This window comes from Comamonas sp. (assembly GCF_009360615.1).
Classification (GTDB): Bacteria; Pseudomonadota; Gammaproteobacteria; order Burkholderiales; family Burkholderiaceae_C; genus Comamonas.
The window spans coordinates 1-93,779 of the sequence record NZ_SPEY01000004.1; the positions used below are offsets into that span (position 1 = coordinate 1).

General features: G+C 64.9%; 79 protein-coding genes, 1 pseudogene and 1 riboswitch. Of the genes and pseudogenes, 39 read left to right on the forward strand and 41 right to left on the reverse strand.

What is annotated here, in order from left to right; translation table 11 throughout:
* From E2583_RS00585 to E2583_RS00595, 3 genes and pseudogenes are all read right to left on the reverse strand, one after another.
* A pseudogene (locus E2583_RS00585) lies at positions 1-115 on the reverse strand (electron transfer flavoprotein subunit beta/FixA family protein); the annotation flags it as partial.
* A gap of 368 nt (positions 116-483) precedes the next feature.
* Positions 484-1,260 carry an enoyl-CoA hydratase gene (locus E2583_RS00590; protein ID WP_291592188.1) on the reverse strand — a complete coding sequence of 259 codons (777 nt, stop codon included), beginning with the start codon at positions 1,258-1,260 and terminating at the stop codon, positions 484-486.
* 21 nt (positions 1,261-1,281) lie between these two features.
* Positions 1,282-2,241, reverse strand: coding sequence for a histone deacetylase family protein (locus E2583_RS00595; RefSeq protein ID WP_291592190.1), 960 nt, complete (start codon positions 2,239-2,241; stop codon positions 1,282-1,284).
* 36 nt (positions 2,242-2,277) lie between these two features.
* On the opposite strand from E2583_RS00595, the gene E2583_RS00600 reads away from it, so the two are divergent.
* The 4 genes from E2583_RS00600 (at position 2,278) to mltB (ending at position 7,632) form a co-directional block, all read left to right on the forward strand.
* Entirely contained in the window at positions 2,278-3,201 is a 924-nt protein-coding gene (locus E2583_RS00600) for an AAA family ATPase (protein WP_291592192.1), read from the forward strand.
* Between the two features lie 31 nt (positions 3,202-3,232).
* Positions 3,233-4,294, forward strand: a complete 1,062-nt coding sequence (locus E2583_RS00605) for a DUF58 domain-containing protein (RefSeq protein WP_291592194.1) — start codon at positions 3,233-3,235, stop codon at positions 4,292-4,294.
* Between the two features lie 82 nt (positions 4,295-4,376).
* Complete coding sequence (locus tag E2583_RS00610) at positions 4,377-6,488, forward strand: DUF3488 and transglutaminase-like domain-containing protein (RefSeq protein ID WP_291592196.1); 2,112 nt, start codon at positions 4,377-4,379, stop codon at positions 6,486-6,488.
* 4 nt (positions 6,489-6,492) lie between these two features.
* A complete protein-coding gene (gene mltB / locus E2583_RS00615) occupies positions 6,493-7,632 on the forward strand; it encodes a lytic murein transglycosylase B (RefSeq protein ID WP_291592198.1) in 1,140 nt (379 codons plus the stop codon).
* 440 nt (positions 7,633-8,072) lie between these two features.
* Here mltB and E2583_RS00620 read toward each other — a convergent pair whose 3' ends face one another.
* On the reverse strand, positions 8,073-9,365 hold the full coding sequence (locus E2583_RS00620; protein ID WP_291592199.1) for a branched-chain amino acid ABC transporter substrate-binding protein: 1,293 nt from the start codon (positions 9,363-9,365) through the stop codon (positions 8,073-8,075).
* 91 nt (positions 9,366-9,456) lie between these two features.
* On the opposite strand from E2583_RS00620, the gene E2583_RS00625 reads away from it, so the two are divergent.
* Positions 9,457-9,840 carry an Hsp20/alpha crystallin family protein gene (locus E2583_RS00625; protein ID WP_291592201.1) on the forward strand — a complete coding sequence of 128 codons (384 nt, stop codon included), beginning with the start codon at positions 9,457-9,459 and terminating at the stop codon, positions 9,838-9,840.
* A gap of 274 nt (positions 9,841-10,114) precedes the next feature.
* Positions 10,115-10,717 (forward strand): NAD(P)H:quinone oxidoreductase, encoded by a 603-nt coding sequence (gene wrbA / locus E2583_RS00630; RefSeq protein WP_291592202.1) that lies wholly within the window; start codon positions 10,115-10,117, stop codon positions 10,715-10,717.
* Between the two features lie 55 nt (positions 10,718-10,772).
* Here the strand turns inward: wrbA and tsaD are convergent, their stop codons facing one another.
* The 7 genes from tsaD to E2583_RS00665 all read right to left on the reverse strand — a co-directional run bounded on the left by tsaD (position 10,773) and on the right by E2583_RS00665 (position 17,330).
* The gene (tsaD, locus tag E2583_RS00635; protein WP_291592204.1) at positions 10,773-11,813 is read right to left on the reverse strand and encodes a tRNA (adenosine(37)-N6)-threonylcarbamoyltransferase complex transferase subunit TsaD; all 1,041 of its coding nucleotides are present in this window, start codon (positions 11,811-11,813) and stop codon (positions 10,773-10,775) included.
* Between the two features lie 86 nt (positions 11,814-11,899).
* The gene (locus E2583_RS00640) at positions 11,900-12,355 is read right to left on the reverse strand and encodes a CBS domain-containing protein (RefSeq protein WP_291592206.1); all 456 of its coding nucleotides are present in this window, start codon (positions 12,353-12,355) and stop codon (positions 11,900-11,902) included.
* A 153-nt stretch (positions 12,356-12,508) separates the two neighbouring features.
* A complete protein-coding gene (locus tag E2583_RS00645; protein WP_291592208.1) occupies positions 12,509-13,201 on the reverse strand; it encodes a DUF937 domain-containing protein in 693 nt (230 codons plus the stop codon).
* A gap of 162 nt (positions 13,202-13,363) precedes the next feature.
* Entirely contained in the window at positions 13,364-14,410 is a 1,047-nt protein-coding gene (locus E2583_RS00650) for a porin (RefSeq protein WP_291592210.1), read from the reverse strand.
* Between the two features lie 135 nt (positions 14,411-14,545).
* A complete protein-coding gene (locus E2583_RS00655; protein WP_291592322.1) occupies positions 14,546-15,514 on the reverse strand; it encodes a tripartite tricarboxylate transporter substrate binding protein in 969 nt (322 codons plus the stop codon).
* A gap of 50 nt (positions 15,515-15,564) precedes the next feature.
* Positions 15,565-16,284: a hypothetical protein gene (locus tag E2583_RS00660; protein WP_291592212.1), complete on the reverse strand. Its 720-nt coding sequence runs from the start codon at positions 16,282-16,284 to the stop codon at positions 15,565-15,567.
* On the reverse strand, positions 16,281-17,330 hold the full coding sequence (locus E2583_RS00665) for an alcohol dehydrogenase catalytic domain-containing protein (protein WP_291592214.1): 1,050 nt from the start codon (positions 17,328-17,330) through the stop codon (positions 16,281-16,283). The genes E2583_RS00660 and E2583_RS00665 overlap by 4 nt, the downstream gene beginning before the upstream one ends.
* A 130-nt stretch (positions 17,331-17,460) precedes the next feature.
* On the opposite strand from E2583_RS00665, the gene E2583_RS00670 reads away from it, so the two are divergent.
* From E2583_RS00670 to cobA, 3 genes are read left to right on the forward strand one after another with little or no spacing between them, the layout of a single operon-like run.
* The gene (locus E2583_RS00670; protein WP_291592215.1) at positions 17,461-18,408 is read left to right on the forward strand and encodes a LysR substrate-binding domain-containing protein; all 948 of its coding nucleotides are present in this window, start codon (positions 17,461-17,463) and stop codon (positions 18,406-18,408) included.
* A 58-nt stretch (positions 18,409-18,466) separates the two neighbouring features.
* Positions 18,467-19,471 (forward strand): DNA-binding protein YbiB, encoded by a 1,005-nt coding sequence (gene ybiB, locus E2583_RS00675; protein WP_291592216.1) that lies wholly within the window; start codon positions 18,467-18,469, stop codon positions 19,469-19,471.
* An 11-nt stretch (positions 19,472-19,482) separates the two neighbouring features.
* The gene (gene cobA, locus E2583_RS00680) at positions 19,483-20,283 is read left to right on the forward strand and encodes a uroporphyrinogen-III C-methyltransferase (protein ID WP_291592218.1); all 801 of its coding nucleotides are present in this window, start codon (positions 19,483-19,485) and stop codon (positions 20,281-20,283) included.
* 100 nt (positions 20,284-20,383) lie between these two features.
* On the opposite strand, the gene E2583_RS00685 is transcribed toward cobA, so the two are convergent.
* Entirely contained in the window at positions 20,384-20,863 is a 480-nt protein-coding gene (locus E2583_RS00685; RefSeq protein WP_291592220.1) for an acyl-CoA thioesterase, read from the reverse strand.
* Between the two features lie 193 nt (positions 20,864-21,056).
* On the opposite strand from E2583_RS00685, the gene E2583_RS00690 reads away from it, so the two are divergent.
* Positions 21,057-22,325, forward strand: a complete 1,269-nt coding sequence (locus tag E2583_RS00690; RefSeq protein ID WP_291592222.1) for an NAD(P)/FAD-dependent oxidoreductase — start codon at positions 21,057-21,059, stop codon at positions 22,323-22,325.
* Positions 22,326-22,411: 86 nt separating this feature from the next.
* On the opposite strand, the gene E2583_RS00695 is transcribed toward E2583_RS00690, so the two are convergent.
* A complete protein-coding gene (locus E2583_RS00695) occupies positions 22,412-23,461 on the reverse strand; it encodes a BMP family protein (RefSeq protein ID WP_291592224.1) in 1,050 nt (349 codons plus the stop codon).
* Positions 23,462-23,959: 498 nt separating this feature from the next.
* Here E2583_RS00695 and rpsU point away from each other — a divergent pair, with 498 nt between their 5' ends.
* On the forward strand, positions 23,960-24,172 hold the full coding sequence (gene rpsU / locus E2583_RS00700) for a 30S ribosomal protein S21 (protein WP_003052999.1): 213 nt from the start codon (positions 23,960-23,962) through the stop codon (positions 24,170-24,172).
* Positions 24,173-24,354: 182 nt separating this feature from the next.
* A complete protein-coding gene (locus E2583_RS00705; RefSeq protein WP_291592226.1) occupies positions 24,355-24,801 on the forward strand; it encodes a GatB/YqeY domain-containing protein in 447 nt (148 codons plus the stop codon).
* Positions 24,802-24,907: 106 nt separating this feature from the next.
* On the opposite strand, the gene E2583_RS00710 is transcribed toward E2583_RS00705, so the two are convergent.
* Complete coding sequence (locus E2583_RS00710; RefSeq protein WP_291592229.1) at positions 24,908-25,843, reverse strand: LysR substrate-binding domain-containing protein; 936 nt, start codon at positions 25,841-25,843, stop codon at positions 24,908-24,910.
* A 128-nt stretch (positions 25,844-25,971) separates the two neighbouring features.
* Here E2583_RS00710 and E2583_RS00715 point away from each other — a divergent pair, with 128 nt between their 5' ends.
* Positions 25,972-27,060 (forward strand): tartrate dehydrogenase, encoded by a 1,089-nt coding sequence (locus E2583_RS00715; RefSeq protein ID WP_291592231.1) that lies wholly within the window; start codon positions 25,972-25,974, stop codon positions 27,058-27,060.
* 117 nt (positions 27,061-27,177) lie between these two features.
* Here E2583_RS00715 and E2583_RS00720 read toward each other — a convergent pair whose 3' ends face one another.
* Both E2583_RS00720 and E2583_RS00725 read right to left on the reverse strand, forming a co-directional pair.
* Positions 27,178-27,639, reverse strand: coding sequence for a DUF1801 domain-containing protein (locus tag E2583_RS00720; protein WP_291592233.1), 462 nt, complete (start codon positions 27,637-27,639; stop codon positions 27,178-27,180).
* A gap of 90 nt (positions 27,640-27,729) precedes the next feature.
* The gene (locus E2583_RS00725; protein ID WP_291592235.1) at positions 27,730-28,665 is read right to left on the reverse strand and encodes a LysR substrate-binding domain-containing protein; all 936 of its coding nucleotides are present in this window, start codon (positions 28,663-28,665) and stop codon (positions 27,730-27,732) included.
* Between the two features lie 111 nt (positions 28,666-28,776).
* Between E2583_RS00725 and E2583_RS00730 the strand changes: the two genes are divergently transcribed.
* From E2583_RS00730 to hpaI, 7 genes are all read left to right on the forward strand, one after another.
* Positions 28,777-29,760 (forward strand): tripartite tricarboxylate transporter substrate binding protein, encoded by a 984-nt coding sequence (locus E2583_RS00730; RefSeq protein ID WP_291592236.1) that lies wholly within the window; start codon positions 28,777-28,779, stop codon positions 29,758-29,760.
* A 47-nt stretch (positions 29,761-29,807) separates the two neighbouring features.
* A complete protein-coding gene (locus tag E2583_RS00735) occupies positions 29,808-31,337 on the forward strand; it encodes a UxaA family hydrolase (RefSeq protein WP_291592238.1) in 1,530 nt (509 codons plus the stop codon).
* 71 nt (positions 31,338-31,408) lie between these two features.
* Complete coding sequence (locus E2583_RS00740; RefSeq protein WP_291592324.1) at positions 31,409-32,881, forward strand: NAD-dependent succinate-semialdehyde dehydrogenase; 1,473 nt, start codon at positions 31,409-31,411, stop codon at positions 32,879-32,881.
* 42 nt (positions 32,882-32,923) lie between these two features.
* A complete protein-coding gene (locus E2583_RS00745) occupies positions 32,924-33,916 on the forward strand; it encodes a tripartite tricarboxylate transporter substrate binding protein (protein WP_291592239.1) in 993 nt (330 codons plus the stop codon).
* Positions 33,917-34,105: 189 nt separating this feature from the next.
* Positions 34,106-35,260, forward strand: coding sequence for an exo-alpha-sialidase (locus tag E2583_RS00750; RefSeq protein ID WP_291592325.1), 1,155 nt, complete (start codon positions 34,106-34,108; stop codon positions 35,258-35,260).
* The gene (locus E2583_RS00755; protein ID WP_291592240.1) at positions 35,257-36,219 is read left to right on the forward strand and encodes an NAD(P)-dependent oxidoreductase; all 963 of its coding nucleotides are present in this window, start codon (positions 35,257-35,259) and stop codon (positions 36,217-36,219) included. Before E2583_RS00750 ends, E2583_RS00755 begins: the two co-directional genes overlap by 4 nt.
* Positions 36,220-36,281: 62 nt before the next feature.
* Complete coding sequence (hpaI, locus tag E2583_RS00760; protein WP_291592243.1) at positions 36,282-37,085, forward strand: 4-hydroxy-2-oxoheptanedioate aldolase; 804 nt, start codon at positions 36,282-36,284, stop codon at positions 37,083-37,085.
* 180 nt (positions 37,086-37,265) lie between these two features.
* On the opposite strand, the gene E2583_RS00765 is transcribed toward hpaI, so the two are convergent.
* The 3 genes from E2583_RS00765 to E2583_RS00775 form a co-directional block, all read right to left on the reverse strand.
* Positions 37,266-39,872 (reverse strand): GGDEF and EAL domain-containing protein, encoded by a 2,607-nt coding sequence (locus tag E2583_RS00765; protein ID WP_291592244.1) that lies wholly within the window; start codon positions 39,870-39,872, stop codon positions 37,266-37,268.
* 204 nt (positions 39,873-40,076) lie between these two features.
* Entirely contained in the window at positions 40,077-41,033 is a 957-nt protein-coding gene (locus E2583_RS00770) for an EamA family transporter (protein WP_291592245.1), read from the reverse strand.
* Between the two features lie 126 nt (positions 41,034-41,159).
* Complete coding sequence (locus E2583_RS00775; protein WP_291592247.1) at positions 41,160-41,714, reverse strand: hypothetical protein; 555 nt, start codon at positions 41,712-41,714, stop codon at positions 41,160-41,162.
* A gap of 94 nt (positions 41,715-41,808) precedes the next feature.
* Here E2583_RS00775 and E2583_RS00780 point away from each other — a divergent pair, with 94 nt between their 5' ends.
* Positions 41,809-42,162: a hypothetical protein gene (locus E2583_RS00780; protein WP_003069365.1), complete on the forward strand. Its 354-nt coding sequence runs from the start codon at positions 41,809-41,811 to the stop codon at positions 42,160-42,162.
* A gap of 58 nt (positions 42,163-42,220) precedes the next feature.
* Here E2583_RS00780 and pmbA read toward each other — a convergent pair whose 3' ends face one another.
* The gene (pmbA, locus tag E2583_RS00785) at positions 42,221-43,642 is read right to left on the reverse strand and encodes a metalloprotease PmbA (protein WP_291592252.1); all 1,422 of its coding nucleotides are present in this window, start codon (positions 43,640-43,642) and stop codon (positions 42,221-42,223) included.
* 65 nt (positions 43,643-43,707) lie between these two features.
* Between pmbA and yjgA the strand changes: the two genes are divergently transcribed.
* The 4 genes from yjgA to E2583_RS00805 all read left to right on the forward strand — a co-directional run bounded on the left by yjgA (position 43,708) and on the right by E2583_RS00805 (position 49,966).
* A complete protein-coding gene (yjgA, locus tag E2583_RS00790; protein WP_291592254.1) occupies positions 43,708-44,391 on the forward strand; it encodes a ribosome biogenesis factor YjgA in 684 nt (227 codons plus the stop codon).
* Entirely contained in the window at positions 44,384-44,995 is a 612-nt protein-coding gene (gene mog, locus E2583_RS00795) for a molybdopterin adenylyltransferase (RefSeq protein WP_291592256.1), read from the forward strand. The genes yjgA and mog overlap by 8 nt, the downstream gene beginning before the upstream one ends.
* Positions 44,996-45,357: 362 nt before the next feature.
* Positions 45,358-46,566: an ABC transporter substrate-binding protein gene (locus tag E2583_RS00800; protein WP_291592258.1), complete on the forward strand. Its 1,209-nt coding sequence runs from the start codon at positions 45,358-45,360 to the stop codon at positions 46,564-46,566.
* A 550-nt stretch (positions 46,567-47,116) separates the two neighbouring features.
* Positions 47,117-49,966 (forward strand): ImpA family metalloprotease, encoded by a 2,850-nt coding sequence (locus E2583_RS00805; RefSeq protein WP_291592260.1) that lies wholly within the window; start codon positions 47,117-47,119, stop codon positions 49,964-49,966.
* 122 nt (positions 49,967-50,088) lie between these two features.
* Here the strand turns inward: E2583_RS00805 and thiC are convergent, their stop codons facing one another.
* Positions 50,089-52,032: a phosphomethylpyrimidine synthase ThiC gene (gene thiC, locus E2583_RS00810; protein ID WP_291592262.1), complete on the reverse strand. Its 1,944-nt coding sequence runs from the start codon at positions 52,030-52,032 to the stop codon at positions 50,089-50,091.
* Positions 52,033-52,287: 255 nt separating this feature from the next.
* Positions 52,288-52,405: riboswitch (TPP riboswitch) on the reverse strand.
* 69 nt (positions 52,406-52,474) lie between these two features.
* Positions 52,475-53,146 carry a nitroreductase gene (locus tag E2583_RS00815; RefSeq protein WP_291592264.1) on the reverse strand — a complete coding sequence of 224 codons (672 nt, stop codon included), beginning with the start codon at positions 53,144-53,146 and terminating at the stop codon, positions 52,475-52,477.
* A gap of 231 nt (positions 53,147-53,377) precedes the next feature.
* Here E2583_RS00815 and E2583_RS00820 point away from each other — a divergent pair, with 231 nt between their 5' ends.
* On the forward strand, positions 53,378-54,550 hold the full coding sequence (locus tag E2583_RS00820) for an ABC transporter substrate-binding protein (RefSeq protein ID WP_291592326.1): 1,173 nt from the start codon (positions 53,378-53,380) through the stop codon (positions 54,548-54,550).
* Positions 54,551-54,681: 131 nt separating this feature from the next.
* Here E2583_RS00820 and E2583_RS00825 read toward each other — a convergent pair whose 3' ends face one another.
* From E2583_RS00825 to E2583_RS00835, 3 genes are all read right to left on the reverse strand, one after another.
* Entirely contained in the window at positions 54,682-55,344 is a 663-nt protein-coding gene (locus tag E2583_RS00825) for a nitroreductase (RefSeq protein WP_291592265.1), read from the reverse strand.
* Between the two features lie 165 nt (positions 55,345-55,509).
* The gene (gene cysE / locus E2583_RS00830; RefSeq protein WP_291592267.1) at positions 55,510-56,346 is read right to left on the reverse strand and encodes a serine O-acetyltransferase; all 837 of its coding nucleotides are present in this window, start codon (positions 56,344-56,346) and stop codon (positions 55,510-55,512) included.
* A gap of 37 nt (positions 56,347-56,383) precedes the next feature.
* Positions 56,384-57,184, reverse strand: coding sequence for an RNA methyltransferase (locus E2583_RS00835; RefSeq protein ID WP_291592268.1), 801 nt, complete (start codon positions 57,182-57,184; stop codon positions 56,384-56,386).
* Between the two features lie 256 nt (positions 57,185-57,440).
* Between E2583_RS00835 and E2583_RS00840 the strand changes: the two genes are divergently transcribed.
* The 3 genes from E2583_RS00840 to mutS all read left to right on the forward strand — a co-directional run bounded on the left by E2583_RS00840 (position 57,441) and on the right by mutS (position 62,387).
* Complete coding sequence (locus E2583_RS00840; RefSeq protein ID WP_291592269.1) at positions 57,441-58,361, forward strand: inositol monophosphatase family protein; 921 nt, start codon at positions 57,441-57,443, stop codon at positions 58,359-58,361.
* 195 nt (positions 58,362-58,556) lie between these two features.
* Positions 58,557-59,630 carry a sterol desaturase family protein gene (locus E2583_RS00845; RefSeq protein WP_291592271.1) on the forward strand — a complete coding sequence of 358 codons (1,074 nt, stop codon included), beginning with the start codon at positions 58,557-58,559 and terminating at the stop codon, positions 59,628-59,630.
* Between the two features lie 165 nt (positions 59,631-59,795).
* Positions 59,796-62,387 (forward strand): DNA mismatch repair protein MutS, encoded by a 2,592-nt coding sequence (mutS, locus tag E2583_RS00850; RefSeq protein ID WP_291592327.1) that lies wholly within the window; start codon positions 59,796-59,798, stop codon positions 62,385-62,387.
* Between the two features lie 62 nt (positions 62,388-62,449).
* On the opposite strand, the gene E2583_RS00855 is transcribed toward mutS, so the two are convergent.
* The gene (locus E2583_RS00855) at positions 62,450-64,375 is read right to left on the reverse strand and encodes a methyl-accepting chemotaxis protein (protein ID WP_291592273.1); all 1,926 of its coding nucleotides are present in this window, start codon (positions 64,373-64,375) and stop codon (positions 62,450-62,452) included.
* A 273-nt stretch (positions 64,376-64,648) separates the two neighbouring features.
* Here E2583_RS00855 and E2583_RS00860 point away from each other — a divergent pair, with 273 nt between their 5' ends.
* Together E2583_RS00860 and E2583_RS00865 are read left to right on the forward strand one after the other, a co-directional pair.
* Positions 64,649-65,632 (forward strand): proteasome-type protease, encoded by a 984-nt coding sequence (locus E2583_RS00860; RefSeq protein ID WP_291592275.1) that lies wholly within the window; start codon positions 64,649-64,651, stop codon positions 65,630-65,632.
* 60 nt (positions 65,633-65,692) lie between these two features.
* On the forward strand, positions 65,693-66,568 hold the full coding sequence (locus E2583_RS00865) for an alpha/beta hydrolase (protein WP_291592276.1): 876 nt from the start codon (positions 65,693-65,695) through the stop codon (positions 66,566-66,568).
* Between the two features lie 136 nt (positions 66,569-66,704).
* Here E2583_RS00865 and E2583_RS00870 read toward each other — a convergent pair whose 3' ends face one another.
* Positions 66,705-67,529 carry an undecaprenyl-diphosphate phosphatase gene (locus E2583_RS00870; protein ID WP_043374335.1) on the reverse strand — a complete coding sequence of 275 codons (825 nt, stop codon included), beginning with the start codon at positions 67,527-67,529 and terminating at the stop codon, positions 66,705-66,707.
* Between the two features lie 213 nt (positions 67,530-67,742).
* On the opposite strand from E2583_RS00870, the gene E2583_RS00875 reads away from it, so the two are divergent.
* Positions 67,743-68,021, forward strand: coding sequence for a PsiF family protein (locus E2583_RS00875; RefSeq protein WP_043374337.1), 279 nt, complete (start codon positions 67,743-67,745; stop codon positions 68,019-68,021).
* A 72-nt stretch (positions 68,022-68,093) separates the two neighbouring features.
* Here the strand turns inward: E2583_RS00875 and E2583_RS00880 are convergent, their stop codons facing one another.
* The gene (locus tag E2583_RS00880; RefSeq protein WP_291592281.1) at positions 68,094-69,353 is read right to left on the reverse strand and encodes a PepSY domain-containing protein; all 1,260 of its coding nucleotides are present in this window, start codon (positions 69,351-69,353) and stop codon (positions 68,094-68,096) included.
* Positions 69,353-71,542 (reverse strand): TonB-dependent receptor, encoded by a 2,190-nt coding sequence (locus E2583_RS00885; RefSeq protein ID WP_291592283.1) that lies wholly within the window; start codon positions 71,540-71,542, stop codon positions 69,353-69,355. The genes E2583_RS00880 and E2583_RS00885 overlap by 1 nt, the downstream gene beginning before the upstream one ends.
* Positions 71,543-71,824: 282 nt before the next feature.
* On the opposite strand from E2583_RS00885, the gene E2583_RS00890 reads away from it, so the two are divergent.
* The 4 genes from E2583_RS00890 to E2583_RS00905 are packed head-to-tail and all read left to right on the forward strand — an operon-like array spanning position 71,825 to position 74,472.
* Positions 71,825-72,229, forward strand: coding sequence for a DUF2306 domain-containing protein (locus E2583_RS00890; RefSeq protein WP_291592285.1), 405 nt, complete (start codon positions 71,825-71,827; stop codon positions 72,227-72,229).
* A gap of 36 nt (positions 72,230-72,265) precedes the next feature.
* Entirely contained in the window at positions 72,266-72,550 is a 285-nt protein-coding gene (locus tag E2583_RS00895; RefSeq protein WP_291592287.1) for a 2TM domain-containing protein, read from the forward strand.
* A gap of 24 nt (positions 72,551-72,574) precedes the next feature.
* On the forward strand, positions 72,575-73,660 hold the full coding sequence (locus E2583_RS00900; RefSeq protein WP_291592290.1) for a sensor histidine kinase: 1,086 nt from the start codon (positions 72,575-72,577) through the stop codon (positions 73,658-73,660).
* A complete protein-coding gene (locus E2583_RS00905; protein ID WP_291592291.1) occupies positions 73,657-74,472 on the forward strand; it encodes a LytTR family DNA-binding domain-containing protein in 816 nt (271 codons plus the stop codon). Before E2583_RS00900 ends, E2583_RS00905 begins: the two co-directional genes overlap by 4 nt.
* Here E2583_RS00905 and E2583_RS00910 read toward each other — a convergent pair.
* Positions 74,459-75,130, reverse strand: a complete 672-nt coding sequence (locus E2583_RS00910) for an ATP-binding cassette domain-containing protein (protein ID WP_291592293.1) — start codon at positions 75,128-75,130, stop codon at positions 74,459-74,461. The genes E2583_RS00905 and E2583_RS00910 overlap by 14 nt on opposite strands.
* Before the next feature lie 117 nt (positions 75,131-75,247).
* Here E2583_RS00910 and E2583_RS00915 point away from each other — a divergent pair, with 117 nt between their 5' ends.
* A complete protein-coding gene (locus tag E2583_RS00915; protein WP_043376706.1) occupies positions 75,248-75,613 on the forward strand; it encodes a hypothetical protein in 366 nt (121 codons plus the stop codon).
* Positions 75,614-75,705: 92 nt separating this feature from the next.
* A complete protein-coding gene (locus E2583_RS00920; protein ID WP_291592298.1) occupies positions 75,706-76,245 on the forward strand; it encodes an SRPBCC domain-containing protein in 540 nt (179 codons plus the stop codon).
* Here E2583_RS00920 and E2583_RS00925 read toward each other — a convergent pair.
* The 5 genes from E2583_RS00925 to E2583_RS00945 all read right to left on the reverse strand — a co-directional run bounded on the left by E2583_RS00925 (position 76,242) and on the right by E2583_RS00945 (position 86,366).
* Positions 76,242-76,565: a hypothetical protein gene (locus tag E2583_RS00925; RefSeq protein ID WP_291592300.1), complete on the reverse strand. Its 324-nt coding sequence runs from the start codon at positions 76,563-76,565 to the stop codon at positions 76,242-76,244. The genes E2583_RS00920 and E2583_RS00925 overlap by 4 nt on opposite strands.
* A 63-nt stretch (positions 76,566-76,628) precedes the next feature.
* Positions 76,629-78,206, reverse strand: a complete 1,578-nt coding sequence (locus E2583_RS00930; protein ID WP_291592302.1) for an efflux transporter outer membrane subunit — start codon at positions 78,204-78,206, stop codon at positions 76,629-76,631.
* 1 nt (position 78,207) lies between these two features.
* Entirely contained in the window at positions 78,208-81,381 is a 3,174-nt protein-coding gene (locus E2583_RS00935; RefSeq protein ID WP_291592303.1) for an efflux RND transporter permease subunit, read from the reverse strand.
* Entirely contained in the window at positions 81,378-84,578 is a 3,201-nt protein-coding gene (locus E2583_RS00940; protein WP_291592305.1) for an MdtB/MuxB family multidrug efflux RND transporter permease subunit, read from the reverse strand. Before E2583_RS00940 ends, E2583_RS00935 begins: the two co-directional genes overlap by 4 nt.
* Positions 84,579-84,602: 24 nt before the next feature.
* Positions 84,603-86,366, reverse strand: a complete 1,764-nt coding sequence (locus E2583_RS00945) for an efflux RND transporter periplasmic adaptor subunit (protein WP_291592307.1) — start codon at positions 86,364-86,366, stop codon at positions 84,603-84,605.
* 267 nt (positions 86,367-86,633) lie between these two features.
* On the opposite strand from E2583_RS00945, the gene E2583_RS00950 reads away from it, so the two are divergent.
* Positions 86,634-87,017 carry a nuclear transport factor 2 family protein gene (locus tag E2583_RS00950; protein WP_291592309.1) on the forward strand — a complete coding sequence of 128 codons (384 nt, stop codon included), beginning with the start codon at positions 86,634-86,636 and terminating at the stop codon, positions 87,015-87,017.
* Between the two features lie 63 nt (positions 87,018-87,080).
* On the opposite strand, the gene E2583_RS00955 is transcribed toward E2583_RS00950, so the two are convergent.
* The 6 genes from E2583_RS00955 to E2583_RS00980 all read right to left on the reverse strand — a co-directional run.
* Positions 87,081-87,728 (reverse strand): CoxG family protein, encoded by a 648-nt coding sequence (locus tag E2583_RS00955; protein WP_291592311.1) that lies wholly within the window; start codon positions 87,726-87,728, stop codon positions 87,081-87,083.
* Between the two features lie 13 nt (positions 87,729-87,741).
* Complete coding sequence (locus tag E2583_RS00960) at positions 87,742-88,983, reverse strand: VWA domain-containing protein (protein ID WP_291592313.1); 1,242 nt, start codon at positions 88,981-88,983, stop codon at positions 87,742-87,744.
* Positions 88,970-89,890 (reverse strand): MoxR family ATPase, encoded by a 921-nt coding sequence (locus E2583_RS00965; RefSeq protein WP_291592315.1) that lies wholly within the window; start codon positions 89,888-89,890, stop codon positions 88,970-88,972. Before E2583_RS00965 ends, E2583_RS00960 begins: the two co-directional genes overlap by 14 nt.
* 220 nt (positions 89,891-90,110) lie before the next feature.
* On the reverse strand, positions 90,111-90,896 hold the full coding sequence (locus tag E2583_RS00970) for a xanthine dehydrogenase family protein subunit M (protein WP_291592316.1): 786 nt from the start codon (positions 90,894-90,896) through the stop codon (positions 90,111-90,113).
* Between the two features lie 34 nt (positions 90,897-90,930).
* Positions 90,931-93,318, reverse strand: coding sequence for a xanthine dehydrogenase family protein molybdopterin-binding subunit (locus E2583_RS00975; RefSeq protein ID WP_291592318.1), 2,388 nt, complete (start codon positions 93,316-93,318; stop codon positions 90,931-90,933).
* Between the two features lie 33 nt (positions 93,319-93,351).
* On the reverse strand, positions 93,352-93,779 hold a 428-nt coding region (locus tag E2583_RS00980), incomplete at its 5' end, for a (2Fe-2S)-binding protein (protein WP_291592320.1).

The following is a 93,779-nucleotide window of genomic DNA, read 5'->3' on the forward strand; positions in this document are numbered from 1 at the left end:
CAAAGGGGTTCATGCTCATCTTGACGTTGGCGATGTCCACACCCGTGCCGTCCGACTTCACGCGGACCTTGACGTTGTAGTCCACGACACGCTTGACAGGGACCAATACCTTCATTGCTGCGGCTCCTTAATGATTACTGCATTGACGTTTACGTAAACTGGATTCATTTTATGCGGCACCGCAACACTCTCTGCACAATTTTCCAGACAATCTGCCGGAGAACCCTGCAGCAGCCTTCACAAGCGGACAGGCACAAAACGAACGACCGTTCTATTTTATGCACAAGACATGCGAAGTGATGGATGTCGGAAGAGCCCGATCAGGGTAAAACCTAGGAATTGAGCCCTTGAGCGCCATGCCTGCATTCAGACAGGTCTCACGGTAGCACCGCCTGAAAGCCGCCTCGTCGTTCAAATGGACGGGCCTGAGGCGCAAGACCCGCACAGCCCCCTTGCGCGCAGTTCAGCCAGCCACGGGAGGGGTCAGGACCAGCCCGGCTTGCGCTTCTGAGCAAAAGCCTGGGCACCTTCCTGGGCATCGGCATCCAGCATGTTGATGGCCATGGTCTGACCGGCCAGCTCATAGGCCGACTCCAGCCCCATCTCCCGCTGGCGATAGACCAGCTCCTTGCCCATCCTGATGGCCATGCGAGGCTTGCTCACGATGGCCGCCACCAGCTCCTCCACGGCGGCATCGAGCCGTTCGGGCTCGGCCACACGGTTGAGCAGACCGTAGTGCAGTGCCGTCTCGGCGTCGATGATCTCTCCCGTCAGCAGCATCTGCATCGACTGTTTGAGGGGCATGTTGCGCACCAGGGGCACACTGGGCGTGGCGCAAAACAAGCCGTACTGGATACCGCTGGTGGCGAAGCGAGCCTCGCTGCTGGCCACGGCCAGGTCGCATTGCGCCACCAGCTGACAACCGGCAGCCGTCGCGATCCCCTGGACTCGTGCGATGACGGGCACCGGCAGCTTCTGGATGGACAGCATCATGCGGCTGCACTGGGCAAACAGCTGCCGGTAGTAGTCCAGCTCCGTGTGCGTGGCCATATCCTTGAGGTTGTGTCCTGCGCAAAAAGCCCGCCCTTCGGCGGCCAGCACCACCACACGCGCCTGCTCGTCCCTGCCCACGGCGTCCAGCGCCGACTGCAGGGCCGCGAGCATCTCGCTGCTCAAGGCGTTGAAGCGCTGCGCGTCGCAAAGCGTGATGCGCGCCACTCCGCGCGCGTCCTGACTCAGCTGCACCAAGGAATCGCTCATCGCTGTCTCCCTGCTTTCGGACTAGATATCGGCCAATACGCGCACATGCGCCTCCACGCTGCGTGCCAGCGGGTCCATCACATAACCGCCCTCAAGGCAGGAAACAATGCGCCCCTTGGAAAAACGCCGCGCGATATCCTTGATGCGCGCCGTGATCCAGGCAAAGTCGTTTTCCGTCATGCCGAGCTGACCCATATCATCTTCGCGATGCGCATCGAAACCGGCGCTGATGAAGATCATCTCGGGCTTGAAGGCTTCGAGGCGCGGAATCCACATCATCTCGATGATCTCGCGAATGTCCATGCCCTTGGTGTACGCGGCCACCGGCACGTTCAGCATGTTCGGGGCGGGGTCCTTGTCGCCGCTGAACGGATAGAACGGGTGCTGGAAGATGCCGCACATCAACACGCGGGGGTCCCCGGCCAGGATGTCTTCCGTGCCATTGCCATGATGCACATCGAAGTCGATCACGGCCACGCGCTTGAGATGGTGACGCTCCAGCGCATATTTGACGCCCACTGCCACGTTGTTGAAAAAGCAAAAGCCCATGGCCTGGTTGCGCGTGGCATGGTGTCCGGGCGGGCGCACGCTGCAAAAGGCGTTTTCCAGCTCGCCGGCCAGCACGGCATCGGTCGCCGCAAGCGTGGCCCCGGCAGCTCGCAGGGCAGCCTTGAAAGTGTGGCGGTTGATGGAAGTATCGGTGTCGAGCTGCCTGTACTCCGGGCCGCCGGCGGCCAGCTCCTGCTCCAGTCTGTCTGTCAGACCCTGCAGGGCGGCAATCTGCATGGGATCATGCGCCAGCTCAATCTCGGCCAACGAGGCCAGCGGCACATCGCAGCGCTCCAGCGCATCGCCCACGCCGCTGACCAGCAGTCGGTCTTCTATCGCGTCCAGCCGCGCCGGGCATTCAGGGTGACCCGGCCCCATCTCGTGCAACCAGCAATCCCGGTGGGTGAAATAACCTGTCTTGCCCACAGTCATGTCTCCGCTATCGCTTATTTAGGATATGTTCCTGCCATGCATGCACAGAACACAATTATTAATGCGCTTTTGAGTCAGCTTAACACGGTGATGGAGGGCAAGCCGGCTCAGGTCAGAGACGGTGTCGCCTGTCTGCTGGCAGGCGGTCACCTGCTGATCGAAGACGTTCCGGGTGTCGGCAAGACCACCCTGGCCCATGCGCTGGCGCGCAGTTTCGGCCTCCAGTTCTCGCGTGTGCAGTTCACGGCCGACCTCATGCCCAGCGACCTCACGGGCGTCTCCATCTACGACCGCGGACAGGAAGCATTTGTGTTCCATCCCGGGCCGGTATTCGCCCAGGTGTTGCTGGCCGATGAAATCAACCGGGCCAGCCCCAAGACCCAGAGTGCGTTGCTGGAAGCCATGGAGGAGCGCCAGGTCACGACCGAGGGCAAGACCCACAGCCTGCCCGCCCCGTTCTTTGTGATTGCCACCCAGAACCCGCTGGAGCAGCTGGGCACTTTTGCGCTGCCCGAAAGCCAGCTGGACCGATTCCTCATGCGCATCAGCCTCGGCTATCCTTCGCGCGATGCCGAGCGCAAGCTGCTCTCGGGCAATGGCCGCCGCGCCGCCGCCGATGCACTGCTGCCCGTCATCTCGCAGCAGGAATTGCAGCAGTTGCAGGCCGCAGCACTGGCCGTACATGCCAGCGACGCCCTGCTCAACTATGTACAGGATCTGATTGCCGCCACACGCAACGGCCAGTGGTTTGCCCAGGGCCTGTCGCCACGCGCAGGCATCGCGCTGCTGCGTGCGGCCAAGACCATCGCGCTGATGGAGGGCCGCGACTACGTGGCACCCGACGATGTACAGGCCATACTTCCCCAGGTGATTGCCCACCGCCTGGTTCCCGTCGGCCATGCCGGCCGTGGGGCCGTGGAGCAGGTGCGCGCGATGATGCAAGCCGTTGCGCTGTCTTGATGCCGATGGACTTCTCCATGAATTTCCCAGCATGAAGCACCCTGCATCAGAGGGCGAACGGCCAAAGGCATCCAATCTCTTCCAGAGGATCTCTCCCCGCACCAGGGTGCGGGACTGGATGTTTGCACGCCTGCCGCGCAGCGACCAGCTCACGCTGACCCAGGGCAATGTCTACATCCTGCCCTCACGCGCCGGCTGGGCCTTGCTGGCCACGCTGATCGTGCTCTTGATCGCAGCCATCAACTACCAGCTCAACCTGGGCTATCTGCTCACGTTTCTGCTGGCGGGCAGCGCGGCTTCCAGCATGGTCGTGGGCCATGGCAATCTGCGCGGCCTGCAACTGGCCCTCAGCGGCGCGGGTGCCCATGGCAACGCACCGGGCGGCTGCTTTGCCCATGCGCCCTGCCCCCTGCAGATCAGCCTGCACAATGCCCGACGTTCGCGCCGCTGGGGCGTAGGGCTCGCCATGCACCAGCGTCGGCAAAATAGCGATCACTCCGATGCCTGGACCTGGGTAGACATACCCGCGCAGGGCAGCACGACCGTTCAGCTGAGCTTCATGCCCCAGCGCCGCGGCCGTCAGGAGCTGCCCGCCGTCTCCATACTCACGCGCTACCCGCTGGGTGCGTTCCGCGTCTGGGCTCTGTGGCGGCCCCAAGCCCTGGTCTGGGTCTACCCCGCCCCTGAAACCCATCCCCCGCCGCTGCCAGCCGCCAGCCCGGAAGCCGGCGACCGCAGCAGTGCCCAGGTGCGCAGCGGTGACGAGTTCGACGGCGTGCGCGGCTATCGGAATGGCGACCCTCTCAAGCTGGTGGTGTGGAAGAAAGCGGCAAAGTCCTTTGCAGCCGGCGGCCACCAGATGGTCAGCCGCGACCGGCCGATGGCCCACCATCACCGGCTCTGGCTCGATGTACGCCATACCGGTCTGGCCGACCACGAGGCGCGGCTGTCACGCCTTGCCGCCTGGGTGCTGATGGCTCAGCAGCAGGGCCGCACCTGGGGACTGCGGCTGCCCGGCGGTCAGGAGATCGCACCATCCAGCGGTGCACAGCACACCACGCGCTGCCTCGAGGCATTGGCTGCCTGCCCATGAAAAAACACAGCCCCTCCTCACTCCGCAGGCAGTGGTTGCCCCGCGTGTGCAACATCGTTGTTCATCCCGGGGAAGCACGACAATGAAGAGCACCGCCCCACCCGCCCGGCATGCACACGGCAGTTGGCGACAGCGCCTAACGGCCCTGCCGCGCGATGCGCGCGACACGCTGTTTGTGCTCGCCGTCATTGCCTGGATCATGCTTCCGCAAGTCCAGCACACGGCCTGGTGGACCTGCACCTTTGCTGCAGCCCTGCTGCTCTGGCGCGCGCGTCTGGCATTGTCGGGGGCCCCACTGCCCGGCCGCTGGGTGCTGGCAGGCGCACTGACGATTGCGATCGCCGCCACCTGGGCCACGCACAAGACCCTTGTGGGCCGTGATGCCGGCGTGACCCTGATCGTCATGCTGCTGGCGCTCAAGACGCTGGAGCTGCGCGCCCGGCGAGATGCCATGGTGGTGTTCTTTCTGGGCTTCTTCGTGTTGCTCAGCAATTTTTTCTATTCCCAGTCCCTGCCCATCGCCGTGGCCATGGTACTGGGACTGATGGGCCTGCTCACGGCACTGGTCAACGCCCATATGACGGCGGGCAAACCGCCATTGATGCAGGCGCTGCGCACCGCGAGCCGGCTTGCACTCTGGGGTGCCCCCATGATGGTGGTGCTGTTTCTGTTCTTTCCGCGCATGGCACCGATATGGGGCGTACCGTCCGAGGACTTGGCCAGCCGCTCGGGCCTGTCCGAAAACATGCGTGTGGGCGAGGTCGCTGCTTTGGCACTGGACGCCAGCGTCGCACTGCGTATCCGCTTCGACACCCCGGGGGGGCAGGAGCCACCCGCCAATACCCTCTATTTTCGCGGCCCGGTTCTGAGCCTGTTCGATGGCCGCAACTGGCAAGCCGATCCTGTGTCCGACGCCATGACCATGCCTCAGCTGCGCGTGAGCGGCGAACCCATCCGCTATCAGATGCTGATCGAGCCCAGCAAGCGCCGCTGGCTGACGCTGCTGGACGCCGTCAAGACCGAGCCTCAGATTCCGCCTGGTGCCTCGGTGGGCCGGCTGCGCATGAGCTCCAGCCTCCAGTGGCAAAGCTGGCGCCCCATCACCGATGTGCTGCGTGTCGATGCCCAAAGCCACCTCGACTTCAGCCATGGACCACTGCAACTCACGCCCGAGCTCAGACGCTATCTGCAACTGCCGCCTGGCAGCAACCCGCGCACCCAGGCCCTGGGCGAGCAGCTGCGGGCTGAGCTGCGCGCCCAGCGGGGCGCCGATGCGGATACGGACAGGCTGATCGCCGCCGCCCTGCAGCACCTGAAAACCGGTGGCTACACCTACACACTGGAGCCCGGCGTGGTGGACAGTGTCCACACGGCCGACGACTTCTGGTTTGACAGCCGGCAAGGCTTCTGCGAGCACATCGCCTCGGCCTTTGCCGTGCTCATGCGCGGCATGGGAGTGCCCGCGCGCATCGTGACTGGCTACCAGGGCGGCGACCGCAACAGCGTGGACAATTACTGGACCGTGCGCAACAGCGATGCCCACGCCTGGACCGAGGTCTGGATCGCCGGCCAGGGTTGGGTCCGTGTGGACCCCACAGGCGCCGTTGCTCCCAGCCGGGTCGGCCAGTTCCAGCGCCTGAGCGCCCCCCCCGGTGCATTTGCCAGCGCCGTTGGCAACTTCGTCGATACCGGCACGCTGGAAAAGCTGCGTGCCGCCTGGGAAGCTGTCAACAACCGCTGGAACCAATGGGTGATCAACTACACGCAAAGCCGCCAGCTCAATCTGCTGCAGAGTCTGGGCTTCGAATCGCCGGACTGGACGGATCTGCTGCGCCTGCTGGCGGTCAGCCTGAGCGCCCTGGCGCTGCTGTGGCTGGTCTGGACCCGCGCCACACGACCGCATCGCGATGGCTGGAGCCAGCTCATGCACGATGCAAAGCTGCGGCTGCAGCGTGCCGGCATGGCAAGCGGCGCCAGCGACTCGGCGCGCAGCCTTTCGCACCGGGTCCAGGAGCGCTGGACCAAGGAATCAGCGTTCGCGCCCCTGGCTGCGGCCTTATCCGACTGGCTGCTGGACATGGAAAGGCTACGCTATGCGCCATCGCAGGGCAACGAAGCCTCCGAACTCAAGACCTTGCGCCAGCGCTGGCAGTCACTGCGCAGGCAGCGTTGGCCCCATACCCTCAACGAATAAAAACATGAGCACCAAATTCAATAGCAAAAAACGCTTCAAGGCTGACACACTGGGCGCTCTGGTCCTTTGCCTGCTGACCGCGGGCGCCGTCGCCGCACCGGCCCACAAAGCCGTGCGCAAGGCGGCCCCCGTCGCCGCCACGGCTGCAGCCGCTACAGCCCTGGCCTATGCCGGTCGGGGCGACGCCATGCAACTGGCCGACGAGATCGCCGCCCGGCGCGATCTGCCCGCCGACTGGGTGCGTGCGCAGCTGAGCGAAGCGCGCAACCTGCCCGTGGTCACCCGGCTGATGACACCGGCGGGCAAGACCTTTGTGAAGAACTGGACGGTGTACCGCAGCCGCTTCATCGACCCTGTGCGCATCCGCGCCGGCGTGCAGTTCTGGCAGGCCAACGGCCAGGCGCTCGCGCGTGCCGAACAGCAGTTCGGCGTGCCCGCAGAGATCATCGTCGGCATCATCGGCGTGGAAACCATCTACGGCCGCAACATGGGCAACTTTCGCGTGATGGATGCCCTGGCAACGCTGGCCCTGGATTTTCCGCCAGCCCATCCCCGGGCACAGGCCCGCACCGACTACTTCCGTGGCGAACTCGAGCAGGTGCTGGTCACGGCCCGACGCACGGGCAGCGACCCGTTTGCGCTGCGCGGCAGCTATGCGGGTGCCATGGGTCTGGGCCAGTTCATGCCCACCAGCTGGGACAGGTACGCGGTCGACTTTGACGGCGACGGTCGCATCGACCTGTTCAACAGCGCCGCCGATGCGATCGGCTCGGTGGCCAACTACTTCGTCGGCCACGGCTGGAAGCCCGGACTGCCCACGGCTTTCACCGTGGACATGCGCGCCCAGGACGAGAATCTCGCCACCCTGCTCGCACCCGATATCAACCCCACATTCACGGCCGCGCAGATGGCCGAACGCGGAGTCCGAGTACTGGGCGCCGAGAACTACGAGCGCCCGCTGGCCCTGATAGAGCTCAAGAACGGCAGTTCCGGCCCCACGGAGTACATCGCGGGCACCGAGAACTTCTACGCCATCACGCGCTACAACTGGTCGGCGTTCTATGCGCTATCGGTGATCGAGCTGGGACGCGAGGTGCATGAAGCCTATCTGGCCAGCCAGATGGCCTCCGCCAGCAAGAACTAGGTCTCGTGCGACGTGGCCCTGCCACTCGCCTTGCAGTCATCGCCGACCGTGACACTGATGGGGCGAGGCACCCGCGGCAATCAGTGTCATGGCGGCTGTTGGGAGACGGCGCAGCTGGCATGACCGGCTTGGGAAGCCGTGGCAATCCGGCCAGACAGTCCGGGGCTGCGCAGCGGCGGAGGCCCGCAAGGCTCACGGGATCGACGACGCCGGGCTGGCCGGCTCCCGCGCGCCGTCCGTCTAGTGGTAGCTGATCATGTAGGCGAGCGTACCGTTGAACGGACCGGCCGTCACACGGGAAACCCTGCTGCCTGCGACCAGGGTGTAATAGGCTTTGAGATGGATATTGGCGATGCCGCCGCTCAGGGAGCATCGATGTCCAGGCCGCGCTGCGGGTCAGACAAGCGCCGCCAGCGATGGATTCAGCAGGATGGCAGCGGTCAGAAGCGCTTCATCTGGCACTGGCAGGGCAACTCGGCCCTGGCTGCCGCAATCTCGCGCACGACCCTGAAGCCATAGCCCGAGCCTTCCACATCGAAGTCCACGCCGGCGCTGCCTTTTTTCTCCATCATGCCCACCACCAGCGACTGCTGAAACTGGTGGTCTTGCGCACGCATGCTGCCCGAGCGGCCCGCCATCTGCACCCTGGCATGCTCCAGGGCACGGGCCACGGCCGTGGTGTCCGTGCTGCCGGCCTTCTCCAGGCTTTGCGCCAGCGCCTCGATCATGAGCTGCATGCGCATGTGCACATAGTCGTCCTCGGGCCTGGGAAAGCGCTGGCGGAAGGACTGGTAGAAGGCGCGGCTGTCGGCCGTGGGCACATTGGGCAGCCAGTCGGCCACGGCCAGCACCTTGCCCACGCCAGCGTCGCCCAGGGCCGCCGGTGCGCCCAGGGCATTGCCGTAGAAGGTATAGAAGCGCCCTTCGTAGCCAGCCTCGCGCGCGGCCTTGACCAGCAGCATCAGATCATTGCCCCAGTTGCCCGTGATCACGGCCTGGGCACCGCTTTGCTGGATCTTGACCGCATAGGGCGCGAAGTCCTTGACGCGGCCCACGGGGTGCAGCTCGTCGCCTACGATGCGCACATCGGGCCGTTGCACGCCAAGCTGACGCCTTGCTTCACGCAGCACGGCCTGGCCAAAGCTGTAGTCCTGCCCGATCAGATAGGCACTGTGCACGGCCTTGTCGTCCTTGATGACCTCCATCAGCGCAGCCATGCGCATATCGGCATGGGCGTCAAAACGGAAATGCCAGAAGCTGCAGCGCTCGTTGGTCAATGCCGGGTCCACGGCCGAATAGTTGAGGTATAGCACCCGACGCGAGGGGTCGCGGCTGTTGTGCTTGTCGATGGCATCGAGAAGCGCCGCCGCGGTGGCCGACGAATTGCCCTGCATGATGATGCGTGCGCCATTGTCAATGGCTGCGCGCAACGCCGACAGCGCCTCTTCGTTCTGGCCTTTGCTGTCATAGCGCTCGATCATCAGCTGATGCGCACCGTCGGCCAGGCGCACGCCGCCGCGCGCGTTCACACGCTCCGTCGCCCAGAGCAGGTTGCGGAACACGGCCTCGCCCGTGTTCGCAAACGGGCCGGAAAGGCTCTCCACCAACGCCAGCCTGATGGGCTGCGCAAGCCCGGACCTGGCAGCCGCCGCCGCAGCGCCGGCAAGACCGAACGGCACGCATAGTAGTGGCAACTGCAGGTATTTCAAGGCATCACGGCGCAATTTATTCATCAAAAAAATCTCTTGAAATGCGCTTGCCACCACCTACCTATGAACCAAGCGGCAACAACGCAAGCCGCGCAGTTTAAAGGAGTTAACCACCATGTTCTTCGCCCCTGTGATGAGCCGCAATACCTTTGTATCCCCTCGCGCCGCCGACCTGGCCCTGCAACGTTTTCTGCAGGATGCCCTGGGCGCCGCAAGCCCCGCACAGCGCCAGGTTCAGGTCAGCCGGGATGACCAATCCACCACCCTGACCCTGGATGTACCCGGGCTGGCTCGGGAACAGCTCCAGCTCTCGCTGGATGGAACTGTCGTCAAGCTCGAAAGCGTGGAAGGCGCGGCCCGCCAGGTCAGATACCGCTGGGATCTGGGCCATGAAATCGACGCAGCCAACAGCAAGGCCAAACTCGAGCATGGAGTGCTCACGCTAAGCCTGGCCAAGCTCGAGCCCCAGAGCAAGGCCGTTACGCTGAGCATCGAATAAGCGCTGCTTTTCGCCTACCGGTCTGCCTCATCCTTTCTTCCATCTCCTCTTAGCGGGGCCGACCGGAAAGCACAAGCCCGCAATGCCGATGCACTGCGGGCTTTTTTCCGCTCAATTAACTGGCAGTTGCCGGAAACCGGACTGATTCGGCGTCTTGACCTACAGGCACAGACTGCCGGAGCGTGTCGTGCAGCCATCTTCAATTCCTACACTGTGGTTTCAGCCGGGTGCGCCAATGCCGCACCGCCTTCCAACCCGTTTGAGGAATTCCCCCATGGCCAAAGTGCTGGTTCTCTACTACTCCATGTACGGACATATCGAAACCATGGCGCAGGCCGTGGCCGAAGGCGCCCGCAGCGTCAGCGGTGCCGAGGTCACCATCAAGCGCGTGCCCGAAACCATGCCCGAAGATGTCTTCAAGAACGCAGGCGGCAAGGCCAATCAGGCCGCCGAGGTCGCCACCCCAGCCGAGCTGGCCGACTACGATGCCATCCTGTTTGGCGTGCCCACGCGCTTTGGCAATATGCCGGGCCAGATGCGCAGCTTTCTCGACCAGACCGGCGGTCTCTGGGTCAAGGGGGCCCTGATCAACAAGATCGGCAGTGTCTTCACCTCGACCGGCACCGGAGGCGGCCAGGAAATGACGGTGACCAGCACCTGGGCGACACTGGCCCATCACGGCATGCTCATCGTGCCGCTGGGCTATCCCCTGCCCGAGCAGACCAGCCTGAGCGCAGTCAAGGGCGGCAATTCGCCCTATGGAGCCTCGACGATTGCGGGCGCCGATGGTTCGCGCCAGCCTCATCCCGACGAGCTGAGCATTGCCCGCTACCAGGGCCAGAATGTCGCGAAACTGGCCGTAAAGCTTGCAGGATAAGCGCAGGCAGCCATGAAAAAAGCAGCCACCTGGGCTGCTTTTTTGCGGTACGGAATCACCTGAGCGAATCCAGCGGCCAGCGCGGCTTCACATCAAACGCATATTCATGCAGTGCCTGCTCGCGTCCCGCCTGTATGCGCATGGCGGCAGCCATGGCAATCATGGCGCCGTTGTCGGTGCATAAATGCAGCTCGGGGTAATGCACGCGGATCTTGTGCTTGGCACAGGCTTCATTGAGCTGCTGGCGCAACAGCCTGTTGGCGCCCACACCTCCCGCCACCACCACCCGCTTCATGCCGGTCTGCTTGAGTGCCGCCATGGTTTTCCTGACCAGCACATCCACAATCGCGGCCTGCGTGCTGGCTGCCAGATCGGCCTTGCGCGCTTCGAGCTCGTCCCCCAGCTTCTTGGCCTGGGTCAGCACAGCCGTCTTGAGGCCGGCAAACGAAAAGTCCAGGTCACCCGAATGCAGCAAGGGGCGAGGCAGCTTGAAGGCCTGAGGATCGCCGCCCTCCGCCAGCTTCGAGAGCACGGGGCCACCCGGATAGGGCAAGCCCATGAGCTTGGCCGATTTGTCGAAAGCCTCGCCCGCCGCATCGTCGATGGTTTCACCGAGGATTTCATATTCGCCCACGCCGTCCACACGCATGAGCTGGGTGTGGCCACCCGAGACCAGCAAGGCCACGAACGGGAACTCCGGCGGGTCGGCACTGAGAAAGGGCGAGAGCAGATGGCCTTCGAGGTGGTGCACGCCCAGCACGGGCTTGTCCAGCGCGGCCGCCATGGCACAAGCCGCACCGGAGCCGACCAGCAATGCCCCGGCAAGGCCTGGGCCGCGTGTGAAGGCAATCACATCGACCTTGTCGAGCGTCTCCCCGGATTCGGCGAGCACTTTCTCGGTCAGCGGCAGCACGCGGCGGATATGGTCGCGGCTGGCAAGCTCGGGTACGACGCCGCCATAGGCGCGGTGCATTTCGATCTGGCTGTGCAGCGCATGACTCAGCAAGGCGGGCACACCTTGGCCGTCCGGGGTGCGCACCAGGGCCACACCGGTTTCATCGCAAGAGGATTCGATTCCCAGGATCAGCAAACTCATGGCCGCAAGTGTAGAACCAGCGCCTCGCAGATGCAGAAAAGGCGGACATTAGCCCTGCCCGCCCTCGCTACTCAAATCATAGCAACTTATGGTTGATTCACATTGGGTGTACCGGATATATAGTGTTCCAGCTGATGGATCGTGAACTGCTGGGACGAGATGATTTCCTTGACGATGTCGCCGATGGAAATCAGCCCCTGCAGCTCGCGAGACTCGTTGATCACGGGCAGATGGCGCATGCGATTGCTGGTCATCAGCGACATGCACTCCTCGCTGGTCTGACGCGGCAGCACGCAATGCACCTTGCGCGTCATGACCTCGTCCACGCGCGTGCTGGCCGAGCTTCGGCCCTGCAGTGCGATCTTGCGCGCGTAGTCGCGCTCGGTCACGATGCCTGCGATCTCGCCACCTTCGAGCACCAGCAGCGCGCCAATGCTTTTTTCCGCCATGAGCTGCAGTGCAGCCAGCATGGTGTCGGAGGGAGAAACGCTGTAGATAGTGCTGTTGCCCTTGGCGCGCAGAATTTCGGCGACGGTCGTCATCTGGTTCTCCTTTCTGGATCGGCCTGTCATGCAAAACGCATCACGACATGACCAGTGTGAGAATCCTGCTGCATTGCGGCAATCAGGCTATGCCCGTATACAAAAACAAAAAAGGCAGCCAGAGCTGCCTTGATACTGTCACGCCATCCGGGCTCAGCGTCGACCGCCCAGCAGTCCCGCGCCCAGCTTGAACAGATCTCCGGCATCCAGCTTGCCGTCACCATTCTGATCGAGCAGGCTGCCGAGGATGCCTCCTGCCGCACCGCCTTGCGACTGGATCTGGCCGCGCTCCTGATCCAGGGCACTTCCCAGGTCGCCGGCCCCCATGCCCTGCGACTGGACGCGATTGGCCAGAAAAGACATCACCAGCGGAGCCAGCAGGGCCAGCAACTGACCCGCATTGCCACCCAGGCCCGTGGCCTGGCCGAGCTGGGATTCGGCCTGCTGGCGCTGGCCTCCGAAGATATTGCCCAGGATGGCGCCTGCATCCAGCTGGGAGTTGCCGGCACCGGAGCCGCCCCCCAGCACCGAGCCCAGAATGCTGCCCAGGCCGCCGGCCGCACCGGTACCGCCGCCCAGCAGTCCACCGAGTCCGCCCAGCAGACCGCCCATATCCAGAGCCCCGTTGGCGCTGCTGTGATCGCGCTGCAGAGCGCCGAGCAGATCGGCCGCGCCCTCGGGCTGGGCCGCGTTCTGGCCCAGTGCGCCAAACAGCATGGGCAGCGCCACGCCTACGGCCTGCTCGGCCTGCACGGAGTCGATGCCCAGCTGCTGGGCCAGGCCCTGCATGGGAGCGCCCTGCAACTGGCCCATGAGTTCGTCGGTCAAAGATGCGTTCGCGGTCATGTCAACACTCCTCAAAAACAGCGCACATGGTACGCGCGCTCCGTGTCCCGAAATGTGACCAATGTTCCTCCGCTGCACAAGCCCCTACCCGGCTATCGACCATGGTCCAGGGCCGCAGCTCCGGTTCCGGGCCCGAGCGGCCGCACGCCACGACCGGCCCGCTCAGAAGGAATGCGAGATGCCGGCGAGCAGCGAGCGCGGCGTGCTGCCCTTGTCAACCGAAGGCCCGGCATTGCTGGCGCTGTTGATGGTGAAGGCTGCATCCGCCTCGTTGCGAATCGTGGAGAGGCCCGCATAGAGCCTGGTGCGCTTGGACAGCGCGTGGTCGTAGCGCAGGCTCAGGGCACGGGCATCGCTGTTGGCCCGCGCACGCCCCTGGAACTGGCCATAGGACAGCAGCACCTGCCCTGCCACGCCGACAGGAATCGTCATGCTGGCTTCGAAGAACCGCCCGCGCTTGCTGACGGCATCGGGCAGATCGTCTTCGCGGGTGGACAGCAGCAAGGCCGCCCTGGCCAGCTTGAAATCATAGGAGCCGCCCAGCAAGCGATAGCGGTCGGTGTTCTGGGCCGTGGTGCGGCGCTCCCACTGCGAGGCCCCCAGGCTCCAGGGACCGCGCGTGTAGTCCAGCGAGCCGCCGAACTGGCGCCCCACATTGGTGCCGGCGTTCTCCCCGAACGAGTACATGCCCCGCACCACCAGTCCTGCCATGGAAGCCGACTGAAAGCGCAGCGAGTTGTCGGCGCGCAGCACTGTGCCGTCACGGAAATAGTTGGCGGCATTGCCCCAGATCAGGCCCGTCAGGGCATAGGAAGCCAGCGAGGTATGAAACGTGGTGTAGTGGCGGCCCACCGTCAGTTGACCCCAGTCTCCGCCCATGCCGACAAAGATCTGTCGACCAAAGGCGAGCCCGCCCTGACCGCGCTCGCCGGTATCGGCATTCAGTCCGGCTTCCATCACGTACAGCGCACGCAGGCCGCCGCCCAGGTCCTCGGTTCCGCGAACGCCCCAGCGCGAGCCCGCCAGGACACCGCTTTCTGCACGCAGGGTGCGGCCCGCGCCGGTGGACACCGACTCGGCGGCCATGTCCACCACGCCGTACAGCGTGACCTGGGATGTGGCGGGCGCAGCGGTCTGAGCCTGAGCCAGCGAACAGGTGGAGATGAAGGCAGCGGCCACAGCCAAGCCTCCCGATTGCAAGGATGTCATGAAGTCTCTCTTTTTTTACTAATGGATGGGCCGCACAGCAGATTCCTGCCGCTGTCGCGCCGCTGACAGCGGCATCCGCCGCAGTTGCGGGGATGCCGTGTGGAAGTCCGGCGCCTCAGATGGCGCCGGCCGCGCTCATTCGAGGCGGATGTTCTTTTGCGTGATCAGGCTGCCGTAGATGCGTGCATCGTTGTCGATGCGCCTGGCCAGCGAGGCGGCGCTGGTGTCGTCGATGCGCCAGCCCTGGGCCAGCAGCTTGCTGCGGATATCGGGAGCATGAAGAATCTTTTCCAAGGCCGCGGCCAGCCTGGCGCGATGCTCGGCGGGCATGGAAGCCGGTGCCATGACTGCATTCCAGACTTCGATGTCCACATTGCCGGCACCAATCTCGGGCATGGCCGGCACACCGGGCGCCAATGGGCTGCGCTTGCTGGAACTCACGGCCAGGGCGGCCAGCTTGCCGGACTGGACCAGCGGCATGACGGTAGAGGCCGGCAGCAAGGCCATCTGCACCTGATCGCCCATCAAGGCGTTGACCACGGCCGGTCCGCCGTTATAGGGCACATGCTGCAGAGTCAGGCCCATGGCTTCCTTGATCAGCTCCACGCCCAGATGGCCACCGGACCCCGTGCCCACCGAGCCATAGTTGCCCTGGGTCCCGGTCTTGAGCGCCTTGAAGTAGGCCCCTGCATTCGCGGCCATGGACTTGGGAGCCACCAGCACCAGAGGGGCCGAACCGATCATGGCCAGCGGTGCGAGATCCTTGACCGGATCGTAGGGCAGCTTGCTGTAGAGAAACTTGGAGCTGGTCAGCGGGCCGTTGCCGATCACGCCAATGGTGTGGCCGTCGCCGGCTTTGGCGACGGCGTCAGCACCGATATTGCCGCTGGCCCCTCCTTTGTTCTCCACCACCACAGGCTGGCCCAGGGCCTTGGACAGGGGCTCGGCCAGCAATCGGGCCTGCACATCGGGCGAAGAGCCGCTGGCATAGCCGACGATCAGACGTATGGAGCGGGTGGGCCAGTCAGCCTTGCCCTGGGCCAGGGCCACCAGGGGCAGGCAGGCAGCGGCGCACAGCAGCAGGGCAGCCCGGCGCACGGGCATCGATTTTCTTGTCATCTTCATGTCTCCAGAATCTCGGTCTCAGTCTCGGATCAACAATCGGCGTATCCGGCCATCAGTTCCATCATCGGTGGCAGGCGTCCGCTGGCGGGCAGGGCCAGCTGCGAACGGTGCACCCGGGTTTGCAGGCCATAAGCCTGCTGTGCAGGCGTTTCGAGGTGATGCGCCTGCATTTGGTCGGCCCACCATCGGGCGCCTTGGGTGCATGCCGTTCCGTCCAGATGCTCGGCCAGCATGACCACCGTGACTTCCCCCTGGGCCTGCTCGGCAATGCGCTCGCCGCCCACGGGGTAGTGCAAGGAACGCTCCACAGGCACCACACCCGCCATGACCCGCAGCAGACGTCCTTGCTGCACCGCCTGCTCGGCCCGGCAGGCTGCATCGGCAGCCCAGGCCTGTACATCGTTGGTGACGGCCTTGAGCGTCGTCAGCGCCGCACCGCTGGATGCGCCAGCCTGGACCTGCAATAGGCAGGGCCTGCGCATGAAGGCACTCAGGCGCGGCCTCATGCGTGCCGACCAGGGCGTGGGATGGGCGATCACATCCGCGTACGCGGCCGAGTCCAGGGCCGCCAGAGACTCCAGACCGTAGAGCGTGAAGTATCCGCAGGCGCCGACATAGCGATGGCCGTAGACAAAGCCCGGCAAGCCCACGCGCTCGGGCACATGCTCGAACGCATGCCAAGCCTCGTATTCTGCGCGAGCCTCGGGCCGGTCGATGTCGTTCCACAAGGCCAGGAAGGCGGTGCTCATGACACAGAACCCGCGCCGGGTTGAATCAGTACCTTGCTCGCCAGCCGTGCGCGCGCCAGCTCAAACCCCTGCCCGGCCTGCGCTAGCGGCACGCGGTGGGTGATCATGAGGCGCAGCTGATCCTGATGGGTCTGCATGAATTCAACGACTTCCAGCCAGCAGCGCTCCGGCGTGCGATAGGAGCCGCGCAGCTGCTGATGACGTCGCACCAGGGCCGTCAGATCCAGCGGCACGGGGGCTGAGTGAATGCCGGCAATCACCAGCACACCATGGGTCTTGAGCGCTCGCAGGGCCGGTGCCAGCACAGCCGCCGCCCCGGTGGCCTCGATCACCACATCAAAGAGCGCTTCCTGCGTGTATGCGGCAAGGGCTTCGTCGATGTCCTGCCCCTCGAAGTCCAGCAAATCCTCGAACCCCATGGAGCGCAGGACCTCCAGCCGCGCGGCATCGCCATGGCCGGCCACCACCACCTGGGCCGCCCCTGCGGCACGCGCAAAGAGCGCAATGCCTTGGCCGATATTGCCGGGCCCCAGGATCAGCACGCGATTGCCGGGCTGGACATTGCCCGTGCGCACGGCTTCGAAGCTCACCGACAGCGGCTCGGCCAATGCGGCAACCTCAGGGTCCACGCCGTGTGGAATCGGCACGCAATTGCGCAGGGGTACCGCGACATATTCGGCAAAGCCGCCATGACGCATGACACCGATGCCACGGCGGGTGGTGCAGGCATCGAAGTCGCCGGCACTGCAACTGGAACATCTGCCGCAGGTGACCGAAGGCCGTACGGCCACCAGCTGGCCCAGGGGCAGATGCTCGGCCCCCTCGCCTCTGGCCACGATCTCGCCGCTGAACTCGTGGCCCACGGTCACCGGCAGCGCGGCCTGCAGAAAGTGATAGCTCGCCGTCCAGGCATCGATATGCAGGTCCGTGCCGCAAACACCGGTGGAATGCACCCGCAGCAGCACCTCGCCTGGAGCAGGCGACGGCATATCGACCTCGTTGAGCTTCAGTCCCTTGGCGGACTCGGTTTTTTGCAAAGCTTGCATGGGACACGCAATGCATGCGTGGGCATGCATCTCAAAACAAACAGGATGGGCAGTGTTGCCTTGCTTGATCCATATGTCCAACACTGAATTTATATAAAAACCATACCTACAGGATATGGATAATCCGGTCATGGAACTGAGACATCTGCGCTACTTCGTGGCAGTGGCCGAGCAGGGCAACGTCAGCCGGGCGGCCCGCAAGCTGTTCATCGCCCAGCCCCCGCTGTCACAGCAGCTCAAGCAGCTCGAGGACGAAGTCGGCGTCCGGCTCTTCAAGCGCCTGCCGCGCGGCATGCAGCTGACGGCTGCGGGCGAGTCGCTACTGGAGGATGCGCGCGCCATCCTGGCGCGTGCCGAGCAGGCCCCGCTGCGCGCGCGCAATCGCGAAAGCAGCCGCCAGACCGTGCTGCGTCTGGGGCTGGTGCCTTCGGCCATGCAGTCGCTGCTGCCCGGCCTGCTGCGGGCCGTGGCAGCGGCCGGCTGGGAGGTACAGATCGAAGCCCGCGAAATGATTTCATCCCAGCAGCAGCGGGCCTTGCGCCAGGGCGAGCTGGAGCTCGGCTTTGCCCGCCCCGGCCACGGGGAGGCCGACGAGCTTGAGCTGGCCAGCATCGACGACCCCTACTGCCTGGCGGTTCCAGCCGCGCATGCTCTGGCCGGTGGCAGCGGAATGCTGGATCTGCAAGCCGCCGTGCATCAGCCCTTCGTGGGCTTCACCCGCTACCAGGACACCGATTACTTCGACCGCACGGTCGCGCTGTGTGCCGAGGCCGGCTTCACACCGTTGATACGCCACGAGGCCGGTCAGCTGGTGAATGTGCTGGCGCTTGTGGCATGCGGCCTGGGGGTGGCCATCGTGCCGGCGTCCTTCGCGATGTTTCATCGCGAGCAGATCGTGTTCCGGCCGCTGCGCGCTTCGCGCCAGGTCAGCCGGCTCGCCGTCCTGGCCTCTGACCCAGCCCTGAAGAGCAACCCCATGCTGGGCCTTGTCGCCCAGCTGGCAAAGGCCCAGCTACAGGAGCTCGCGGCGCAGCTGGCGCAACAGGGAGCCACGGAGTCTCGATCACAGCCGGTTTGATTGATATAACCAAATCGTCTGACAACACATGGTTTTTATAGCGACAATTGCGTTAATCATGAGCATCAGCCACTACATCAAGGAAATCGGTCGCGGCACCAAGGGCGCGCGCTCTCTTTCGCGGGACCAGGCCTGCGATCTGATGGGGCAGGTGCTGGACGGCAAGGTCAGCGACCTGGAGCTGGGCGGCTTTTGCATTGCCATGCGCTTCAAGGGCGAGAGCGCCGAGGAACTGGCGGGCTTTCTGGACGCCACCCAGCAGCGTCTCCCCGCATGGCCGCAGGCCCATGAGGCCCAGCCCGTGGTGGTCATCCCCAGCTACAACGGCTCACGCAAGCTGGCCAACCTCACGCCGCTGCTCGCAGGACTTCTGGCACAAAAAGGCCTGCCCGTGCTGGTGCATGGCAGCCATACCGAGGACCGGCGCCTGGGTACGGACCAGGTGTGGCGGCAGCTGGGCTGGAGCACGCTTGAGCGTCCCGCCCCCCTGGGCAGCGGCGACAAGGTCTGGATGCAGACCCGTCATCTGCTGGCGCCGCTGGATCGGCTGCTGCAGATTCGCCGCCAGATGGGCCTGCGCAACCCCGCGCACAGCATCGTGAAGCTGCTGGACCCCATCCATGGACCCGGCACCGCACAATCCGGGCTGGTGCTGGCCAGCTACACCCATCCAGCCTATGCCCAGCCCATGCTCCAGACGCTGGCCCTGCGCGCGGCCAGTGCGCTGCTGGTACGCGGCACGGAGGGCGAGGCCGTGGCCGCCCCCCACCGCGAACCCGTGAGCACGGGCGTGATCGCCGGAGAAATCTGCTTCGAGCGCTCCTCGCTGCATAGCAGCCAGCTCACATCCGGCGCGCAGAGCAGCGCCCCGGAACAAGATCTGGATGCCGAGCAGACGGCCCGGCTGACGATGGACATTCTGAACGGCCAGCAACCTGTGCCGGCGCCGATCGCGCAACAATTGGAACAGATACAGGCCCTGCACCGGGCCATGCAGGCCACAGATGCCGGCGCAGCCGCCTGCCGCGCCGCATTGCAGGCCTATAACCGCAGCCCCGACTGAGATACCCCGTCATGACTGTCATTTCGACCCACCCCCATCAGCGCGGCTCCTGCACCCTGGTCGGTGCCGGCCCCGGCGATCCCGAACTGCTGACCATCAAGGCCGCCAAGGCCATTGCCGCAGCCAGCGTGCTGTTTGTCGACGATCTGGTCAGCGACGGCGTGATGAGCCACGCCTCGCCTGCTGCCCGCGTGGTCTACGTGGGCAAGCGCGGCGGCTGCAAGAGCACCCCCCAGGCCTTTATCGAAAAGCTCATGATTGCGGCCGTGCAGGACGGCGAACGCGTGGTACGCCTCAAGGGGGGCGATCCCTTCATCTTCGGCCGGGGCGGCGAGGAGGTGGAGCATCTGCGCGCAGCCGGCATCGAGGTGGACGTGATCAACGGCATCACCTCCGGCCTCGCGGGCCTGAGCAGCCTGGGCGCCCCGCTGACCCACCGCGACCGCGCGCATGGCGTGCTGTTCATGACCGGCCATGCCAAACCCGGCGACAGCGGCCCCGACTGGCGGCTGATCGCCTCAACGGCCCATGCCGCCAAGCTGACGCTGGTGATCTACATGGGAGTGAGCAGCGTCGAGCGCATCAGCAGCGAGCTGCTCAGCGGCTTGCCCGGCAGCACGCCCGTGGCCGTGATCCAGCATGCCAGCCTGCCTCACCAGCGCCATGCACTGACTTTCCTGAAGGATTTGCCTCAGAGCATCGCCGAGCACGGCCTGGGCAGCCCCAGCATCATCGTCGTCGGCGATGTGGTCCAGGGCATTGCCGCCTGGCAGAAGCACTCTCAGGCCGTGCCGCAATCAGAGGCAGCCTGAGCGGCGCCCGCTTCCCGGGCAGGGCTGCGGCTTCCGACCGAGACTGCGATCCGGTGCTGCCGCCGAGAGGCCATGCCTTGCACTGCGGTGGCTACGCGGATCAGGAGGTACGCGTTTCGGCGAAGCGCTCGGCCAGCTCCTTGCGCAGCTCCTTGCGAATGATGGCAGCGTTCCAGCGGCGCTTTTCCTCGTCGGTCTCCAGCTGCAGCGCAGGCACGGGAGCAGGCTTTTTGTCATCATCCACAGCCACCATGGTGAAGAAGCAGCTGTTCACGTGGCGAACCACCTGGCTGCGGATCTCCTCGGCGATCACCTTGATGCCGATTTCCATGGACGACTTGCCGGTATGGTTCACGCTGGCCAGAAACGTCACCAGCTCGCCCACATGAATGGGCTGCAGAAACATCACCTGGTCCACGCTCAGCGTCACGACATAGCGCCCCGCGTAGCGGCTGGCGCAGGCATAGGCGACCTGGTCCAGCAGTTTCAGGATGGCGCCGCCGTGCACATTGCCGGAGAAGTTGGCCATGTCAGGCGACATGAGCACGGTCATGCTCAGCTGGTGGGATGGTGTATTCATGGGGCGCGATTCTAGAAGTGATCCCTGGCACATGCAGGGGCCCGCCGCATATCCCAACAGGACCACGGGCTGGCGGCTGCGCAGGCATCACGATCCCCGCATTCCGGGACTTTGTCATCCCCTCAAACCCCGTTGAGCAGCCATCTGGGACAATGGCCGGCTTTGTTGTTCGTGCCCCAGCGCCCTGCCCGCCGTGTCCTCCACCCCACAGGTCTCCTTCCAGATTTTCGACGCCATCATCATCGGTGCCGGTGCCGCCGGCCTGTTCTGCGCGGCCCGGGCCGGCCAGCAGGGCCTGAAAGTGCTGCTGATCGATCATGCGCCCAAGGTGGCCGAAAAGATCCGCATCTCGGGCGGCGGGCGCTGCAACTTCACCAATCGCGATCTGGACGTGCGTGCGCCGCACAGGCATTTTGTCGGGCAGAACCCACAGTTCTGCCGCTCGGCCTTGTCGCGCTTCACGCCAGCCGACTTCATCACGTTGATGGACAGACACGGCATTGCCCATCACGAAAAGCACAAGGGCCAGCTGTTTGCCGACCATTCGGCCGAGGACATCATCGCCATGCTGCTGGCCGAGTGCACGGCGGGCGGCGTGCAGCGCTGGCAGCCTTGCCAGGTCAGACAGGTCGTGCTTTCGCCATCAGATGCCGAGAGCGCTGGCAGCTATCAAGTGCAAACCGATCGCGGCATGGTGCAGGCTGCCAATCTGGTCATTGCCACCGGAGGTCTGAGCATTCCCAAGATCGGTGCCACCGACTTCGGCTACCGGCTGGCCCAGCAGTTCGATCTGCCGCTGATCGAACGCACGCCCGGCCTGGTGCCCATGACCTTCGATGGCGAAGGCTGGCTGCCCTACGCGGGCCTGGCCGGTCTGGCCCTGCCCGTGGAAATCAGCACCGGCAGCAAGAAGGAGCGCATGAGCTTCCACGAGGATCTGCTGTTCACCCATCGCGGCCTCTCCGGTCCTGCGGTACTGCAAATCTCCAGCTACTGGAAGCCCGGCACCCCGCTGCAGATCAACCTGCTGCCTGGCGTGGATCTGGCCGAGGTGCTGGCCCAGGCCAAGCTCCACTCGCGCAAGCTGGTGGTCAACGAGCTGGCCGCCCACCTGCCCGCGCGCCTGGCCGATGCCTGGGTCGGTCGCATGCCCGAGCTGCAGCGCCCCATCAACGAGGCCAGCGACAAGGCACTGACCAGGCTGGCCGAACAGCTGTCGCGCTGGGAGATCACCCCCACGGGCACCGAAGGCTATAAGAAGGCCGAGGTCACGCTGGGCGGTGTGGACACCAGGGTGCTGTCCCAGCAAACCATGGAGTGCAAGACCCGGCCGGGCCTGTACTTTATCGGCGAGGTGGTCGACATCACCGGCTGGCTGGGGGGCTACAACTTCCAGTGGGCCTGGGCCAGTGCAGCCGCCTGCGCCCAGGCCATGGCGGAAAAGCGGCCAATGCCGGCCTGAGCAGCGACAGTCGAAGCGAAAGCTGCCATGAACAAAGGGGGGTTGAACCCTCCTTTCGGGCTGTCTGCCCGAGGCTCACCATCCCTTCAGGCGGGAAATTCCAGGCCTGCATAGTGCTCGGGCACCTTGAGCTGCCCGGAGGCGATGGACGCGGATGCCCTTGCCACGCGCTCGCGCACAGCGGGCGCCACTGCCGGGCCCATGGTCAGGCGCACGGCCGCCGGATCGCTCAGACCGATCTTGCGAATACCCGGGCCGGGCGCACCGCGCTCCTGCATGTCCTTGACGGCCAAGAACACACCCATACCCACATCGGCCCAGGCCGAAGCGACAAACACCTGCGGATCCACCGTGGTCCAGTCGATCACATTGCCGATCTGGCGCGTGCCCGCCTCGCGGCAGGCCTGGGTCACACCATCGCGGCCGGCGTTGAGCATGGTGAAGATCACATCGGCGCCGGCAGCCATCTGGGCCCTGGCAATGCGCAGCGACAGGGCGTTGTCGTCCTGATCGCCCGAAAAGTTCGTCAGCAATTTGACCCTGGGATCGGTATCGCGCACGCCGGCCGCATAGGCAGCACGCCCCTTGAGACCCGGCGGAACGCGAATGCCCGACATGTGGCCGACCACACCGGTCCTGGTGGTCAGCGCCGCCAGCACGCCGGCCAGATAGGCCGACTCTTCCTGCAGCACGTCATAGCTGCAAAGATTGCTCCCCTGCACCGCGCCCTGGGTCACGACGAACTGAGTCCTGGGAAAGCGCGCCGCGACCTCGGCTGCGGCCTGATTGTTCTGCCCGCCATGGGCAATCACCAGTTGCGCCCCCTGCTCGGCCAGTTGCGCGAGAGCCGGCTCCAGCAACTCCTTTCTGGGCGCCATGCCGTCGAGAAACCGGGTCTGCACGCCCAGTTCCCGGCGGGCCTTTTCCAGACCGTGCCAGCCGGCCTCCATGAAGCCCCTGTCGCTGCGCGAGCCGGCAAACAGGCCGCCCACCACCAGAGAGCGGCCGGTCGCAGCCGCGCCGGGAGCCTGGGCCCTGCCAGCACAGGCCGTCAGCGCCAGCAAGCCGGGGACGGCGATGGCCGAAGCCATCCATTGACGACGCGAAACCAATGAGGGATGAGAAACGCTGGACAAGATAACAGCTCCTTGGACACGGAAAAACAGGGATGCGCAAAGGCACCAGGCCACTCGCCTCCTGACTTGAGTCAAGAAACAGAGCCCCAAACTGTATGCAATTTACGTGCACAAAATACTCCCCACAAACCCCAGAGGCACGATGGGCCGCGTGGTGCCCGGACAGCAGCGCGCTCCCGCATTGCCCATCCGGCAACGCGCCCTAACGCACTCGCCCGGAGCGCCGGGGCTGGCACCGGGGCACAATGGCGACGCACGGTCCAGGCCCGTGGCAGCACACTGCCCGCGGCCTCAGAAACCGGTCAGGCGCGGCCGATGCACGGTCGCGTCTCGCTCCAATCGAGACGCAGCCCAAGTCTTGGTCTATAATGCTCGACTTTGCTGGCATTACCCCGTCGGCCATACTAGTTACAAAGTGGCGGGGAAACCGCTGTTCACGGCTCTCAGGCCCGATCTTCCCGAGAACCCTCTGTCAGCACAGATATATCTGGAAATTAAATGACTACCATCCGCGTCAAAGAAAACGAGCCCTATGAAGTTGCCCTGCGCCGCTTCAAGCGCACCATCGAAAAGCTGGGTCTGCTGACCGATCTGCGTGCTCGCGAGTTCTACGAAAAGCCCACAGCCGAGCGCAAGCGCAAGAAGGCTGCTGCCGTGAAGCGTCACTACAAGCGCGTTCGCAGCATGCAACTGCCCAAGAAGCTTTACTAATCGTTGATTAGGACCAGTCGGCCTTAAAACAGCCGCAAACCCGCGCTCGGGACGCCAGGCGCGGGTTTTTTGTTTTCTGGCCACTGCCATGCCTGCCTGGCTGCGCAGTGACCTCCCAGCGCACGGTCAGTCCAAGCCGCTCACATCGCGGACTGCCGTTCGCCCACCCCAAGGAGAAAGCCATGAGCCTGAAAGCCCAGATTACCGAAGACATGAAGACCGCCATGCGTGCCAAGGACAGCGCACGCCTGGGCACCATCCGCCTGCTGCAGGCCGCGATGAAGCAAAAGGAAGTCGACGAGCGCATCGAGCTCGACGACGCAGCCATCATCGCCATCGTCGACAAGCTGATCAAGCAGCGCAAGGACTCCATCGCCGCCTTCGAAACCGCCAATCGCGCCGATCTGGCCGATGTGGAAAAGGCCGAGATGGAAGTGCTCAAGGTCTACCTGCCAGAGCGCATGGGCGAAGCCGAGATCACTGCGGCCGTGCAGGCCATCGTGGCCGAGCTGGGTGCCTCCGGCCCCGGCGACATGGGCAAGGTGATGGGCGCCGTCAAGACGCAGCTGGCGGGCAAGGCCGATATGGGCCTGGTGTCCGCCGCCGTGAAGGCCGCGCTGACCCAATAACTGGCAACCGGCCTGAGTCGCCCAGCGGCATCGGGCCAAATATAGAAGCTGCTTTCGCTCGCTATGCATACGTTTCAGATCAAAAGCAATCTGAAATTCATGCATGTCAAGCGATGGCAGCTTCTTTCTTTATAGAAGCCCTGAATCCTGCGGGAGCCTGGCGGCTGAAGAACTCCTGCAGGAACTCGACGCAGACCCGTACCTTGGCCGAACGATCGAGCCGCGTCGGATACACGGCCCAGATATTTGCCGGCTGCTGCCACTCGGGCAGCAGTTGCACCAGGCGTCCGGCCTGCAGATCGGCCGACACGTCCCAGAGCGAGCGCAGCACGATGCCATGGCCGTCACGCGCCCATTGCACGGCCATCTCGCCATGATTGGTGGACAGCGGCCCGGTCACCTTCACGTTGCGCTCCTGACTGCCCGAGCGCAGCTTCCAGACACCGAACGCATGGTCACGCTCCTTGATGACCAGGCAGTCGTGTGCGGCCAGCTCGTCGAGCGTGCGCGGGCTGCCACGCCGCTGCACATAGGCAGGGGCCGCGCACAGCACACGGTGGTTGTCGGCCAGATGCCGCGTGATCAGGTGCGGCGCGATCTCGTCGCCCACGCGCACATCGAGATCGAAGCCCTCGGCCGCGACATCGACGATGCGGTCGAACACTTCCAGGCGCAGCTGCAGCGCCGGATATTGCGCAATCAGCTGTGACAGCGCGGGCGCCACCACATTGCGGCCGAAGCCGAAGCTGGTCGCCACCCGCAGCAGCCCGCGCGGCTGGCGGCGCGTCACATCCACCTCCTGCAGCAGGTGCTCGACCTCGTCCAGAATGCGCTGCGCCCAGTGGTAGACGCGTTCACCCTGCTCCGTGACAGCGACCCGCCGCGTGGTGCGGTGCAGCAGCTTCACGCCCAGCTCCTGCTCCAGCAGGCGGATCCGCTTGCTGACGAAGGCCGGCGAAGCCTGGTGCGCGGCCGCCGCCTCTGCAAAGCTGGCTTTGCGCACCACGGTGGTGAAGACACGCAGATCTTCGGGGGAAGGCATTTTCTGCACGATCTGTAAATAATCAGGTCACGATCATGCAATTGTATTCATTTCAGCACGGTGCAGAATACCGCCAGGCACAGGCTCCTGAGCAGCCTGGACTTCCCACACACTCCAGAGAAAGCACCATGTCCACTCCCAAAAAGATTGCAGTCATCGCCGGCGACGGCATCGGCAAGGAAGTCATGCCTGAAGGCCTGCGCGCACTGCAGGCTGCAGCCAGGCGCTTCGATCTGCCGCTGGAGTTCCACCATTTCGACTGGGCCCACTGCGACTACTACGCGAAACACGGCCAGATGATGCCCGACGACTGGAAGGAGCAGCTTGCGGGCATGGACGCCATCTTCTTCGGTGCCGTGGGCTGGCCCGCCACCGTGCCCGACCATGTATCGCTGTGGGGCTCGCTGCTCAAGTTCCGCCGCGAATTCGACCAATACATCAATCTGCGTCCGGTACGCCTGTTCGAAGGCGTGCCCTGCCCCCTGGCCGGCCGCAAGCCCGGCGACATCGACTACTACGTGGTGAGAGAGAACACCGAAGGCGAGTACACCTCGCTGGGCGGCGTGATGTTCGAAGGCACGGACCGCGAAATCGTGATCCAGGAGTCGGTCTACTCGCGCAAGGGGGCCGACCGCCTGCTCAAGTACGCCTTCGATCTGGCCCAGAGTCGCGCCAAGAAGCACGTGACGCTGGCCACCAAGAGCAACGGCATCGCCATCAGCATGCCCTGGTGGGACAAGCGCGCCGACGATGTGGCCAAGGCCTACCCCGAGGTCACGCTGGACAAGCAGCACATCGACATCCTGACCGCACGCTTCGTGCTGCAGCCCGGCCGCTTCGATGTGGTGGCCGCCACCAACCTCTTCGGCGACATCCTGTCCGACCTGGGCCCCGCCACCACGGGCACCATCGGCCTGGCACCCTCGGCCAACCTCAACCCCGACCGCAACTTCCCCTCGCTGTTCGAGCCCGTGCACGGCTCGGCACCCGACATCTACGGCAAGAACATCGCCAACCCCATCGCCATGGTCTGGTCGGGCGCGCTGATGCTGGACTTCCTGGGCCGCAGCGAAGGAGCCTGGCGCCAGGCCCACGACACCATCGTGGCTGCCATCGAGCACACGATCAAGGCCGGTCCGCTGACGCCCGATCTGGGCGGCAAGGCCAATACCACCGAGGTGGGCGAGGCCATCGCGGCGGCCATCGCCAACGCCTGATGACTCCGGGCCGGCTGCAGCCGGCCTGATGCAATATGAGAAGCACCCCGCGCAGGCTGGACCTGCACTGGGGTGCTTTTGCACGCCCGAGCGCCCGGAGCCACCGGCTGCGGCGAGCTAGGCTTCAGACTGCGGTTTGGCTTTGGCTTGCGACGCCGGTTTTCTGGCCGACCGGGCCTGGGCATTGCGCTGCGCTGCGGCCTGCACCAGCGCCTGGAAGGCCGCAGCATCCAGCGCATCGCCCACACGCAGGTCGATGGCCCGGCGCGTGCCGCCCTCCAGGCTGGCATTGAACAGGCCGGCCGGGTCGGCCAGGGTCGCACCATGCGCGAAGGTCAGCTTGACCACGGCCTGGTAGGTCTCGCCCGTGCAAAGAATGCCGTCCTGCGACCATACGGGCGTGCCGCGCCATTTGAGCTCTTCCACCACGGCGGGCAAGGCCTCGCGGATCAGTGCGCGCACGCGGGCCAACGTGGCGCCGCGCCAGTCGTCCAGGCCGGCAATCCTGGCGTCGATCAGAGCCGATGCCTCGGGGCCGCTGACGGGCCCGGCAGAGGATGCGGGTAGCGAGGTGCTCATGGAAAGCTCTCCTTCATCAATTCGACCCCATGCGCAAGGCCCACATGGCATGTAAAACGGCGCCCTGCGGACTTGCCGATGGCATCGCGCTCAGCCCTGTCCCCTGGCGACCTCGCGCAGGCATTCGACCAGCAATCCCGTGGTCGGCGTCAGCGGCTGGCCGCGCAAGGTGATCAGCCCCACGGGCGGCAGATCGATGGGCACGACCAGATCCAGCAGGGCCAGTGTACCCAGGGCCGCATGGCAGCGGGCCACGCCACGCGCCATGAAGGCCACGGCGCCGCGCTGGTGCACAAAGGTCAGCTGCGAGAGAAAGGAGGCGGTCTCCACGATGTCGGCCGGCGGATGCAGGCCGTGGGCATAGAACTGCTGCTCCAGCTTCACGCGCAGCGAGGCCCAGGGCGGCGGCAGCACGCAAGGCTGGTCCGCCAGGGCCTGCCAGCTGGCCGCGCCCGGCGCCAGCAGCGCATGGCCGGGCCGCACCACGGCCACCATGGGGTCGTCGTACAGCGCCTCGGTCTCCAGGTCGGGCGCGGCATAGCCGGGCTCCAGCCGCCCCACGAACAGATCCAGCTCTCCCAGGCGCAGCTTGGGCAGCAAGCGCGTCAGATCCCCTTCCTCCACCATCACCGTGGTCTGGTCCGAACGCGCCTTGAGCCGCTCCACGGCGCTCGCCAGCAGCACCGGCGTGGCCACCACCATGGCCCCCACGCTGGTGCGCCCGCGCGCGCCGCTGGCCTCGGCAGCCATCTCGTCGCGCGTGCGTTCGAAGCCAGCCAGCACCGAGCGCGCAAACCGCACCATGCTGACACCGGCTGCCGTGGGCTCGGTGCCGCGCGTGGAGCGTTCGAACAGCACCATGCCCAGCATGCGCTCGACCTCGGCCAGGGTCTTGGAGACGGCGGGCTGGGTCACGGCCAGAAACTCGGCAGCGCGGCCCAGGTGACGAAACTGGTCCAGCGCCACCAGCAATTGCAGATGGCGCAGCTTGAGGTTGGAGCGCAGCACACGATCGATCTTGCTCATGGGGCTTCATTACTTAATGGTTATGAAGAGAGTCTATCTTTTCATTGGATTGTCATGGAGCAGTTTTGAACAATCGGGGCTAGCAATTCAAATAACGACAGGAGACACGCGATGATCCCCCCACGCAGCAGCCGGCGCAGCTTTGTGCTCGGCGCCCTCGGCGCAGCCACGCTCGGAACTTCCACCCGCCTGCTGGCCCAGACCTGGCCCGAGCGCCCCATCACCTTCATCTGCCCCTGGCCTGCCGGCGGCACGGCCGACCAGTCCATGCGCGCGCTGTGCACCGTGGCCGGCCGCATCCTGGGCCAGGCGATTGCAGTGGAAAACCGCGCCGGAGCCTCCGGCATGATCGGCTCCAAGGCTCTGGCCTCGGCCAAGCCCGACGGCTACACCATCGGCCAGATCCCGATCTCGGTCACGCGCTTTTCCCAGCTGGGCACGCTGCAGGCCGACCCGCGCAAGGACTACACCTATATCGCGCGCACCTCGGGCCAGACCTTCGGCATCGCCGTGCCGGCCAATTCGCGCTTCAAGACCCTGCAGGACTTCGTCGCCGCCGCCAGGGCCAAGCCCGGCAGCATCACCTATGCCCATGCCGGGGTGGGCGGTGCCACCCATGTGGGCATGGAGGAGTTTGCGGCCGCAGCCGGCATCCAGCTCAGCCATGTGCCCTACAAGGGCGGCGCCGAGGCGCTGCAGGGCGTGCTGGGCGGCCATGTGGATGCGCTGGCCGACTCCAGCTCCTGGGCCCCGCATGTCGAAGCCGGCAAGCTGCGCCTGCTGGCCACCTGGGGCGAGCAGCGCACGCCGCGCTTCAAGGACGTGCCCACGCTCAAGGACCTGGGCTACAACGTGGTCGTCGATGCGCCCAACGGCATCGGCGCGCCCAAGGGCCTGCCGCCTGAGGTCGAAGCCAAGCTGCGCGATGCCTTCCGCCAGGCCGTGGCCAGCCCCGAGTTCAAGTCCGTGGCCGAAAGGCTGGACGCGCCCTTGCTCTACCTGGATGGCCCCGACTACGCCAGGTATGTGAGCACGGTCTACCAGAAGGAAACCGTGCTCATCGACAAACTCAAACTGCGCGACCTGATGCGCTGACGCGCCGCGTCCCCACCGCCTCAGGCCCGCCATCCCCGGACTCCAAGATGCTCTCCTCCTCTTCCTCCCTGCTGCACCTGCACCCCAACGACAACGTGCTGGTGGCCAAGACCGCCCTGGCCCTGGGCCAGGACATTCCCGAGCTGGGAGTGCGAACGCGCGCCCAGGTGCCGGCCGGACACAAGATCGCGGCACGCCGCATCGCCGAGGGCGAGCAGGTCAAGAAGTACGACACGGTGATCGGTGTCGCCACACGCGACCTGGAGCCTGGCGACTATGTGCACAGCCACAACCTCAAGCTGGTGGACTACTACCGCGACCCGTCGTTCGGTGCCGACGTACGGCCCGTGGACTACGTGCCCGAGGAAGAGCGCGCCACTTTCCAGGGGTTTGTGCGAGCAGGTGGCGGCGTGGGCACGCGCAACTTCATCGGCATCCTGTCCTCGGTCAACTGCTCGGCCACCGTGATCAAGCGCATCGCCGCCCACTTCACGCCCGAGCGGCTGGCAGCCTTTCCCAATGTGGATGGCGTGGCCGCCTTTGCCCAGAGCAGCGGCTGCGGCATGTCCTCGCCCAGCGAGCACTTCGACGTGCTGCGCCGTACCCTCGCCGGCTATGCGCGCCACCCCAACCTGGCGGGCGTGCTCATCGTGGGTCTTGGCTGCGAGCGCAACCAGGTCGATGCCTTGGTGGATTCGCAAGGCCTCAAGGAAGGTCAGTTGCTGCGCACTCTGGTGATGCAGGAAGTGGGTGGCACGCGCGCCACCATCGAGGCAGGTATTGCCGCCATCGAGGAAATGCTGCCCATCGCCGACCAGGCCCAGCGCAGCACCGTCAGCGCCGCCCACCTCAAGATCGGCCTGGAATGCGGCGGCTCGGACGGCTTTTCGGGCATCACGGCCAACCCCGGCCTGGGCGCAGCCATGGACATTCTGGTGCGCCACGGCGGCACGGCCATTCTGTCCGAGACGCCCGAGATCCATGGCGTGGAGTTCATGCTCACGCGCCGCGCCATCAGTCCCGAAGTCGGTCAGAAGCTGCTGGACCGCCTGGCCTGGTGGGAACGCTACGCAGCCGGCCAGAACGCCCAGTTCAACGGCGTGGTCGGTCATGGCAACCAGGCCGGCGGCCTGGCCAACATCTTTGAAAAATCTCTGGGCAGCGCCATGAAGGGCGGCACCACGCCGCTGCGCGCCGTCTATGAATATGCCGAGCCCATCACCGAAAACGGCTTCGTCTTCATGGACTCGCCGGGCTACGACCCGGTGGCCTCCACCGGCCAGATCGCCAGCGGCGCCCAGCTGATCTGCTTCACCACGGGCCGCGGCTCCATGTTCGGCAGCAAACCCGCACCCACCATCAAGCTGGCCAGCAACACGCCCATGTACCAGCGCCTGCAGGAAGACATGGACATCAACTGCGGCGTGGTCGTCGACGGAGAGCTGACCGTGCCCGAGCTGGGCCAGCAGATCTTCGAGCAGATCCTGCGCCATGCCAGCGGCGAACCGACCAAGAGCGAAGTCCTGGGACTGGGCGACCATGAATTCGTGCCCTGGCACCTGGGCATCGTGAGCTGAGGAAAACGCATCTTCCAGAGCTTTGCGCCCTTATCCGATCTTCACTTTCTGCGATTTTCACCATGAACGCCATGCCACTCAGATTGCAACGCACCGAACTGCAGCGCAGTGCCAACTTCATCGCCGGCGCCTGGGTGCCCGCAGCCAGCGGCGACTGCTTTTCCGTGACCGATCCGGCCACGGGCAGCACCATTACCGACGTACCTGATTCAGGTGCAGCCGACGCGCGCGCTGCCGCGGATGCCGCCCAGGCGGCGCTGCCAGCCTGGCGCAAGCTGCCGGCCAAGCAACGCGCAACCATCATCAAGCGCTGGAACGACCTGGTGCTGCACCATCAGGACGATCTGGGTACGCTGATCTCGCTGGAGCAGGGCAAGCCGCTGGCCGAAGGCAAGGGCGAAGTAGCCTATGCCGCCAGCTACATCGAATGGTTCGGCGAGGCCGCCACGCGCATGAACGGCGAAGTCATTCCCGCGCCCATGCCGGGCCGGCGCATGTTCGCCCTGCGCGAGCCCGTGGGCGTGGTCGCCGCCATCACGCCCTGGAACTTCCCGGCCGCCATGATCGCGCGCAAGATCGCGCCCGCCCTGGCCGCGGGCTGCACCGTGGTCTGCAAGCCGGCCGAGGACACGCCGCTGACCTCGCTGGCCCTGGTGCTGCTGGCGCACGAAGCCGGGGTGCCGGCCGGGGTGCTCAACATCGTCACGGCTTCGCGCGAGCGCACGCCCGAGGTGGTGGATCAGTGGCTGGACGACAGCCGCGTGCGCAAGATCACCTTCACCGGCTCCACGCCCGTGGGCAAGCATCTGGCACGCCGCAGCGCCGACACGCTGAAAAAGCTCTCGCTGGAGCTGGGCGGCAATGCGCCCTTCATCGTCTTCGAGGATGCCGATGTGGAGGCCGCCGTGGACGGCTTCATGGCCGCCAAGTTCCGCAACGGCGGCCAGACCTGCGTCTGCCCCAACCGCGTCTTTGTGCACCGCGCCGTGTACGAGATCTTTGCCCAGCTGCTCAGTGCCCGCGTGGCCGCACTGCACGTGGGCCCCGCCAGCGACCCGGCCTCGCAGATCGGCCCCATGATCAATGACCGCGCGGTCGAGAAGATCGCCCGCCATGTGGAGGACGCCGTGGCCAAGGGCGCGAGCGTGCTCACGGGCGGGCGCCGTCTGCCCGAGCTGGGGCCCACCTACTACGCCCCCACCGTGCTCTCGGGGGCCACTGCGGACATGGCCTGTGCCCGCGAGGAGACTTTCGGCCCCGTGGCACCGCTGACCGTGTTCGACGACGAGACCGAGGTTGTCGCCGCCGCCAACGACACGCCCTTCGGTCTGGCCGCCTATTTCTACAGCCAGGACCTACGCCGCATCTGGCGCGTCGCGGAGGCCCTGGAATCGGGCATCGTGGGTGTCAACGAAGGCGCGCTGGCCGCCGAGGCGGCCCCCTTTGGCGGCGTCAAGGAGTCGGGCTACGGCCGCGAAGGCTCCACCCACGGGCTCGACGATTACCTGCATATCAAATACGTCTGCCAGGGACAACTGGATTGACGCAAGACGGTCGCTAGAACCACTCACAACCGGAGACAAACCATGAGCAGATCCAGACACCTCACCCGCAGACCCATGCTGGGCGCGCTGGCAGCGCTGGCCCTGGCCGGAGCCATGCCGCTGGCAAAGGCCCAGGGGAACTTCCCGAGCAAGCCCATCACCTTTGTGGTGCCCTATCCCGCAGGCGGTGCCAATGACATGCTGGGGCGGCTGGTCGGCCAGAAGATGGGCGAGTTGCTGGGAACCGCCAGCGTGGTGGACAACCGGCCCGGCGCCGGGGCACTGCTGGGTGCGGGCATCGTGGCGCGCGCACCGGCCGACGGCTACACGCTGCTCGTCGGTGGCCTGGCCACCCACGCCGCCAGCCCGCACCTGATCAAGACCGAGTACGACCCGGTCAAGGACTTCGAGCCCATCGGCATGATCGGCAGCGCCCCCATCATCGCCATCACCGCCAACGACTCGCCCTACAAATCGCTCAAGGATGTGGTGGAGGCGGCCCGCAAGGACCCGCAGGCCGTGATGTACGGCTCCTCGGGCAACGGCTCGCCGCTGCACCTGGCCGGCGAACTGTTCGTGTCCATCGCCAGGGTCCCCATGACCCACGTGCCCTACAAGGGCGGCAATGCCCACATCGTGGATCTGATCGGCGGGCGCATTCCGGTCATCTTCGATACCGCGACCAACTCCATGCCGCTGCTGCGCGGCGGCAAGGTGCGCGCCCTGGCCGTGGGCTCCACCACCCGTCTGCCCGAGCTGCCCCATGTGCCGACCTTCGCCGAAGCCGGCTACCCACAGTTCGAGTTCTCGGCCTGGTACGCACTGTTTGCGCCGTCCAAGACCAGCGCCGATGTCAGCGCCAGGCTCTCCGGTGCACTGGCCAAGGCACTCAAGCAGCCAGAGGTGGTCTCCAAGCTGCGCGATCTGGGCGTGACCCCGGGCAGCGGCGATGCCACTGAGCTGCGCGCCTTCGTGCCCCGTGAATACCAGCGCGTGGGCGGTCTCATCAAGACAGCGAAGATCAAAGCGGATTGATCGGTTCCGAGCGTCTGCGCCGCTTTCTCAACGCTGGCGTCGCGCGCTCCGGTCATCCAAGAGCGCTCGCGCCTTCGCCGCGGGGCGGCACGCACCGCATCGACTCGTGCCCGACACCTGACCGCGGTCCCGCCCCACAACCAGACGTATTGAAGACAGCACCGTGTCATGACAAACCAAGGAAAACCCATGCCCGATGGATGGCTGCGCCCACACCCCGAAGACCCTGACCGCCTGGTGGCGGATCTGCCCTCGCCCTGTGTACAGGCCCATGCCGCCAACCTGATGATGCTGGACGACGGCACCCTGGCCTGCGTGTGGTTCGGCGGATCCATGGAGGGCCGCTCCGACATCTCGGTCTTCATGTCGCGCCTCGCCCCGGGTGCTGCGCAGTGGTCCGAGCCCGTCCAGCTCTCGGACGATGTCGAACGCTCGGAACAGAACCCCGTGCTGTTTCCCGCACCGGATGGCGCACTGTGGCTGCTGCATACGGCCCAGTACTCGGGCCACCAGAACACCTCGGTCGTGCGCCGGCGCCTGTCTCGCGATCAGGGCCGGAGCTGGGGGCCCACCGAGACGCTGGCCGATGCACCGGCAGGCACCTTCGTGCGTCAACCCCTCCATGTCCATGCGGACGGCAGCTGGCTGCTGCCGGTCTTCCACTGCCGTGCCCAACCGGGCCTGGCCTGGGATGGCAGCCACGACGACAGCGGTGTGCTGCGCTCGGCGGATCAGGGACGCAGCTGGCAGCGCATTGCCGTGCCCGGCAGCCAGGGCTGCGTGCACATGAATATCGTTCAGGCTTCGGACGGCGGCCTGCTGGCGTTCTTTCGCAGCCGCTGGGCCGACCATGTCTACCGCAGCCGCAGCGACGACGGCGGCCTGAGCTGGCAGCAGCCCGAGGCCACTGAGCTGCCGAACAACAACTCGTCCATCCAGGCCTTGCGCCTGGCCGACGGGCGCCTGGCCATGATCTTCAACGCCAGCAGCGCTGCCGACGCCACCCAGCGGCGCGAGTCGCTGTATGACGAGCTGGACGACCGCCCGGCAACACCGGCAACCGCTGCGGCCGGCGAGCGCCGCGCGTTCTGGGGCGCTCCGCGTGCGCCCATGACATTGGCCCTGTCGGCCGACGACGGCCTGAGCTGGCCCTGGCAACGCAATCTCGAAACGGGCGACGGCTGGTGCATGAGCAACGACTCGGAGCACGGCCGCAACCGCGAGTATTCCTACCCCTCCATCCGCCAGGGCGCCGACGGCGCTCTGCATCTGGCCTATACCGTGTTCCGCCAGCATATTCGCCATGTGCGCGTGCAGCCGGACTGGGTGAACGAACAAGCATGACCACAACCTCCACTCCCTTCAATGTTCTCGTCACCGCCGAGCACTGGGCCCCCGAAGCCCAGGCCGTGGTGCAGCAAGCAGGCGGACAGATCCATTTCATGGCCGAACCCATCACTGCGGAAAGCCTGGCGAAGCGGCTGGCGCAGACCGGCGCGCAGGCCCTGGTCCTGCGCGGCTCCAAGCCGGTGAGCGCCACCGTGCTGCGGGCTGCCCCCGCCTTGCGCATCGTGGCCAAGAACGGGGCCGGTGTGGACAGCGTGGACATGGAAGCTGCGCGTGCCCAGGGTGTGGCCGTGGCCGTGGCGCTGGCCGCCAATGCCCCGGCCGTTGCCGAACATGCACTGGCGCTGATGCTGGCGCTAGTGCGGCAGCTGCCGCAGCTGGACCAGCAGGTTCGCGCAGGCGGCTGGGCCGGCAGCAGCTGGCAGGGCCGCGACTTCCGCGGCTCCACAGTGGGCATCGTCGGCTATGGTGCCATCGGCCGTGCCACCGCGCAGCTGGCTGCGGCCCTGGGCGCCAAGGTGCTGGTGCTGCGCCCCGCAGGCCAGGCCGACGACTTTGACTGCGAACCCGATCTGCGCCAGCTGCTGCCCCGCGTGGACATCCTGAGTCTGCACTGCCCGCTGACCGAGCAGACACGCGGCCTGATAGGTGCAAGCGAACTGGCACTGCTGCGCCCGGGCAGCCTGCTGATCAACACTGCACGCGGCCCCGTGGTCGACGAGACCGCGCTGCTGGCGGCACTGGAAAGCGGCCATCTGGGTGGCGCCGGACTCGACACCTTCGACATCGAGCCACTGCCCCAGGGCCATCCGCTGACCCGGTTGCCCCAGGTGCTGCTGACGCCGCATGTGGCCGGCGTGACGCGCCAGGCGGCGCTGCGCGTGGCGATGCTGACGGCCGCCAATATCGTCGACCACCTGGCAGGCAGGCCGCTGCCCGCCGGTCACCTGCTGTGAGCCGGGTTCTCTGCATCGCCGAGGCCTTCTCCCACGCCATGATTAATCCAACCGAGAAAAGCATGCCTGCCTACAACCCCTTCAAGACCGCCCTCTGCGCCCGCCAGCCCCAGATCGGGCTATGGCTGTCCATGGCCGACCCCTATCTGGCCGAAGCTGCTGCCACCACGGGCTACGACTGGCTGCTCATCGATGGCGAGCATGCGCCCAACGATCTGCGCAGCACCCTGGCCGGCCTGCAGGCCGTGGCCCCGCACCCTGCCCACCCCGTGGTGCGGGTGGTGGAAGGCAGCACGTCTCTCATCAAGCAGATGCTGGACATCGGCGTCAAGACCCTGCTCGTGCCCATGGTGGACACGGCGGATCAGGCCCGGGCCGTGGTGGCAGCCACCCGATACCCGCCCCTGGGCGTGCGTGGCGTCGGGAGCGCGGTGGGACGGGCCTCCCTGTGGAGCCGCCGTGACGACTATCTGAATGTGGCCGACGACGAGGTCTGCCTGCTGGTGCAGGCCGAGACCACCACGGCCCTGCAGAATCTCGAAGCCATCTGCGCCGTGGATGGCGTGCACGGCGTCTTCATAGGACCGGCCGACCTGGCCGCCTCCATGGGCCACCGCGGCACCCCCGGCCACCCCGAAGTACAGGCCGCCATCGAGGCAGCGATGCGAACCATTATTGCCAGCGGCAAGGCGGCAGGCACGCTGACCTCGGACCCTGCACTGGCACAACGCTACCTGGATCTGGGCTGCAGCTTTGTGGCCGTCGGTGTGGACCTGCTGATGTTCGTGAACGCCGCGCGCAAGCTGCGCAGCCAGTTCGCCGGCTCCACGGTGACCGCACCGGCACGCCCCGCCGCCGCCTACTGATGCCCAGTCCGGCGGACGCAGCCATTGCGGCGGCGTCCTCCGCTCCTGGCGACCCTCAGGCGACAAGGCCAGGCATAGCCGCCGTAGCCCTGCTTCGGCGACAAGCCCCCTGGAGGCCAGACAGGCCGCCGTCGCGGCGCGCGTCACTGCATCGATGCCGCCCCCGTCTGAGCAGCCCCCTCATGCCGCAAGCGCACTGTGCGCAGCCGCCGCTGCGGAAGTCGCATTGACAAGCAGCCATTGCTCGAACTCCTGCGGCGCCAGCGGCCTGGCAAACAGAAATCCCTGCGCCACCGGGTAGCCCTGCTCGCACAGCATCACGCTCTGCGTCGGCGTCTCCACGCCCTCCGCGACCACCGTCAGGTGCAGGCTCTTGCCGATGCCCAGGATGGCACTGCTCAGAGCCCGGGCGGCCTCGTCATGCTCCAGATCGGCCACGAAGCTGCGATCGAGCTTGAGTTCACTGACCGGCAATCTGCGCAGATAGCTCAGGCTGGAATAGCCGGTGCCGAAATCGTCCATGGACAGGCGCACGCCGTGCGCATGCACCTCGTTGATGGTTTTCATGGTGCTGGGATTGGTGTCCAGCAGAATGCTTTCCGTCAGCTCCAGGGTCAGGTCCTGCGGCGCAAGGTCGTTGCGGTCCAGCGTGTCGGCGATCATCCGGGGCAGATCCAGGTTGTGAAAACTCGATGGCGACAGATTGACCGACACCGCCGGAACTTCGAGCCCCTTGGCACGCCACTGCGACAGCTGATGGCAGGCCTCCTCCAGCGCCCAGCTTCCCAGATCGGCAATCAGCCCACATTCTTCGGCCAGCGGAATAAAGCGGGCCGGCGAAATCTCGCCCAGCTCCGCATGGCTCCAGCGCGCCAGCGCCTCCACGCCATAGAGCCGGCCGGTGGCCATCTCGATCTGGGGCTGGTAATGCAGACGCAGGCCACCGCTCTTGAGCGCCTTGCGCAGCGCGGTCTCCAAGGCCAGGCGCTCCTGGGCCAGACGGTTCATTTCGCTGCTGAAGAAGCAGAAACGCCCGCGCCCCTTGCTCTTGGCCTGGTACATGGCCATGTCGGCACGATGAACCAGGGTCTCCATGTCCCGTCCATCCGAGGGGAACATCGCAATGCCCACGCTGGCGGAAATGGCCAGCGAGGCATCTGCAATGTTCAGGGGCTCGGCCAGCAGCTCCTGCAGGCGCTCGATGGTACTGGCCACATATTCCGCATCGCAATGCGGCAGCACGGCCACGAATTCGTCACCCGAAAGACGCCCGGCAATATCGGAGCTGCGCAGCACGCGCTGCAGCCGTGCAGCGACACTGCGCAGCAATTCGTCCCCCACGGGATGGCCCAGAGAGTCATTGACCTGCTTGAAGCGGTCCAGATCGATGAACAGTACCGCCAGTTGCGCATCGTGGATGGCTGCCGACGCAATCGCCTGATCGGCCTTGGCCTGCAGCAGGCTGCGGTTGGGCAATCCCGTCAGTCCGTCGTAGAACGCCAGCTGACGGATGCGCGCGCGCGACAGTTCGCGCTCCAGCGCCAGAGCGCACAGGTGGATGCAGGCATCCACCAGTTGCTGGTGAAAAGCCGATGCATCTCCGGCCAGGGGTTCCCGGTAATAAAACGCAAAAGTGCCTATCGGCTTGCCCTCGCTGTTGCAAATGGGGGTGGACCAGCAGGCCTTGAAGCCCAATGGCAGGATCAGGTGCCTGAAATCGGCCCACAGCGGATCCTGTGCAATATCGTCCACCAGCACCGGTGCATTGCGCCACGCGGCGGTTCCGCAGGAGCCCGCGCTCGGACCTATGGCCAGTCCGTCGATCAATGCCGAATAGGACTGCGGCAGACTGGGACCGGCCAGCGGGTGAAGCAGCCCCTGGGCATCGACCTCGAGAATCGAGGCCGTCACCTCCGGCGCAATTCTCTCGACCTCCAGGCACACCATCTCCAGCACTTCCACCAGCGGCCGCTCGCGTGCCATGGCCTCCAGCACGCGATGCTGCAAGGCCTCGTGCATCTTGGAACGGGTAATGTCGGTCAGCATGGACACCGTGTATTGCCAGCAGCCGTCCGCATCGAGGATGGGGTTGCTGATGACCTTGGCCCAGTAACGCTGGCCATTCTTGCCGACCACGATCTCCTCGCGCCCCACGGGCTGGCCGGCGCGCAGCTCCGAACGGTAGCGCTCTGCCGCCGCCTCGGGCAGCTGGGGAGCCAGCAGGGCAATCGGCATGCGTCCTGCAACCTCCTCCGTGCGCCATCCGAACATGCGCGTGAAGCCGCCGTTGACATGCACGATGCGGGAGGCTCCGTCACTGATGATCACGGCCGTATCAGAGGCGTCGGCCACCAGGGACAGACGGTGCAGATGCTCCTGCTGCGTCTGCTCCCGGGCACGCCGCTGGGTGACGTCGGTGGCGATCTTCAGGATATGCACCACCTGCCCCTGGGCATCCATCACCGGTGTGTAGGTTGCCTCCAGCCAGCAGCTGCTGCCATCGCTGCGCAATCGTTCCACCACGCCGGAATACGCATTGCCCGCACACAGGTGCGCCCAGACTTCCCCGTACCTGGCGCTATCGGCCAGACGCGCAGAGCAAAAGCTGCGGTGCGGTCGTCCCTGCGACTGCTCACGGGTCAAGCCCATGAGCTGCAGATAGTTGTCATTGGCACGAAGCAGCACTCCATCGAGGCCGAACTCGGCCATGGCCATGACCCTGTCCAGCGCCTGCAACTGGGCCAGCTGCAGCTCCGGAGGCATCGCGCCAAGATCTCCCTCACGCATCATTATTCCTTTGCGTATTCGCATCCCGGGCCGGCTCAAATCCAGAATGGAAAAGTCATGCTTTCATATGAATACCAGCAATAATAATGATGAATACGAGATTCAATAATCGTGATTCAGGGCGAATGATCAAAAAAATGCAGGATCGGCAACAGTCCCGGACCTGCAAGCCGATGCGGCATGCCGGTACGTTGCGATGCAGCGTCACGGGCCACGCTGATCGGGCCCAGCTCCGCGCAAGGCATCGCGACGCCGCCATCTGCCGCCAAACTGGTTGACCACCATGCCCAGCAGAACGCCCAGCGTACCCAGCCATTGCAGACCATTGGGCGACTCTCCCAACAGCAGCATGGCCGAAAGCAGACCGATCACCGGCACCAGCAGCGACAAAGGGGCCACGGTACTGGCGGTATAGCGCTGCAGCAGGCGGGTCCAGAGGCCATAGCCCAGCAGGGTGGACAAAAAGGCCAGATAGGCAATCACACCCAGCTCGCTCCAGCCTATGGATCCCAGCTGCGAGACGACCGACTCTGCGCCATCCACCCAGACCGACAACGCCAGCAGCGGCAGGATGGGGAAGACGCTGGTCCAGACAATGAAGGACACCGGCTCGTAAGAGCCCTGCCGGGCCGCCACGCGGGTCAGCAGATTCGAGCCGGCCCACATGGCTGCGGCGCCCACGGTCAGCACAAAGCCGATCAGCGTCATATCCGATGCCCCCTCACCATGGGCTGCGCCAATCAACAGCAGCCCTGCGAGTGCGATGAACAGACCCAGCCATTGCCAGCGCTGCGGCTTTTCCTGCAGGAATGCTGCGGCCAGCAACATGGTGATGAATGCCTGGGTCTGAAGTACCACCGACGCCATTCCGGCAGGCATGCCCAGCTTCATGCCGGTGAACAGCAGGCCGAATTGTCCGACCCCTTGCACCAGCCCGTAGGCCGCCAGCAAACCCCAGGAAAGATTCACGGGCGGACGCACGAAGAGCAGAAATGGCAGCGATGCGGCAGCAAAGCGCAGCGCACACAGCAGCAAGGGCGAGAGTTTGGCCAGCCCCCACTTCATGACCACGAAATTGAGACCCCAGACCACGATGACGATGATGGCGCTGAGCCAGTCCGGGCGGCTCATGCCGGAGGTGGGCGAGGATGCAGAACTCATGACACTGACGACTATTGTTGGATTTCCAGATCGGGTCCCCTAGTATGACCTGCCCTCCGTCACGCTGTGGACGAACAGCACACAACGGACCATCAGGGAGGCGGTCGCCAGGTGCGGGCAGCGGCGTCACTTGAGCAGATAGCGGTCCACCTTCACCGGCAGCATGAGCAGGGCCTTGAAGGCGTACAGCACGATCAGGGTCCCGCTGAAGTCGCCCACCATCATCACCAGAAGCTGGTCCAGCTGGAAGCCGTCTCCCCGGATGACGGACCAGCCCTGGTGCAGCAAGGCATTGCTCAGCCCGTAGACTGCACTGAGCCATAGCAGGCGCTGCGGCGTGAGATGACTGAGGGAGCGACCGAGTCCCATCCATTTGCGGGCTGCGCAATACGTGCCATAGGGGGCAAGCGTGGCCATGATGCCGCCCGCAAACGCTCGCAACCCGTCATCGGGGAAGAAGTAAAAGTGGCAGACCAGCCATGACACGACAAAAAGCCCGGCTACACCCGCTTCCGCAAAAAGCAGGGTACAGAGCAAACGCACACCGGCAGGCAGGTATATCCAGTTGACGCCCCTGACAAACTCCAGTTCGGAGAAAATCCACTGATTCAAGGCCAGCATTGCCAAGAACAGCACCGCCGTGATTACCGCCACCGAAAATTGCGTCCAAATGTTCTTCATGCGCTGCCGCCGACCCTGTTCACTGTCTGCGCAGTATTATGAGCGCCGTTGATTCGTGCTGCGTCATCGGCGCTTCGTCTGTTTTTGCCTTCTCATGCCAAAGTCCCTGTCTGCCGATATCTACTTACGCTTTCTGCACCTGGCAGCGACCATCCGCAACCTGCCGGTGCTGCCCGCACTGGACCCGCTGGAGGAGCGCCTGCTGGAACAAATTGCCAATGCCGGCACGCGCCAGGAGCGTCTTTGCGTCAGAGACCTGATGGCCCAGCGTGAACTGGGATCGCCGGCCACGATTCACACCCGTCTGAAGTCCATGCGCCAAAAAGGCTGGATCCTGCTGGCCGACACCGAAGATGCCAGACGCAAGCAGATCGAGCTCAGTGCCGATGCCCACAAGCATTTCGAGAAGCTCTCGCACTGCATTGTTCAGGCCGCCGCCGAGAGCTGATACAGACACAAAAAAAGCAGCCACCGGGCTGCTTTTTACATGGGGCAATCTGCGGCGATCAGCTGCCGGCCACCTTCATGCGATTGATCAGCATGGAGCCCACGGTCTTGGCGCCATAGTTATAGGCATCGGCTCCGATGGCCTCGATGCCCTTGAACATGGTCCTGAGGTTGCCCGCGATCGTGATTTCGTCCACGGGGAAGGCGATCTCGCCGTTCTCCACCCAGAAGCCGCTGGCACCGCGCGAATAGTCGCCAGTCACATAGTTCACGCCCTGGCCCATCAGCTCGACCACGAACAGGCCCGTGCCCAGCTTCTTGAGCATGGCGTCCAGATCGTCGCCCGCCTTGGTGCGGCGCGAAGTCATGACCAGGTTGTGCGAACCGCCGGCATTGCCCGTGGTCTTCATGCCCAGCTTGCGCGCCGAGTAGCTGGACAGGAAATAGCCCTCCACGCGGCCGGCATCCACCACCTTGCGGGCCTGCACGCGCACGCCCTCTTCGTCAAAGGGAGAGCTGCCCTTGCCGCCCAGGACGAAGGGGTCTTCCTCGACATCGATGTGCTTGGGGAAGATGGGCTTGCCCATGGAGTCCAGCAAGAACGTGCTTTTGCGGTACAGCGCGCTGCCGCTGACGGCCTGCACAAAGCTGCCCAGCAGGCCGGCGGCCAGGGGAGACTCGAACAGCACCGGGCATTCGATGGTCGGAATCTTGCGGCTGCCCAGACGGCTCAGCGTGCGCTCTGCGGCATAGCGGCCCACGGCCTCGGGCGAGGCCAGATCGGCCGCATTGCGCATGGAGCTGTACCAGTAGTCGCGCTGCATCTCGCCATTCTTGCCGGGCAGCTTGGCGATGGGTGCCACCGACATGCTGTGGCGCGAGCTGGCGTAGCCACCGCGAAAACCGTTGGTATGGGCCGTGAAGAAATGGCTTTGCTGGGCCGAGACGCCCGCTCCCTCGCTGTTGCTCACACGACGGTGGGTCTTGAAGGCGGCCTCCTCGCAGCGCAGCGCCATCTCGGCGGCCTGCTCGCTGGTAATGTCCCAGGGGTGAAACAGCTCCAGATCACGGTGCGTGCCGGGCAGCGCGATATCGGCGCTGTCGGGCAGGCGGGCAAACGGATCTTCGGCCGTGAAGCGCGCGATGTCGTAGGCGGCCTGCACCGTCTGCCTGATGGCAGCCTCGGAGAAGTCCGAAGTGCTGGCATTGCCACGACGCTGGCCCAGATAGACGGTCACGCCCAACGACTTGTCGCGGTTGCGCTCCACGGTCTCCAGCTGGCCCTTGCGCACGCTGACCGACAGGCCGCAGCCTTCGGAGGCCTCGGCGCCGGCATCTGTCGCACCCAGTTTCTTGGCATGCTGCAGTGCCTGGTCCACCAGGCCCTCGAAAAAGGCCTGGCTGAAGCTGAAACCGGCTTGCGGTGCGGATTGGGCCTGTGCACTGGAAGTGCTTGTATTGCTGGAGCGAGGTTTTTTCATAGCGGCGGCTATGATAGCCGCCACTGCGGCGCCCTCTGCGCTGCCACCGATATTGCCCCCTTACCATGTCACGCAAACCCACCAAAGGCTATTTTGTTCGCGGAAAGTTCGTTGCCGAAGGCAGCGAACTGGACCTTGAACTCAAGGCCGAACTCAAAGGCACTTACGACTCCACCAAGACCGACCTCAAGCGCGAAAGTGATGCGCTGCAGGATCTGGGCAAGGAGCTGATGACGCTGCGCAGCGACCTCTTCAAGCGCCTGCAACTGTCCGACCAGTTGATCGACGCGCTGGCCGAGGCCAAGCGCATCACCAACTTCGAAGGCAAGCGCCGTCAGCTCCAGTATGTGGGCAAGCTCATGCGCAAGCTGACGCCTGAGCAGGTCGCCGCCGTCAAGCAGGCGCTGGACGAGCAGCGCAACGGCTCGGCCAGCGAAAAAATGTCGCTTCAGGTGGCCGAGCAGTGGCGCGACCGCCTGGTCGTCGAGGAAGCGGCCCTGTCCATCTGGCTGGACCATTTCCCAGGCACCGATGTGCAACAGCTGCGCTCGCTGATCCGGCAGTCGCGCAAGGATATCGAGAAAGCCAAGGAACAGGCCGCCGCAGCGGCCGCTGCCGCCGGCCCCGATGCCGAGCCCAAGGAAGTCAGCAAGGGCCGCGCCTATCGCGACCTCTTCCAGCTGGTACGCGAGCAACTGGCCGGCGCCGGCAAGGCCGATGCGGGTGCCGAGGACGACGGCGATGAGTGATGCGAGCGAATATCTTCACGATGCCGTGAAGATCGGTATTGTCTCCGTCAGCGACCGCGCCAGCAGTGGTGTCTATGAAGACAAGGGCCTGCCCGCGCTGCGGGAATGGCTGTCCAGGGCACTGAAGAACCCCGTGACGTTCGAAGCACGCCTGATTCCCGACGAGCAGGCCGGCATCAGCGCGGCACTGATCGAGCTGGTCGATGCAGGCTGCAGCCTGGTGCTGACTACGGGCGGGACCGGCCCCGCGCTGCGCGATGTGACGCCCGAGGCCACCCTGGCCGTGGCCCAAAAGGAAATGCCGGGCTTTGGCGAGCAGATGCGCCAGATCAGCCTGGCCTTTGTGCCCACCGCCATCCTCTCGCGCCAGGTGGCGGTGATACGCGGCAGAAGCCTGATCATCAATCTGCCGGGCCAGCCCAAGGCAATTGCCGAGACGCTGGAAGGACTCAAGGACGCCGACGGAAAATCCAAGGTCAACGGCATTTTTGCCGCCGTGCCCTATTGCATCGACCTGATCGGCGGCCCCTATCTCGAGACCCATGACGAGATCTGCAAGGCCTTCCGCCCCAAGACCGCGATTCGCGCGCCCCGCACGGCATAGCCTGAAGCGCCGGGTGCAATCCCTGCCAAAACATCTACCAAAGCAGCCTACGGGCTGCTTTTTTCATGGCGCCGGCGCGGCATCCGTGCCGCCGGTATCTCGCTGCAATCGCTATCATAATAAAAGCGTGTTACGCCTTTCATTCATTGATTTCAGCAATAAAACCATCTGAAATCTATTAAAGGTAAGCGATATAAGCTATCAATATAGGTATATCCCTTGGGATTTCCCGCAAGTGCTTGCCCCGATGCCAGACGCATGGGCCGCCCCTAGCATGTTTGCTGCGATGCAGCGACGGCGGCCACCCGCCGACCGGACACTGCACGCTCTCTCCACATTTCTCATAATTTTCAGGAGACTTCATGCATCGCTTGTCCCAGTCTGCGCCCATTGCTTCCCTGCTGGCTCTCGCCCTGACGGCAGCCTTCGCGGCTCCCGCCATGGCGCAGGAAAAAGTCAAGATCGGCTTCATCACCGACATGTCCAGCCTTTATGCCGACGTGGAGGGCAAGAACGGTGCCGTTGCCATACAGATGGCGATCGACGACTTTGGCGGCAAGGTACTGGGCAAGCCTATCGAGCTGCTGACGGCAGACCACCAGAACAAGGCCGATATCGCGGCCAGCAAGGCCCGCGAATGGATAGACACGCAAGGCATCAGCCTGGTCTTCGGCGGCACAAACTCGGCCACGGCCCTGGCGATGGCCAAGGTCGCGCAGGAGAAAAAACGCGTCTTCATCGACAATGGCGCGGGCAGCTCGGCCCTGACCAATGAACAGTGCAGCCCCTATACCGTGCACTACGCCTTCGATACCGTGGCCCTGGCCAAGGGCACGGGCGGCGCCGTGGTCGACACGGGCGGCAAGAGCTGGTTCTTCGTGACGGCCGACTATGCCTTCGGCCATGCGCTGGAAGCCGACACCAGCAAGATCATCGAAGCGCGCGGCGGCAAGGTGCTGGGCTCGGTCAAGACGCCGCTCAACGCCAGCGACTTCTCCAGCTTCATGCTGCAGGCCCAGAACAGCAAGGCCCAGATTCTGGGCCTTGCCAATGCCGGCGGCGACACCATCAACTCCATCAAGGCTGCCAAGGAGTTCGGCGTCACCAAGAACATGAAGCTGGCCGGCCTGCTGGTCTTCTTCAGCGACATCCACAGCCTGGGCCTGAGGAACACCGAAGGCATGCAGTTCACCGCCCCCTGGTACTGGGACATGAACGACGGTTCACGCAAGTTTGCCGACGCCTTCATGGCCAAGACCCAGCGCCGCCCCAGCGAGATCCAGGCCGCCGACTATTCGGCCACCATGAACTACCTCAAGGCCGTGGAAAAGGCCGGCACGCTGGACGCCGACAAGGTCATGGCCACCTTGAAGAGCACCAAGATCGACGACTTCTTCGGCCAGGGCTATATCCGCGAAGATGGCCGCTATGTGCACGATATGTACCTGATGCAGGTCAAGTCGCCGGCAGAGTCCAAAGGCACCTGGGACTATTACAAGATCATCAAGAAGCTGCCGGCCGAGCAGATCTGGACTACCAAGGCCGAAAGCAAATGCCAGTACTGGCGATAAGGCGGATTTGCGTGAACAGAAAAAACATGGGAGCGCAGGCTCCCATTTTCTTTACGACCTTGAGCAGTGCGAATCGCAAGCCATGGCTGCGCCGCCTGCAAACTCTGCAGCTGAAATCGTCGCGTGCAAAATACCAAATCAATGAATAAGTCACATATTTAAAACATAAATTACAAAATAAAACAATCGAATTTTTCATTGAGTTATTTTGCTATCTACTTAATAGCACCAATACTTTTACTGTCGTGCTTTACCATCAATTTTCAATAGAATAAATCCTGCATTACTCAGGACTTTTCAGTTATTAACAAAACACCTGGATGCAGTCTATTTCGCTATTGGCATTTGTGCTGAGTCAATAGCTGGTTGCCACGCCACGCCTCGGGTTGGACAGCCCCGTTGAACCATGGTCAATAAAGCTCACGGATAAGGCTACACTGCGCCGCGCTTTATCGGCCTTATGCCTGTCATCTACCTAAAAGCAGGTAGTTCTATTGACCCGTGACCATGCAGCATGGCTGCCAGTTGCGGCGCCCCGACTTACAAATTCATGTTTGCACGCTGGACCCTGACTCTCCTGGCAAGCCTTGCCCTGACCGCCTGCGGCGGCGGTGGCTCGGGTGACTCCTCGCCCTCCACGCCTCCTGGCACCGAAACCCCTGTGCAGCCGGGCACTCCCGGTGCCAAGCCTCCCGAGGTCGCTCCGCCTGAAGTCGATCCGCCGGTGCTGCCTCCGGTGACCGAACCGCCGGCCAGCAGCCGCATTGAACAGGCCTTGCGCGCCGGCGACAGCCGCCTGCTGCAAGCCGAGGACCAGACGGAGCTGCTGCAATCGGCAACGCAGCTGATCCGCCAGGCCCGACTGCAGCAACAGAGACTGCTTGCCCAGTTGCTGGATGACAGCACGGCTGCCTCCCTGGACTTCGGCAACAACAGCCAGCGCGTCAGCCCCTTGCTGTCGACCAGCGCCAGCCCTCTGCTGGTGGCCAACAACGGCAATGTGCTGGCCAGCATTGCAACGGCCCAGAATGGCCGCGCCCTGGCCTATGGCAAGGACCTGATGGGACAGCTCGCCACGGCCTCGGGGGTCAATCAGGCACAGCTGCCTCTGTTCCGGCGCAGCTTCACCTGGCTGGCCACCGGCAAGACACAAGGCCCGCTGCCGGCCACGCTGCGAGTGGCGACTCAGAACTACAGCCAGGCCTCGGTCACGAACCTGGTCGCCCGCCTGGGCGGCAGGGCCGAGATGGTGAACTGCGCCATCACCGATCCTGCCAACAGTTGCTGGGAAAGCGTCGATGTCTTTGTCTTCGGCCAGGACACGCCGTTCTCGCCCTCGCTGAGCAACCAGGTCAGCCGCTACCTGCAGGCCGGCAAGGGGGTGATCTATCTGCACAGCAACTGGGGCGATTCGGCCGGCGGCCGCCAGGTGCTGCAGGCCATGGGCATGGAGCTGGGCGGCTACGCCGGCAATTACTGGGCGCCCGCCGACGGCTACCAGATCGGCGGCAGAACCGCAGCCCAGCAGCGCGATGCGGCCGACCGGCTGGGCGCCCATGAATCCGCGCTCGCCGCCCTGGCAAACGGCAGCAGCGTCGACTTCTCCGCAGACACGCGCCTGATCGGCGCGCTCGACGGCATCCGCAACGATCTGCTCGGCCAGGAAGGCCAGGGCATCAATCTGTTTGCCGACAACTACTCTCTCAAGCCCTCCATGGCGGCGCATCGCCGCCTGGTGCTCTGGGCCGACCTGGCACGCCGGCAGGTGGACTATTCGCAGGTGCGGCGCTCCGATGCCAGCGCCTTTTTCCGCACCATGGCGGCCGATTCGCTGAGCTATGCCGTGCGCGAGCATGAAAGCACGCCGCTGAATTTTGCCGACTGGATGCCCAAGGCCGCGACCGGCCTGGCCACCAGCGACCGCTGGGAAACCATCGAAGTCACCATTGCCCAGACCGATGGCCGCACGGCCATCGGCCGCGGCGCCGTACCGGGCAAGAGCGTGCAGGTGCAGATCGTGGATGCAGCAGGCGCCGCACTGGCGCTGCGGATCGGCAATATCCGTACGCGCGGCAACCCCCTGGCCCAGGAAAACTACACCCGACCACGCTTTCCGGACGGGCACCAGGCGCGCCTGAGCCCGGGCCAGACGCTGAGCTACAGCACGGCCTGGGGCGGCCCTCTGTTTCTCGACTACTCCGCAGCGAAGGCCGGCAGCGTGGTCACGCTGCGCGTACGCGGCAGCGTCAAATACGCACATTTCGACTTCACGCGCAATCCCGACACCCAGGAAATCGACGAGGCCGTGCAGGCGCTGCAACGCGGCGACTTTGGCTGGCAGACCTCCAAGATGGTGGGGGGCGAGGTGCAGCAGACCATTGGCTACGCCCAAAGCGCCATCGGCGGCCACCCTCCGCGCACCTATGTCGTGGACCGCCTCAAGGGCATGATCTTCGACAGCAACCACCTGGCCAACGGCTACAACAACATGCCGGCCAGCGCCAATGTGAACAATGTCTGCGCCACGCTGGGCTGGGATTGCAGCGGCAGCATCCAGCGGGCGCCGGGCGTGCAGCATTTTGTCGGCTGGCTGGCGGCCTGCGGCTTTCTGTGCTCGGGCAATCCTTCGGACGGTGCTGCCGGCCTGGCCCCCGGCTGGGGCTGGTTGCATGAGCTGGGACACAACACCGTGATGCGCCATATGACGCTGCTGACCGACACCGACGGCCAGGGCGGCAAGAACCCTGGCGGCGGCTGCCCTGTGGAATGCAACAACAACATCCTGGCCAATGCCAGTGCCCTGCGCCAGTACGCCATCACCCACGGAGTCGAGAACAACAGCGGCGAGCGCATCGACCATAAAAAGCTCTACCTGGACATTCAGGCGGCACGCGCCACGGGCAAGACCGGCAACGCTCTGCAAGCCGATATGTTCCAGCGCTTCTGGACCCAGGCCAACAAGTCCGACAACGCCATGCGTGCCGTGCACTTTCAGCTGGCCTTCATCTACACCCGGGAGCGCCTGGGACAGGCCCAGCCACAGCCTGCGGATGTGATCGACTTCCTGGGCCTGCTGGGTCGCGGCGAACGCCTGATCTACAACAATGCCTACTGGAGCGCCCACAGGAACGCACTGGGCATGAACGACTATGCCGACCGGAAGATCGACAACCATGAACTGCTGTACGTGCTATCCAGCCGCATCATCGGCCGCGACATGCGCCAGGTCTTTGCCCACTACGGCATCCCTCTGAGTTCGCTCGCCCTGAGCTCGATCGCCGCGCACGGCATGCCCCAGCAGGCTCCCGCGTTCTACGCCATGGCTCCCGGCAAGGGCAACCAGCTGGAGCTGGGCCGCTGGGTCGATCTGACGGGCGGCGTGCCCAGCTACCCTTTCTGAGTCGAACACCGCGCCCCCTGGAACATCGCTCGGCAAAAAAGGCAGGCCTTTCGGCCTGCCTTTTCGTTTTGAAGGCTGAAAGCGCCAGATGCACAAGTGCTGCAACCCTGCTTCATCCGCGATCAACGCGCCGTCGTGTCGGTCGATGCATTGACGATGGGAATGTAGAAGTCCCCGCCTGCCTGGTTGAACTCGGCCGCCTTGGCCTGCATGCCCACGGCAATGCTGTGCTCGGCACTCACGCCCTGCTGCTTGGCAAAGTCGCGCACTTCCTGGGTGATCTTCATGGAGCAGAACTTGGGCCCGCACATGGAGCAGAAATGGGCCACCTTGGCGCTGTCCTTGGGCAGGGTTTCATCGTGGTAAGCCTGGGCCGTGTCGGGGTCCAGGCCCAGGTTGAACTGGTCCTGCCAGCGGAAGTCGAAGCGCGCCTGGGACAGCGCATCGTCGCGCGAGCGCGCGCCCGGATGGCCCTTGGCGACATCGGCGGCATGGGCCGCAATCTTGTACGCAATGATGCCCTGCTTGACGTCGTCGCGGTCAGGCAGGCCCAGGTGCTCCTTGGGCGTGACATAGCACAGCATGGCCGTGCCGAACCAGCCGATCATGGCCGCACCGATGGCCGACGCGATATGGTCGTAGCCCGGAGCGATGTCGATGGTCAGCGGGCCCAGGGTGTAGAACGGAGCCTCGTGGCAGTGCTTGAGCTGCTCGGTCATGTTCTGCTGGATCATGTGCATGGGCACGTGGCCGGGGCCTTCGATCATGGTCTGTACGTCATGCTTCCAGGCGATCTGCGTCAGCTCGCCCAGCGTGGCCAGTTCGGCAAACTGGGCATCGTCATTGGCATCGCTGGCGCAGCCGGGACGCAGTCCGTCGCCCAGCGAGAAGCTGACGTCGTACTGCTTCATGATGTCGCAGATGTCCTCGAAATGCTCGTAGAGGAAGCTCTCGCGATGATGGGCCATGCACCACTTGGCCATGATGGAGCCACCGCGCGACACGATACCCGTGCGGCGCTGGGCCGTGAGATGGATGTAGGCCAGGCGCACGCCAGCGTGGATGGTGAAATAGTCCACGCCCTGCTCGGCCTGCTCGACCAGCGTGTCGCGGAAGATCTCCCAGGTCAGATCCTCCGCAATGCCGCCGACCTTCTCCAGCGCCTGGTAGATCGGCACGGTGCCGATGGGCACGGGCGAGTTGCGCACGATCCAGTCCCGCGTGGTGTGGATGTTCCTGCCGGTGGACAGATCCATGACATTGTCCGCGCCCCATCGAATGGCCCAGACCAGCTTTTCCACCTCTTCCTCGATACTGGAAGTCACGGCCGAATTGCCGATATTGGCGTTGATCTTGACCTTGAAATTGCGGCCTATGGCCATGGGCTCGATTTCAGGGTGGTTGATATTGGCCGGAATGATGGCGCGGCCACGTGCCACTTCGTCGCGCACGAATTCGGGCGTGATGATCTTGGGAATGCTGGCACCCATGCTGTTGCCCGCCAGACGCAGCTCGCGCGCTGCATCCTGCTGGTACTGCGCCATCCATTCGCGGCGGCCGTTCTCGCGCAGGGCCACATACTCCATCTCTGGCGTGATGATGCCGCGTCTTGCATAGTGCATCTGGGTCACGTTCTGGCCGGATCGCGCGCGGCGCGGCTGGCGCTGCAGAGCGGCAGCCTCGGCACGCAGCTGTGCCACGCGTGCGTCTTCCTCGCCGCGCTTGCCGCCGTCGTCCAGCGCCACGCGCTGGCGGCCCACGTAGTATTCGCTGTCGCCGCGCGATTCGATCCAGGCACCGCGCACGCTGGGCAGGCCCTGGCGCACGTCGATCTGCACGGCGGGATCGGTATAGGGGCCGGAAGTGTCGTAGACGCTCACCTGCTCTCCATTGGTGAGCGCGATATCGCGCACCGGCACACGCAGCTGGGGGTGCAGCGCGCCGCTCAGATAGCTCTTGGTCGATGCTGGAAACGGCTGGCGCGACCGGGCCAGCAACTCGGCAAAACGGGCGGCATCGGGGGCATGGCCTGCAGCAGGCGTAAAGATGGAATCAGGGGCGTTCATCGCAGTCTCCTCAAAGCGGTTGAAATGCATCAAACGCTCCGTGGAGTGCGGCCCTGCTCTGATCTTGCCCGGCACAGGCCCTGCCCGCTATGGGGTGTCCGGTCTGTGCCGCCGAAATTCTGCAATTTCGGCCTGGTTCTTCACGCACCGGCTGCCCAGAAAAGACAAAACCCCAGTGCGCGAGGCGCCTGGGGTTTGCTGTGCCCATGGTTTTCAGGGCTGGCACTGGTGCCGGCTGTCCTGTCCATAGGCCCTGCGTCAGGGTCCCGCTCTTCTTCCGCCGGTATGAACCGGATCAAGTTCGTCGGGTTCGCCTGCACTGTTTTCACAGTGACTGGCATCTCAGCGCTTTCGCACACCCCGGAGCTGCACGCAGTATAGGCTGGTTTTGCCGCAAATGGCGCAGCAGGGATGCGGTTTAACTATGCTGACCCCCGGTCGCCTAATCCGTGCCGGCCTCCAACCCCTTGAGCGCCAGCCATTCATGGCTGGGCGCACGGCTGGCGCGCCACTGATTGATGGGAGCGCTGACGTCCTCATAGCCCAGGGCGATGCCGAAGGCAATCTGGTAGCCCTCGGGCAAGGCCAACTGCTCGATCAGCATATCGTTGTACATGCGCCAGAAGCCCTGGGCGCAGGTGGCCAGGCCTTTATCCACGGCCAGCAGCATGAGGGACTGCAGATAGATCCCCAGATCCACCCATTGCGCATAACCCATGCGCTCCTCCACGGCCACAAAAATGCCCACGGGCGCACCGAACATCTGGCCGTTCTTGGCCAGCTGGGCCAGGCGCGCGGCCTTGTCCTCGCGACCGATATTGAGGGCGCGATACAGATCCTCGCCGTTCTCGAAGCGGCGACTGCGATAGGGCTCCCACAGTCCCGGCGGATAGGACAGGCCGGGGCGCGGCACGGCCTCGGTCTGCCCGGCCCTGGCGCACAGATCCTTGAGTACCTGACCGCCCACGGCGGTCACCCGCCAGGGCTGCATATTGCCGCCGGACGCGGCCTGCGCCGCAGCCTCCAGCAAATCCCGCACCGTCGCTGAGGCCACGGCCTGAGGCAGAAAAGCGCGTACCGAGCGGCGCTGCTGCAATGCTTGACGAATATCCATCGCTTGTTCTCTCCGAAATGGCTGCACTGCAGTGTAGGAGCTTGCGGCCTTGTCCCGGGTCGCGCCGGATACCCGGGCCCGCCGCCCCGGTGCTTGCCCTGATGGCGCAGCCTGCGCCAGCTGCGACCATGCTCGCTGCCCGTCGCAGTGACCGGGTACTCACCATCCCAGGAGATGACTCTGATGAAGCCTCGCTCTGTTTGCTCCGCTACCGCTTTCTCACCCAGAACAATGACGCTGGCACTGGGCTGCCTGCTGGCTGCTGCCGGCGCCCAGGCGCAGGACAAGATTCGCATCGGCTTCATTACCGATATGTCGGGGCTCTACTCCGATGTGGACGGCAAGGGCGGCGCTCTGGCCGTGCAGATGGCCGTGGACGACTTCGGTGGCAAGCTGCTGGGCAAGCCCGTCGAGGTGCTGACGGCCGACCACCAGAACAAGGCGGATATCGCGGCCAGCAAGGCGCGCGAGTGGTTCGACACCCAGGGCATGAGCATGCTGATCGGTGGCACCACGTCCAGCGCAGGCCTGGCCATGGGTAAGGTGGCCGACGAGAAGAAGAAGGTCTACCTCATCAACGGCGCGGGCACCTCGGCGCTGACCAACGAGCAGTGCAGCCCCTATTTCGTGCACTATGCCTACGACACCGTGGCACTGGCCAAGGGGACGGGCAAGGCCGTGGTGGAGCTGGGCGGCAAGAGCTGGTTCTTCCTGACGGCAGATTACGCCTTTGGACAGGCCCTGGAGGCCGACACCACCCGCGTCATCAACGCCTCCGGCGGCAAGGTACAGGGTGACGTGAAGCACCCGCTGAACACGGCGGACTTCTCCTCCTTTCTGCTGCAGGCACAGAACTCCAGGGCCCAGATCCTGGGTCTGGCCAACGCCGGCGGCGACACCATCAACGCCATCAAGTCGGCTCGCGAGTTCGGCCTGACCAAGACCATGAAGCTCGCCGGCCTGTTGCTGTTCAGCTCCGACATCCACAGCCTGGGCCTCAAGGCCACGGAAGGCCTGATGTTCACCGATAGCTGGCATTGGGACCTGAACCCCGAAAGCCGCAAGTTCTCGGATCGTTTCTTCGCCAGATTCAAGAAGATGCCCACCTCGCTGCAGGCTGCCAACTACTCGGCCGCCATGCAGTATCTGAAGCTGGCCGAGAAGCTGGGCACGACCGATGCCGACAAGATCATGGCCGGCTTCAAATCCACCCCGCTGTCGGATTTCTATGCCAAGGGCGTGGTCCGCCCCGACGGCCGCTATGCCCACGACATGTATCTGCTGCAGGTCAAGGCACCGGCCGAATCGAAGAAGGCCTGGGACTACTTCAAGGTGCTCAAGACCCTGCCCGGCGACCAGGTCTTCACCACCAAGGAAGAAAGCAAGTGCGCGCTGTGGAAGTGAGCGACCGCCATTGAGGAAGCAGCCGGGCTGTCTGCATGGCGCCCGGCGTCCTGCCTTCGGCTTCATCGCCCCCATCTTGTCGCGCCAGTCAAAGCGCCATGCACCTGCCTTCAGCGGCATCAAGACCCGGCTCATTCGAACCCGCGCATCTCGCACCAGCCCCCGGGCGCAGCCCTGGTGGAACGCCAGCGGTTGACAGGGGCAGCGGAATCTTCATAACCGAGCGCCACGCCAAACGCGATCTGGTAGCCCGGCGGCAGCGCCAGGTGACGGCTCACAAAATCACTGTAGTTGCGCCAGAAACCCTGGGCACAGGTGGCCAGCCCGCTCTCGGCCGCCAGCAGCATCAGCGATTGCAGGTATATCCCCAGGTCCACCCACTGCGCATGCAGCATGCGTTTCTCGACGGCCACGAATACGCCGACCGGAGCCCCGAACATCTGGGCGTTGGCGGCCAGCTGGGCAAGCCGCCCAGCCCTGTCCTCGCGTTCCAGGCCGATGGAGCGATAAAGAGCTTCGCCGTTGTCAAAGCGGCGACTGCGATAGGGCTCCCAGAGCCGGGCCGGGTAGACCAGGGCCGGATCGGAGTCGGGGGGCGCCGCCGCCATGGCCTCGCGCAAGGCCTGCAGGCTTGCGCCCGTCAGTGCCGTCACGCGCCAGGGCTGAAGGTTGCCACCGGAGGCTGCCTGCCCGGCCAGCACCAGCAGTTGCCTGACCTGCTCAGCGCCGACCGGTCTGGACAAAAAAGCGCGCACCGAATGGCGCTGGCGCAGGACCTGTTCCACATTCTTCATTGCTCGCCTCGGATTGGGACTGGCAGGCAGTCTTGAACGGATGGGCAACGCGTGCCCCCCTCAAATCGACTACGGGCAAGCACCATGAAAAAAGCCGGCGACAGGCGCCGGCTTTCCCGATCCGAAGCTGAATCAACCGTCTCCTGACAGGCAAGCGATCCGGAGCTATTTCCCGAGAATCTGATCGATCTTGTCCTTCCGGAAGGCCTCGGGTCGCTCGGACTCGCAAGGCACACAGTCCTTGACATGGCCCTGAATCGAGAGCTTCTCGATGGCGGCCCACAGCAGCGCAATCTGTTTTTCGTGACCTGCAGCGCCTTCGGACAGCGAGCGCATGGCCTGGGCGACGGGGTCGACTTCGGCCGTCACGCCATAGGCGGTGAAGCCGCTCTTGCCGCAATCGTCGTCGACAACAGCCGCCGCCTGTGTCCTGGCCTCGACCTTGGGAGCCAGCTCATGCTCGGTCACATCGGCGCTCTGACCGGTCTTGCTGGGAATGATGCGCGCCGGAATGCCGACGGCCGTGGCACCTGCGGGCACAGGCTTGATGACGACCGCATTGCTGCCGATCTTGGCACCATCGCCCACCTCGAAGCCCCCCAGCACCTTGGCGCCCGCACTGACCACCACATTCCTGCCCAGGGTCGGGTGGCGCTTGGCCCCCTTGTACAGCGAGGTTCCGCCCAGCGTCACGCCGTGATAGATGGTGCAGCCATCGCCCACCACGGCAGTTTCACCGATCACGACACCCATGCCGTGATCGATGAAGACCTCGCGGCCGATGACGGCGCCGGGGTGGATTTCAATGCCGGTGAACCAGCGCCCCATGTGCGAGATGAATCGGCCCAGCCATTTGAAGCCATGCGTCCAGCACCAGTGCGCAGGGCGCTGCAGCCAGATGGCGTGCAGCCCCGGATAACAGGTGATGACCTCCCAGGTGCTGCGTGCCGCGGGGTCGCGGTCAAGAATGCACTGGATGTCGGAGCGCAGGCGATCAAGCATCAAATAACAACGTGAGGAAATGTTTAGCCAGTGAAGTCTAGCGGGTTGGTGGCTGGCTCTGCAGCATGGCTTTGGCAACACCGCGAAGAATATGGATTTCTTCCTGGGTCAGCTGCGCGCGGTTGAAAAGCTGGTTAAGCCGCGGCATGAGCTTCTTGGGTGCCGCCGGGTCCAGAAAGCCGATATGGGCCAGAGCCTGCTCCCAATGGCCCAGCATGCCCTGAACCTGGGCCATGTCGGCGCGATGCACCTCGGACGTGTGCTCCACCACGGGAAAACCGCCAAGCGCCGCGCGCCAGTCATAGGCGATGACCTGAATGGCCGAGCCCAGATTGAGCGAGCCGAACTGCGGATTGGACGGAATCGACAGCGCCACATCGCAGCGGTAGACATCGTCGTTGCTCATGCCAAAGCGCTCGCAGCCGAACAGAAAGGCCACGCCCTTCTGGTTGCAGGACGCACCGGGCGTGGGCTGGTTATCGGTCACAGCGGCCTCCTCGGCAGGCGCGGAGCGCGTATCCAGCGCTCCTTTCAGGAGCAGCTCAAAATGCTCTCGGGGCGTGCGTGTGGGCGGACCGAAGTCGCGCGGCGTCATCGCCGTGGCGCACATATGGCTGATGCCGTCCAGGGCCTCCTCCAGGGTATCGACCACTCGGGCCTTGTCCAGCACGTCCAGCGCACCGCTGGCACGCTGGATGGTCTCTTCCTTGCGCAGCACGTTCCGATAGCGCGGACGCACCAGCACCAGGTCGTCGAAGCCCATGGTCTTGAGCGCTCGGGCGGCCGCGCCCACATTGCCGGCATGGCTGGTTTCAATCAGTACGAATCGGGTTTTCATCAACGCAGAACCATTCAAAAGGCCCCACTTGTGGCCTTGATAAGACAGCAGCCTACGCTGCCCGTTCTCTCTCGCATCCGCAAGTGCCGCAGAGAAGACCCTCGGACCGCCGGGACGAGCAAGCAGAAAAAGCGCAGGCTGGGTAGAATTGCGCCCATTGTCGCCGCCCCGCATCGCCGGTCGCGGCTTTTACGTTCTTACCCGCGTAGTTCAGCCCAGTTTTGCTCCGGCTGCATCGCCAACGCACTCACAATTTATGTCGAACTCCCTGCACCCCATGCTCAACGTGGCCATCAAGGCTGCTCGCGCCGCTGGCGCCCTCATCAACCGTGCCGCACTGGATGTGGAATCGGTGCGCGTTGCGCAAAAGCAGGTGAACGACTTTGTGACCGAGGTAGACCAGGCGGCCGAGCGCATCATCATCGAAACGCTGCTCAACGCCTACCCCCAGCACTCCATCCTGGCCGAAGAATCGGGCAGCGAGCACGGAGCCAAGAACTCCGACCACGTCTGGATCATCGATCCCCTGGACGGCACCACGAACTTCATCCACGGCTTCCCCGTGTACTGCGTGAGTATTGCCCTGGCCTACAAGGGCAAGATCGAGCATGCCGTGATCTACGACCCCAGCCGCAACGACCTGTTCACGGCTACCAAGGGCCGCGGCGCCTATCTGAACGAACGCCGCATTCGCGTCTCCAAGCGCACCCAGCTGCGCGACTGCCTGATCTCCACGGGCTTCCCCTTCCGCCGCGGCGACAACTTCAAGCAGTACATGCTGATGCTGGGCGAGGTCATGCAGCGCACCGCCGGCGTGCGTCGCCCCGGTTCGGCCGCCCTGGACCTGGCCTATGTGGCCGCCGGCTTCGCCGACGGCTTCTTCGAGTCCGGCCTGTCCATCTGGGACGTGGCTGCCGGCTCCTTGCTGGTCAGTGAAGCCGGTGGCCTGGTGGGCAACTTCACGGGGGAGGCCGACTTCCTGGAGCAACGCGAAATCCTGGCGGCCAACCCCCGCATCTATGGCACGCTGATCCCCGTGCTGGGCAAGTACAGCAAGTTTGCCAGCGCCGGTGAAAAGGCGGCCGTGCGCCAGGCCGTCAAGAGCGGTGAATTCGAAGCTCCCGCCGAAGAAGGTGCCGAGGCAGTTGCCGAAGACGGTCAGAAGAACGCTGAATAAAGAAGGCGGTCGGCCCACGGCTGCGGAAAGGGTCAGGTCCGGTGGACCTGGCCCTTTTTCATTGCCGCCGCTCCGCTGCGGCACCATCAGCCTCTCTTGGCCACATGCCAGGGCAGATGTCGGATTCCGCTTCTCTCCACAGAATCCACAAATTCCAGGTCCAGAATCCGAGCGACGATAAACGGGTAGATCAATATGATGGATTTCTTCAGCCAGCACTGGACGCTGGCCATCGACTGGGTATCCCTTCACGCGGTGACTCCCGTGGTCAACGCGCTGCATATTGCCGAGGCTGCGGGCGATCCGCGCGAGATTGCGGCCGGCATTCTGATTGCGCTGCTGCAGCTGTTTCTGATCGGCGGCGTGATGCGCCCCCTGGAGAGCCTGATCCCGGCCGAGCGCTGGACCGACCGCCGCCACACCACGGTGGACCGCAACTACACGCTGCTCATGCTGCTGGGCCTGTTCCCTCTGTTCAGCTTTCTGATCCTGATGCCGGTCGCCCATATGCTGGGCGGCGGCCCATCCACCTCGGAGGCCAGCGGCCTCAAGGCCTGGGTTCCCTGGTTTGAAGACCACCCCTATGTATTGTTTGGCGTGTACTACGTGGTCTACGACCTCACGTATTACTGGATGCATCGTGCCCAGCACGTCATTCCCTGGTGGTGGGCCATGCACAGCATGCACCACAGCCAGCGCCAGATGAGCTGCTGGAGCAACGATCGCAGCAACTATCTGGACGGCATGCTGCAAAGCTTCGTGCTGGCCAGCGTGGGACTGGCGATGGGCGTGGAGCCTTCGGAGTTCGCCATGCTTGGCCTGCTCAGCGAGCTGGTGCAGAACTTCTCACATGCCAATGTCGCGCTGCGCCTGGGATGGCTGGGCCGAATCGGCGAGCGCCTGCTGGTCGGCCCTCGCTTTCACCGCAACCACCACATGCTGCGCGATGCCGAGCGCCCCGACCGCCACAACTGCAATTTCGGGCAGGTCCTGCCCTGGTGGGATCAGCTGTTCGGCACGGCCCTCTATCACGATGAAGAGCTGCGCCCCACGGGCGTGAGCGACCCCGAAGTCGATGCCGACAACGAACGCGGCCTGATTGCCATGCAGTGGTACACCCTGAAGCGCTTCTGGGGTGCTGTGACCTGCCGCGCTGGCTGGCGGCTGGGCGACGTGTCCTTCGGCCCGGGCTACCGCCCCATCCACGATGCCGATGACACCGGATCGGCAGCGCCGGCCACCAGCCCCGGACCGCAAAAAGCGGCATGAGGATCAGCTTTTGTCCTTCACGGATAATGCAAGGTTCAGCGCTCGCCCGGCACCGGCGCGGCGCTCCATGTTTTGCACAACGCTGAAGCGATGACCCAGACAAGCACAGATACCCCGTCGCTGGCCCACTTCCCTGATATGAACGATTTGACAGGGCATACGCCGATGATGGCGCAATATCTGTCGATCAAGAAAGACTACCCGGACACCCTCGTTTTCTATCGCATGGGCGATTTCTACGAGCTGTTCTTCGGTGATGCCGAGAAGGTCACGCGCCTGCTGGACATCACGCTGACCACGCGCGGCCAGACTGCAGGCCAGCCCATTCCCATGGCCGGCGTCCCGTTTCACGCCCTGGAAAACTATCTGGGTCGCCTGATCAAAATGGGCGAGTCGGTGGCGATCTGCGAGCAGGTCGGCGAGATCGGCGTGGGCAAGGGCCCGGTGGAGCGCAAGGTGGTGCGCGTGGTCACGCCTGGCACGCTGACGGATAGCGAGCTGCTGTCGGACAAGAGCGAAGCCATTCTGGTAGCCCTGCATACTGCCGGTCGCCAGCGCGTGGGCCTGGCCTGGATGGCCGTGACCCAGGGACGCATCCATATGGCCGAATGTGCGGCCGATGAGCTGGGGGCCTGGCTGTCGCGCATCGCGCCCAGCGAAGTGATCTACAGTGCCGGCGTCACCGAGCGTTTCGAACAGGCATTGCTTGCCGTCAAGCACAGCGGCGCCATCGCCTGCCCTCTGTCTCCTCGCCCCGACTGGCAGTTTGACCCGGGCCTGGGCGAGCGCAAGCTGCTCGAGCTGCTGGGCGCGGCCAGCCTCAAGGCCTGGGAGGCCGAGGACCTGCCGCTGGCCCATGGTGCCAGCGCCGCCCTGCTGTCATACGCCGAACACACCCAGGGCCGCAATCTCACCCATATCCACGCCATCCAGGTACAGCGCGACGACGAGCTGATTGCACTGCCGCTGGCCACACGCCGCAATCTGGAGCTGGTCAAGACGCTGCGCGGCGAAGATGCGCCCACGCTGTTTTCGCTGCTGGACACCTGCATGACCGGCATGGGCAGCCGCCTGCTCAAGACCTGGCTGCTCGAGCCCGAGCGCAACCGCAAGTCCGCCATGCAACGCCTGCAAGCCATTGGGGTGCTGCGCGGCACGGGAGCCGGCATGGCGCCCTGGCAGGCCCTGCGTGCCGAGCTCAAGGGCGTGAGCGATGTGGAGCGCATCACCGCCCGCATCGCCCTGCGCCAGGTGCGCCCACGCGAGCTGGTGGGCCTGTCCAGAACGCTGGAAAAAGCGAAGCTGCTGGCGCAGTCAGGACAGGCTCCATCGGCCTATCTGACACAGATTTTCAGCGACCTGATGCCACCCGAAGGCTGCGCCGAGCTGCTGGCGAGCGCCATCATGGAAGAGCCCGCAGCCCTGGTGCGCGACGGCGGCGTGATTGCCACGGGCTTTGATGCCGAGCTCGACGAGCTGCGCGCCATCCAGAACAACTGCGACGAGTTTCTGCTGGAGCTGGAGGCCAAGGAGAAGCTGCTCACCGGCATTCCCAATCTGCGCGTGCAGTTCAACAAGGTGCATGGCTTCTACATCGAGGTCACCAACAGCTACAAGGACGCGGTACCCGAGCGATTCCGCCGCCGCCAGACGCTCAAGAACGCCGAGCGCTACATCACGCCCGAGCTCAAGGCCTTCGAGGACAAGGCCTTGTCGGCCCAGGAGCGCGCGCTGCAGCGCGAGAAGTTCCTCTTCGAGCAGCTGCTCGACCAGCTTCAGCCCCATGTGCCCCGACTCACGCGCGTGGCCCGGGCGATTGCCGCACTGGACGTTCTGTGCACGCTGGCCGAGCGCTCTCTGACACTGAACTGGGCCGAGCCACAGTTCGTCAGCCAGCCCTGCATAGAGATCGAGGCCGGCCGCCACCCCGTGGTGGAAGCCCGCATGGCCGAGACCTCCAGCGGCAGCTTCATCGCCAACCACACGCGCATGAATCTCAACACGCGCATGCAGATCATCACCGGCCCGAACATGGGCGGCAAGTCGACCTATATGCGCCAGGTGGCCTTGATCGTGCTGCTGGCCAGCATGGGCAGCTATGTGCCCGCCAGCGCTTGCCGCCTGGGGCCCATCGATGCCATCCACACGCGCATCGGTGCCGCCGACGACCTGGCCAATGCCCAGTCCACCTTCATGATGGAGATGACCGAGGCCGCGCAGATCCTGCATTCGGCCACGCCCCACTCCCTGGTGCTGATGGACGAGATCGGCCGCGGCACCAGCACCTTCGACGGCCTAGCCCTGGCCAGCGGCATTGCCAGCCAGCTGCATGACAGGACCAAGGCATTCACGCTGTTTGCCACCCACTACTTCGAGCTGACCGAGCTGCCCGCCAAGGCCAAGGCCGCCGTCAACGTGCATGTCAGTGCCGCAGAGTCGGGCAGCGACATCGTGTTTCTGCACGAGATTCAGGCCGGCCCCGCCAGCCGCAGCTACGGCATCCAGGTGGCCAAGCTGGCCGGCATGCCCGCAGGGGTTCTCAACCATGCGCGCCATGCGCTGGAGGCCCTTGAATCGCAGGCCGGCGAGAACGAGCTGCAGGTCAATCTGTTCGATGCCCCGGAGCTGCTGGACGCCAGCGCCGCGCCCAGCCCGCTGGACCAGGCCATGGCCGCCGTCAACCCCGATGCACTGAGCCCGCGCGAAGCGCTGGAAGTGCTCTACCAGCTCAAAAAACTGAGTACCAGCGCCAGCTGAGAAGAGGTTCCAAGCCTTGCGAACCCAAACCCGGGCCTGACCTCTTCAGGCCCGGTGTGCATTCAGGCCCGCTGCAGCTGCGGCAGCCGCCCACGTACGGACGACCGGCTCACAGGCCCCTCACCCAGCTTGAAGGCCGATACCTCGGCCATCAGACGGGCAGCCTGCTCGCGCAGGCTGGTCGCGGCAGCGGCCGACTGCTCGACCAGGGCGGAGTTCTGCTGCGTGGCAACGTCCAGCCCGGCCACGGACTGGTTGATCTCGGCAATGCCCCGTCCCTGGCTCTGCGATGCGCCGCCGATCTCGTCGATGATGCGCGCCACCTTGCCCACGGCATCCAGCAGCTCCTGCATGGTGGCTCCCGCATGCGCCACCTGCTGCGATCCGCTGCCCACCTGGGTCACGGAGTCCGTGATGAGCTGGCGCACCTCCTTGGCGGCCTCGGCCGAGCGCTGTGCCAGGCTGCGCACTTCGGCCGCCACCACGGCAAAGCCCCGGCCCTGATCGCCGGCACGCGCGGCCTCCACGGCGGCATTCAGCGCCAGGATATTGGTCTGGAAGGCAATCGAGTCGATCACACCGATGATGTCCACGATCTTGCGCGAGGCGTGGCGGATGCCTTCCATGGTCACCACCACCTGCTGGAAGGCCGCACCGCCACGCTCGGCCACGCCGCGCGCCGACTGTGCCAGATCGCCCGCGCTGCGCGTGGCCTCGCTATTGGCCTGCACGCTGTCCGTCAGCATCGACAGCGATGCCGCCGTCTGCTGCAAGGCGCTGGCCGCGTGCTCGGTGCGCTGACTCAGGTCCTGGTTGCCCTGGGCCACTTCGGAGCTGGCCACGGAAATCGAATCGGCGGCCTGGCGGACGGCCCCCACCATGCGTTCCAGCGACGAGACAAAGCGGTTGAAGGCCGAGGCCAGCGCCCCCACCTCGTCATGGCTCTCCACCGGCATGCGACGGCTCAGATCCCCATGACCGTCGGCAATGTCCTCCAGCATGCGCGCCGCGCGTCCCACGGGGGCCGCTATCGCCCGGCTCACCAGCCAGATCACCACCAGGCCGATGCCTCCGCCCACGAGGCCGGCCACGGCCGAAGTCAGCGCAATGGTGCGGCGCACGCCGCCCAGCACCTGGGCCTCGGGCAGCTCGGCAATCACGTACAGGTCCAGCTCGGGCACATAGGAGGACGCGATCAGCTGCCGGCCCGACGGCGCGTCGTACAGGGCATGGGCAAAGCGCTCACGGTTCAGCAGCGTGGCGCTGAGTGCGCCGCTGAAGCCGGGCTGGTCCTTGAGCCAATGCTTGCCGTCCGCCAGCGCCGGGTCGCGGTGCACGAGAATGCTGCCGTTGCCGCGCACCAGGGACACCGAGCCGGATTCGCCCACCTGGTAGGCGCGCACGGCCTGGGCCAGCCCGTCCACCGACAGGCCCAGGCCCGCAATGCCCTGCCTGCCCCGGCCCGCATCGAAGCGGACATTGATGAACAGCATGTAGGCTCCGGAGCCGACGTCCTTGTCGATCTCGAGCACCTGAGACTTGCCGCCGGCCAGCATGTCGTAGAACCAGTGGTCGCCCTGGCCCCTGGGCGCCAGTCTGCGCGTCAGGCCCTGCTCGCCGAAATACCGGCCCGTGCTGCCCGACACCCAGAACACCGACGAAGCCCCGGCCTGCTGCTTGACCGCCTGGGCATGCCTGACCCACGCCGTGATGCCCGCTTCGGGATCGCCCGCAGCCTCCCAGTCCAGCACGTAGCTGTTGGCGGCCAGGGATCGGGCCATGGCCAGCGGCATGCCGATCTGGTGCAGGATGTCGTTGCGGATCTCCCCCACCACGGCCGGCAGCTCCTGCCCCACCACGCGCTCGCGCAAGCTGGCACCTGTCAGCACCAGCCCCAGCGTCGTGGAAATTGCCACGAACAACAGCAAGCAGCTCACCATGCTGGCCATGAGCTTGGTGCGTATCGACAGGTTGCGAAATGCGTGCATGGGAGACCCTCTTCTGACCAGCTGTAAGCAAGTGTTCGTTCAAGGGGCGGCATCTTCTCACGCATGCCGGGCGTGCATCTCAGGGACTTCCTCAGCGCGGCCCCGCTCCGGGGTCCGGGCAGGCCATCGGCAACAGTTACAGAGCCGCCGACGGCATTATTAAAAGCCTTCTAGAATCGCGTAGCAGACAGCGTTTTAAGCTACATATTTAGAAGCAACCAGTGCTGGCTGCACCTGACATTCATACGATTTTCATTATTGTCACTATCACCCATGACATACTGCGTCGCCCTCAAGCTCAACGCCGGCCTGGTGTTTCTGTCCGACTCCCGCACCAATGCCGGACTCGACCAGATCAGCACCTTCCGCAAGGTCATGCTGTACGAGCAACCGGGCGAACGCTTCATGGTGCTGCAATCGGCAGGCAATCTGTCCATCACGCAGTCGGTACGCGAGCTGCTGGAGAGCTTTCAGCTGCACGACACGACCACGGACGAGATGCTGACCATCTGGAATGTGCGCAGCATGTTCGATGCCGCGCGCGTGCTGGGCGCGGCCGTGCGCCATGTGCATGAGCGCGAGGCCACGGCCCTGCAGCGCGCCGGGGTGGACTTCAATGTCTCCATGATTTTCGGCGGCCAGATCCAGGGCGAGCGCATGCGCCTGTTCCAGGTCTATTCGGCGGGCAACTTCATCGAGGCCACGGGCGAGACGCCCTACTTCCAGATCGGCGAATCCAAGTACGGCAAGCCCGTGCTGGATCGCGTCATCACCTCCGAAACCCCGCTGGACGAGGCCGCAAAGTGCGCGCTGGTGTCCATGGACAGCACGCTCAAGTCCAACCTCTCGGTGGGCCTGCCGCTGGATCTGATCGTCTACGAGAACAACCGCTTCGCCACGGACCGCATTGTCTGCCTGGACGCCGACAATCCCTATCTGCGCATGCTGCACGACAGCTGGGGCGAGCGCCTGCGCCATGTCTTCGACAGCATCGACGACCCGGCCTGGGACGGCGGCCAGACCGATACGCCGATTCGCATCCACAGCCCGCGAGCCCATCCGCTGGTCAAGGTCGGTGCACCGGCTGCCTCGCGCTCGGCCCATGGGCTGGGTGCAGGCAACAGTCCGCCCGCCGCACTGCGCCAGCCCGTGGTGCCGGCTCAGGCGGGCCTGAGCATGGCCGATGAATACCAGCGCCTGCAGAGCGCCGAAGAACAGGCACGCATGCAAAGACAGGCGGCGCTGTCCAGGCGCTAAACTGATCGACGCATCCAACGCCCCCATGGGGCGTTTTTACTGTCCAGCCCGTTCAGCGCCATGTCCCAGCCCACTGCCACTGCCAGTACGACGAACACCCTGCCCGTGGTCTTCGCGCATGCCAACAGCTTTCCCATCGGCACCTACCGCCTGCTGTTTTCACTGCTGCGTCAGCGCGGCATCGAGGCCGGCGGTGTGCAGCGCTTCGGCCATGATCCGCAGCGCCCCGTCACGAACCACTGGCCGCACCTGGTAGACGAGCTGATCGAATACACCGAGCAGCAGGTCGAGCGGCACGGCCGGCAGGTCTATCTGGTGGGCCACTCGCTGGGCGGCATTCTGAGTTTCCAGGCGGCCTCCAAGCGCCCCGATCTGGCGCGCGGCGTGCTGCTCATCGACTCGCCCCTGCTGGGCGGCTGGAAGGCGAACGCCGTGGGCCTGGCCAAGCAGACGCAGATCGTGGCCTCGGTCTCCCCCGGCAAGATCAGCCAGCGCCGGCGCACCACCTGGGCCAGCAACGAGGAGGCGCTGGAGTATTTCCGCGGCAAGAAGGCCTTTGCCCAGTGGCACCCGCAGGTGCTGCAGGACTATGTGCAGCACGGCCTGGAGGACGACCAGGGCAAGCGCAGCCTGCTGTTCAGGCGCGAGGTGGAAACCGCCATCTACAACACCCTGCCCAGCAATCTCAACAACCAGCTCAGGCGTCACCCCGTGCGCTGCCCGGTGGCCTTCATCGGCGGTCGCTCGTCGGTGGAGATGCGCCAGGTGGGCATGGAGATGACGCAGCGCATCACCCGCGGGCGCATCACCATGCTCGACGGCGGCCATCTGTTCCCCATGGAGCGGCCCGAGGCCACCGCCGCCGCCATCGAGGCTTCGCTGCTCAATATGGAGCAGACCATTCTGCAGAAATCCGCTGGCAGCATCCATAAATAGATAGCTTGTACCGCCTGCCGTATCTGAATTTCAGCATCAAAACCATCTGAAATTCAATAGAAACAAGCGCTGGCAGCTATGAAAAAAGCCGCTTGCAATCACGCAAGCGGCTTTTTTGCGAACAGCGCCCAGTCGTTCAATGGTGCCAGTCCACGATGCCGGTATAGGCCGTCACCAACACGATGACGCCGAAAACGATGCGGTACCAGGCAAACGGCACAAAGCTGTTGGTGGAGATAAAGCGCAGCAGCCAGCGCACGCACAGCCAGGCGCTGATGAACGAGAAGATCAGGCCCACGGCAAACAGCGGCACATCCGCCATGGACAGCAGCGCGCGCTCCTTGTAGAGGCTGTAGACGCCCGCACCGATCAGCGTGGGCATGGCCAGAAAGAACGAGAAGTCCGTGGCCGCCTTGCGCGACAGGCCCATGAGCATGCCGCCAATGATGGTGGAGCCGCTGCGGCTGGTGCCGGGCACCAGGGCAAAGCACTGCACCAGGCCGACCTTGAGCGCATCGAGCGCCGTCATATCGTCCACCGACTGCACGCGCGTGGCGGCCGCGGGACGGTTCTCGGCCCAGAGAATCACGAAGCCGCCCAGGATGAAGGTGGTCGCCACGATGACCGGCGTGAACAGATGCTCCTGCACGTATTTGCCAAACAGCAGCGCCAGCACCACGGCAGGCAAAAAGCCGATGAAGACGTTGAGCGCGAACTTCTGTGCCTGGCGGCTGCTGGGCAGCTCCACCAGCGTGTCGCGGATCTTCTGCCAGTACACCAGCATCACCGCAAAGATGGCCCCTGTCTGGATCGCAATCTCAAACACCTTGGCCTTGCCACCGACAAAACCCATCAGCGAACCGGCCAGAATCAGGTGGCCGGTGGAGGAAATCGGCAAGAACTCGGTCAGCCCTTCCACAATGCCCATGATGGCGGCCTTGACCAGCAATAAAGTATCCACGCGAATCGTCCTTTGGATGCAGGGTTGAAGCAAAGCCGCCCATTATCCGCTCCCCGTTTTCGCATTCGCGCCCACAAGCCCTTTTCCGGCCGCCGATCGACAGACAATCGCAAACTTTTACAAGACACGGTCGACGCTTCTGGGCAAAGTCACGCGCTTGTGCTGCAATAGCTGCGCGCCGGTTGTCGGCGTTTTTTCAAAAATCACACCATCATGAAAAAATTTGTGGTCCTGGCTATCGTGTCCCTGGCCTGCAGCATGAGCATGGCTGCCAGCGACAAACCCAAAACCGCCCAGCAGCAGCTCATGGGCACCTGCAATACCGAAGCCACTGGCAAGAAGGGCGATGAACGCAAGGAGTTCATGAAGTCCTGCCTGTCCGACGGCAAGAAGCGTCAGCAGGAACGCATGAAGAGCTGCAATGCCGACGCCACCGGCAAAAAAGGCGACGAGCGCAAGGCCTTCATGAGCGAGTGCCTGAAGAAGGACTGAAGGGCCTGAGCGGCTTTGCCGCTTCCGCGCCGCGCGCAATGCACAAAGCCACCGCGAGGTGGCTTTGTGGTTTCAGGCGGAGGCAGTTGCCAGGGCCGTTCGCCGGGCGCGGCGTTTTTTCCACCAGATGACGACGCCGGTGATGGACAGCATGGCCACCATCACGCCGACCACCGATATCAGCACACGCCCGAAGGTGCCCAGGATGCGACCGCTGTGCAGCGGCAGCTGCAGCTGCACAAAGACATCGGCTCCCGTGCCGTGCCAGGGGCGATAGCTGCCCAGCACCTCGCCGCTTTCCGAGCTCACATAGACATTGGACAGCCCCATGCCCATGGCCCCGGTTTCGTCGTCGGGATCGAAGAAGGACACGTTGTAGAACGGGAAATCCCCGCCATACCAGACACCTCCGGCCTCGGTCTTGATGCCCAGTTGCACCGCCTCCTTGCGCGCGATCTCGATGGCCGTGGCAAAGCCGATCTTCGGCGCGATAAAGCTGCCGAAAGGTGCAGGCTTGAGCGTCTCGTAGGGGCCGGGCGTGGTGGTCGAAACCTTGCTCATCACGGGGTAGAACACCTCGCGGTAGAGATTGATCGAGAACGAGGTAAAGGCCACGATGACGATCACGCCCCAGATCCACAGCCCGCCGGCGCGGTGCAGATCGAAATTGAGCTTGTAGGCACCGGCGCTCCAGCGTATGCGCCAGGACGGCATCCAGCGCGCCCACCAGGACTTGCCGCCAGCCTTGGCGGGGGCATCCTGCGCCCCGGCCGAAGCCGCCTTCTTCTTCACCGGCAGGGTCAGCACCAATGCCCACAAGCTGTCGGCCAGCCACAGCAGCGCGAGACCACCCATGAACCAGTAGCCCCAGCGGTTGTGGCCCGCAAACGTGGGACTGAGCAGGCTTTCATGCAGATGGCGCAGCCAGGGCATGAGATTGCGCCAGCCCAGGACCAGGCTCTTGGAGTCGCGGTGGCCGGTGATGGCTCCCGTCACCGGGTCCACGAACACCGTGTTGTAGCCCAGCACATGCGGCTTGCCCGTGACCTGGTCCACCAGCGGGCGCACCAGAAAGGAAGCCGCTTCTCCCTCGCGCAGGCCCAGGCTCATATAGGAGATCTCGACGCGCGCATCGGCCGCCTGCACGGCCTGGGCCAGTTGCAGCGGCGTCTGCAGCGGGCCGCGTCCCGGCGTGTGCAGCATGTCGACGTTGAGCCAGTCGTCGATTTCATGATCCCACGAGAGCACCGCTCCCGTGAGACCGGTCATGACCAGGAAAGCCGCGAGAAACAGGCCGACCCAGCGATGAACCACGGTCCACAGCGCGCGCATCAGAAGTCCACGCTGGCGGTCAGGGAGAAGGTACGCGGCGCGCCCTGGACCAGATAGCCGTTGGTGGCATAGCCACCGACCGAGGCCCAGTAGTTGCGGTTGGCCACGTTGTCCACACGTGCATTCAGGGTCACCAGCTTGCCGCCGACGTCCATCAGGTATCGGGCGCCCAGGTCAAAGCGGGTCCAGGCCGGCACGCGCTGGGTATTGCCGGCATTGGCGTACTGCGCGCCGGTATACATCAGCCGTGCGTTCAGTGCCAGGCCACGCATGCCCGGCACATCCCAGTCAGCGCCGATATTGGCCTGGCTGCGGGGCACGCCCACCACGCGCTTGCCATCATTGGCACCACTCGCCGTGGTCACGTATTTGGCGTCCAGCAGGGTCAGGCCGCCGAGCACGCGCAGGCCCTTGACGGGCTCGCCGAACACATTGAACTCCAGACCGCGGTTGCGCTGCTTGCCGAACACGCCATAGACATTGTTCTCCACATAGGCGCTGGGCATGCTGGTGGTGAAGAAGGCCGCGCTGGCACCGATCTTGCCGCCGTCGTATTTGAGGCCCACCTCCTTCTGGCGCGAAACATAGGGAGCGAACACCTGGCCCGCATTGCTGACGACCTGGCCAGCGTTGGTCATGGGCGCGCTGCCGCCCTTGGCCAACCCTTCGATGTAGTTGGCGTAAGCCGACACCTCGGGAGTCAGCTTGAACACCAGGCCTGCCACCGGCGTCACGCGGCTCTTGTCGTAGCTGCCCGAGCTTGCGCCCGTCGTGGCATCGAAGCCGTCGACCTTGATGCTCTGGTAGCGCATGCCCACCGTCAGCAGCAGGCGCTCGTCCATGAAGCCCAGGGTATCGGCCAGCGCCAGGCTGCTGGTCTTGATGCGTTCGGTCTCGCGCGGGCTGCCCAGGATGCCGCCCAGTCCGTTATAGGCAGGCGCAGGCAGGGCCACCGGGTTGTAGATGTTGTTGCTCTGGCCGGTTGCATAGTTGTAACCCCAGGCATTGCGCTCGCTGGAATCGAAGGCCGACAGCGAAGCCACCACCGAATGCTTGACCACGCCGGTCTCGAACTTGCCGCGCACACCCAGCTCGCCGGTCTTGACGCGGTTCCTGCGCGTGTTGTCGAAGCGGTTGACCACCGCATCGCCGGCCGCGCTGGACAGCGTCAGGCCCGACAGCGCGTTGTCCTCGCGGCCCCGGCGCATGCCCACCGCGGCCCAGCCGGTCCATTGGTCGTTGAAGTCGTACTCCCCGCGCACGGTGCCGAACAGGTCGCGGCTGTTGGAGTAGGTCCAGGGCTGGGCGTAGTTGGTCTTGCTGTCAGGAGCTGCCGGAATGGGCAGATTGCCCGAAGGGGTCAGCGAGGGACGCGGCGCCGTCAGCTTGTGCTCCTGCCAGCCCAGATCGGCCGACAGGCGTGCACGGCTGCTGCGCCAGTCCAGGCCCAGCGAACCGACCGTGGTGTGGACCTTCTCACCGCTCACGCCGGTGCCGCCGCTGCGACGCGCAAGATTCAGACGCATACCGGCTGCATCATCGGGGCCGAAACGGAGGGCCACATCGGCTGCGGCATAAGCCTGCCCGCCGCTGGCGCCACCCAGGGTGACACGATTGAGCGGCTCGTTGCCGGCGCGCTTGGGCACCACATTGATCAGGCCGCCCAGACCGCCGCCGCTGACGCTGCCCGCACCCGCGCCGCTGAGAAAGGCATTCGCTCCCCGAAACACTTCCACGCGCTCCACGAACTCCGACGCCATGTATTGGCGCGGCACCAGACCGTACAGGCCGTTATAGGCCACATCATCGGAATACAGCACAAAGCCGCGCACAAAGTAGGCCTGCTGGAAATTGCCGAAGCCGCGCGCCGAGCGCACGCCCGCATCGTTGAGCAGCACGTCGCCCACGCTCTTGGCCTGCTGATCCTGAATCAGATCGCTGGTATAGCTGGTGGCGGAAAACGGAGTCTCCATCATGTCCTGGTTTCCCAGCACGCCGACACGCGCGCCGCGCGCCACCTGCCCGCCCGCAAAAGGCTTGGCCAGACCCTCGGCCGAAGCATCGGCGCTGGCCTCCACGGTCACGGTCTGCAAGGCAGCTTCTGATTCAGTGCTGGAAGTCTGGGCAAAAACAGTCTGCTGGCTGCACAGTGCGAGGGCAGCCAGGGAAATCGGGCGCAGCAGGAACATTTTTAATGTTATTGAGAATGATTTTCAGAATCGTTAATTCTATTAATCAATCTCCTTGCGGATGCCAAACACCCTGAAATCTCAACGGGATCTAAGGCAGGCTGCAAGTCCTGAAACTGCTGCGTGGTATGTGTGCGCGCACAAACAAACACAAGCAAAACCAGTACCCCACTCACACCTGTGAAGATGCAACTGGCTCCCGTGTTTGTTCACTTCGTCGCAAAGCGCTGGTCGGCAGCAGGCCCGGCTTGCACAGTCATGTGCAAGCACCAGGAGCCAGCCATGACACTCACACCTCTGATTGCCTTTCACATGGGTTGCGCCATCGCAGCCACCTTGACCGGAGCCATTGCACTCTGGGCCAGGCGCCAGGCCGGCCCGCTGCCCTGGGTGCACAGAATTGCAGGCCGTGGCGTTGTGCTGCTCATGCTGGCCACCGCCATCTCCGCGTTGTTCATACGCGACTTCAGTCTGCCCAACTGGGCAGGCTTCACGCCCATCCATCTGCTGATCCCCGTGACGCTGGGTGGCCTGGCACTGTCCTTCTGGCATCTGGCCCACCAACGCATCGGCCAGCACCGCAGCGTCATGCGCAAGCTGTACTTCGGCAGCTGCGTGGTCGCCGGGCTGTTCACGCTGCTTCCCGGCCGCCTGCTCGGCAATCTGCTGTGGCAAGGACTGGCCTGATCCCCGCATTCATCCCAAGCACTACAAGGAAAAGACATGAACCCGATCTCTGAAGACGCTCTGCACCAGCAGGCACGCCGCCGCGCCGGCATGAAGCTGGGCTGGTATATCCATGCTGCGGTTTATGCCGCAGTGAATCTGGGACTGATGACCCTGGCTCTGAGTCAGGGACGGCACTGGGCCGTCTATCCGGCTCTGGGCTGGGGTCTGGGCCTGCTGATGCATGGCGCCGTGGTCTGGCTGCTGGCCCCCGGCAGTCCGCTCTTTCAGCAACTGCTGGAGCGCGAGCTGAAAACGCTGCAGCGCAGCGAAAAGCGCTAGTTGCCGGATCCTCCATCACCTACCATGCCTGTCATGTCCATGTTTGCGCCCGCACCCCTGCTTCGTCACGCCGGTATCACCATGGCTGCCTGCCTGCTGATCGCCGCGGCCCTGACCGCTCTGGGCCAGGGCCTGTGGGATGTCAACCTCGCCTACTCGCTGGCCATAGGCCTGATCAGCTGGCTGAGCATCGATCTGCTCAGGCTGCGCTGGCGCGAGTCCGACCAGATCCCCTGGCCGCGCGGCATGCGCGGCATGGCCGTGGTGCCGCTGGGAATTGCAGCAGGCCTGGTTCTGGGCAATCCGCTGGGTAGCCTCTATGTTCAGCAGTTCCATCCCGAACTGTCCGCCGCAGGCAGGCCCTCGCTATGGCTGCCGTTTGCCATCACGATGGCGACCAGCATTGCCATGTCCTGGGGCTTTTATGTGGTGGGCAAATCGCGCCACCTGCAAATGCAGGCAGAGCAGGCCCAGCGCCAGGCCGCCGAAGCCAGGCTCAGCCTGCTGCAGGCCCAGCTGGAGCCGCATATGCTGTTCAACACCCTGGCCAATCTGCGCGTGCTGATTGCAAGCGATGCGCCACGTGCCGAGCAAATGCTCGACCATCTGATTGCCTACCTGCGTGCCACGCTGGCCGGCTCGCGCAGCGGCACCCACAGTCTTGCCATGGAATTTGCTTTGCTGACCGACTACCTGGCCCTGATGCAGATCCGCATGGGAGACAGACTCACCTACTCCCTGACGCTACCCGCCGATCTGGCCGGGCTGCCTGTGCCGCCCCTGCTGCTGCAGCCGCTGGTGGAGAACAGCATTCGCCATGGACTGGAGCCCCAACTGGCCGGCGGCCACATAGCCGTTCAGGCCGGAATGCTGGATGACAGCCACCTCCTGCTCAGCGTGCATGACAATGGCCTGGGCCTGGGCCTGGGCCTGGGCCTGGGCCTGCCCGTGCTGCCTGGCCAGCCGCCCTCGGGCTCAGGCTTTGGCCTGCAGCAGATTCGCGAACGCCTGGCCAGCCGCTACGGCAGCGCTGCCCGCTTCGACCTGACAGCAGACAGCGCAGGCGGAACCAGGGCCTGCCTCGTATTACCCCTGAAGCCCCAGCCATGAACACCAGCCCGCCGCGCGCCCTGATTGCCGAAGACGAACCGCTGCTGGCCCTGGCATTGCAGCAGCTGCTGGGCCAGCTCTGGCCGCAACTGCATGTCGAAGCCCGTGTGGCCGACGGCATCAGCGCCGTGCATCAGGCGCTGGAGCGGCTGCCCGATCTGCTGTTTCTGGACATTCGCATGCCCGGCCAGACGGGGCTGGAAGCCGCCGCCGAAATCGCGGATGCCTGGCCCGAAGAGCAAGCGCTGCCGGCGATTGTCTTTGTCACCGCCTACGACCAGTACGCCTTGGCGGCCTTCGAGGCCTGCGCCATGGACTATGTGCTCAAGCCGGTGCAGGCGGCGCGCCTTGGCCAGACCGTGCAGCGCCTGCAGCAGTGGTGGCAGCAGCGCCAGCCGGTACAGGGCACGGACCTTGCCATGCACAATCACCGTCAGCTCGAGCAGTTGCTCAGGCTGCAGCAGCAACTGCTGGGGCAGGCCCCCGCCGCACTGCAGATCATTCAGGCCAGCGTCGGCAACCAGATCCATATGGTGAGGGTGCAGGACATCATCTACCTCGAAGCTGCCGACAAATATCTGCGCGTGCTGACGGCCGGTCAAGAGTATCTGATCCGTACACCGCTCAAGGAGCTGCTGCCGCAGCTTGACGCGCGCGAGTTCTGGCAGGTCCATCGTGGCACCGTGGTGCGGGCGCAGGCCATCGCCAGCGCCCAGCGCGACGAGTCGGGACGACTTAGCCTGCTGCTGCGCGACCGCCCTGAAAAACTGGCCGTCAGCCGGCTCTACGCCACGCGCTTCAGGGCGATGTAGCCAGCTCCATCACATCCTGCCAGTCCACACCCTGCATGGCATCCCAATGCGCGACGATGACGCAGCGGGGCCGCGCCGGATGCCTGAGCCCGGCGGCCATGGCCGCCAGCGCATGCTGCACATAGCGCTCGGAGGGCTTGTCCAGTGCCGCCAGCGGCTCGTCGATCAGCACCAGCTCGGCACCGCTGGCCCAGCCGGCAGCCATCCACAGCTTGCGCTGCGTGCCCGATGACAGGGCCTGCAGCGGCTTGTGCAAGTGCGGCTCCAGCCCGAAGCCCTGTACATGCCGCCCGAACTGCTCTTGCGACCAATGCGGATACAGCGTGCGCTGCAAAGCCACCCAGCCGGCCGCGGGCATCTGGCTGCGAACTTCGTCGAGCGGCTGACGCGGATCCTGCCAGAAGCAGGAACCGGCTGCCAGGCGACCGTCGTCGGCAAACGCATAGCGCAGCACGCCCGTGCGCAGTGGCAACTGCCCGGCCAATGCCTTGAGCCAGCTGGTCTTGCCCGTGCCCTCGTCGCCTTGCAGCAGACACAGTCCGGCATGCCAGCAATGCGAGGCCTCATGAGCCACTACCCGGCCCGGGTAGCCGAAGCTCACCTGCAGAGCCTGCACCATGCACAGCGACTCGCAGCCATCGTCGAGTTCAGAATTCATAGCTGACAATGCCTTGTATATATATGTCTACGGCTGATTTTGACCAAAGAACCCACAGCCATGCGCGAAGCAAGGCACAGGCACAATGGCGTCCCTCTCAATAGCGCGCAATATGCCATGGCTCTGGATTATCTGGAATTCGATTACAGCGAAGATGAAGAAGGCACGGGCACCTGGGACGCCATGGCCAGCGTCAAGGCCGAGCGCGTGCCGGCTTTGGCCGGCGAAATCGAAGCCCTGCTGCGCTGGGCCAGCCAGAAGTTTGCGGGCCGCCAGGGGCCCCTGGAAGACGGCAATGACTGGGACTATGACCTGCAGGCACAGGACGATGACGGCGAGCCCCTGAGCGCCCGCTTCGACAGGGCTTCAGGCAAGCTGGAGCTGCAGGCCTCGGCCACGGGCCGCACCACGGTCAACCTCTGTCTTTCGGGCTCCGCGCAGTTCGGCGATGCACTGCGCCAGGCCTTTGATCTCGAAGCCTGACATCCAAGCCTGAGTCTGCAGCGCCTGAAGCTTGAAGTCGGATGCGCGCTGTGCACAATGGATGGCTCCAAGCGATCTGCGAAGGCATGTCCATGACCGAGCGACTCTCTGCCCCGTTTGTCATCGAGCAATTCTTCAAGGCACCGCGCGAGCTGGTCTACGCGGCCTTCACGCAAGGCGAGCACCTGAGCCACTGGATGCGCCCGCCCGGCATGGTGATGACGCAATGCGAAGTAGATGCACGCGAAGGCGGCAGCTTTCATTACGGCATGCGCGCCGAGGCCATGCCCCAAGCGCCCGCCATGTGGGGCAAATGGAGCTTCAGGGAATTGAAAGCGCCCGAGCGCATCGTCGTCGTGGTGCAGTTCAGCGATGCCGCTGGCGGCGTCACGCGCCATCCGATGGCGCCGCAATGGCCGCTATATACCCTGTCGACCACCACGCTAAGCGAGGAAGCCGGCGGCACGCGCCTGCATCTGGAATGGCGCGCTCTCGATGCCAGCCCGGTCGAAGAAGCGCTGTTCGACAGCTCGCATGCCAGCATGAAAATGGGCTGGAGCGGCAGCATGCAGTTGCTGGCCGGATATCTGGCCAAGGTACAGGCGGCCTCTAGTCAGCCGTTTTCTGCCTAGCGATCCATATCCTGGCGCTGCCTGGGCGGCTCGGCCGCATTCCTGCGGCTGGCCCCTGCACGCCCGGCCTTGCTCCACTGATAGTCCACTCCGTCAGGAGTCTTGCCATCCTCGACCGCAGACACGCCCACAGGCCCGACCATATCGCGCAGCTCCGACGAAATCACCACATGGGCATGGCGCTCGTCCTTGCGCAGGTGCTGGCACAGGGCCAGCGCCTCGCTCATCTGCGCATCGGAGAAGGCCCGGCATTGCGGCTGCCAGACCGGTGTCTGGGCCTCGGGCTCGGAATTGCGCAGGTAGAAAACGGCGATGCTCATGGTTTGATCTTCACAATAGGACAGCAGCGGTTGTAACCCAGACGGCAAGCCTGCATGGTGCGCTCACTCTTTGTGCGAGCCTGCATCCAGCGGCTGCCAGCGCCCCGCCACATTCTTGAGCAAGGTGTTCACGGCCGTCAGCCTGCGGTTTCTGACGCTGTTGAGGCTGTTCTGGGCGCTGAGCACCGTCGTCTGGGCCGAGAGCACATTCAGATAGGCCACGATGCCGGCCTGGTACTGGTTGTTGGCCACGGTCAGCGACTTCTGCGCTGCGGCCAGGGCCTCGGTCTGCACCTGCTCCTCCTGGGCCAGATTGACGGCGGCGACCAGATTGTCCTCCACCTCCTGCAGCGCCGTCAGCACGGTCTGCTTGTAGGTGGCGGCATTCAGGTCCAGCGTGGCACGGGCCGACTCCACGGCCGCCGAACGCGCGCCGCCGTCAAACAGGCTCATGGCCAGCGCCGGTCCCAGCGACCAGAACAGATTCGGTGCATTGAGCAGATCGGAGAGCACGGAGTTGCGGTAGCCGGCCGATGCCGACAGGGTCAGCGAAGGGAAATAGGCCGCGCGCGCCACGCCGATCTGCGCATTGGCCATGGCCACTCGGCGCTCGGCGGCCGCAATGTCGGGCCGCCTCTCCAGCAAGGTGGAGGCCAGCATCTCAGGCACTGCGGGCGGCGTCGGCAGGTGGCCGGTGACCGGCAGGCTGAAGTTGGCCGGAGCCTTGCCCAGCAAGGCCGCCAGCGCATGCTCGTACTGGGCCCGCGTGATCCTGGCCTCGAGCAGGCTGGCCTGGGTGCTCTTGTACTGGGACTGGGCCTGGGCCACGTCGGCGGAAGACACCACGCCCGCCTGATAGCGATTCTGCGTGAGCTTCAGGCTTTGCTCGTAGGCTTCCAGGCTCTCCTGCAGATACTTCATCTGCGCCTCGGCGGCACGCAGCGAGAAATAGGTCTGGGCCACCGAGGCCTGGGCCGAGAGACGGGCCGCAGCCAGATCGTCGGCACTGGCCTGGGCCGAAGCCCGGCTGGCATCCACCGCGCCCGAGAGCTTGCCCCAGAGATCCAGCTCCCAACTGGCGCTCAGGCCCAGCGAGAAGTTGTTGTTGATGCTGCCGCTGCGCGCCACGTTCTCGCCGTTGGTATTGCTGTAAGTGCCGCCGCCGGTCAAGGCACGCGAGCCGCTGCCCGTGGTGCTGAGCGTGGGCAACTGCGCGGCGCGGCTGCTGGCGACGGCCGCCTGGGCCGAGCGCAGACGGGCCACGGCCTGCTCCACGCCGGGATTGCCTGCGGCTGCCTCCTGCTGCAACCGATCCAGCGTGCTGTCGCCATACACCCTCCACCATGGGTCGGGCACCGCAAGGGGCTCGCTGGTCGCCGAGCCCTGCGCCGGCAGCCAGACGCCGAACTGCGCGGCCTCGGGGGTCGCCTCCTTGAAGCGGACCGGCACCTCGAGCCGGGGTGGCTGATAGGCGGGCTGGGTGGAACAGGCCGCCAGCGCCAGCGCTGCGGCAAGCGGCAACAGCCGCGGCATCCAGCGAGGCAGCACTCGGGGAGAATTCTTCATAAATGTGAGCTGCTTACGATTACCCTTATTGGGCTTCGAGCCGATCTGATTCAAAAACTGTGCTGGCATATTCATCTCACTTCGCCTCAGCCATGGCAGAGGCCTGACCGCCGCGCCTTCCGGTCGGACGGCGCGCCCAGAGGCGCAACACACTGCGGCGCACACGGTCCAGCAGCACATAGACCACGGGCGTGGTGTAGAGCGTGAGCAACTGGCTCAGCAGCAGGCCGCCCACGATCGCAATGCCCAGGGGCTGGCGCAGCTCGGCACCGTCGCCCCGGCCCAGGGCCAGGGGCAGCGCGCCGAACAGGGCCGCCATGGTGGTCATCAGTATGGGGCGCAGGCGCAGATGGCAGGCCCGATAGATGGCCTGGGCTGCCGTGGCATGACCGCCTTTCTCGCGCTCCAGCGCGAAGTCGATCATCATGATGGCGTTCTTCTTGACCAGCCCGATCAGCAGGATCACGCCGATGAAGGCGATCAGCGAGAACTCGGTCTTGAACCCCATCAGCGCCAGCAGCGCCCCCACGCCGGCCGAGGGCAAGGTGGACAGAATCGTCAGCGGGTGGACCAGGTTCTCGTAGAGGATGCCCAGCACCAGATAGATGGTGATGATGGCCGCGAGGATCAACAGAGGCTGGCCCGCCAGCGCCTGCTGGAAGGCCCCGGCCGAGCCGCTGAAGCTGCCGCGAATGGATACAGGAACGCCCAGCTCCAGCATGGCATTGCGGATCGCGTCATTGGCCTGCGACAGCGAGACATCGGGTGCCAGGTTGTAGCTCACGGTGCTGGCCGGCGTGCCGCTCTGGTGCTGCACGGACAGCGGCGTGGTCGAAGTGGTGATCCTGGCAAAGGCCGTCAGCGGAATCTGCTGGCCCGCGCTGTTGACAAAGAAGAAGCCGCGCAGCGTCTCCGGGCTCTGCAGATACTGGGACGAGGCCGTCATCACCACGCGGTACTGGTTGAGCGGGTTGTAGATCACGCCCACCTGGCGCTGCCCGAAGGCGTCGTTGAGCGTGTTGTCGATCTGCGCCACCGTCAGGCCCAGGCGCGCGGCCTGGTCGCGGTCGATGACCAGCCTGGTCTGCATGCCGTTGTCCTGTACGTCGCTGTTGACATCGGTCAGCTCCGGCAGGGTGGACAGCACCTGGCGGATGCGCGGCTCCCACAGGCGCAGCTCGGCCGTATCGTCGGCCTGCAGCGTGTACTGATAGGAGGACATGCTCTGGCGCCCGCCAATGCGCACATCGCTCTGGGTCATCATGAACAGGCGCGCGCCGGGTTCGTCCTTGAGCTTCTCACGCAGTCGGTTGATGACCTCGTCGCTCGACACCTTGCGCTCGGCCATGGGCTTGAGCGACATGAACATATTGGCCGAATTGGCCTGGCCGCCGCCGGTAAAGCCGGTCACATACTCCACGGCCGGGTCCTGCTGCACCACATCGAGAAAACGCTTGATGCGGCGCTCCATGGCCTGGAAGGAGGTGGACTGGTCGGCCCGGATGAAGCCCATGACGCGGCCCGTGTCCTCGCTGGGCATGAAGCCCTTGTCGATGGTCTGGTAGAGATGGATGTTGAGGCCTATGACCGCCACCAGACTGAGCAGCACCACGGGCTGATGGCGCAGACCCCAGGCCAGGGTGCGGCGGTACAGCGCCGTCACGCGCGCCTCGAAGCGATCCATGGCCAGCGAGACGCGCAGCCAGAAGGCATCCCAGCGGCGCGTGAACGGGCGCCGGGCACGTTCGGCGCGGCGGCGCTCCTCTTCGGCGGGCGTGCGCAGCAAGGCCGCACACATCATGGGCGTGGTGGTCAGCGAGATGACCATGGAGACCAGAATCGCCGCCGACATGACCACGGCAAATTCACGAAAAAAGCGCCCCACGATGCCGGCCATGAACAGAATGGGCACGAACACCGCAATCAGCGACAGGCTCATGGAGACCACGGTGAAGCCGATCTCGCGCGCGCCTTCGATGGCCGCCTGCATCGCGGATTTTCCGCGCTCCATGTGGCGCATCACGTTCTCCAGCACCACGATGGCATCGTCCACCACAAAGCCTGCGGCCACGGTCAGCGCCATCAGCGAGAGATTGTCCAGCGTGTAGCCGCACAAATACATGATGCCGAAGGTGCCCATCAGCGAGGCGGGTACGGCCACGGCCGGGATCAGCGTGGCACGCAGCCGGCGCAGAAAGACGAACACCACCATGATGACCAGTGCAATCGAGATCAGCAGCGCGTTCTGCACCTCCTTGACCGAGGCGCGCAGCGTGGGCGTGCGATCCGAGATCACCGTCACCTCGATGGCCGGATTGATGGAGGCCCTGAGCTGGGGCAGCATGGCGCGCACCTTGTCCACGGCCTGCAGGATGTTGGCGTCGGGCTGCTTGAACACCTGCAGCAGCACGGCGGGCTTGCCGTTCATCACGCCGTAGTTGCGAATGTCCTGCACGGAGTCGGTGACATCGGCTACATCGGACAGGCGCACGGCATTGCCGTTGTTCCAGCGCAGCACCAGGGGCGCGTATTCGGCGGCGGTGCGGGCCTGGTCGTTGGTCGCCACCTGCCAGTAATGGTCTTCGCGCTCCACGGCGCCCAGGGGGCGGTTGGCATTGGTGGCGGTAATGGCCGTGCGCACGGCATCCAGCGATACGCCATTGGCCGCCAGACGCACCGGATCCAGCTCCACGCGCACGGCCGGCAGCGCGCCGCCGTTGATCGATGCCTGGCCCACGCCTTCCACCTGGGCCAGCTTCTGTGCCAGCACCGTGGAGGCCGCGTCGTACATCTGGCCGCGCGTGAGCGAATCCGAGGTCAGCGCCAGAATCATGATGGGCGCGTCGGCCGGGTTGACCTTGCGATAGGTCGGGTTGCCCGGCATGCCCGAGGGCAGCAGCGTGCGCGCCGCATTGATGGCGGCCTGCACGTCATGGGCGGCGCTGTCCACCGTGCGCGTCAGATCGAACTGCAGCGTGATCCGCGTGCTGCCCATGCTGGAGCTGGACGTCATCTCGTTGACGCCTGCAATCGCGCCCAGGGCGCGCTCCAGCGGCGTGGCCACGGTGGCGGCCATGGTGTCCGGTGCCGCGCCGGGCAGGCTGGCGGTCACCGAAATCGTCGGATAGTCCACCTGGGGCAGCGGCGCCACCGGCAGCAGAAAATAGGCCACGCCGCCCACCAGGGCCATGCCGATGGTCAGCAGCATGGTTGCAATGGGCCGGAAGATGAAGGGCGTGGAGATGCTCATGGACGCGCCCCGCTCTGGCCGCCATCGCCTGCCTCGCCCATGACTTCGGCTTCGGAATGCGGCACATGCTTGACGGCCGGCAGACCACGGCGGGAGCGCCAGCCCTCGGCCCAGCGCTCAAAGGTCAGATAGATCACGGGCGTGGTGAACAGGGTCAGCAGCTGGCTCAGCAGCAGGCCGCCCACCAGGGTCACGCCCAGCGGCTGGCGCAGCTCGCTGCCCACGCCCGTGCCCAGCATCATGGGCAGGGCGCTCAGCAGGGCCGCCAGCGTGGTCATGAGGATCGGGCGGAAGCGCAGCAGACAGGCCTGGTAGATGGCATCGCGCGCATTCATGCCCTCCTCGCGCTGGGCGTCCAGCGCGAAGTCGATCATCATGATGGCGTTCTTCTTGACGATGCCGATCAGCAAGATGATGCCGATGATGGCGATGATGTCCAGATCCAGCCCCGCCACCAGCAAGGCCAGCAGCGCCCCCACGCCCGCCGACGGCAGGGTGGAGAGAATCGTGATCGGGTGAATCGTGCTCTCGTAGAGCACGCCCAGCACGATGTACATGGTGATGATGGCGGCCAGCACCAGCAGCAGGGTATTGGACAGCGAGGCCTGGAAAGCCAGCGCCGCGCCCTGGAACTGCGAGTCCACCGACAGCGGGATCTGCCCTTCGTCGCGCAGCTGCCCGATGATGGCCTGGGCCGCCTCCACCGCATGGCCCAGCGACACACCGGATGCGGTGTTGAACGAAATGGTGGCCGCAGGCAGCTGCCCCACATGGTTGACGGCCAGTGCCATCGGGCGCTCGCTCACCGTGGCAATCGAGGACAGCGGCACCGGCGCTCCGTTGCTGGATGCGGCATAGATGTTCTGCAAGGCCTCGGGCCCGATCTTGAACTGCGGCGCCACCTCCAGCACCACCCGGTACTGGTTGGATTGCGTGAAGATGGTGGAGATCAGGCGCTGGCCGAAAGCGTTGTAGAGGGCCGAGTCCACCGACGAGACCGTCACGCCCAGACGGCTGGCCTGGGCACGGTCGATCTGCACATAGGCCTGACGGCCCTGGTTCTGCAGATCGCTGCTCACATCCAGCAACTGGGGCAGTTGCTGCAGACGCTCCACCAGAATTCGGGTACTGGCCGTGAGCTGGTTCATGTCCGGCGAGGAAAGCAGCAACTGGTACTGGGTGCGGGCCTGGCGGTCTTCTATCGTCAGGTCCTGCACGGGCTGGGCATAGAGGCGGATGCCGGGCACGGCCTGGGAATCGTCGGCCAGGCGATTGAGCACCACCGGCAGGCGGTCACGCTGGGCATGGGGCTTGAGGTCGATCTGAATGCGGCCGGTATTCAGCGTGGTATTGGTTCCATCGACGCCGATAAACGAGGAGATGGAAGCCACAGCCGGGTCCTTGAGCAATTGCTCGGCCAGCGCCTGCTGGCGCTCGGCCATGGCGGCAAAGGAAATGGACTGGTCGGCCTCGGTGGTCGCGGCAATCGTGCCCGTATCCTGCTCGGGGAAGAAGCCCTTGGGCACGACGAAGTACAGCAGCACCGTGACCACCAGCGTGGCAATGAACACCAGCCAGGTCAGCTTGCTGTGATCCAGCACCCAGGTCAGCATGCGGCCGTACTCGGCAATCACCTTGTCGAAAAAGCGCGCGACCGCAGCGCTGAACCCCCTGGACTGCGCCGGGTTCTTCTCGCCCTCAGGCCGGTGGCGCAGCAGGCGCGCGCACAGCATGGGCGTCAACGTGAGCGACACCACGGCCGAGATCAGGATCGCCACCGTCATGGTGATGGCGAACTCGTGGAACAGGCGACCCACCACATCCCCCATGAACAGCAGCGGAATCAGCACCGCGACCAGGGAGATGGTCAGCGAGATGATGGTGAAGCCGATCTGCTTGGCCCCCTTGAGCGCGGCCTGCATGGGCGGCTCGCCCTTTTCCACATAGCGGGCGATGTTCTCGATCATCACGATGGCGTCGTCCACCACAAAGCCCGTGGCGATGGTCAGGGCCATCAGGGTGAGGTTGTTGATGGAAAAGCCCGCCAGGTACATGACACCGAAGGTGCCTATCAGCGACAGCGGCACCGCCACGCTGGGAATCAGTGTGGCCGATGCGCTGCGCAGGAACAGGAAGATCACCATCACCACCAGGGCGATGGCCAGGGCCAGCTCGAACTGCATGTCCTTGACCGAGGCGCGAATGGTCAGGGTGCGGTCGGTCAGCACCTGCACGTCGATCGATGCGGGCAGGGTCTCCTTGAGCTGGGGCAGCAGGTTCTTGATGGCATCGACCGTGTCGATCACGTTCGCGCCGGGCTGACGGCGGATGTTGAGGATCACGGCCGACTTGGAGCCGGTCTCCGGCGTGCCCGACCACGCAGCCAGCCGCGTGTTTTCAGCGTCGTCCACCGTCTGTGCCACATCGGAAAGGCGCACCGGGTTGCCGTTCTTGAAGGCGATGATCAGGTTGCGGTACTCGGCCGCCGACTGCATCTGGTCGTTGGCGTCGATGGTGGATGCGCGGTTGGGGCCGTCAAAGCTGCCCTTGGCGGTCTTGACGTTGGCCGCCGAGATGGCGGTGCGCACATCGTCCAGGGTCATGCCGAAACTGGCCAGCGCTGCCGGGTTGGCCTGGATGCGCACGGCCGGGCGGCGCGCGCCGGCAATGGCCACCAGCCCCACCCCCTTGACCTGGGAGAGCTTGGGCGCCAGACGGTTCTCCACCAGGTCGTTGATCCTGATGACGGGCAGCGAAGGCGAACTGATGGCCAGCGTCAGCACCGGCGCATCGGCCGGATTGACCTTGCTGTAGAGCGGCGGCATGGGCAGGTCACCGGGCAGCAGATTGGTGCCCGCGTTGATCGCGGCCTGCACCTGCTGCTCGGCCACGTCCATGGACATATCGAGCGCAAAGCGCAGACTGATGACCGATGCGCCACCCGAGCTGGTCGAGGACATCTGGTCCAGGCCCGGCATCTGGCCGAACTGGCGCTCCAGCGGTGCCGTGACGTTGGAGGTCATCACATCGGGGCTGGCCCCCGGATACAGGGTGGTGACCTGAATCGTGGGGTAATCCACCTCGGGCAGGGCCGAGATGGGCAGCAGGCGGTAGGCAAGAATGCCCGAGATCAGCACCGCCACCATCAGCAAGCTGGTGGCGATGGGCCTGAGAATGAAGAGGCGCGAGAGATTCATGATGGCCGCAGACTCAGGCTATGCTCAGCGCCCCGTGCCGCCGGCTGCCGTACCGGTCTGGCCGTTGGCCTCGCGCTCGGCGCGCAGTTTCTGGAAGAAAGCGCGGCGCTCCTCGGGGGACAGGGCCTCCAGCCTGGCACGCTGCTCGGGCGTCAGCTGGGGACGGTCAGCCCGGCCCTCGGCTCTTTCGGCTCGGCCCTCGCCGCCGTCACCACGCTCGGCGCCGGCCTGGGGCCTGGCCTCGTTCGCTGCGGCAGGCTTGGCATCCGGCTTCGCATCGGCCTTGGCGTCCGGCCTGGAGGCACTGCCCTGCGCCTCACGCGGCTGATCGCCACGTGCGTCCGCGCCACGAGGCCCCGGGCCTGAGCCCGCATTGCCGCCATTGGCACCGCGCTCGGCGCGCAGCTTCTGGAAGAACTCCTTGCGCTCCTCGGGCGTCATCCTGGCGACTTTTTCGCGCTGCTCGGGGCTGAGGTTGCGCATCATGCCGCGCGGCTGGTTGGCGGCATCCTGCACGGCCTGATCGACCTTCTTGACCTTCTCGGCGTCCACCACGGTCACCTGGGCGCCTTCGCGCAGGCGGTCAATGCCGTCGGTCACCACCTTGTCGCCGGGCTCCAGCTCGCCGCGCACGCTGACGTAGTCACCGTCCGTCACCCCCACGGTGATCTTGCGCTGGGTGACGGTGTTGTCAGGCTTGACCAGATAGACATAGTTGTTCTGCACCGCATTCGCAGGCACGGCCAGTGCCTGATCAAGCTGGCGCAGTTGCAGCTTGACGTTGACGAACTGATTCGCAAACAGACTGCGCTCGGCATTGTCGAAGGAGGCCTTGGCCTTGACCGAGCCCGTGGCCGTGTCGATGGTGTTGTCCAGCGCATTGAGCTGTCCCTTGGCCAGCATCTGCTTTTGCTCGCGGTCCCAGAGCTCGACGGGCATGACCTTGCCCTCGCGCAATTGCCGGGCCAGCGTGCCGACATGGGTTTCGGGAATCGAGAACACGGCATCGATCGGGCGAATCTGGCTGATCGTCACCAACCCATTGACATCGGAAGGGTTGACCACGTTGCCGAGATCGGCCTGGCGCAGACCCAGACGGCCCGAGATGGGAGCCGTGATCCGGGTGTAGCTCAGCTGCAGTCGGGCCGCATCGACCTGGCCCTGGTCCGCGGCCACCGTGCCCTGCAGCTGGCGCACCAGCGCGGCCTGGGTATCCACCTGCTGGCGGGCGATAGAGTCCTGGGACTGCAGCTCCTTGTAGCGCTGCAGATCGAGCTGCGCATTCTTGAGCTGGGCCTGATCGCGCGCCAGGGTGCCCTGTACCTGCGCCAGCGAGGCCGCGAAGCTGCGCGGGTCGATCTCGGCCAGCAACTGACCGGCCTTGACTTCGTCACCTTCCTTGAAGTGCAGCTTGAGCAGCTCTCCCGAGACCTTGGCCCGCACCACGGCGGTGGCGCGGGCATTCATGGTGCCGATGGCGCTGACGAGCACGCGCATGTCACGCCGCTCCACCACGCCGACGCTGACGGGCTGGGCCTGGCCCATACCGCCGGGGCCGCCCGGCCCCATGCGACCATTGCGTCCGGCACGTGCACCGGGCCCGCCCGCTCCCTGTTTGGGAGCGGTAGCCGAAGACGCATCGCCGCTTGCACCCTGTTTTTGCGTATACCACCAATAGCCACCGCCAGCGGCTGCCAGGGCGAGCACCACGCTGGCAAGCAAGGCGGGCCGGACCTTGCCCTGCTGTAGAGGATGACGATGGGGGTGCAGATTGGATGTGCTGGACATGGTTGAGCGCAGGAATTTCGAGCCTGAATTGGCGCCAATGGTATCCAGTTGCAATCAAACCCCGGGTCGGGCAGCACCGGCTTTGCCAGCATTTACCCCCGCTTTACCTTGGGTTTACCTGCTGAAGTTCCGCACCCGGAGACTTAAACAGTGCTGACTTTCATAGTCCCAATGACGGCGTTTCCAGGCCTCATGCTTGACGGCTGACACCGCCATGGCTGCGTCCGCCATGCGGCACAGGACATCCGGCTCCAAGGAGAAACCCATATGACCACCGAACGCCTGACCGATCACCCCGAAGAAGCCGCCGTGCGCGTACCGCTGGAACTGTACATGCGCGGCCACGCCGAAGACAGCGCCGAGCACATGCGCGCAGCCTTCATGCCCACGGCCCGGCTGGAGTCCGTGCGCGAAGGCCCGCTGACATCCTGGGACCTGGACTTCTACTGCCAGCGTTTCAAGAACACGCCCGCCGCCGACGAAGCCACGCGCCGTCGCGTCATCGACTCCCTGGACATCGTGGGCACGGCCGCCATGGCCAAGGTCACTCTCTACCATGGTGCCGTCACCTTCACCGACTATTTTGTGCTGCTCAAGACCGAGCAGGGCTGGAAGATCGCCAACAAGGCTTTCCACGCCCAGCCTCAATAAGGCCAAGCCACCTGAACCAAGCCCCTGGCCTCAGGCACAGGGGCTTTTTTGTTCATGCGCTGGTCAGCGAGCCAGCAGCCAGAGCGCGCCCAGAACGATGACGGCCCCCAGCCCCCAGGCCCAGACCGGGATGCCTGAGGATTCACGCGGCGGCGCCGAAGGCGTGGCGTCCAGCGGGGCGTAGCTGGTGGAGGCCGCGTCGTGCTCCCAGGAGCGCGTATCCGGCTCCTCCGAGCCCCCTTGGTCTTCGCGCTCCTCGCTCGGGTGGCGCTGCTGCATCAAGGCTTCAAAGCGCGCAAAGAAGTCCTCGGCCATGCTCTTGGCAGCGCCGTCAATCAGGCGTTGGCCCAGCTGTGCAATCTTGCCGCCGACCTGGGCCTGTACCTCGTACTGCAGCAGGCAATGACGTGCATCGGTGGGCGTCAGCTCCACCTTGGCCTGGCCCTTGCCAAAGCCGGCCACGCCGCCCTGCCCTTCGAAGGCAATGGTGTAGCTCATGGGCGGCTGCACGTCCGACAGCGTGACCCGTCCGTTGAACTTGGCCGATACCGGACCGATCTTCACCGACATGGTCACGGCATAGGAGCCATCGCCCGCATCCTCGAACTTCTCGCAGCCGGCCAGGCATTGCTGCAGGGTGGGCGGATCGTTGAGCGCCTCCCAGGCCTGCTGCTGGCTCACGGCAAGAGGACGGCTGGCTTGCATTTCCATGGTGTTCTCCTTTTCAATCTCGATGCGGCAGCTGCAGCAGCTTCGCCAGGTGGGTGGCCAGCTGCTGCAATGAATGCAGGTTGTGCACGGCCAGCATGGCATGGCTGCGACGATGCAGCACCTGCGCGCCTTTGGCCAGCGGGGCATACCCGTCAAAGCGCAACAAGGGGTTGAGCCAGACCATGCGCGCACTGTGCCGGCCCAGCCATTGCAGCTCCCGCTCCAGCAACGCGGCGTCGCCGGTATCCAGACCGTCGCTGACCAGCAGCACCAGGGTTCTTCTCCCCACCAGATGGCGCGCGCCCTGCGTGCGCAGCTGTGCCAGACATTCGCCCAGGCAGGTGCCGCCGCCGAAATCGTCGATGTCGCGATTGAGCCGGGCCAGCATGGCATCAGGATCGCTGTGGGCAAATGCGCGGCTCAGATCCTGCAGGCGGGTTCCCATGCTGAAGACATGGCGGCGCAGCTGCGGATAGCGCCGGGGGCTGGTGGCCTGGTGCAGGAATGCCAGCAGCAGACGCACATAGCGCTCCATGGAGCCCGACACGTCGACCAGCGCCAGCCAGGGCATGGGCTGCCGCTTGCGCCTGCGCCATCGGAGCCGCGCCAGCTCGCCTCCCGTGGCCGCCGCAGCTTTCAGACTGGCGGGCCAGTGCACGCGCGGCCCCGACGCGCGCTGCTCGCTTCGGCGACTGCGATAGCTGGGCAGCGGCAAGCGGATATCGCGCACCAGTTGCTGCACCAGACGGTACTCGCTGGCACTGAGCTGATTGAAATCCGCATGCTGCAGCCTGTGCCGGTCGCTGGCCGACATGGCGGCATCCAGCGCCAGCTCCTCGCTCGCGGTTGGCCTTTGGGCGGCACGAACCGCCGACAAGGCCTCCTGCACACGTGGCCTGTGGCGCGGCCTGGCCGCCTCCGGAGCGCCTGGCAGCAACTGGCTCAGAAGCTGCTGGGCCACCTCGGGATTGCGGAAATAGGCCGCAAACAGCTCGCGAAAGACCGCCAGATCCTGTTCGCGCGAAACCAGCACGGCCTCCAATGCGGCGGCCACGTCATCCCGGTTCATGCCCACCAGCATCAGGCTTTGCTGGGCCAGTGCCAGGCGCTCGGCATCCACCGCCAGTCCCGCGCGGCGCAGCGTGCGGCCAAACCCCAGAAGATTGATGGACAGCTTGCCTCTGCGCGCGTCACCCCACCAGCTCACGCTTGCGGGCCGGACTGGCGACTGGGCCTTCAGCTCAGGCTGTGGCATCGGGCTCCAGCAGTTGCTGCAGACGCTCTGGCGTGAGCGCTGCCACGTCCTCGCGCTGCTTGAACAGAATGCCCGCCGTCTCGTGCACCAGTTCGGGATCTATGACCAGGGTATCGAGGGCCACCAGCGCCTTGGCCCACTCCACGCTTTCGGCAATGCCGGGAGCACGCTCGAACGCATCGGCGAACGGGCGGCTGCGCAGCCGGTCCACAAAGCGGGCGATCTGCGCGGTCAGTGCCGCCCCGGCTTCGGGCACCTTGGACTGGACAATGGCCAGCTCGCGCTCGCGCTCGGGATAGTCCAGCCAGTGATAGAGGCAGCGGCGCTTGACCGCATCATGCAGATCGCGCGTGCGATTGCTGGTGAGAATGGTGACAGGCGGCACCTGGGCCCTGACCACCCCGAGCTCGGGAATGCTGACCTGATACTCGCCCAGGTACTCGAGCAAAAAGGCCTCGAAGGGCTCGTCGGCCCGGTCCACCTCGTCAATCAGCAGCACCGCGCCCGGCGCGGGCGCCTGCAGGGCCTGCAGCAAGGGGCGGCGCACCAGGTAGCGCGGCTGATAGACCTCCTGCTCTACAGCGTCCAGCTCTGCCGCGCCACGCAGCTCGGCCGCTCGCAGGTGCAGCAACTGCGCCGCGTAGTTCCACTCATACAAGGCTTCACGCTGCTCCAGTCCGTCATAGCACTGCAGCCGGATCAACTGCCGTGCCAGCACCTGGGACAGGGCCTGCGCCAGGGAGGTCTTGCCAACCCCTGGCTCGCCCTCCAGCAGCAGGGGCCGCTGGAGCCTGAGCGCCAGATACACGGCCGTGCCCAGACGCCGGTCCGCAAAATACCCCACCGCCTGCAAGGCGGCCAGCAGCCCGTCCACCGACTGCAGAGCGCTTGTCACTTCAGTACTCATAGCTGTCCGCGCTTTAGTGATAGGGGAGAAAGCCAGTTCTTCTTCAAGAATCCCACCCGAGACAACAGACAAACGGCCTCCAAGACACCACGAGCAAGCGCCCCCTGCCGGCCGCCGCGTGGTGCAGCGAGGCGCTCGTTCCCGCCGTGGTCACGCAACGCCCGGCCGGGCGTGGGGCGGTGCAACCCAGGCGGCGCTTGCGCCGCTCCGACGACGCGAATCAGGGGGAGAGCAGCTGATCCACGGCCCGCTGCGTCAAGATGCTGATGAGATGCGCCCGGTAGCGCGCGCTGGCGTGCAGATCGCTGTTGAGCTCGCTGTCGTCGATCGGCACCGCTGCCGCTGCAGCGGGCGTGAGACTTCGGTTGAGCGCCGCCTCCAGGCCCGCATGACGAAAGACCGATAGTCCCGCGCCGGTCACGGCCACACGCACGCCCTGCGCTGTGCTCGCCACAAACACGCCCACCAGAGCAAAGCGCGATGCGGGCTGCTTGAACTTGATATAAGCCGCCGTCCTGGGCACGGGAAAGCGCACGGCCTTGATCAGCTCCCCCTCCTCCAGCGCCGTGGTGTACATGCCCTGGAAGAAGTCGTCTGCCGCAATCTCGCGCCGGCTGGTGACCACGGTAGCGCCCAGACCCAGCACTGCACTGGGATAGCAGGCCGCAGGGTCGTTATTGGCCAGCGAGCCGCCAATCGTGCCGCGCGCTCGCACCTGGCGGTCGCCAATGCCACCGGCCAGCTCGGCCAATGCGGGAATGGCGGCCTGCACCTCGCGGCTGGCGGCGACATCGGCATGTCGGGTCATGGCCCCGATCTCGACCTGGCCGCCTTCGACGCGGATTCCTGCCAGGCCCTCGACCTGGTTGAGATCCACAATCGCGCCGGGCTGGGCCAGGCGCAGCTTCATGGAAGGAATCAGGCTCTGGCCGCCGGCCAAAAACTGGCCGCTGGCAGCGCTCACTTCGTCCAGCGTCCGGGGGTTGGAGTAACTGAAGGCATACATATGTGTTGTCCTCTCTTCCTCTCAGTCGGGTGCCTCAGGGGCGCGCGGCATCAATGGCTTCCCACACGCGGTGCGGGCTGGCGGGCATGTCCAGATCCCTGACCCCCAGGGAATGCAGGGCGTCGAGCACGGCGTTGATGACGGCAGGTGGCGAGCCGATGGCCCCGGCCTCGCCGCAGCCCTTGGTGCCCAGCGGGTTATGGGTACAGGGTGTGCAGACCGTACCGAGCTTGAAGTCGGGCAGATCGTCGGCGCGCGGCATGGCGTAGTCCATGAAACTGCCGGTCAGCAACTGGCCCGAGTCACGGTCGTAGACGCAGTTTTCGAGCAACGCCTGACCGATGCCCTGGGCCAGACCGCCATGCACCTGACCTTCCACGATCATGGGGTTGATGATGGTGCCGAAATCGTCCACGGCGCTGAAGCGGTCGACGCGCACCACGCCCGTGGCCGGGTCCACCTCGACCTCGCAGATATAGGTCCCGGCCGGGAAGGTGAAGTTGGTGGGGTCGTAGAAAGCGGTTTCGTCGAGACCGGGTTCGAGCTTGTCCAGGGGATAGTTATGCGGCACATAGGCGGTGAGCGCGATCTGGGCAAACGGAATCTTCTTGTCCGTGCCGCGCACCGTGAACTCTCCTGCCTCAAAGTCGATATCGGTGTCGCTGGCTTCCATCAGGTGTGCGGCGATCTTCTTGGCCTTGGCCTCGATCTTGTCCAGCGCCTTCATGATGGCGGCCCCGCCCACGCTGATGGAACGCGAGCCATAGGTGCCCATGCCAAAGGGCACGCGACCCGTGTCGCCATGGACGATCTCGACATGCTCGACGGGAATGCCCAGCCTGGCCGCCACCACCTGCGCAAAAGTCGTCTCATGCCCCTGACCGTGGCTGTGCGAGCCGGTGAACACCGTCACGCTGCCTGTGGGGTGCACGCGCACCTCGCCGCATTCGAACAGGCCGGCGCGCGCGCCCAGAGCACCCGCAATATTGCTGGGTGCCAAGCCGCAGGCCTCGATATAGCTGCTGTAGCCCAGGCCGCGCTTGAGGCCTCTGGCCTCGCTGGCGGCACGCCGGGCCGCAAAGCCCGCCACATCGGCCAGTTGCTCGGCCTGGTCCATGCAGGCTTTGTAGTCGCCGGTGTCGTACTGCAGCGCCACGGGCGTCTGATACGGAAAGCGGGTGATGAAGTTGCGGCGCCGGATCTCTGCCTGGGACAGATGCATTTCCCAGGCGCAGCGGCTGACCAGGCGTTCGAGCAAATAGGTGGCTTCGGGGCGGCCTGCGCCCCGGTAGGCATCCACGGGTGCAGTGTGGGTGAACCAGGCATCGACCTCGATGTAGATCTGCGGCGTGGTGTACTGGCCCGCCAGCAAGGTGGCATAGAGAATGGTGGGTACGGCGCTGGCGAAAGTGGACAGGTAGGCGCCCAGGTTCGCGTCGGTGTGCACACGCATGGCGAGGAACTTGCCGTCGGCATCCATGGCCATCTCGGCATGGCTGACATGGTCGCGGCCATGCGCATCGCTCAGAAAGGACTCGCTGCGATCGGCCGTCCACTTGATGTTGCGGTTGAGCTTTTTGGCAGCCCAGGTCAGGCAGACATCCTCGGCATACAGGAAGATCTTGGAGCCAAAGCCGCCCCCCACATCGGGCGCAATCACACGCACCTTGCTCTCGGGCAGGCCCATGACGAACGCCGTCATCAGCAGCCGCTCCACATGCGGGTTCTGGTTGGCCACGTACAGCGTGTACTCGTCCATGGCGCGGTTGTAGCTGCCAATGGCCACGCGCGGCTCCATGGCATTGGGAATCAGACGGTTGTTGACCAGGTCGAGCCGGGTCACATGGGCGGCACCGGCAAAAACGGCGTCCACCGCGGCCTTGTCGCCAATCGCCCACTGGTAGCAGCGGTTGTCGGGCGCGATATCGTGGACCACGGCACCGGGCTTCTTGCCGCCCGCCGCATCGGCCACATTCACGACTGCAGGCAGCACCTCGTAATCGACTTCCACCAGTTCGGCCGCGTCACGCGCCTGCTGAAGGGTCTCCGCGACCACCATGGCGACCTGGTCGCCCACATAGCGCACGGTATCGAGGGCCAGGATCGGGTGCGGCGGCTCTTTCATGGGCTCGCCGTTGGTGCTGGTGATCAGCCAGCCGCACGGCAGGCCGTTGATGCCGGCGGCCGCAACATCGGCCCCAGTGAGCACGCCGACCACGCCTGGTGCCGCCTTGGCGGCATCCACGTTGACGCTGCGCAGCCTCGCATGGGCATGAGGCGAGCGCACAAATACAGCATAGGCCTGTGCGCCCAGTGAGATGTCGTCCGTGTACTGGCCAGCCCCCGTCAGAAAGCGATCATCCTCGCGGCGCAGAACGGCTTCGCCGATATGCGGCAGCTTGGAAAAGTCTGATGCACCCATGGTGTGTCTCCTCTTCTGGTGGTGATGTGCTGCTCAGGCGGCGCCCATGCCGTCGCGCCCCGCCTTGACGGCGGCGACGATGTTCTGGTAGCCCGTGCAGCGACAGATATTGCCTTCGAGCAGCTCGCGGATCTCGGCATCGGTGGCGCCGGGCTTGTGGCGGCACAGGTCCACGGCACTCATCACCATGCCGGGCGTGCAGAAGCCGCACTGCAGGCCATGGCACTGCTTGAAGGCCGCCTGCATGGGATGCATGGTCCCATCGGGGGCAGCCATGCCCTCGATGGTCTGGACCTCGGCACCCTGGGCCTGCACAGCCAGCAGGGTGCAGGACTTGATGGCCTTTCCATTGACCAGCACCGTACAGGCTCCGCACTGGCTGGTATCGCAGCCCACATGGGTACCCGTCAGGCGCAGCTGTTCACGCAGCGCCTGCACCAGCAAGGTATTGGGGGGGACGT

What these genes read in the sequence shown, in the direction of transcription:
- E2583_RS00750 (WP_291592325.1), top strand. Translation starts at nt 34,106, where the DNA reads ATGCCCGATGGATGGCTGCGCCCACACCCCGAAGACCCTGACCGCCTG.
- E2583_RS00815 (WP_291592264.1), bottom strand. Translation starts at nt 53,146, where the DNA reads ATGGATATTCGTCAAGCATTGCAGCAGCGCCGCTCGGTACGCGCTTTT.
- E2583_RS00965 (WP_291592315.1), bottom strand. Translation starts at nt 89,890, where the DNA reads ATGAGTACTGAAGTGACAAGCGCTCTGCAGTCGGTGGACGGGCTGCTG.
- E2583_RS00925 (WP_291592300.1), bottom strand. Translation starts at nt 76,565, where the DNA reads ATGAGCATCGCCGTTTTCTACCTGCGCAATTCCGAGCCCGAGGCCCAG.
- E2583_RS00880 (WP_291592281.1), bottom strand. Translation starts at nt 69,353, where the DNA reads ATGCGCGCGCTGTGGACCGTGGTTCATCGCTGGGTCGGCCTGTTTCTC.
- mog (WP_291592256.1), top strand. Translation starts at nt 44,384, where the DNA reads ATGAGTGATGCGAGCGAATATCTTCACGATGCCGTGAAGATCGGTATT.
- E2583_RS00660 (WP_291592212.1), bottom strand. Translation starts at nt 16,284, where the DNA reads ATGAGCACCGCCTTCCTGGCCTTGTGGAACGACATCGACCGGCCCGAG.
- E2583_RS00600 (WP_291592192.1), top strand. Translation starts at nt 2,278, where the DNA reads ATGCATGCACAGAACACAATTATTAATGCGCTTTTGAGTCAGCTTAAC.
- E2583_RS00730 (WP_291592236.1), top strand. Translation starts at nt 28,777, where the DNA reads ATGATCCCCCCACGCAGCAGCCGGCGCAGCTTTGTGCTCGGCGCCCTC.
- E2583_RS00910 (WP_291592293.1), bottom strand. Translation starts at nt 75,130, where the DNA reads ATGAATTCTGAACTCGACGATGGCTGCGAGTCGCTGTGCATGGTGCAG.
- E2583_RS00950 (WP_291592309.1), top strand. Translation starts at nt 86,634, where the DNA reads ATGACCACCGAACGCCTGACCGATCACCCCGAAGAAGCCGCCGTGCGC.
- E2583_RS00825 (WP_291592265.1), bottom strand. Translation starts at nt 55,344, where the DNA reads ATGAAGAATGTGGAACAGGTCCTGCGCCAGCGCCATTCGGTGCGCGCT.
- E2583_RS00590 (WP_291592188.1), bottom strand. Translation starts at nt 1,260, where the DNA reads ATGAGCGATTCCTTGGTGCAGCTGAGTCAGGACGCGCGCGGAGTGGCG.
- E2583_RS00715 (WP_291592231.1), top strand. Translation starts at nt 25,972, where the DNA reads ATGTCCACTCCCAAAAAGATTGCAGTCATCGCCGGCGACGGCATCGGC.
- E2583_RS00800 (WP_291592258.1), top strand. Translation starts at nt 45,358, where the DNA reads ATGCATCGCTTGTCCCAGTCTGCGCCCATTGCTTCCCTGCTGGCTCTC.
- E2583_RS00770 (WP_291592245.1), bottom strand. Translation starts at nt 41,033, where the DNA reads ATGAGTTCTGCATCCTCGCCCACCTCCGGCATGAGCCGCCCGGACTGG.
- E2583_RS00780 (WP_003069365.1), top strand. Translation starts at nt 41,809, where the DNA reads ATGCCAAAGTCCCTGTCTGCCGATATCTACTTACGCTTTCTGCACCTG.
- cobA (WP_291592218.1), top strand. Translation starts at nt 19,483, where the DNA reads ATGACTGTCATTTCGACCCACCCCCATCAGCGCGGCTCCTGCACCCTG.
- E2583_RS00935 (WP_291592303.1), bottom strand. Translation starts at nt 81,381, where the DNA reads ATGAGCATCTCCACGCCCTTCATCTTCCGGCCCATTGCAACCATGCTG.
- E2583_RS00945 (WP_291592307.1), bottom strand. Translation starts at nt 86,366, where the DNA reads ATGTCCAGCACATCCAATCTGCACCCCCATCGTCATCCTCTACAGCAG.
- E2583_RS00745 (WP_291592239.1), top strand. Translation starts at nt 32,924, where the DNA reads ATGAGCAGATCCAGACACCTCACCCGCAGACCCATGCTGGGCGCGCTG.
- E2583_RS00955 (WP_291592311.1), bottom strand. Translation starts at nt 87,728, where the DNA reads ATGGAAATGCAAGCCAGCCGTCCTCTTGCCGTGAGCCAGCAGCAGGCC.
- E2583_RS00960 (WP_291592313.1), bottom strand. Translation starts at nt 88,983, where the DNA reads ATGCCACAGCCTGAGCTGAAGGCCCAGTCGCCAGTCCGGCCCGCAAGC.
- E2583_RS00670 (WP_291592215.1), top strand. Translation starts at nt 17,461, where the DNA reads ATGGAACTGAGACATCTGCGCTACTTCGTGGCAGTGGCCGAGCAGGGC.
- E2583_RS00900 (WP_291592290.1), top strand. Translation starts at nt 72,575, where the DNA reads ATGCCTGTCATGTCCATGTTTGCGCCCGCACCCCTGCTTCGTCACGCC.
- E2583_RS00895 (WP_291592287.1), top strand. Translation starts at nt 72,266, where the DNA reads ATGAACCCGATCTCTGAAGACGCTCTGCACCAGCAGGCACGCCGCCGC.
- E2583_RS00605 (WP_291592194.1), top strand. Translation starts at nt 3,233, where the DNA reads ATGAAGCACCCTGCATCAGAGGGCGAACGGCCAAAGGCATCCAATCTC.
- E2583_RS00640 (WP_291592206.1), bottom strand. Translation starts at nt 12,355, where the DNA reads ATGACGACCGTCGCCGAAATTCTGCGCGCCAAGGGCAACAGCACTATC.
- tsaD (WP_291592204.1), bottom strand. Translation starts at nt 11,813, where the DNA reads ATGAGTTTGCTGATCCTGGGAATCGAATCCTCTTGCGATGAAACCGGT.
- E2583_RS00915 (WP_043376706.1), top strand. Translation starts at nt 75,248, where the DNA reads ATGGCTCTGGATTATCTGGAATTCGATTACAGCGAAGATGAAGAAGGC.
- E2583_RS00710 (WP_291592229.1), bottom strand. Translation starts at nt 25,843, where the DNA reads ATGCCTTCCCCCGAAGATCTGCGTGTCTTCACCACCGTGGTGCGCAAA.
- E2583_RS00610 (WP_291592196.1), top strand. Translation starts at nt 4,377, where the DNA reads ATGAAGAGCACCGCCCCACCCGCCCGGCATGCACACGGCAGTTGGCGA.
- cysE (WP_291592267.1), bottom strand. Translation starts at nt 56,346, where the DNA reads ATGCTTGATCGCCTGCGCTCCGACATCCAGTGCATTCTTGACCGCGAC.
- E2583_RS00645 (WP_291592208.1), bottom strand. Translation starts at nt 13,201, where the DNA reads ATGACCGCGAACGCATCTTTGACCGACGAACTCATGGGCCAGTTGCAG.
- E2583_RS00975 (WP_291592318.1), bottom strand. Translation starts at nt 93,318, where the DNA reads ATGGGTGCATCAGACTTTTCCAAGCTGCCGCATATCGGCGAAGCCGTT.
- E2583_RS00875 (WP_043374337.1), top strand. Translation starts at nt 67,743, where the DNA reads ATGAAAAAATTTGTGGTCCTGGCTATCGTGTCCCTGGCCTGCAGCATG.
- yjgA (WP_291592254.1), top strand. Translation starts at nt 43,708, where the DNA reads ATGTCACGCAAACCCACCAAAGGCTATTTTGTTCGCGGAAAGTTCGTT.
- wrbA (WP_291592202.1), top strand. Translation starts at nt 10,115, where the DNA reads ATGGCCAAAGTGCTGGTTCTCTACTACTCCATGTACGGACATATCGAA.
- E2583_RS00930 (WP_291592302.1), bottom strand. Translation starts at nt 78,206, where the DNA reads ATGAATATGCCAGCACAGTTTTTGAATCAGATCGGCTCGAAGCCCAAT.
- E2583_RS00755 (WP_291592240.1), top strand. Translation starts at nt 35,257, where the DNA reads ATGACCACAACCTCCACTCCCTTCAATGTTCTCGTCACCGCCGAGCAC.
- E2583_RS00725 (WP_291592235.1), bottom strand. Translation starts at nt 28,665, where the DNA reads ATGAGCAAGATCGATCGTGTGCTGCGCTCCAACCTCAAGCTGCGCCAT.
- E2583_RS00620 (WP_291592199.1), bottom strand. Translation starts at nt 9,365, where the DNA reads ATGAATAAATTGCGCCGTGATGCCTTGAAATACCTGCAGTTGCCACTA.
- E2583_RS00705 (WP_291592226.1), top strand. Translation starts at nt 24,355, where the DNA reads ATGAGCCTGAAAGCCCAGATTACCGAAGACATGAAGACCGCCATGCGT.
- E2583_RS00820 (WP_291592326.1), top strand. Translation starts at nt 53,378, where the DNA reads ATGACGCTGGCACTGGGCTGCCTGCTGGCTGCTGCCGGCGCCCAGGCG.
- E2583_RS00805 (WP_291592260.1), top strand. Translation starts at nt 47,117, where the DNA reads ATGTTTGCACGCTGGACCCTGACTCTCCTGGCAAGCCTTGCCCTGACC.
- mutS (WP_291592327.1), top strand. Translation starts at nt 59,796, where the DNA reads ATGATGGCGCAATATCTGTCGATCAAGAAAGACTACCCGGACACCCTC.
- E2583_RS00625 (WP_291592201.1), top strand. Translation starts at nt 9,457, where the DNA reads ATGTTCTTCGCCCCTGTGATGAGCCGCAATACCTTTGTATCCCCTCGC.
- E2583_RS00720 (WP_291592233.1), bottom strand. Translation starts at nt 27,639, where the DNA reads ATGAGCACCTCGCTACCCGCATCCTCTGCCGGGCCCGTCAGCGGCCCC.
- E2583_RS00940 (WP_291592305.1), bottom strand. Translation starts at nt 84,578, where the DNA reads ATGAATCTCTCGCGCCTCTTCATTCTCAGGCCCATCGCCACCAGCTTG.
- E2583_RS00865 (WP_291592276.1), top strand. Translation starts at nt 65,693, where the DNA reads ATGTCCCAGCCCACTGCCACTGCCAGTACGACGAACACCCTGCCCGTG.
- E2583_RS00650 (WP_291592210.1), bottom strand. Translation starts at nt 14,410, where the DNA reads ATGACATCCTTGCAATCGGGAGGCTTGGCTGTGGCCGCTGCCTTCATC.
- mltB (WP_291592198.1), top strand. Translation starts at nt 6,493, where the DNA reads ATGAGCACCAAATTCAATAGCAAAAAACGCTTCAAGGCTGACACACTG.
- E2583_RS00740 (WP_291592324.1), top strand. Translation starts at nt 31,409, where the DNA reads ATGCCACTCAGATTGCAACGCACCGAACTGCAGCGCAGTGCCAACTTC.
- E2583_RS00970 (WP_291592316.1), bottom strand. Translation starts at nt 90,896, where the DNA reads ATGTATGCCTTCAGTTACTCCAACCCCCGGACGCTGGACGAAGTGAGC.
- E2583_RS00920 (WP_291592298.1), top strand. Translation starts at nt 75,706, where the DNA reads ATGACCGAGCGACTCTCTGCCCCGTTTGTCATCGAGCAATTCTTCAAG.
- E2583_RS00765 (WP_291592244.1), bottom strand. Translation starts at nt 39,872, where the DNA reads ATGCGTGAGGGAGATCTTGGCGCGATGCCTCCGGAGCTGCAGCTGGCC.
- E2583_RS00855 (WP_291592273.1), bottom strand. Translation starts at nt 64,375, where the DNA reads ATGCACGCATTTCGCAACCTGTCGATACGCACCAAGCTCATGGCCAGC.
- E2583_RS00775 (WP_291592247.1), bottom strand. Translation starts at nt 41,714, where the DNA reads ATGAAGAACATTTGGACGCAATTTTCGGTGGCGGTAATCACGGCGGTG.
- E2583_RS00905 (WP_291592291.1), top strand. Translation starts at nt 73,657, where the DNA reads ATGAACACCAGCCCGCCGCGCGCCCTGATTGCCGAAGACGAACCGCTG.
- E2583_RS00595 (WP_291592190.1), bottom strand. Translation starts at nt 2,241, where the DNA reads ATGACTGTGGGCAAGACAGGTTATTTCACCCACCGGGATTGCTGGTTG.
- E2583_RS00890 (WP_291592285.1), top strand. Translation starts at nt 71,825, where the DNA reads ATGACACTCACACCTCTGATTGCCTTTCACATGGGTTGCGCCATCGCA.
- E2583_RS00735 (WP_291592238.1), top strand. Translation starts at nt 29,808, where the DNA reads ATGCTCTCCTCCTCTTCCTCCCTGCTGCACCTGCACCCCAACGACAAC.
- ybiB (WP_291592216.1), top strand. Translation starts at nt 18,467, where the DNA reads ATGAGCATCAGCCACTACATCAAGGAAATCGGTCGCGGCACCAAGGGC.
- E2583_RS00655 (WP_291592322.1), bottom strand. Translation starts at nt 15,514, where the DNA reads ATGCCCGTGCGCCGGGCTGCCCTGCTGCTGTGCGCCGCTGCCTGCCTG.
- E2583_RS00835 (WP_291592268.1), bottom strand. Translation starts at nt 57,184, where the DNA reads ATGAAAACCCGATTCGTACTGATTGAAACCAGCCATGCCGGCAATGTG.
- E2583_RS00685 (WP_291592220.1), bottom strand. Translation starts at nt 20,863, where the DNA reads ATGAATACACCATCCCACCAGCTGAGCATGACCGTGCTCATGTCGCCT.
- E2583_RS00860 (WP_291592275.1), top strand. Translation starts at nt 64,649, where the DNA reads ATGACATACTGCGTCGCCCTCAAGCTCAACGCCGGCCTGGTGTTTCTG.
- hpaI (WP_291592243.1), top strand. Translation starts at nt 36,282, where the DNA reads ATGCCTGCCTACAACCCCTTCAAGACCGCCCTCTGCGCCCGCCAGCCC.
- E2583_RS00840 (WP_291592269.1), top strand. Translation starts at nt 57,441, where the DNA reads ATGTCGAACTCCCTGCACCCCATGCTCAACGTGGCCATCAAGGCTGCT.
- E2583_RS00665 (WP_291592214.1), bottom strand. Translation starts at nt 17,330, where the DNA reads ATGCAAGCTTTGCAAAAAACCGAGTCCGCCAAGGGACTGAAGCTCAAC.
- thiC (WP_291592262.1), bottom strand. Translation starts at nt 52,032, where the DNA reads ATGAACGCCCCTGATTCCATCTTTACGCCTGCTGCAGGCCATGCCCCC.
- E2583_RS00845 (WP_291592271.1), top strand. Translation starts at nt 58,557, where the DNA reads ATGATGGATTTCTTCAGCCAGCACTGGACGCTGGCCATCGACTGGGTA.
- pmbA (WP_291592252.1), bottom strand. Translation starts at nt 43,642, where the DNA reads ATGAAAAAACCTCGCTCCAGCAATACAAGCACTTCCAGTGCACAGGCC.
- E2583_RS00885 (WP_291592283.1), bottom strand. Translation starts at nt 71,542, where the DNA reads ATGTTCCTGCTGCGCCCGATTTCCCTGGCTGCCCTCGCACTGTGCAGC.
- rpsU (WP_003052999.1), top strand. Translation starts at nt 23,960, where the DNA reads ATGACTACCATCCGCGTCAAAGAAAACGAGCCCTATGAAGTTGCCCTG.